96 protein-coding genes, 2 other RNA genes, 1 pseudogene and 2 riboswitches are annotated in these 113,639 nt (G+C 69.9%); of the genes and pseudogenes, 72 read left to right on the top strand and 27 right to left on the bottom strand.

Annotated elements, in window-relative coordinates; genetic code table 11:
* The first annotated feature begins 213 nt into the window (after nt 1–213).
* The 21 genes from ACP93_RS10035 (at nt 214) to ACP93_RS09940 (ending at nt 22,924) form a co-directional block, all read left to right on the top strand.
* Nucleotides 214–1,137, top strand: a complete 924-nt coding sequence (locus tag ACP93_RS10035) for a helix-turn-helix transcriptional regulator (protein ID WP_048490544.1) — start codon at nt 214–216, stop codon at nt 1,135–1,137.
* A 110-nt stretch (nt 1,138–1,247) separates the two neighbouring features.
* Nucleotides 1,248–1,754: an RcnB family protein gene (locus ACP93_RS10030; RefSeq protein WP_048490543.1), complete on the top strand. Its 507-nt coding sequence runs from the start codon at nt 1,248–1,250 to the stop codon at nt 1,752–1,754.
* A 121-nt stretch (nt 1,755–1,875) separates the two neighbouring features.
* Entirely contained in the window at nt 1,876–3,144 is a 1,269-nt protein-coding gene (gene glyA / locus ACP93_RS10025; protein WP_048490542.1) for a serine hydroxymethyltransferase, read from the top strand.
* 105 nt (nt 3,145–3,249) lie between these two features.
* Nucleotides 3,250–3,780, top strand: a complete 531-nt coding sequence (gene nrdR, locus ACP93_RS10020; protein WP_010340907.1) for a transcriptional regulator NrdR — start codon at nt 3,250–3,252, stop codon at nt 3,778–3,780.
* Between the two features lie 4 nt (nt 3,781–3,784).
* Nucleotides 3,785–4,261, top strand: coding sequence for a GNAT family N-acetyltransferase (locus ACP93_RS10015; RefSeq protein WP_048490541.1), 477 nt, complete (start codon nt 3,785–3,787; stop codon nt 4,259–4,261).
* Nucleotides 4,258–5,388: a bifunctional diaminohydroxyphosphoribosylaminopyrimidine deaminase/5-amino-6-(5-phosphoribosylamino)uracil reductase RibD gene (gene ribD, locus ACP93_RS10010; protein WP_048490540.1), complete on the top strand. Its 1,131-nt coding sequence runs from the start codon at nt 4,258–4,260 to the stop codon at nt 5,386–5,388. Before ACP93_RS10015 ends, ribD begins: the two co-directional genes overlap by 4 nt.
* Nucleotides 5,389–5,530: 142 nt before the next feature.
* Nucleotides 5,531–5,694, top strand: a riboswitch (FMN riboswitch).
* A 79-nt stretch (nt 5,695–5,773) separates the two neighbouring features.
* Nucleotides 5,774–6,373 carry a riboflavin synthase gene (locus ACP93_RS10005; protein WP_048490539.1) on the top strand — a complete coding sequence of 200 codons (600 nt, stop codon included), beginning with the start codon at nt 5,774–5,776 and terminating at the stop codon, nt 6,371–6,373.
* Between the two features lie 115 nt (nt 6,374–6,488).
* Nucleotides 6,489–7,622, top strand: a complete 1,134-nt coding sequence (gene ribB / locus ACP93_RS10000; RefSeq protein WP_048490552.1) for a 3,4-dihydroxy-2-butanone-4-phosphate synthase — start codon at nt 6,489–6,491, stop codon at nt 7,620–7,622.
* Between the two features lie 103 nt (nt 7,623–7,725).
* Nucleotides 7,726–8,193: a 6,7-dimethyl-8-ribityllumazine synthase gene (gene ribH / locus ACP93_RS09995; protein ID WP_048490538.1), complete on the top strand. Its 468-nt coding sequence runs from the start codon at nt 7,726–7,728 to the stop codon at nt 8,191–8,193.
* On the top strand, nt 8,190–8,669 hold the full coding sequence (nusB, locus tag ACP93_RS09990) for a transcription antitermination factor NusB (protein WP_048490537.1): 480 nt from the start codon (nt 8,190–8,192) through the stop codon (nt 8,667–8,669). The genes ribH and nusB overlap by 4 nt, the downstream gene beginning before the upstream one ends.
* Before the next feature lie 107 nt (nt 8,670–8,776).
* The gene (gene thiL, locus ACP93_RS09985; protein ID WP_048490536.1) at nt 8,777–9,751 is read left to right on the top strand and encodes a thiamine-phosphate kinase; all 975 of its coding nucleotides are present in this window, start codon (nt 8,777–8,779) and stop codon (nt 9,749–9,751) included.
* A gap of 244 nt (nt 9,752–9,995) precedes the next feature.
* Entirely contained in the window at nt 9,996–11,567 is a 1,572-nt protein-coding gene (locus ACP93_RS09980) for a CocE/NonD family hydrolase (RefSeq protein WP_204243668.1), read from the top strand.
* Between the two features lie 704 nt (nt 11,568–12,271).
* Entirely contained in the window at nt 12,272–13,786 is a 1,515-nt protein-coding gene (locus ACP93_RS09975) for an outer membrane beta-barrel protein (RefSeq protein WP_048490534.1), read from the top strand.
* Nucleotides 13,787–14,079: 293 nt separating this feature from the next.
* Nucleotides 14,080–14,172, top strand: coding sequence for a potassium-transporting ATPase subunit F (locus ACP93_RS09970; RefSeq protein ID WP_010341961.1), 93 nt, complete (start codon nt 14,080–14,082; stop codon nt 14,170–14,172).
* Between the two features lie 16 nt (nt 14,173–14,188).
* Nucleotides 14,189–15,913 (top strand): potassium-transporting ATPase subunit KdpA, encoded by a 1,725-nt coding sequence (gene kdpA / locus ACP93_RS09965; RefSeq protein WP_048490533.1) that lies wholly within the window; start codon nt 14,189–14,191, stop codon nt 15,911–15,913.
* Nucleotides 15,914–15,923: 10 nt separating this feature from the next.
* A complete protein-coding gene (gene kdpB / locus ACP93_RS09960) occupies nt 15,924–17,993 on the top strand; it encodes a potassium-transporting ATPase subunit KdpB (RefSeq protein ID WP_048490532.1) in 2,070 nt (689 codons plus the stop codon).
* 61 nt (nt 17,994–18,054) lie between these two features.
* Nucleotides 18,055–18,133: non-coding RNA, sX9 sRNA (locus tag ACP93_RS21110), on the top strand.
* Between the two features lie 80 nt (nt 18,134–18,213).
* A complete protein-coding gene (gene kdpC, locus ACP93_RS09955; protein ID WP_228135996.1) occupies nt 18,214–18,810 on the top strand; it encodes a potassium-transporting ATPase subunit KdpC in 597 nt (198 codons plus the stop codon).
* Nucleotides 18,811–18,876: 66 nt separating this feature from the next.
* Nucleotides 18,877–21,555 carry a sensor histidine kinase gene (locus ACP93_RS09950; RefSeq protein WP_048490530.1) on the top strand — a complete coding sequence of 893 codons (2,679 nt, stop codon included), beginning with the start codon at nt 18,877–18,879 and terminating at the stop codon, nt 21,553–21,555.
* Nucleotides 21,545–22,273, top strand: coding sequence for a response regulator (locus ACP93_RS09945; RefSeq protein WP_048490529.1), 729 nt, complete (start codon nt 21,545–21,547; stop codon nt 22,271–22,273). The genes ACP93_RS09950 and ACP93_RS09945 overlap by 11 nt, the downstream gene beginning before the upstream one ends.
* 150 nt (nt 22,274–22,423) lie before the next feature.
* On the top strand, nt 22,424–22,924 hold the full coding sequence (locus tag ACP93_RS09940; protein ID WP_048490528.1) for an AAA family ATPase: 501 nt from the start codon (nt 22,424–22,426) through the stop codon (nt 22,922–22,924).
* A gap of 327 nt (nt 22,925–23,251) precedes the next feature.
* Here ACP93_RS09940 and ACP93_RS09935 read toward each other — a convergent pair whose 3' ends face one another.
* From ACP93_RS09935 to ACP93_RS09920, 4 genes are read right to left on the bottom strand one after another with little or no spacing between them, the layout of a single operon-like run.
* On the bottom strand, nt 23,252–24,637 hold the full coding sequence (locus ACP93_RS09935; RefSeq protein WP_048490527.1) for an FAD-binding oxidoreductase: 1,386 nt from the start codon (nt 24,635–24,637) through the stop codon (nt 23,252–23,254).
* On the bottom strand, nt 24,634–25,185 hold the full coding sequence (locus ACP93_RS09930; RefSeq protein WP_048490526.1) for a metal-dependent hydrolase: 552 nt from the start codon (nt 25,183–25,185) through the stop codon (nt 24,634–24,636). The genes ACP93_RS09935 and ACP93_RS09930 overlap by 4 nt, the downstream gene beginning before the upstream one ends.
* A 1-nt stretch (nt 25,186) precedes the next feature.
* Nucleotides 25,187–25,555: a YraN family protein gene (locus ACP93_RS09925; RefSeq protein ID WP_017914048.1), complete on the bottom strand. Its 369-nt coding sequence runs from the start codon at nt 25,553–25,555 to the stop codon at nt 25,187–25,189.
* Nucleotides 25,545–27,269, bottom strand: coding sequence for a penicillin-binding protein activator (locus ACP93_RS09920; RefSeq protein WP_048490525.1), 1,725 nt, complete (start codon nt 27,267–27,269; stop codon nt 25,545–25,547). Before ACP93_RS09920 ends, ACP93_RS09925 begins: the two co-directional genes overlap by 11 nt.
* Before the next feature lie 81 nt (nt 27,270–27,350).
* Here ACP93_RS09920 and rsmI point away from each other — a divergent pair, with 81 nt between their 5' ends.
* The 3 genes from rsmI to rnpB all read left to right on the top strand — a co-directional run bounded on the left by rsmI (nt 27,351) and on the right by rnpB (nt 29,306).
* A complete protein-coding gene (gene rsmI, locus ACP93_RS09915; protein WP_048490524.1) occupies nt 27,351–28,178 on the top strand; it encodes a 16S rRNA (cytidine(1402)-2'-O)-methyltransferase in 828 nt (275 codons plus the stop codon).
* Between the two features lie 58 nt (nt 28,179–28,236).
* Nucleotides 28,237–28,911 carry a hypothetical protein gene (locus tag ACP93_RS21720; protein ID WP_131721603.1) on the top strand — a complete coding sequence of 225 codons (675 nt, stop codon included), beginning with the start codon at nt 28,237–28,239 and terminating at the stop codon, nt 28,909–28,911.
* Between the two features lie 28 nt (nt 28,912–28,939).
* An RNA gene (gene rnpB, locus ACP93_RS20825) (RNase P RNA component class A) lies at nt 28,940–29,306 on the top strand.
* A gap of 236 nt (nt 29,307–29,542) precedes the next feature.
* On the opposite strand, the gene ACP93_RS09910 is transcribed toward rnpB, so the two are convergent.
* Entirely contained in the window at nt 29,543–30,328 is a 786-nt protein-coding gene (locus tag ACP93_RS09910; protein ID WP_048490523.1) for an NRDE family protein, read from the bottom strand.
* A 326-nt stretch (nt 30,329–30,654) separates the two neighbouring features.
* On the opposite strand from ACP93_RS09910, the gene ACP93_RS09905 reads away from it, so the two are divergent.
* The 15 genes and pseudogenes from ACP93_RS09905 to lpxC all read left to right on the top strand — a co-directional run bounded on the left by ACP93_RS09905 (nt 30,655) and on the right by lpxC (nt 48,309).
* Nucleotides 30,655–31,101 carry a division/cell wall cluster transcriptional repressor MraZ gene (locus ACP93_RS09905; RefSeq protein ID WP_048490522.1) on the top strand — a complete coding sequence of 149 codons (447 nt, stop codon included), beginning with the start codon at nt 30,655–30,657 and terminating at the stop codon, nt 31,099–31,101.
* 14 nt (nt 31,102–31,115) lie between these two features.
* Nucleotides 31,116–32,165, top strand: a complete 1,050-nt coding sequence (gene rsmH / locus ACP93_RS09900) for a 16S rRNA (cytosine(1402)-N(4))-methyltransferase RsmH (RefSeq protein WP_048490521.1) — start codon at nt 31,116–31,118, stop codon at nt 32,163–32,165.
* Entirely contained in the window at nt 32,162–32,425 is a 264-nt protein-coding gene (gene ftsL, locus ACP93_RS09895; RefSeq protein WP_009576670.1) for a cell division protein FtsL, read from the top strand. The genes rsmH and ftsL overlap by 4 nt, the downstream gene beginning before the upstream one ends.
* Nucleotides 32,422–34,290, top strand: a complete 1,869-nt coding sequence (locus ACP93_RS09890; protein ID WP_048490520.1) for a peptidoglycan D,D-transpeptidase FtsI family protein — start codon at nt 32,422–32,424, stop codon at nt 34,288–34,290. The genes ftsL and ACP93_RS09890 overlap by 4 nt, the downstream gene beginning before the upstream one ends.
* A complete protein-coding gene (locus tag ACP93_RS09885; protein ID WP_053069721.1) occupies nt 34,287–35,771 on the top strand; it encodes a UDP-N-acetylmuramoyl-L-alanyl-D-glutamate--2,6-diaminopimelate ligase in 1,485 nt (494 codons plus the stop codon). The genes ACP93_RS09890 and ACP93_RS09885 overlap by 4 nt, the downstream gene beginning before the upstream one ends.
* Nucleotides 35,768–37,261 (top strand): UDP-N-acetylmuramoyl-tripeptide--D-alanyl-D-alanine ligase, encoded by a 1,494-nt coding sequence (gene murF / locus ACP93_RS09880; protein WP_048490519.1) that lies wholly within the window; start codon nt 35,768–35,770, stop codon nt 37,259–37,261. Before ACP93_RS09885 ends, murF begins: the two co-directional genes overlap by 4 nt.
* A complete protein-coding gene (gene mraY / locus ACP93_RS09875) occupies nt 37,251–38,336 on the top strand; it encodes a phospho-N-acetylmuramoyl-pentapeptide-transferase (protein WP_010344435.1) in 1,086 nt (361 codons plus the stop codon). The genes murF and mraY overlap by 11 nt, the downstream gene beginning before the upstream one ends.
* Nucleotides 38,336–39,658, top strand: a complete 1,323-nt coding sequence (gene ftsW, locus ACP93_RS09870) for a putative lipid II flippase FtsW (protein WP_048490518.1) — start codon at nt 38,336–38,338, stop codon at nt 39,656–39,658. The genes mraY and ftsW overlap by 1 nt, the downstream gene beginning before the upstream one ends.
* Nucleotides 39,655–40,914 carry an undecaprenyldiphospho-muramoylpentapeptide beta-N-acetylglucosaminyltransferase gene (murG, locus tag ACP93_RS09865; RefSeq protein ID WP_048490517.1) on the top strand — a complete coding sequence of 420 codons (1,260 nt, stop codon included), beginning with the start codon at nt 39,655–39,657 and terminating at the stop codon, nt 40,912–40,914. Before ftsW ends, murG begins: the two co-directional genes overlap by 4 nt.
* Nucleotides 40,911–42,347 carry a UDP-N-acetylmuramate--L-alanine ligase gene (gene murC, locus ACP93_RS09860; RefSeq protein WP_048490516.1) on the top strand — a complete coding sequence of 479 codons (1,437 nt, stop codon included), beginning with the start codon at nt 40,911–40,913 and terminating at the stop codon, nt 42,345–42,347. Before murG ends, murC begins: the two co-directional genes overlap by 4 nt.
* Nucleotides 42,344–43,285 (top strand): D-alanine--D-alanine ligase, encoded by a 942-nt coding sequence (locus ACP93_RS09855; RefSeq protein WP_048490515.1) that lies wholly within the window; start codon nt 42,344–42,346, stop codon nt 43,283–43,285. The genes murC and ACP93_RS09855 overlap by 4 nt, the downstream gene beginning before the upstream one ends.
* 127 nt (nt 43,286–43,412) lie before the next feature.
* Nucleotides 43,413–44,090, top strand: a pseudogene (locus ACP93_RS09850) (cell division protein FtsQ/DivIB); the annotation flags it as partial.
* A 173-nt stretch (nt 44,091–44,263) separates the two neighbouring features.
* Nucleotides 44,264–45,499, top strand: coding sequence for a cell division protein FtsA (ftsA, locus tag ACP93_RS09845; RefSeq protein ID WP_010340121.1), 1,236 nt, complete (start codon nt 44,264–44,266; stop codon nt 45,497–45,499).
* 286 nt (nt 45,500–45,785) lie between these two features.
* Nucleotides 45,786–47,012, top strand: coding sequence for a cell division protein FtsZ (ftsZ, locus tag ACP93_RS09840; protein WP_048490513.1), 1,227 nt, complete (start codon nt 45,786–45,788; stop codon nt 47,010–47,012).
* 382 nt (nt 47,013–47,394) lie between these two features.
* Nucleotides 47,395–48,309 carry a UDP-3-O-acyl-N-acetylglucosamine deacetylase gene (lpxC, locus tag ACP93_RS09835; RefSeq protein WP_010340119.1) on the top strand — a complete coding sequence of 305 codons (915 nt, stop codon included), beginning with the start codon at nt 47,395–47,397 and terminating at the stop codon, nt 48,307–48,309.
* Between the two features lie 145 nt (nt 48,310–48,454).
* Here lpxC and ACP93_RS09830 read toward each other — a convergent pair whose 3' ends face one another.
* Nucleotides 48,455–48,931: a DciA family protein gene (locus ACP93_RS09830; protein ID WP_048490512.1), complete on the bottom strand. Its 477-nt coding sequence runs from the start codon at nt 48,929–48,931 to the stop codon at nt 48,455–48,457.
* 10 nt (nt 48,932–48,941) lie between these two features.
* On the opposite strand from ACP93_RS09830, the gene ACP93_RS09825 reads away from it, so the two are divergent.
* The 4 genes from ACP93_RS09825 (at nt 48,942) to ACP93_RS09810 (ending at nt 54,729) form a co-directional block, all read left to right on the top strand.
* Nucleotides 48,942–49,889, top strand: a complete 948-nt coding sequence (locus ACP93_RS09825) for a peptidoglycan DD-metalloendopeptidase family protein (protein WP_048490511.1) — start codon at nt 48,942–48,944, stop codon at nt 49,887–49,889.
* Between the two features lie 162 nt (nt 49,890–50,051).
* Nucleotides 50,052–52,793 carry a preprotein translocase subunit SecA gene (gene secA, locus ACP93_RS09820; protein WP_048490510.1) on the top strand — a complete coding sequence of 914 codons (2,742 nt, stop codon included), beginning with the start codon at nt 50,052–50,054 and terminating at the stop codon, nt 52,791–52,793.
* A gap of 296 nt (nt 52,794–53,089) precedes the next feature.
* Nucleotides 53,090–53,464, top strand: a complete 375-nt coding sequence (locus ACP93_RS09815) for a VOC family protein (RefSeq protein ID WP_048490509.1) — start codon at nt 53,090–53,092, stop codon at nt 53,462–53,464.
* A 302-nt stretch (nt 53,465–53,766) separates the two neighbouring features.
* Complete coding sequence (locus ACP93_RS09810) at nt 53,767–54,729, top strand: Nudix family hydrolase (RefSeq protein ID WP_048490508.1); 963 nt, start codon at nt 53,767–53,769, stop codon at nt 54,727–54,729.
* Nucleotides 54,730–55,002: 273 nt separating this feature from the next.
* On the opposite strand, the gene ACP93_RS09805 is transcribed toward ACP93_RS09810, so the two are convergent.
* From ACP93_RS09805 to ACP93_RS09795, 3 genes are all read right to left on the bottom strand, one after another.
* Entirely contained in the window at nt 55,003–55,608 is a 606-nt protein-coding gene (locus ACP93_RS09805; protein ID WP_048490507.1) for a DUF4124 domain-containing protein, read from the bottom strand.
* Nucleotides 55,609–55,767: 159 nt separating this feature from the next.
* Complete coding sequence (gene metF / locus ACP93_RS09800) at nt 55,768–56,610, bottom strand: methylenetetrahydrofolate reductase [NAD(P)H] (RefSeq protein ID WP_048490506.1); 843 nt, start codon at nt 56,608–56,610, stop codon at nt 55,768–55,770.
* A gap of 164 nt (nt 56,611–56,774) precedes the next feature.
* Nucleotides 56,775–58,145, bottom strand: coding sequence for an alpha-amylase family protein (locus ACP93_RS09795; RefSeq protein ID WP_204243667.1), 1,371 nt, complete (start codon nt 58,143–58,145; stop codon nt 56,775–56,777).
* Between the two features lie 332 nt (nt 58,146–58,477).
* Between ACP93_RS09795 and ACP93_RS09790 the strand changes: the two genes are divergently transcribed.
* Nucleotides 58,478–59,398: a M14 family metallopeptidase gene (locus ACP93_RS09790; RefSeq protein WP_048490504.1), complete on the top strand. Its 921-nt coding sequence runs from the start codon at nt 58,478–58,480 to the stop codon at nt 59,396–59,398.
* A 203-nt stretch (nt 59,399–59,601) separates the two neighbouring features.
* A complete protein-coding gene (locus tag ACP93_RS09785; protein ID WP_048490550.1) occupies nt 59,602–60,159 on the top strand; it encodes a DUF3228 family protein in 558 nt (185 codons plus the stop codon).
* 68 nt (nt 60,160–60,227) lie between these two features.
* Here the strand turns inward: ACP93_RS09785 and ACP93_RS09780 are convergent, their stop codons facing one another.
* Nucleotides 60,228–60,725 (bottom strand): DUF6630 family protein, encoded by a 498-nt coding sequence (locus ACP93_RS09780; RefSeq protein ID WP_048490503.1) that lies wholly within the window; start codon nt 60,723–60,725, stop codon nt 60,228–60,230.
* Nucleotides 60,726–61,230: 505 nt separating this feature from the next.
* On the opposite strand from ACP93_RS09780, the gene ACP93_RS22475 reads away from it, so the two are divergent.
* Nucleotides 61,231–63,774 carry a methyl-accepting chemotaxis protein gene (locus tag ACP93_RS22475; protein WP_048490502.1) on the top strand — a complete coding sequence of 848 codons (2,544 nt, stop codon included), beginning with the start codon at nt 61,231–61,233 and terminating at the stop codon, nt 63,772–63,774.
* Nucleotides 63,771–64,553, top strand: coding sequence for a TorF family putative porin (locus tag ACP93_RS09770; RefSeq protein ID WP_048490501.1), 783 nt, complete (start codon nt 63,771–63,773; stop codon nt 64,551–64,553). The genes ACP93_RS22475 and ACP93_RS09770 overlap by 4 nt, the downstream gene beginning before the upstream one ends.
* 12 nt (nt 64,554–64,565) lie before the next feature.
* Here the strand turns inward: ACP93_RS09770 and ACP93_RS09765 are convergent, their stop codons facing one another.
* The 4 genes from ACP93_RS09765 to ACP93_RS22010 form a co-directional block, all read right to left on the bottom strand.
* Nucleotides 64,566–65,270, bottom strand: coding sequence for a sulfotransferase family protein (locus tag ACP93_RS09765; protein ID WP_048490500.1), 705 nt, complete (start codon nt 65,268–65,270; stop codon nt 64,566–64,568).
* Nucleotides 65,267–66,181, bottom strand: a complete 915-nt coding sequence (locus ACP93_RS09760) for a sulfotransferase domain-containing protein (RefSeq protein WP_048490499.1) — start codon at nt 66,179–66,181, stop codon at nt 65,267–65,269. Before ACP93_RS09760 ends, ACP93_RS09765 begins: the two co-directional genes overlap by 4 nt.
* Nucleotides 66,174–67,574, bottom strand: a complete 1,401-nt coding sequence (locus tag ACP93_RS09755; RefSeq protein WP_048490498.1) for a cytochrome P450 — start codon at nt 67,572–67,574, stop codon at nt 66,174–66,176. Before ACP93_RS09755 ends, ACP93_RS09760 begins: the two co-directional genes overlap by 8 nt.
* Before the next feature lie 164 nt (nt 67,575–67,738).
* Complete coding sequence (locus ACP93_RS22010) at nt 67,739–67,897, bottom strand: hypothetical protein (RefSeq protein WP_157862431.1); 159 nt, start codon at nt 67,895–67,897, stop codon at nt 67,739–67,741.
* A gap of 206 nt (nt 67,898–68,103) precedes the next feature.
* Here ACP93_RS22010 and ACP93_RS09750 point away from each other — a divergent pair, with 206 nt between their 5' ends.
* Both ACP93_RS09750 and ACP93_RS22125 read left to right on the top strand, forming a co-directional pair.
* Complete coding sequence (locus ACP93_RS09750) at nt 68,104–68,865, top strand: class I SAM-dependent DNA methyltransferase (RefSeq protein ID WP_048490549.1); 762 nt, start codon at nt 68,104–68,106, stop codon at nt 68,863–68,865.
* 131 nt (nt 68,866–68,996) lie between these two features.
* On the top strand, nt 68,997–69,173 hold the full coding sequence (locus tag ACP93_RS22125) for a hypothetical protein (protein WP_157862430.1): 177 nt from the start codon (nt 68,997–68,999) through the stop codon (nt 69,171–69,173).
* Between the two features lie 80 nt (nt 69,174–69,253).
* Here ACP93_RS22125 and ACP93_RS21105 read toward each other — a convergent pair whose 3' ends face one another.
* The 3 genes from ACP93_RS21105 to ahcY all read right to left on the bottom strand — a co-directional run bounded on the left by ACP93_RS21105 (nt 69,254) and on the right by ahcY (nt 71,541).
* Nucleotides 69,254–69,553 carry a type II toxin-antitoxin system RelE/ParE family toxin gene (locus tag ACP93_RS21105; protein WP_082143416.1) on the bottom strand — a complete coding sequence of 100 codons (300 nt, stop codon included), beginning with the start codon at nt 69,551–69,553 and terminating at the stop codon, nt 69,254–69,256.
* A 1-nt stretch (nt 69,554) separates the two neighbouring features.
* A complete protein-coding gene (locus ACP93_RS09740; RefSeq protein WP_048490496.1) occupies nt 69,555–69,839 on the bottom strand; it encodes a CopG family ribbon-helix-helix protein in 285 nt (94 codons plus the stop codon).
* A 256-nt stretch (nt 69,840–70,095) separates the two neighbouring features.
* Nucleotides 70,096–71,541: an adenosylhomocysteinase gene (ahcY, locus tag ACP93_RS09735; protein WP_048490495.1), complete on the bottom strand. Its 1,446-nt coding sequence runs from the start codon at nt 71,539–71,541 to the stop codon at nt 70,096–70,098.
* A gap of 33 nt (nt 71,542–71,574) precedes the next feature.
* Nucleotides 71,575–71,674: riboswitch (S-adenosyl-L-homocysteine riboswitch) on the bottom strand.
* 152 nt (nt 71,675–71,826) lie between these two features.
* On the opposite strand from ahcY, the gene ACP93_RS09730 reads away from it, so the two are divergent.
* The 8 genes from ACP93_RS09730 to ACP93_RS09695 all read left to right on the top strand — a co-directional run bounded on the left by ACP93_RS09730 (nt 71,827) and on the right by ACP93_RS09695 (nt 86,470).
* Nucleotides 71,827–74,367, top strand: a complete 2,541-nt coding sequence (locus ACP93_RS09730; RefSeq protein WP_048490494.1) for a S9 family peptidase — start codon at nt 71,827–71,829, stop codon at nt 74,365–74,367.
* Between the two features lie 160 nt (nt 74,368–74,527).
* Nucleotides 74,528–77,242 carry a phosphoenolpyruvate carboxylase gene (ppc, locus tag ACP93_RS09725; RefSeq protein WP_048490493.1) on the top strand — a complete coding sequence of 905 codons (2,715 nt, stop codon included), beginning with the start codon at nt 74,528–74,530 and terminating at the stop codon, nt 77,240–77,242.
* Nucleotides 77,243–77,324: 82 nt separating this feature from the next.
* Complete coding sequence (locus ACP93_RS09720) at nt 77,325–77,900, top strand: TetR/AcrR family transcriptional regulator (protein WP_048490492.1); 576 nt, start codon at nt 77,325–77,327, stop codon at nt 77,898–77,900.
* A gap of 59 nt (nt 77,901–77,959) precedes the next feature.
* Nucleotides 77,960–78,940, top strand: coding sequence for an Lnb N-terminal periplasmic domain-containing protein (locus ACP93_RS09715; protein WP_048490548.1), 981 nt, complete (start codon nt 77,960–77,962; stop codon nt 78,938–78,940).
* A complete protein-coding gene (locus ACP93_RS09710; RefSeq protein WP_048490491.1) occupies nt 78,937–80,889 on the top strand; it encodes a lipase family alpha/beta hydrolase in 1,953 nt (650 codons plus the stop codon). Before ACP93_RS09715 ends, ACP93_RS09710 begins: the two co-directional genes overlap by 4 nt.
* Before the next feature lie 441 nt (nt 80,890–81,330).
* On the top strand, nt 81,331–84,045 hold the full coding sequence (locus ACP93_RS09705) for a TonB-dependent receptor (RefSeq protein ID WP_053069722.1): 2,715 nt from the start codon (nt 81,331–81,333) through the stop codon (nt 84,043–84,045).
* Between the two features lie 47 nt (nt 84,046–84,092).
* Nucleotides 84,093–85,208, top strand: a complete 1,116-nt coding sequence (locus ACP93_RS09700; RefSeq protein WP_048490490.1) for a Ca2+-dependent phosphoinositide-specific phospholipase C — start codon at nt 84,093–84,095, stop codon at nt 85,206–85,208.
* A 44-nt stretch (nt 85,209–85,252) separates the two neighbouring features.
* Nucleotides 85,253–86,470 carry a histidine-type phosphatase gene (locus ACP93_RS09695; RefSeq protein ID WP_082143415.1) on the top strand — a complete coding sequence of 406 codons (1,218 nt, stop codon included), beginning with the start codon at nt 85,253–85,255 and terminating at the stop codon, nt 86,468–86,470.
* A 376-nt stretch (nt 86,471–86,846) separates the two neighbouring features.
* Here the strand turns inward: ACP93_RS09695 and metK are convergent, their stop codons facing one another.
* Entirely contained in the window at nt 86,847–88,058 is a 1,212-nt protein-coding gene (metK, locus tag ACP93_RS09690) for a methionine adenosyltransferase (RefSeq protein ID WP_010342184.1), read from the bottom strand.
* A 207-nt stretch (nt 88,059–88,265) separates the two neighbouring features.
* Between metK and ACP93_RS09685 the strand changes: the two genes are divergently transcribed.
* From ACP93_RS09685 to ACP93_RS09675, 3 genes are all read left to right on the top strand, one after another.
* Entirely contained in the window at nt 88,266–89,981 is a 1,716-nt protein-coding gene (locus ACP93_RS09685; RefSeq protein ID WP_204243665.1) for a bifunctional ornithine lipid synthase OlsF, read from the top strand.
* Nucleotides 89,978–90,796 carry a UDP-2,3-diacylglucosamine diphosphatase gene (locus ACP93_RS09680; protein ID WP_048490488.1) on the top strand — a complete coding sequence of 273 codons (819 nt, stop codon included), beginning with the start codon at nt 89,978–89,980 and terminating at the stop codon, nt 90,794–90,796. Before ACP93_RS09685 ends, ACP93_RS09680 begins: the two co-directional genes overlap by 4 nt.
* A 239-nt stretch (nt 90,797–91,035) precedes the next feature.
* Nucleotides 91,036–92,109, top strand: a complete 1,074-nt coding sequence (locus tag ACP93_RS09675) for a metal-dependent hydrolase (protein ID WP_048490487.1) — start codon at nt 91,036–91,038, stop codon at nt 92,107–92,109.
* A 7-nt stretch (nt 92,110–92,116) separates the two neighbouring features.
* Here ACP93_RS09675 and ACP93_RS09670 read toward each other — a convergent pair whose 3' ends face one another.
* The 5 genes from ACP93_RS09670 to ACP93_RS09650 form a co-directional block, all read right to left on the bottom strand.
* Entirely contained in the window at nt 92,117–92,944 is an 828-nt protein-coding gene (locus ACP93_RS09670) for a class I SAM-dependent methyltransferase (protein WP_048490486.1), read from the bottom strand.
* Nucleotides 92,945–92,967: 23 nt separating this feature from the next.
* On the bottom strand, nt 92,968–93,966 hold the full coding sequence (dusB, locus tag ACP93_RS09665; protein ID WP_048490485.1) for a tRNA dihydrouridine synthase DusB: 999 nt from the start codon (nt 93,964–93,966) through the stop codon (nt 92,968–92,970).
* Nucleotides 93,967–94,040: 74 nt separating this feature from the next.
* Entirely contained in the window at nt 94,041–94,646 is a 606-nt protein-coding gene (locus ACP93_RS09660) for a DUF4893 domain-containing protein (protein ID WP_048490484.1), read from the bottom strand.
* 97 nt (nt 94,647–94,743) lie between these two features.
* On the bottom strand, nt 94,744–95,697 hold the full coding sequence (locus ACP93_RS09655) for a ribokinase (RefSeq protein ID WP_048490483.1): 954 nt from the start codon (nt 95,695–95,697) through the stop codon (nt 94,744–94,746).
* 69 nt (nt 95,698–95,766) lie between these two features.
* Entirely contained in the window at nt 95,767–97,065 is a 1,299-nt protein-coding gene (locus tag ACP93_RS09650; RefSeq protein WP_048490482.1) for a NupC/NupG family nucleoside CNT transporter, read from the bottom strand.
* A gap of 215 nt (nt 97,066–97,280) precedes the next feature.
* On the opposite strand from ACP93_RS09650, the gene ACP93_RS09645 reads away from it, so the two are divergent.
* The 5 genes from ACP93_RS09645 (at nt 97,281) to ACP93_RS09625 (ending at nt 102,622) form a co-directional block, all read left to right on the top strand.
* The gene (locus ACP93_RS09645) at nt 97,281–98,252 is read left to right on the top strand and encodes an aldo/keto reductase (RefSeq protein ID WP_048490481.1); all 972 of its coding nucleotides are present in this window, start codon (nt 97,281–97,283) and stop codon (nt 98,250–98,252) included.
* Nucleotides 98,253–98,444: 192 nt separating this feature from the next.
* The gene (locus tag ACP93_RS09640; protein WP_017907561.1) at nt 98,445–98,645 is read left to right on the top strand and encodes a hemin uptake protein HemP; all 201 of its coding nucleotides are present in this window, start codon (nt 98,445–98,447) and stop codon (nt 98,643–98,645) included.
* Nucleotides 98,646–98,820: 175 nt separating this feature from the next.
* The gene (locus tag ACP93_RS09635) at nt 98,821–101,040 is read left to right on the top strand and encodes a TonB-dependent hemoglobin/transferrin/lactoferrin family receptor (RefSeq protein WP_048490480.1); all 2,220 of its coding nucleotides are present in this window, start codon (nt 98,821–98,823) and stop codon (nt 101,038–101,040) included.
* Between the two features lie 45 nt (nt 101,041–101,085).
* On the top strand, nt 101,086–101,640 hold the full coding sequence (locus ACP93_RS09630) for a Hemin transport protein (protein ID WP_228135992.1): 555 nt from the start codon (nt 101,086–101,088) through the stop codon (nt 101,638–101,640).
* A gap of 49 nt (nt 101,641–101,689) precedes the next feature.
* Complete coding sequence (locus ACP93_RS09625; RefSeq protein WP_048490478.1) at nt 101,690–102,622, top strand: DUF6607 family protein; 933 nt, start codon at nt 101,690–101,692, stop codon at nt 102,620–102,622.
* 195 nt (nt 102,623–102,817) lie between these two features.
* Here the strand turns inward: ACP93_RS09625 and ACP93_RS09620 are convergent, their stop codons facing one another.
* The 3 genes from ACP93_RS09620 to ACP93_RS09610 all read right to left on the bottom strand — a co-directional run bounded on the left by ACP93_RS09620 (nt 102,818) and on the right by ACP93_RS09610 (nt 106,982).
* A complete protein-coding gene (locus ACP93_RS09620; RefSeq protein ID WP_082143414.1) occupies nt 102,818–103,732 on the bottom strand; it encodes a S1 family peptidase in 915 nt (304 codons plus the stop codon).
* A gap of 167 nt (nt 103,733–103,899) precedes the next feature.
* A complete protein-coding gene (locus ACP93_RS09615) occupies nt 103,900–106,383 on the bottom strand; it encodes an ABC transporter permease (protein ID WP_048490477.1) in 2,484 nt (827 codons plus the stop codon).
* Nucleotides 106,380–106,982 carry an ABC transporter ATP-binding protein gene (locus tag ACP93_RS09610; RefSeq protein ID WP_048490476.1) on the bottom strand — a complete coding sequence of 201 codons (603 nt, stop codon included), beginning with the start codon at nt 106,980–106,982 and terminating at the stop codon, nt 106,380–106,382. Before ACP93_RS09610 ends, ACP93_RS09615 begins: the two co-directional genes overlap by 4 nt.
* A gap of 125 nt (nt 106,983–107,107) precedes the next feature.
* Here ACP93_RS09610 and ACP93_RS09605 point away from each other — a divergent pair, with 125 nt between their 5' ends.
* From ACP93_RS09605 to ACP93_RS09595, 3 genes are all read left to right on the top strand, one after another.
* On the top strand, nt 107,108–107,767 hold the full coding sequence (locus tag ACP93_RS09605) for an arylesterase (protein ID WP_048490475.1): 660 nt from the start codon (nt 107,108–107,110) through the stop codon (nt 107,765–107,767).
* Nucleotides 107,768–107,859: 92 nt separating this feature from the next.
* Complete coding sequence (locus ACP93_RS09600) at nt 107,860–108,573, top strand: response regulator transcription factor (RefSeq protein ID WP_003481607.1); 714 nt, start codon at nt 107,860–107,862, stop codon at nt 108,571–108,573.
* A 108-nt stretch (nt 108,574–108,681) separates the two neighbouring features.
* Nucleotides 108,682–109,962, top strand: a complete 1,281-nt coding sequence (locus ACP93_RS09595; RefSeq protein WP_048490474.1) for a sensor histidine kinase — start codon at nt 108,682–108,684, stop codon at nt 109,960–109,962.
* 34 nt (nt 109,963–109,996) lie between these two features.
* Here the strand turns inward: ACP93_RS09595 and ACP93_RS09590 are convergent, their stop codons facing one another.
* Nucleotides 109,997–110,713, bottom strand: coding sequence for an SGNH/GDSL hydrolase family protein (locus ACP93_RS09590; RefSeq protein ID WP_048490473.1), 717 nt, complete (start codon nt 110,711–110,713; stop codon nt 109,997–109,999).
* 190 nt (nt 110,714–110,903) lie between these two features.
* Between ACP93_RS09590 and ACP93_RS09585 the strand changes: the two genes are divergently transcribed.
* The 4 genes from ACP93_RS09585 to ACP93_RS09570 form a co-directional block, all read left to right on the top strand.
* A complete protein-coding gene (locus ACP93_RS09585) occupies nt 110,904–111,284 on the top strand; it encodes a diacylglycerol kinase (protein WP_048490472.1) in 381 nt (126 codons plus the stop codon).
* A gap of 39 nt (nt 111,285–111,323) precedes the next feature.
* Nucleotides 111,324–112,073, top strand: coding sequence for a TerC family protein (locus tag ACP93_RS09580; protein WP_048490471.1), 750 nt, complete (start codon nt 111,324–111,326; stop codon nt 112,071–112,073).
* A 75-nt stretch (nt 112,074–112,148) separates the two neighbouring features.
* Nucleotides 112,149–112,781 carry a LemA family protein gene (locus tag ACP93_RS09575; protein WP_048490470.1) on the top strand — a complete coding sequence of 211 codons (633 nt, stop codon included), beginning with the start codon at nt 112,149–112,151 and terminating at the stop codon, nt 112,779–112,781.
* A gap of 72 nt (nt 112,782–112,853) precedes the next feature.
* Nucleotides 112,854–113,639, top strand: a 786-nt coding sequence (locus ACP93_RS09570) for a TPM domain-containing protein (protein ID WP_048490469.1), incomplete at its 3' end; no start/stop codon positions are given.

Raw genomic sequence — 113,639 nt, 5'->3', positions numbered from 1 at the left:
GGGGAGGGCGTGGTCATGGCGCGCAGTATGGGGAGCCGATAAACTGGTACAAGGACTCATTTATCCTGGTACTGATGGTGCCTCCCTGGCGTCCCGGGCCGGCGCGTTGCGGGGCGACATCCCCCGCGGCGTGATGGGACACGACGGCGCAGCGAGCGCCGTGCACGCGCACGGCATCGTTCGGCACTGGCGAACAGCGAAGCGGAGAAGACGATGCAACTGGACCTCGCCCCTTCCACCTCCAAACCGGAGCGCGTGGCCGCGCCCGCCGCGTCGGGTCCGGCCCTGGCCAGCGAGCGCGCCCGGGCGCTGGGCGCCTTCCTGCGTGCCCGCCGCGAGAGCCTGGACCCGGCGCGGCTGGCGCTGCCGCGCGGCGGCAGGCGTCGCACCCCCGGCCTGCGCCGCGAGGAAGTGGCCTTGCTCGCCGATGTCGGCGTGACCTGGTACACCTGGCTGGAACAGGGGCGCCCGGTCCGCGCCTCGGCGCGCGTGCTGACCGCCATCGCCCGCGCTCTGCAGTGTTCGGAGGTCGAAACCGCGCACGTGCTGGCACTGGCCGGTGTGGGCGGTACAACCGCTCTGGCGGCCCCGCCGTGCGAGCGGCTGACCGGCACCGCGCGCATGCTGCTGGACCAGCTCGGGCCGTGGCCGGCGATGCTGCAGACCCCGCGCTTCGACATCCTCGGCGCCAACCCGGCTTTCGAGCGGCTGATGGGCGTGACCCTGACCGACCTGGCGGACGCGGACCGCAACTGCGTCTATCAGGCTTTCACCAATCCGCGCTGGCGTGACGCACTGCTCGATCGGCAGGACGTGCTGCAGCACATGGTGGCATTGCTGCGCGCGGCGATGGCCGAGCACCTGGGCGAGCCGGAATGGGAGGCGTTGCTGGCGCGCTACCGTGCGGCCTCGCCCGAGTTCGATGCGCTGTGGCGGCAGCGGCGCGAGGTGCGCGGCGTGGAGAACCAGCTCAAGCGCTTCCGCCATCCGCAGGAAGGCGAGCTGCGCCTGCAGCAGGTCAACTGGTGGTCGGCGCCGCGCAACGGCAACCGCCTGGTGGTCTATTTGCCAGCCGATGACACAGCGCAGGCGGCGCTGTTGCGCCTGCACGCACAGGCCGGAAATGCCGCTGGATGAACGCTTTCCTAGTCCGATCCGTGAAGCTGAATACGTAATCGATTCCAGCAGGAGGCGGTTCAGACGGCAAGGGTCTAAATGCAACCGCCACACCACGTGACGGAGTTGCCATGAACATGAAACGCATTGCCACAATCGCCCTCTCGTCCGCGCTGGCGCTGGGTTTCATGGCGCCACCCGCGTTCGCCTGGGGTCCGGGCGGCCCGGGTCCCGGCCCGGGCTGGGGCCCGCCGGGTCCTCCGGGGCCGCCGCCCCCGCCGCCGGGCCCGGGTCCGCGCGACCATGGCTGGTACGACCGCGGCTACCGCGATGCCGATCGCGAGCGCTACTGGCGCGACCGTGAGCGCGACCGCCGCGACGCCCGCCACGCCTACGACCGCGGTTACCGCGACGGTTATCGCAACGGGCCCGACGTCGTCTACTACCGTCCGGGTCCGCCGCGCTGGGCGCGCGGCCAGCGCTACTACGGCCCGAACTACGTGGTCTACGACTACGACCGCTATCAGGTCCGGCGCCCGCCGTACGGCTACCGCTGGGTGCGCGACGACACCGGCAACCTGCTGCTGGTCGCCATCGCCACCGGCATCATCGCCGACCTGGTGCTCAGCGGCCGCTGAACCCTGCTGCGGCACCATCAGACGGCCTCCTTCGGGAGGCCGTCTGCGTTTTGGTTCGCCCTGGGCGCTGCGCGGGGCTTAAACTAGCGGTCTGCCTTCTGTCCATGCCCCCGGAGACCCGATGTTCCCGCGCGACGCCCGCATCGAAACCTACGATCCCGACCTGGCCCGCGCCATTGCCGCCGAAGCCGGCCGCCAGGAAGACCACGTCGAGCTGATCGCCAGCGAGAACTACTGCAGCCCGCTGGTCATGGAAGCGCAAGGCAGCCAGCTGACCAACAAGTACGCCGAAGGCTATCCGGGCAAGCGTTACTACGGCGGTTGCGAGTTCGTCGACGTCGCCGAGCAGCTGGCCATCGACCGGGTCAAGCAACTGTTCGGTGCGGACTACGCCAACGTGCAGCCGCACAGCGGCTCGCAGGCCAACCAGGCGGTGTACTTCGCGCTGCTGCAGCCGGGCGACACCATCCTCGGCATGTCGCTGGCGCACGGCGGCCACCTGACCCACGGTGCCAAGGTCAACGCCTCCGGCAAGCTGTTCAACGCCGTGCAGTACGGCGTCAACGACCACGGCCTGATCGACTACGACGAGGTCGAGCGGCTGGCCCTGGAACACAAGCCGAAGATGGTGGTGGCGGGCTTCTCCGCCTACTCGCAGGTGATCGACTGGGCGCGCTTCCGCGCCATCGCCGACAAGGTCGGTGCCTACTTCTTCGTGGACATGGCGCACGTGGCCGGCCTGGTCGCCGCCGGCGTCTATCCGACCCCGCTGCCGCACGCGCACGTGGTCACCTCCACCACCCACAAGACCCTGCGCGGCCCGCGTGGCGGCATCATCCTCGCCAGTGCCGCCGGCGCCGGCGACAAGCTCGAGGACCTGTCCAAGAAGCTGCAGTCGATCGTGTTCCCGGGCATCCAGGGTGGCCCGCTGATGCAGGTGATCGCGGCCAAGGCGGTGGCGTTCAAGGAAGCGCTGGAGCCGGAGTTCACCAGCTACCAGCAACAGGTGGTGAAGAACGCGCAGGCCATGGCCAGGACCCTGATCGCGCGCGGCTACAAGATCGTGTCCGGCGGCACCGAGAACCACCTGATGCTGGTGGACATGATCGGTCGCGAGGTGTCCGGCAAGGACGCCGAGGCCGCGCTGGGCAAGGCCCACATCACCGTCAACAAGAACTCGGTGCCCAACGACCCGCGCTCGCCGTTCGTGACCTCGGGCCTGCGCCTGGGCACCCCGGCGATCACCACCCGCGGCTATCAGGAACAGGACTGCGTCGACCTGGCCAACTGGATCGCCGACGTGCTCGACGCTCCTGCCGACGACGCGGTGCTGGCGCGCGTGCGCGACGCGGTGACCGCGCAGTGCCGCAAGTATCCGGTGTATGGCTGAGCGGCGGGGATTGGGGAGTCGGGATTCGGGATGGGGCGTAAGCTCCAGTCCTGAGGCGCGCGCCTTTTCCAATCCCCAATCCCCAATCCCCAATCCCAGCCCCTGATGCACTGCCCTTTCTGCCAGCACACCGATACCCGGGTGATCGATTCGCGCGTGTCCGAGGACGGCGCGACGATCCGCCGGCGTCGCGAGTGCGAGGCCTGCGGTGAGCGCTTCAGCACGCTGGAGACGATCGAGCTCAAGCTGCCGACGGTGATCAAGAGCGACGGCGGCCGCGAGGCGTTCGATGCGCGCAAGCTGCGCACCAGCTTCGACCGCGCGCTGCAGAAGCGGCCGGTGGCCGAGGAGCAGATCGAGGCGGCGGTGCGCGCGGTGGTGCACCAGTTGCGCATGTCCGGCGAACGCGAACTGCCCTCGATCCGGGTGGGCGAGTACGTGATGGCCGAGCTGCGCAAGCTCGACCACGTCGGCTATGTGCGGTTCGCCTCGGTGTACCGCAGCTTCCAGGACGTGGCCGATTTCCGCGAGGAGATCGAGAAGCTTGAGCGCGAGTTGCCGGTCGGCAGCGAGCAGTTGCCGCTGCTGGACCTGGTGCGCGCGGCCAAGCCGGGCGACAAGACCGGCAAGCGCTGAGCGCATGCGCATCGTCTGTCTGGCCGAGGCCGCGCAGCACATCCCGGCGCTGGCACAGGAACATCTGCAGGCGTTCGGTCCGCTGCTGCCGGAGTGGAACGTGGTGGAGGCCGAGGCCGACCTGCGCAGCCATCGCGACGACCGTCGCATCCCCACCAGCTGGATCGCCCTGGACGGCGAGGATTGGCTGGGGTCGGTGAGTCTGCTGCAGAACGACGATGCGCGCATCCGTCAGTTCTCGCCATGGCTGGCCACGCTGTACGTGCGGCCGCAGGCACGCGGTGCCGGCGTCGGCGCTGCGTTGGTCGCGCACTGCGCGCAGGCTGCCGCGCGCTTCGGGGTGCAGTGGCTGTACCTGTACTGCGAGCCGGTGCTGGTGCCGTTCTACGAGCGCCTGGGCTGGCAGCGTCACGCCGACTTGCCGCTGGGGCTGCTGCAGATCGTGGTGATGCGTCGCGACGTCGGCACTGCTGCCGCATGAGCACCGACGTCGTCTCCAACTTTTCCGCCGACGACCATCGCTGGATGGCGCAGGCCCTGCGGCTGGCCGAGCGTGGCGCCTACACCACGCGGCCGAACCCGATGGTCGGCTGCGTGATCGTGCGCGATGGCGCGGTGGTTGGCGAGGGCTTCCACCAGCGCGCCGGCGGGCCGCACGCGGAGGTGTTCGCGCTGCGCGCCGCCGGCGGACGTGCCCGCGGCGCCACCGCCTACGTGACCCTGGAGCCGTGTGCGCACTACGGCCGCACCCCGCCGTGCGCGCTGGCGCTGATCGAGGCCGGGGTGGCGCGGGTGGTGGCGGCGATGGCCGACCCGTTCCCGCAGGTCAACGGCGGCGGCTTCGCGCTGCTGCGCGAAGCCGGCATCGCGGTGCAGGCGGGCCTGATGGAAGCGCAGGCGCGCGCACTCAACCGCGGTTTCCTGTCGCGGGTGGAGCGTGGCCGGCCGTGGCTGCGGATCAAGCTCGGCGCCAGCCTCGACGGGCGCACGGCGCTGGCCAGCGGCGAATCGAAGTGGATCACCGGTCCTGCCGCGCGCCAGGACGTGCAGCACTGGCGCGCCTGCGCCGGCGCCATCCTCACCGGCGCCGGCACCGTGCTGGCCGACGATCCCGCGTTGACCGTGCGCCTGGACGCGGCGACCGAAGTGATGCCGCCGTTGCGCGTGGTGCTGGATGCGCAACTGCGCAGCCTGGCCCAGGCCAAGGTCCGCGACGGCAGCGCGCCGACCCTCTACCTGCACGCGCCGGACTGCGTGCCGCCGGCGCTGGAGCACGCCGCGTTCGCCGCGGTGCCGCTGCACGACGGCCGCTGCGACCTGCACGCGGCGCTGCGCCTGCTCGCCGAACGCGGCATCAACGAGGTGCAGGTCGAGGCCGGCGCGACGCTGAGCGGCGCACTGCTGCGCGCCGGCCTGGTCGACGAGGTGCTGGTGTACATGGCGCCGCTGCTGCTGGGCGAGACCGCCCGCCCGCTGCTGGCCGGGCTGGGCATCGAGACCATGGCGCAGCGGGTGCCGCTGCAACTGCAGGACGTGCGCCAGCTCGGCGGCGACCTGCGCCTGTTGCTGCGGCCGGCTGCCGCCTGCGCAGGCGCGGCCGCGCCTTGACTGGCCGCGTCGTGGATGCGCGCTGCGACGCGCAAGGTTGCCGCACGCGCCGCGCCGCTTCGTCCCACCGGTGGCGCGGTCCACCGGGCGGCCGCCACGGCCGCGCCTGCTAGAATGCCCCGGCCGGTTCGCCGGCGACCACAAACGTCTTCAGGGCGGGGTGCGATTCCCCACCGGCGGTAGGTGCGTTCGCGCACGAGCCCGCGAGCGCTTCCCGGCGCAGGCGCGACCCGCCGAATCGGGAAGGTCAGCAGATCCGGTGCGATGCCGGAGCCGACGGTATAGTCCGGATGAAAGAAGACGGCCTTCGCGCAGCCTTGCGGCTGTGCGTGTGCCTGTTTGCCTTGTGGCGTTTTTCGCTCACCCCATTGCGAGAAACGTAGCTATGTTCACCGGAATCATCGAAGGCGTCGGCCATCTCGCTGCACGCCAGCCGCAGGGCGGCGATATCCGTTTCACCTTCGCCACCGGCAGCCTGCCGTTCGCCGACGTGCGCCTGGGCGAGAGCATCGCGGTCAACGGCGTGTGCCTGACCGTGATCGCCTTCGACGCCGCGTCGTTCCAGGCCGACGCCTCCACCGAGACCCTGGCGCTGACCACGCTCGGCCGCCTGGCCGAGGGCGCGGTGCTGAACCTGGAGCGGGCGATGCGCCCGACCGACCGCCTCGGCGGGCACCTGGTCAGCGGCCATGTCGACGGGCTCGGTGAGGTGCTGTCGATCCACGACGACGCACGCGCGCAGCGCTGGCGCTTTGCCGCGCCGGCTGCGCTGCTGCGCTACATCGCCAAGAAGGGCTCGATCTGCGTGGACGGGGTCAGCCTCACCGTCAACGAAGTCGACGCGGAAGGCTTCGAGGTCGCGCTGATCCCGCACACCGTGGCGCACACCGCGTTCGCGCAGACCGCGGTCGGCGCGGCGGTGAACCTGGAGATCGACCTGGTCGCGCGCTACGTCGAACGCCTGCTGCAGGGCCGCCAGGACTGATCCTGGCCGTGTCCGGCCTTCCGCCTTTCCGTCGCGCTGCGCCGCCGCCTGCGGCGCGCGCGGCACCTTCCGTCTTTCCGCGAGTCCCACAATGTCGCCTTCCGTCACCCCGAGCCTGAATTTCGCCTCCGTCCCCGAGCTGCTGGAAGAACTGCGCGCCGGCCGCATGGTGGTCATCGTCGACGACGAGGACCGCGAGAACGAGGGCGACCTGATCATGGCCGCCGAGCTGGTCAAGCCCTCGGACATCAACTTCATGGTCACCCATGCGCGCGGCCTGGTGTGCCTGTCGCTGACCCGCGAGCGCTGCACGCAGCTTGGCCTGGCGCCGATGGTCCAGCGCAACACCGCGCAGTTCCATACCAACTTCACCGTCAGCATCGAAGCCGCCGAAGGTGTCACCACCGGCATCTCCGCCTACGACCGCGCCCACACCGTGCGCACCGCGGTCAAGCCGGATGCCAAGCCGCACGACCTCAGCCAGCCGGGCCACATCTTCCCGCTGATCGCCCAGCCTGGCGGGGTGCTGACCCGCGCCGGCCACACCGAGGCCGCCGGCGACCTGCCGATGCTGGCGGGGCTGGAGCCGGCCGGCGTGCTGGTGGAAGTGCTCAATCCCGACGGCAGCATGGCGCGGCGTCCGCAGTTGGAGGAGTTCGCCCGCACCCATGGCCTGAAGATGGGGTCGATCGCCGACCTGATCGCCTACCGCCTGGCCACCGAGCACACCGTCGAGCGCATCGACGAGCGGCCCATCGACACCGAGTTCGGCGGCTTCATCCTGGTCACCTACCGCGATCGCATCGCCCACGACCTGCACTTCGCCCTGGTCCGTGGCACCCCGGATGCGGACACCCCGACCCTGGTGCGGGTGCAGGTGGAGAATCCGCTGGCCGACCTGCTGCACTGGCGCCGCGACGATTTCGGCGTGGCCGCCAGCGATGCGCTGCGCGCGATCGCCGCCGCCGAGCGCGGGGTGATGGTGGTGCTGTCGGCGCCGCGCGACAGCGAGGCGCTGCTGGCGCGGCTGCGCGCGCAGCCGGAGGCGGCGCACGGCAAGGACGTGGGCCAATGGCGGCGTAATGGCGCCGGCAGCCAGATCCTGGCCGACCTGGGCCTGGGCAAGCTGCGCGTGCTCGGCACCCCGCGCCGGCAGATCGGCCTGGCCGGGTTCGGGCTGGAGGTGGTGGAGCATGTGGAGGTGGGGCAGGGAGTGGGGAATCGGGATTCGGGATTGGGCAAAACCTGATTCCGATGCCGGATCGGCCCTGGGCGGGCGGCTGCTCTCGCGTCACCCGGGCCGCGGCCTCCCTGCCTGCTAAACTCTCCCACCCCCTTAAGCTGCCACCGTCATGTCCCACTACGAAGGCGACCTCCGCACTCCCGAGTCGGCGCGTTTCGCGATCATCGCCAGCCGCTGGAACGCCCGCATCACCGACGTGCTGGTCGCCGGCGCGCGGCAGAGCCTGGCCGGCAACGGCATCGCCGAGGACGCGGTGGACGTGATCCGGGTCCCGGGCGCGTGGGAACTGCCGCTGGTCGCCGCACGCCTGGCCGCGGCCGGCAAGCATGCCGCGATCATCGCGCTGGGCTGCGTGATCCGTGGCGATACCCGCCACTACGAACACGTGGCCGACGGCTGCGCCGAGGGCCTGCTGCGGGTCTCGCTGGACTTCCGCATCCCGGTGCTCAACGGCGTGCTCGCCGTGGAGCAGGTCGAGGATGCCGAGGCGCGCGCCGGCGGCAGCCATGGCAACAAGGGCGAGGAAGCGGCGCTGAGCGCGCTGGAGATGGTCAACCTGCTGGAGTTGCTGCCGTGAACAAACCCGCTGGCCACAAGCACCACCCACGCCGCGACGGCGTCGATCCGGTCCTGCGTTCGCGCGCGCGCCGGCGTGCGTTGCAGGCGATCTACGCCTGGCAGATTTCCGGCGGCAACGCCCAGCACGTGATCGCGCAGTTCGCGCACGAGCAGGCGCACGAGATCGCCGACCTGGTGTACTTCGAGAACCTGGTCGAAGGCGTGCTCAAGCATCGCGCCGAACTGGACGAGGCGCTGGTCGGTTACCTGGACCGCACGGTGGAGGAAGTGGACGCGATCGAGCGCGCGGTGCTGCGCCTGGCCGCCTACGAACTGCTGCACCGCATGGACGTGCCGTACCGCGTGGTGATCAACGAAGCGATCGAGACCGCCAAGCGCTTCGGCTCCGAGCACGGCCACACCTACGTCAACGGCGTCCTGGACCGCGCCGCGCTGCAGTGGCGCGCGGTGGAGTCGGGGGGCGGCGGCGCCTGACGGCGCGGGATTGGGCATTCGGGATTGGGGATTCGCAAGAGCGGCATTCCCGTCCGCGGACGCGCTTTTGCCAATCCCAATCCCGAATCCCCACTCCCGGCCCCTCAATGCCTGAATTCGATCTGATCGAGCGCCTGCGTGCGCGCAGCCGGGCGCGCGCGGATCTGCCGCTGGGCATCGGCGACGATGCGGCGTTGCTGCTGCCGCCGGCGGGGGAATTGCTGGCGATCACCACCGATACGCTCAATGCCGGGGTGCATTTCCCGGCCGAGACCGCGGCCGCCGACATCGGCTGGAAGACGCTGGCGGTGAATCTCTCCGATCTGGCGGCGATGGGCGCGCAACCGCGCTGGTGCACGCTGTCGCTGTCGCTGCCGCAGGTCGACATGGCCTGGGTCGATGCGTTCGCCGAGGGCTTCTTCGCCCTGGCCGATGCGCACGGCATCGGCCTGGCCGGCGGCGACACCACGCGCGGGCCGCTGGCCTTGTCGGTCACCGCGATCGGCAGCGTGCCGGCGACGATGGCGCTGCGCCGCGATGCCGCGCAGGCGGGCGACGAGGTCTGGGTGACCGGCCAGCCGGGCGAGGCGGCCGCGGCGCTGGCGCTGTGGCAGGGTGGCCGGCTGGACGTGACCGCGCCGGCCGCCGATCCCCTGCACGAACGCCTGCGCCAGCGCCTGCTGCGGCCGACGCCGCGGGTGCAGGCCGGCTTGCGCCTGCGCGGCCTGGCGCGCGCCTGCGTGGACGTCTCCGATGGCCTGCTGGCCGACCTGGAGCACATCTGCGCGCGCAGCGGCGTCGCTGCCGAACTGGACCTGGCCGCGCTGCCGGCGGTCGCCGCCCCGGCAGACGCGGACCTGGCCCAGGTGCACGCCTGGCAACTGGGGGGCGGCGACGACTACGAGCTGTGCTTCACCGCCGACCCGGCCCAGCACGCGGCGATCGTGCAGGCGCTGCAGGCGGTCGGGGTGACGGCGACGCCGATCGGGCGCATCGTCGCCGGCCGCGGCATCGTGGTGCGCGATGCCGATGGCCGGCCGTGGCAGCCGCCGCGACGCGGCTATGAGCACTTCCTGAGCTGATTCCCGCTGGCGCCGCCGGCGTCGGCCGCGGCGACAGCGCTTGCCGCCAATGCGCGCCCATCGGGGCACTCCTGGCGGTCCTTCCATACCGTGCCGCACTGCGGCGTGAACATCGCCCGTACCCGGTGGTACGGTCCGCCTGCCCGGCCCCGTGTCGAGCGCTTGTCACCGTTCTGGCATTACCGTTCCGGCAGCCGGCCATTCCGGTCCGGCGCCGCTTGGGAGGCAGTCCATGCGCATGTCCGTGTCACGTCGCATCGCCCTTGGCGCGATGCTGCTGGTGTTCTCCGCCGCCGCGGCCGCGGCCGGCTTCAGCAAGCAGTACCAGAGCATTTCCAGTTTCGATGGCACCAAGCTCGGCGCGCTGGTCCTGGTGCCGCAGGGGCAGGGCCCCGGACCGTTCCCGCTGGTGGTGATGCCGGCCAGCTGGTCGCTGCCGAACCTGGAGTACGTGGGCCGCGCCAGCGAACTGGCCAACGACGGCTACGTGGTGGTCAGCTACACCTCGCGCGGGTTCTGGGATTCGCAGGGGCTGATCGACATCGCCGGCGCGCCGACGGTGGAGGACGTCAGCTCGGTGATCGATTGGGCGCTGGCCAACACACCGTCCGATGCCAACAGAATCGGCGTGTCGGGCATCTCCTACGGCGCCGGCACCAGCCTGCTCGCCGCCGCGCGCGACCCGCGGATCAAGGCGGTAGCCGCGCTCAGCGGCTGGGCCGACCTGCAGGCCTCGCTGTACGCCAACACCACGGTCAGCCAGCAGGGCGTGGGCCTGCTGGTCGCCGCCGGGGTCGCCACCGGCCGGCCCGGCCCGGAGCTGGCGCAGATCACCGCACGCGTGGCGGTGGGCGACTACGACGGCGCGGTGCAGGGCTTCCTGCCCAAGGCCGCCGAGCGCGGGGTGATCAACGAGGTGCAGGCGCTCAACCGCAACGGCCCGGCGGTGTTGCTGGCCAATGCCTTCAACGACGGCCTGTTCCCGCCGAACCAGTACATCGACCTGTACAACCGGCTGAGCGTGCCCAAGCACCTGATGTTCAGCCAGGGCGACCACGCCACCGCCGAACTGCCGGGCGCGCTGGGCCTGCCGAACCAGGTGTACACCGAGGCCACGCGCTGGTTCGACCGCTACCTCAAGGGCCGCGACAACGGCGTTGACCGCGAAGCGCCGGTGCAACTGTCGACCCTGGGTGGTACCTGGCTCAGCTATGCCGACTGGAACAGCGTGCAGGCGGGTGCCACGCGCTACGGCCTGAGCGGGCCCAGCGGCTTGCTGCTGCCGACCGGCTCGCTGACCAACGGCAACAGCAGCGGCTGGAACTACCGCATCGCCACCGGCGTGCCGACCCTGGCCGATTCCGGCGTGGTGATGCTGAGCGGCCTGCTGCAGGGCTTCGGCCAGCCGGTGACGACCTCGATCCCGCTGGTCAGCCGCGCCGGTGCCGCGGTGTGGAGTGGCCCGGTACTGTCCAGCGACAAGCGCCTGGCCGGCGCGCCGTCGCTGCGGCTGACGGTGACCCCGAGCCAGTCGAACGTGTCGTTGTTCGCCTATCTCTACAGCATGGATGGCTCGGGTTCGGCGCAATTGCTCAGCCACGTGCCGTACACGCTGCGCAACGCGACGCCGGGCAAGCCGGTGACCCTCGACCTGGCGCTGCAGGCGACCGCGGTCGAGATCCCGGCCGGCCGCCGCCTGGTGCTGGTGGTGGACACCACCGATCCGCGCTACACCTCGGCCAGCCGCTTCGGCGGCACCGTGAGCTTCAGCTCGCCGACGGCGACGCCGTCGTTCCTGAGCGTGCCGTTGCACTGAGGCATTGCTTCTTCCTTCTCCCTTCGGGAGAAGGTGCCCCGCAGGGGCGGATGAGGGTACGGGCGAAGCCTCGTGCAGTTGGATCAGCGTGGCGCTTCGCGCGCCGGACCCTCACCCCAACCCCTCTCCCGGTGGGAGAGGGGCTTTGTGGCCTTTCCCTTCTCCCACCGGGAGAAGGTGCCCCGCAGGGGCGGATGAGGGTACGGCACACACAGCATCGCGCACGTCAGGGTCATCACGCGCACGAATTTACGCAGGCTTTATTCGAACCGGCGCGCGCTTTGCAACGAAGATATTCGGCGATTCCTATACTTTCCGCGCTGACGACAGGGGTGTTTGCGTGGAATCGATGGCTGCAATCTTGAGCGTGTGGCTGCCCGCAACGCTTGCGTGCGGGTGCGGCGTATCGCATCCGACGCCGCCGCAACGGTCCGGTCTCCGCACCAGGAAACGCAGCACGCCGCAAGCGTCGCGACGCCGCCATGGTTGCCGCAGCGCCTTGCAGCATCCGCCACCACACAGCCGCGTGCGTTCACTGCACACGCATTGACCCGCTGACGCCGCCACCGCGGCGCTGCATTCCAACTCTTTCACCGCGATGCGCCACCAGGCGTATCGCCTGCGATAGCGCGTGCGCGTGACGCGTCGCGCTGTCGTTTCCCCTCCACCCAAAGAAGGACGGCTCCTTGCGAGCCGAGATCACGATGTCTATGAAGCTCCATCCTCTGTTCCTGTCCCTGGCCGTGCTGTGTGCGGGCCCCGCCGCGGCCGCTGGCATGGCGGCGCCGGCTTCCGAAGCCACGCCGGTAACGGCGCAGGACGTCGCTGCGCCGCCGCTGGCGCGCAGCGCCGACTGCAGCAACGGTTTCCTCTCGCGCCTGGCGGCCGCCTATCGCGAAGACGCGCAACCGGCCGATCCCGATGCGCCGACGCCGGCGCGCCGCGGCCTGGCGTCGCCGTTCTCCTCGCCACCGTTCCCGTCGGCCGAATGGCAACTCGGCGCGGTGGACTATCCGGTCGGCGTGCCCAACGAGAATGCGCAGTACCCGGTCGAGAAGGCGCTGGCGTGCACGCGCGTGGGACAGTGGATGCAGCGCAACCGCATCGAGCTGTACGGCTGGATCAATCCTTCGCTCAATGCCAGCACGTCCTCGCGCAGCAACTATCCGCTGTCCTACTCCACGCGGCCCAATCGCGGCGAATTCAACCAGGCGCTGATCCGCCTGCAGCGCGTGCCGGACACGGTGCAGACCGATCATGTCGACTGGGGCTTCCACCTCGACGACCTGTACGGCTACGACTACCACTACACCACGATGAAGGGCGTCACCAGCGACCAATTGCTGCACCACCCGCAGTCCAACAGCGCGCTCAACGGCAAGATCTACGGCAACGATCCGATGATCGCGCATGTGGACCTGTACCTGCCGTCGGTGGCGCAGGGCATGCTGGTCACGGTCGGCCGCTACCTGTCGCTGCCGGACATCGAGGCGCAGTTCTCGCCCAACAACTACCTGCTGACCCATTCGATCCTGTACACCGTCGATGCCTATACCAACATGGGCCTCCTCACCACCACCAAGCTCAACGACCAGTGGACGCTGCAGCTCGGCGTGCACGGCGGCGACGATTCGGCGATCTGGGACGCGACCAGCCGCCTGAGCGCGCAGGCCTGCCTGCGCTGGGTCTCCAAGAGCAACGACGACATGCTGTATCCCTGCGTGGAGTCGTACAACAACGCCGCGCAGACCTACAACAACCTGCAGGAGTTCGTGCTGACCTGGGGGCACCGCTTCTCGCCGAAGGTGCACATGCTCACCGAGGCCTATCACCTCTACGTGCGCGACCAGGCGCTGGCCACCGATCCGTCGCAGTCGCACGCGCCGACCGGACGCCCGGGCTACGCGCTGGGCGAGGCGCCGGACTTCCCGCTGGGGCGCAGCAGCGCCGATGCCATCGTCAACTACGTCAACATCCAGCTCGGCGCCTCGGACATGCTGGCGATCCGCAACGAGTTCGTAAACGACCACGATGGCCAGCGCACCGGCTTCGCCACGCGCTACTCCAGCCACACCATCGGCCTGACCCATTGGGTGTCGCAGGATCTGGAGATCCGCCCGGAGCTGCGCTACGAACACGCCTACGATTTCCCCGCCTATGACGGCGGCCGCCGCAACCATCAGGCGACGGCGTTGATCGACGCGATCCTGCATTACTGAGGTCGTCGCGCGCTGCCGGTGCAGGCGGTGGCGAGGCGCCGGGAGAGGTGGCGCAATCGCCTGCGCCGCGCGGTTTTACGCAGAATTTATGCGCGCCGCGTGGCTTCGCCACGGAGAGTTTATGGCGCCGGCTTCGATAATGCCGGCCTGGGCCAGAAGGCCTGTCCGACCCGGCGTGCGTCGCCATGTTGCGCTTCCCTTCTGCCTCCGTGCGCGCGCCGCGTGCGGCGGTATTCCCATGCGATTGCGGCCTGCCGTGCGGCGGGCCGTCCCTTTGTTTCGGAGTTGAGACCATGAGCGGTTGGCTTTCGTTCGTTTGCGGCGTGGCGGTGATCGTCGCGGCCGGTTACCTGCTGTACGTGATCCTGCGCCCCGAAGATTTCTGAGCCGAGTGCCACTTCCATGATCGATACATTGCTTGTCTATGCGCTCGCGCTGCTGCTGGGATGGCCGCTGGGCCTGTACCTGGCCAAGGTGATGCGCGGGGCGCCGATGCGCGGCGACGCGCTGTTCGGCTGGATCGAACGCCCGCTGTACCGCCTGCTCGGCACCGACCCGGCGCGTGGCATGCATTGGCGCGCCTATGCCGGTGCCTTCCTGGCCAGCAACCTGGTGCTGGGCGTGCTGGTGTTCGCGCTGTTCGTGACCCAGGCCTGGCTGCCGTTCAATCCCGATGCGGTGCCCAACATGCGCTGGGACGTGGCCCTGCACACCATGGTCTCGTTCCTGACCAACACCGACCAGCAGCACTACTCGGGCCAGGCGCAGTTGTCGTACCTGTCGCAGGCAGTGGGCGTGGTCGGCCTGCAGTTCATCACCCCGATGATGGGCCTGGCACTGGTCGTGGCGACGCTGCGCGGCCTGTTCGGCGGGCGCGGCCACGACGCGGCGCGCACGGCGGCGGCCAGCGGCGGCGAGGCGGCGCAGGACGTCGATCTCGGCAACTACTGGGCCGACGTGATCCGTCCGACCCTGCGCTTCCTGCTGCCGCTGTGCCTGCTGTGGACGCTGCTGCTGACCCAGCAGGGCGTGCCCTCGACGCTGGCCGCCGGCCCGGTCGCCACGCCGCTGGATGCCAGCGCCGGGCAGCAGACGCAGAAGATCCCGCTCGGTCCGGTCGCGGCGATGGTGGCGATCAAGCAGCTCGGCACCAACGGCGGCGGCTGGTACGGCCCCAACAGCGCGATGGCGCTGGAGAATCCCACACCGTTCTCCAACCTGCTGGAGATGCTGGGCATCGTGCTGATCCCGGTGGCGGTGGCGTTCATGGTCGGCCCGTTCACCGGGCGCCGCAAGTTCACCGCGCTGGTGTTCGGCAGCATGCTGGTGATGTCGCTGGCGTCCACCGCGTTGTCGATGTGGGCCGAAGGCAATAGCGCCAGCACCGCCAGCGCCGCACTGATGGAAGGCAAGGAAGTGCGCCTGGGCGTGGACAGCTCGGCGGCGTGGTCGTCGCTGACCACGCAGACCTCCAACGGCTCGGTCAACGCCATGCACGATTCGCTGGCGCCGCTGACCGGCGGCGTGGCGATGGTCAACATGCTGATCAACGCGATCTGGGGCGGCATCGGTTGCGGCCTGCAGCAGTTCCTGGTCTACCTGCTGCTGAGCGTGTTCCTGGCCGGCTTGATGACCGGGCGCACCCCGGAACTGTTCGGGCGCAAGATCGAGGCACCGGAAGTGCGCCTGCTGGCGCTGCTGATCCTGCTGCAGCCGCTGGTGCTGCTCGGCTTCACCGCGATCACCCTTGCCCTGCCGGCCTCGATCTCGGCGACCTCCAATCCCGGCTTCCACGGCATCAGCCAGGTGTTCTACGAGTACACCTCGGCCTTCGCCAACAACGGCTCCGGCTTCGAGGGGCTGGGCGACGGCATTCCGTGGTGGAACCTGAGCAGCACCGCGGTGCTGCTGCTGGGCCGCTATCCGGCGCTGATCGTGCCGCTGATCGTGGCCGCGCAGCTGGCGCGCAAGCGGGTGGCGCCGGAAACCGGCGGCAGCCTGCAGGTGGAAACCCCGACCTTCGCGCTGACCCTGATCGCGGTCATCGCGGTCCTGACCGTTCTGCAATTCACGCCGGCTTTGGTGTTGGGACCGATCGCCGATCACCTGACCCTGGCCGCGCACTGAGACGACGACGATGAGCACCCCGCATCCTTCTCCTTCCATGGCCTCTTCGCCGGCGCGCCGGCCTGGGCTGTTCGATGCCGCGGCGCTGCGCGCGGCCTTGCGCGACAGCGTGCTGAAGCTGTCGCCGCGGCACCTGCTGGGCAGCCCGGTGATGGCCGTGGTCTTCGCCGGCACCCTGCTGTCGGCGCTGATCACCGTGTCCGGCCAGGGCCCGGCCGGCTTCGGCTGGGCGGTGACCGCGATCCTGCTGGTCACCGTGCTGTTCGGCAACTTCGCCGAGGCGGTGGCCGAGGCCCGCGGCCGCGGCCAGGCCGCCTCGCTGCGGCGCGCACGCAAGGACCTGGTGGCGCGCCGGGTCGCCAGCGTGCGGCTGGACGGCGAGGCCAGCGTGCCTGCCGCCGAACTGCGCCCGGGCGACCTGGTGGTGGTGTCGGCCGGCGAACTGATCCCGGCCGATGGCGAGATCGTGCACGGTCTTGCCACGATCAACGAGGCCGCGGTCACCGGCGAATCCGCGCCGGTGCTGCGCGAGGCCGGCACCGACCGCTCCGGCGTCATCGGCGGCACCAAGGTGCTGTCCGACGAGATCCTGGTGAAGGTCACCGCCGAGCCGGGCCACAGTTTCCTGGACCGGATGATCGCGCTGGTGGAAGGCGCCAACCGGCAGAAGACGCCGAACGAGATCGCGCTGACCATGCTGTTGGCGGCAATGACCCTGACCTTCCTGATCGTGGTCGCCTCGCTGCCGGCGATCGCCGGCTTCGTCGGCGTGCACGTGGATCCGCTGCTGCTGATCGCGCTGCTGGTGTGCCTGATCCCGACCACCATCGGCGGACTGCTGCCGGCGATCGGCATCGCCGGCATGAACCGCGCGCTGTCGGCCAACGTGCTGGCCAAGTCCGGCAAGGCAGTGGAAGTGGCCGGCGACGTCGACGTGCTGCTGCTGGACAAGACCGGCACCATCACCCACGGCGACCGCCAGGCCACCGTGTTCCATGCGCTCAGCGGCGTGGACGTGGCGCAGCTGCGCGAGGCGGCGATGCTGTCGTCGCTGGCCGACCCGACCCCGGAAGGCAAGTCGATCGTGCGCCTGGCGCGCGAGCAGGGCCTGCCGCCGGCCGACCCGGAAGGCGCCGAGTTCGTCGCCTTCACCGCGCAGACGCGCATGTCCGGCGTCGACCTGCCGGCATTCGGCACGGCGTCGCCGCGCTCGATCCGCAAGGGCGCCGCCGATGCGCTGATTCGCCACGTCACCGCATTGGGCGGGCACGTGCCGGCGGAGCTGAAGAGCCGCGTCGAGCAGGTCGCGCGCAGCGGCGCCACGCCGCTGGTGGTGGCCGAGGGCCGGCACGTGCTGGGCGTGGTCGAACTGTCGGACGTGGTCAAGCACGGCGTGCGCGAGAAGTTCGCGCGGCTGCGCGCGATGGGCGTCAAGACGGTGATGATCACCGGCGACAACCCGCTCACTGCCGCAGCCATCGCCGCAGAGGCCGGCGTCGACGACTACATCGCCGAAGCCACGCCCGAGGACAAGCTGGCGCGCATCCGCCAGGAGCAGGCCGGCGGACGCCTGGTGGCGATGGTCGGCGACGGCACCAACGACGCGCCGGCGCTGGCCCAGGCCGACGTCGGCCTGGCGATGAACTCCGGCACCCAGGCGGCCAAGGAGGCCGGCAACATGGTCGATCTGGATTCGGATCCGGCCAAGCTGCTGGCGGTGGTGGAAGTGGGCAAGCAACAGTTGATCACCCGCGGCGCGCTGACCACCTTCTCGCTGGCCAACGACGTGTCCAAGTACTTCGCGATCCTGCCGGCGCTGTTCGCCGCCTCGATCCCGCAGATGGCCGCGCTGAACGTGATGCGCCTGTCCAGCCCGACCAACGCGGTGCTGGCCGCGCTGATCTTCAACGCGCTGGTGATCCCGGCGCTGATCCCGCTGGCGCTGCGCGGCGTGCGCTTCACCCCGTCGTCGGCGACCTCGCTGCTGCGCCGGAACATGCTGATCTACGGCGTGGGCGGCGTGCTGCTGCCGTTCGTCGGGATCAAGGCCATCGACCTGCTGCTGGTGGCACTGGGCTGAGAGCGGCCAACAAAACCGCTGCGCAGTCGCCAGGCGGGCGCGGACGGTGCTCGGAATCCTCATGTACCCCCCCTCGTACACTGCGGTTTCTCCGCGCCGTCCGCACCCACCTGGCGACCGCTCGCGACGTTTTGATCGCCACTCCCCGCCCGGCGCCGTTTTTTTCGCTCCTTCCGGAATCGCTCCCATGACCGTGTCTTCCGTTTCCCTCCGCGAACCGATGCGCTGGCGCGCCGTGCTGATGCTGCCGCTGCTGGTGCTCGCTTCCGCGGCGCTTTACTCCTTGCTGGCCACCGTACTGGCGGGTGCGCTGTTCCCCGAGCAGGCCAACGGCAGCCTGCGCACCCACGATGGCCGGGTGGTCGGGCCGGCGCTGGTGGCGCAGCCGTTCGCCGCCACCGGCTACTTCCAGCCGCGTCCGTCCGGCGCCAAGTACGACCCGATGTCGGCGGCCGGCAGCAACCAGGCGCGCAGCAACCCCGACCTGCGCAAGCGCCTGGACGATACCCGCCAGGCGGTCGCTGCGCGCGAAGGCATCGACCCGGCGCAGGTGCCGGACGACCTGGTCACCCAGTCCGGCAGCGGCATGGACCCGGACATCAGCGTCGATGCGGCGCAGATTCAAGTGGCACGCGTCGCCGCCGCGCGCGGCCTGCCGCCGCAGACCGTCGCCGCCCTGGTCGCCGCGCAGACCCAGCCGCGCCAGTTCGGCGTGCTTGGCGCGCCGCGGGTGAATGTGCTGGCGCTGAATTTGGCCTTGGACGCGGCGGGGAATGGGGAAACGGGAATCGGGAATGGGAAGGAGCAAAAGCGGTAAAGCGCACGGCCTGAGGCTGTACGCTTCGCCAATCCCCAATTTCGAATCCCCAATCCCGGCCCTTCGATGCCCGACCCCCGCACCCAACAGGCCGACGCCCTCATCGGCGAACTGCAGCGCGAGCGCGGCGGGCGCCTGACCGTGTTCCTCGGCGCGGCGCCGGGGGTCGGCAAGACCTACGCGATGCTGTCGCGCGCGCGGCAGTTGCAGCAGCAGGGCAGCAACCTGGTGGTCGGCGTGGTCGAGACCCACGGCCGCGCCGAGACCGCGGCGCTGCTGGAAGGCCTCACCGTGCAGCCGCGGCGGCGCCTGGAGTATCGCGGCCGCACCCTCGACGAGATGGACCTGGATGCGCTGCTGGCGCTGCGTCCGCCGCTGGTGCTGGTGGACGAACTGGCCCATCGCAACGCGCCCGGCAGCCGCCACGAGCGGCGTTGGCAGGACGTGCAGGAGTTGCTCGACGCCGGCATCGATGTCTACAGCACGGTCAACATCCAGCACCTGGAAAGCCTCAACGACGTGGTCCACCGCATCACCGGCGTGCGCGTCAGCGAGACCGTGCCCGATGCGATCTTCGACCGCCTGCGCGACATCGTGCTGGTCGACCTGCCGCCGCGCGAACTGATCGAGCGCCTGCAGCAGGGCAAGGTGTACCTGCCCGAGCAGGCCGGGCAGGCGCTGCAGGCGTTCTTCTCGCCGTCGAACCTGGCCGCGCTGCGCGAACTGGCGATGCAGACCGCCGCCGACCGCGTCGACAACGATCTGCGCGACGTGCAGGCCGCGCAGGGCCGCACCAGCGTCGCGCTGCGGCGCACGGTGATGGTGGCGATCGACGGGCGCGGCCAGTCCGACTACCTGGTGCGGGTGGCGCGGCGCCTGGCCGAACGCCGCGGCGCGCCGTGGACGGTGGTCACCGTGCAGACCCAGGCGCAGCCCGACGCCGATTGGCAGCTGGAGATCGACCGCGCCTTCGCCCTGGCGCGTCGGCTCGGCGGCGAGGCCGCGCTGCTGCACGGCGCCAACGTCGCCGACACCTTGCTCGACCATGCCGCGCGCAGCGGCGTGTCCACGCTGGTGCTGGGCCGCACCCGCGAGCGCCCGCTGGCGCGGATGATCAACCGCACGCTGACCCAGCAACTGCTGCAACGCGGCGCGCACTACGAACTGGTGATCATCAGTTCGCCGGAAGCGCGCGCCCGCGCGCGGCGGCGCTGGCGCAGCCCGGGGCATTGGCTGTCGCGCGACGACCTGGTGTTCGCCACGTTCGCCACCCTGGCCGCGGTCGCGGTGGGCTGGCTGGCCGAGCGCTGGGTCGGCATCGACGACCTGTCGATGGTGTTCATCGTCGCGGTGGTGGTGGTGGCGGCGAAGACACGGATGACCGCGGCGGTGCTGGCCGCGCTGCTGAGCTTCCTTGCCTACGATTTCTTCTTCATCGATCCGCGCTACACGCTGCACATCGGCGCGCGCCAGGGCCTGGTCACGGTGCTGCTGTTCCTGGTCGCGGCGCTGGTCGCCGGGCGCCTGGCCTCGCGCCTGCGCATGCAGGTGCTGGCGCTGCGCGCGGCCAACGCGCAGACCACCGCACTGCAGCGGCTGGGCCGCGAGCTGACCAGTGCCGCCGACCTCGGCCAGGTGCTGGAGGCCGGGCGCCGCGCGCTCGCCGGCACGCTCGACGCCGAGGCCTGGCTGCGCCTGCAGCCGCTGGAACGCGCCCACGACGGCGCCGACGACTACGCACCGTCGATGGCCGCTGTGGACCGCAGCGCCGCCGACTGGGCACAGCGCCACGGCCAGGCTACCGGCCGCTTCACCGACACCCTGGCCGGCGCGAGCTGGTGGTTCCTGCCGGTACGCCACGAGCGCGGCGCGATCGGCGTGGTCGGCCTGCGCTTCGGCGCCGGCGTGCAGCGCCCGGGCCTGGAACAGCAGCGCCTGGCCGAGGCGATGGTCGAGGACATCGGCCAGGCCGCGCTGCGCACGCGGCTGGTCGCCGACCTGGAGAGCGCGCGGGTCAGCGGCGAGACCGAGCGGCTGCGCTCGGCCCTGCTGTCTTCGGTCTCGCACGACCTGCGTTCGCCGCTGGCGGCGATGATCGGCGCGGCCAGCAGCCTGTCCAGCTACGGCCAGGCGATGGATGCGGACGATCGCCGCAGCCTGCTCGACACCATCCAGATGGAAGGCGAGCGCCTGGATCGCTACATCCAGAACCTGCTGGACATGACCCGGCTCGGCCACACCGGGCTGACCTTGAACCGCGACTGGATCGGCGTGGACGAGCTGATCGGCTCGGCCGCGCGGCGCCTGCAGCGTTACCAGCCGCAGGTGCGCCTGGACATCGCCCTGGCCGCGGAACTGCCGACGCTGTGGGTGCACCCGGCGCTGGTCGAGCAGGCGATCTTCAACGTGCTGGAGAACGCCGCCAAGTTCTCGCCGGCGGATACGGCGATCCGCGTCGCCGCCGGCATGGTCGACGGCCGCCTGCGCATCGACATCAGCGACCGCGGCCCGGGCATTCCCGAGGACGAGCGGGCGCGCATCTTCGACATGTTCTACAGCGTCGAGCGCGGCGACCGCGGCCGCCACGGCACCGGCCTGGGCCTGACCATCTGCCAGGGCATGATCGGCGCACACGGCGGCAGCGTCGAGGCGCTGCCCGGCCCCGATGGCCGCGGCACCACGATCCGCATTACCCTGCCGCTTATCGAACCCGCCGCGCCGCCGTCCCGCCCCGATGCCGACTGAGTCCCACGCCGATCCGATTCCGCCGCCACGCGTGCTGGTCATCGACGACGAGCCGCAGATCCGCCGTTTCCTCGACATCAGCCTGCGCGCGCAGGGCTACCGCGTGCTGCAGGCGGACAGCGGTGCCGCCGGCCTGGCGCAACTGGCCGCGCACGGCGCCGAACTGGTGGTGCTGGACATCGGCCTGCCCGACCAGGACGGGCACAGCGTGCTGCGCGAACTGCGGCAATGGTCGTCGGTGCCGGTGATCATGCTGACCGTGCGCGCCGGCGAGGACGAGAAGGTGCAGGCGCTGGACGCCGGCGCCAACGACTACGTGACCAAGCCGTTCGGCGTGCAGGAGCTGATGGCGCGCATCCGCGTGCTGCTGCGCATGCAGCCGGTGGCCGGCGAGGCCGAGCCGGTGTTCGACGATGGCCACCTGCACATCCACCTGGGCCTGCGCGAAGTGCGCCTGGACGGCGAGGCGTTGCCGCTCAGCCGCAAGGAGTACGCGCTGCTCGCCCTGCTGCTGCGCCACAGCGGCCGCGTGGTGACGCAGCCGCAACTGCTGCGCGAACTGTGGGGCCCCACCCACCAGGACGACACGCACTACCTGCGCATCCTGGTCGGCAAACTGCGGCAGAAACTCGGCGACAGCGCCGTGGCCCCGCGCTACATCGCCACCGAGCCGGGCGTGGGATTGCGCTTCATCGGCGTGCAGTGCCCGTCCGCGTGATGTGTCGTGGCCGCCTTGCCTGGGTTTCCGTAGGAGCGGCTTCAGCCGCGACCTTGGCCTTGCCGGTGACGCTCGGTCGCGGCTGAAGCCGCTCCTACAGTCGTAACGCGTGCCTTGGGAGGCGGTGAACGCGATAAAACGAAAGAACAGATGACCTTGTGCTCCCATCCCATCGTGCTCAACCCGGACCGCTTCCTGCAGACGGAACATGGTCGTGTGTGGACGCCGGAACGCAACCAAGCCGCCTGGCGGCAAAGCCACGACGCCTTGACGGCGATCCTCGCTGGTCCGTGTGCGCCTGCGGGAGCCTGGACTGTCGTGATCGTATGCGGCCTGCAGGGCGCGGGAAAGACCACATGGATTGCGCGGCAACCGATGCGGCCCTGCACCGCCTATTTCGACGCGGCGTTGCCGGGTGTGCGGCATCGGGCGCCGATCGTCGCCATCGCGAAAGCGGCCGGTGCCAGGATCGAGATCGTGTGGGTCAAGGTCCCGCTGCCTGTTGCGCTCGCGCGGAACCTGCAGCGTGCAGCGGACGAACAGGTTCCGGAAGAGGCGATCCAATCCGTGGCCAAAGTGTTCGAAGCGCCGACGCTTGTCGAAGGCGCCGATCACGTCAGCGTGGTCACGCCTGCCGAATGCGTGTCATGAAGGCCGTATGTGGGGAGGCGGCGTCCGGCAAGGTGCCCATCGCCGCCACGCGCCCGCATCGGTCGTCGGTAGCGATAGCGCATCCTGTGCGCAATGCCATTGCGTGTGCCGCGATCGCCTTGGTCCGTCGTAGGAGCGGCTTCAGCCGCGACCGTGGCCTTGCCGGGGACGCCGGTCGCGGCTGAAGCCGCTCCTACGACGGCATGGCGGCATGGCGACGTTGCAATGGATCCGCACGCGAAAGACGCTGCTGCGAATCCCGAATCCCGAATCCCGAATCCCGGCTCTCAACAGCCGCCAGGCTGGTCATCCCGAATCCCGAATCGATCAAGGCTCCGGCAACACCTTCCCCGGATTGAGGATCCCATCCGGGTCCAGCGCCCGCTTGATCGCGCGCATCGCGTCCAGGGTCGCCGCGTCGAAGGCCTGATCCATGTAGTCGCGCTTGGCCACGCCGATGCCGTGTTCGCCGGACAGCGTGCCTTCCAGCGACAGCACCAGCGAAAACAGCCGCGGCAGGGCGGCATGCGCACGCGCGGTTTCGGCGGCGTCGTCGGGCGCGTACATGATGTTGACGTGCAGATTGCCGTTGCCGGCATGGCCGAAGGCGACGATCGGCAGGTCGAACTCGGCGGCCAGCGCTTCCACGCCGGCGACCAGCTCTGGGATGCGCGATACCGGCACCACCACGTCTTCGTTGATCTTGCCGGGGCGGATCGTGCGCAGCGCCGGCGACAGCGCGCGGCGCGCGGCCCACAGGCGGTCGCGCGCGCTGCCGTCGGCGGCCACGTCCAGCGCCAGCAGGCCGTCGCCTTCGGCCGCCGCGCCCAGCGCCTGCAGCGCGTAGGGCAGGGTGTCGTGGTCGCCGTCGGCCTCGATCAGCAGCATCGCGCCGGCCTCGGGCACGTCGCTGCCGTTGCGGCGCAGCAGCGCGATCGCGCTGCGGTCCATGAATTCCAGCATGGTCGGCGTGCTCGGCTGCGCCATCAGCCGCGACACCGCGGCGGCGGCGGCGGCGGCGTCGCGGTACAGCGCGCGCAGGCCGGCCTGCGCCAGCGGCCGCGGCGACAGCTTCAGCGTCGCTTCCACGATCAGCGCCAGGGTGCCTTCGCTGCCGACCAGCAGGTGGGTCAGGTCGTAGCCGGTGGCGTCCTTGGTGTAGGCGCCACCGCAGCGGATCAGCTCGCCCGTGCCGGTCACTGCGACCAGGCCGAGCACGTTGTCGCGGGTGGCGCCGTACTTCACCGCGCGCGGCCCGCCGGCGTTGGTGGAGAGGTTGCCGCCGACGCTGCAGATTTCCGCGCTGGACGGATCCGGTGGCCAGAACAGGCCGTGCGGCGCCAGCGCCTGCTGCAGGTCGCCGTTGAGCACGCCGGGTTCGACCACGGCGCAGCGGTCGGCCGGGCGCAGCTGCACGATGCGGTTCATGCGCGCGAACGACAGCACCACGCCGCCGCTGAACGGCACCGCGGCGCCGGCGGTGCCTGTACCTGCGCCGCGCGCCACCAGCGGCACGCGGTGCGCGCGGCAGGCGCGCACGATCGCCTGCACCTGCTCGCGGGTCTGCGGCAGCGCCACCGCGTCGGCCAGCGCCCAGCGCCGCGAATCGTCCTCGCCGTAGCTGCGGCGGCTATCGGGATCGGTACGCCAGCCCTCGGCGCCGAGCAGGGCGGAAAGAGTGTCGGTGAGCGCGGTGGGCAAGGCGGTGGTCATGGCGAAGACGGCGACGACGAAGTGGAGGGCGAGGGCGGCTGCAGCAGTTTCCAGGTGCACACCGCCAGCGCCAGCGGCAGCCACACCCAGCGCAGTTCCGACAGCAGCGTGGCCATGCCGCGCGCGCTGAAGAAACCGTTGGCGAACGGCGAGACCCGGATCGGCCGCCACGGCGCGAACCAGCGCTGTTCGCTCCACGGCCAGGCCAGGGCCACGCCGAGGCCGCCGGAGGTCATCGCGTCGAGCAGCGGATGCGAGGCGGTGCAGACGAACATCCAGACGGCCGCCTGCAACGCACCGGCGCGCAGGGGGCGGTGCAGCAGCGCGCCGAGCACGCCCAGTACGGCGGCGAACAGCAGCGAGTGGCTGGCGCCGCGATGGCCGAAGGCGTCGGCGTAGGGGATGTGCAGGGCGAAGCCGAGCACGTCGGCGTCGGGCAGCATCGACGCGACGATGCCGGCGCCGAGCAGGCGCGTGGAAATGCGCCCGCGGTCGGCGGCGGCCCACAGCGCCAGCGGCACCGCGGCGTGGGTGAAGACGCTGGGCATCTCAGCAATCCTCGGCGCGGAACGCGTCGCGCAGCCAGGTCAGCCGCGGCGGATCGCCTTCGGCCTCGACCACGTCGAAGCGGCACGGCCAGTTGGCGTACTGCGGATGCGCGGCCAGGAACAGTTGCGCAGCCAGCAGCAGGCGGCGGCGCTTGCGCAGATCAACCGAGGCCGCGCCGCCGCCGAACGCGGTGCTGCGCCGGTAGCGCACTTCGACGAACACCAGGCTCTGCGCCTGCTGCATCACCAGATCCAGCTCGCCGCCGCGGAAGGCGACGTTGGCGGCGATCAGGCGCAGGCCGGCGCGCTCCAGTTCGGCGCGCGCCGCTGCTTCCACCGCGTTGCCGCGTCGGCGCCGCTCAGTTTCCATCGGGCAGCGGGGTCGGGCGCCCGCCGCTGAAGGTGGACCACGCCGGGGTGCGCACGATGTTGCCGAAGCCGTCCAGGTGCAGCACACCGGTGGCGCCGCGCAGGCCGCTGTCCTTGGCGGTCGCCAGCTTTTCCAGGTAGGCGGTGATCTGCCAGGCGTCGTAGCCGAACGCGAACAGGCGCCCGGCCGGGCCGCGCGCGGTCGGCAGCATGTCGGCCACGCTGGTCGCCGCCGGCAGGCCGCCGACGCCACGTACGTTCCACAGCTCGCTCGGGTAGACGATGCCGTCCAGTACCAGGTCGTCCTCGGGCTTGCCGGTGCCCAGCACCAGCTGCGAGGTCGCCACCCGGGTCTTGCCAGCGAAGCCGGCCAGCGCCAGCTGCGGCGCCAGCGCGCGGGCGGTGTTGCCCTTCACCGCCAGCAGCACCGAGTCGGCGGCGCCGGCGTTGCGCAGTTGCGCGCCGATGTCGCCCGGCGTGTCGGCCACGCTGACGCTGCCGGCGACCTTGCCGCCGCGTTCGCTGAAGCGGTCGCGGAACGCGGCCACCGCGCGGCGGCCGTTGTCGTCGTTGCTGCCGATCACCAGGGTGTTGTGGCGCTCGTGCGCCAGCAGGTACTCGGCGGCGGCGATGCCGTCGTCTTCCGGGGCCAGCGAGAAGCCGGCGCTGCCGCCCGGGGGGGCGTGGGTGCCGCGGTTCAACGCCAGCACCGGCACCGGCAGCGCGTCGCGCCCGAACAGCGCGGTGACCTCGTCGCGGCCGAGCGGGCCGACCACGAAATCGGCGCCGCCGTCGACCGCCTTCTGGTAGGCGGCCAGTGCGCCGGCCGGGGTGCCGGTGGTGTCGATGAAGTCGATCGCAGGACGCCGCCGGGTCTCGCCGTAATAGCCGGCAAGCAGACCGTCGCGCACCGGTGCGGCCGCGGTGGCCAGGCTGCCGCTCAGCGGCAGCAGCACCGCCAGCTTGGCCGGCGGGCGGTAGCCGTCGCGTTCGGCCGGCGGCCGCTTGCTGGTGTCGAAGCCCCACTGCTCGCCGCGGTCGAACGGACGCGGCAGCGCCAGGCCGCGGCTCAGCAATGCGCGGCCGACGAAGTTGTACAGCGGGTCGCCGGCCGGCAGGGCGGCGGCGCGCGCCTGCAGGGTGGCATCGTTGAGCGTGGCCAGCTGGCGCACGATGGCGCGCTGGTTGTCGCTGCGCGCCTGGCCGCTGAGGCCGTTGTCGGCGCGCGCGCGTTCGTCCAATGCCGCGGTGGCGTCGCCGGTGCCTTCCAGCGCCTGTGCGCGGGCCAGATGCCAGCGCGCGCGCAGGTTCTGCGGCACCGCCTGCGGATCGCTGCCCAGCGCCTGCAGCGCCTTGGCCGGCTGGCGGTCGGCCAGGGCCAGTTCGGCCTCGACCAGCGCCACCCGCACCTTGCTCAGCGGCGGCAACTGCCGCGGCTGCACCTGCGCCAGCAGGCTGCGCGCGCGGGCGGCGTCGCCGGCCTCGTACCAGGCGAAGGCGGCGTCGCCCAGCAACTGGTTGCGCTCGCTGCCGGCGGCGCCGGCGGCCTGCGCCTCGAGCTGCTGCGCCGCGTCCCGCGGCTTGCCCTGGTCCAGCAGCGCCAGCGCTGCCGATTGGGCCGGCGAGGCGCTCGGCGTCACGCTGGAGGTGGCGCAGCCGGCGATGAGCAACGCCAGCAGCGACAGGGCGGAAATCCTTGCGAATCGCTTGTTCATTTCTGGTCCATTCGGCTGGGCACGCCGGGCGCGCCGGGGAAAACCGCTACGATTCTACCCTTGACCATGGAAAGCCCGTCGATGAGCGCCCAGCCCGGAACCCTGCATGTCGTCGCCACGCCGATCGGCAACCTCGCCGACCTGACGCCGCGTGCCCAGGAGACGTTGCGCTCGGTGGCGGCGATCTGCGCCGAGGACACCCGCCGCAGCGGCCAGTTGCTGGCCCACTTCGGCATCGAGCGGCCGCTGCTGGCGCTGCACGAACACAACGAGGAGGCGCTGTCCCAGCGCATCGTCGCGCGCCTGCTGGAGGGCCAGTCGCTGGCCCTTGTCAGCGACGCCGGCACCCCGCTGGTCAGCGACCCCGGCTACCGCCTGGTGCGCGCCGCGCGCGCGGCCGGGGTGCGGGTCAGCCCGGTGCCCGGCGCCTGCGCGGCGATCGCCGCGCTCAGCGTGGCCGGCCTGCCCAGCGACCGATTCGCCTTCGAAGGCTTCCTGCCGGCCAAGGCCTCGGCGCGCCGCGAGCGCCTGCTGCGGCTGGCCGGCGAGCCGCGCACCCTGGTGTTCTACGAAGCCTCGCACCGCATCGCCGAGTCCCTGGCCGACTGCCGCGCCGCCTTCGGCGACGCCCGCCCGGCAGTGATGGCGCGCGAGCTGACCAAGTTGTTCGAGACCGTGCTCGACGGCACCCTGGCCGACCTGCACGCCCGGGTCGAGGCCGACGACAACCAGCGCAAGGGCGAGTTCGTGCTGATGGTGCAGGGCGCCGGCGACGACGCCGACGCGCAGCTGGCCGAAGGCCGCCGCGTCTACGCCAAGCTCAGCGAACACCTGCCGCCGTCCACCGCCGCCAAGCTGGCCGCCGAACTGACCGGTGCGCCGCGCAAGGCGTTGTACGGCGGTGGCTAGCAAGGCGGCACGCCAGAAGGCAAGAGAGTTGGCATGGCTGGACCTAGCCAGGGTGGTCATGCCGGAGGAGATCCCCAAGGGCGTTGTGGAACAACCGGATCCGCCTGCGCCCGATCTTGTGATCCGCAGCAGCAACACGAGCGTTGGTATCGAGGTCACTCAGCTTTTCCAGCGCGACGATCCGGCGTCGCGGTTGCCTGCTCGTGAGATAGAGGCTGCTCAACGCAACATTCTTGCCGAGGCGAGAATGTTGTATGAGGAAACATACGGCCACCGCTTGTTTGTGAATGCCTCGTTCGACGGTACGCCGCCCGCAAAAAAACCGGCGGTTCGCGAACTTGTGGCGCTTGTGGAGAGGCATCGCACTGATTCAGGGGCGATGTTCCAGGTTCTCGCGCTGGATGCCCGAGCGCGGCAACTCCTTCCCCAGTGGCTTCAAGGACTCACGATATGTGCTCAGGAGCCCGATGAGCCCGGGCGCTGGATTGGTGGTTCCGTGTGGCGCACACCAAGTTTGACGCAGGATCTGCTGCAAGCCGCTGTCTTAAGAAAGAACAAAAACATTGAGGGTTACTTGGAGTGCTGTGACCAAGTGTGGCTTCTGGTCATTTGCGACCTCTGGCCAATGGCAGCAAGTTTGGCTGTGCCGCGAAACGCGCATGAATGGCAGTTGGAAAGCCGCTTTGCGCGGGTACTGCTGGTGTCCCGAGAGGGAGATGGCGTCCGCTTCTAATGGGGAAACATGCGACAATGCGCGCGGCGGAGTCGGCCAGACAGTCGCGTCATCCCCTCGCATTTCGGTGCGGTGGGATGCCGAGGAAAGTCCGGGCTCCATAGGGCAAGGTGCCAGGTAACGCCTGGGCGGCGCGAGCCGACGGACTAGTGCAACAGAAAGATACCGCCTACGTCTGCGCAAGCAGGCCGGTAAGGGTGAAATGGTGCGGTAAGAGCGCACCGCGAGTCCGGTAACGGACCGGCACGGCAAACCCCACCTGGAGCAAGACCAAATAGGGACCTCATGGCGCGGCCCGCGTCGGGTCCGGGTAGGTTGCTTGAGCGTACCGGTGACGGTGCGCCTAGAAGAATGACTGTCCACGACAGAACCCGGCTTATCGGCCGGCTCCGCCACTTTTCTTCTATGTATATGCGCGCTCTGGCGCTCGCTCACTTGTCCCGCTCGCCTGTCAGGCGTTGATGCTGGCGGCGTCATGGATCCCGGCTTGCCGCCGTTGCCGATTCTGTTCGCTTCGCCGCCGTCGCTGCCCTGTTGTGGGAGGGACTTCAGTCCCGACTGCACGCACCCGACGTGCCAGCACAGGTCCGCCACGCCATCGTCGCTGGGGGGTGATGGCTGAGCGCAGGCGTTACTGCCTCCCGGTGTCCGCCACTTGGTCCCGGTTCTCCAGCCGCGTCTCCCCCAGGAACACCCCATCCGGGCCGAAGCGGCGCTCGTGGATCCAGCCGTAGCCGGCGGCGTCCACCGCGACGATGGTGCTGGCGCGGGTGCCGTAGTCATGGCCGCGGATGAAGGCCGGCGACAGCCGCCGTTCCAGTTCCGGGCCGACCCCGGTGTCGGGCAGGTCGGCCGGGTCGGCCAGGGTCTCGTCGGCCAGCGCCCGCCACAGCGGCGCCAGGTCGTCGTCGCCGGCGGCGATCCAGGCGGTCACGGCAGTGCGCAGGCGCAGGGTCTTCGGCCAGGGTGCGTCCAGCGCGCCGTTGGACATCCCATGCACGCCGGGCGCCAGGGCGCTGCGCCCGGGCGGGTGGTTGCCGACGTAGGCGGCGCCGGCGGCATCGGCCAGCAGCAGGTTGAACGGCGGAAAAGCGTCGGCGCGCGCGGCCAGCGCGCCGGCGAAGGCCGCGGCCGGCTCGGCGCCGGTCAGGTAGTCGGCGATCAGGGCGCCGCGCGAGGCGCCGGACATCGACGCCAGCGGGTCGCGCACGTTGGTGACCACGGCGCAGCGGCCGGCGTCGTCCAGCCCCACCCAGGTGCCGCCGGAGCGCAGGTCGCGCCCGGCCAGCAGGCGCTGCGCCGGGGCCGGCCAGCGCTGCAGCGGCGCGGTCGGGCGGGCGTGGAACTCGTCGCGGTTGCCGACCAGCAGCAAGCGCCATCGCGGGTGCGCAGCGTGCGCGAGAACGACCAGACACATGCGCCGCAGTGTGCGCGCTTGCGCAACGAGGCGCGAGCCCACGCGTCATGTCGACGGTCGGTGACGACCGCCTTAACGCCCCGTACACAGGCCTGAATTTCCGTTCAATCTCAAAATTTGAGACGAAACAGTAACTTGTGGATAAGCTTTGAACAAGTCTCTAAAGATCGTTGCAAACCATTGATCCCGCTAGCGATTTGCCGCTCGCAAAGTTGTTGACAACCCGTTGCGCGCTGCTAAGGTGGGCACTTGAGGGGAAACCGGGTTTTTTGTGGTTTTTCGTGGTTCAATGACCGCCCAGGCGGATTCGGAAAGGTGCAGGCGTCGTGTTTCAGGGCGAGACCGCAATCACTGTGGACGACAAGGGGCGTATGGCGGTTCCCACCGCGTACCGCGACCTCGTCGCGCGCGTGAGCGGCAATCGGCTAGTGCTGACCTACAACCCGTTCGAGGCCGGCTGCCTGTGGCTGTATGCGGAGAAGGAGTGGGAGCGGGTCCGTGACGACGTCATGGCCAAGCCCAACACCCAGCGCGTGGTGCGGGTCCTGCAGCAGAAGCTGGTGGGTTCGTCGGCGGCGCTGGAGCTGGATGGCAATGCCCGCATCACCATTCCGCCGAGCCATCGCGCCGCGGTGGGCATTGAAAAGCGCGCCGTGCTGTTGGGCATGGGCGACAAGTTCGAACTGTGGAGCGAGCAGGCTCATCGCGCACTGATCCAGCAGACGTTGTCTGACGAGGATCTGGGCGATGGATTGCTCGATCTGAAGTTGTGAGTCGGGGTGTCCGGATGCGCGGACAGGCGCAGGCCGGTCACCTCCCGGTGTCGCAACCATCGGCGGCGCATGTGCCGGTGTTGTTCGCGCAGGTCCTGGACGGGCTGCAGGTGATCGAAAACGGAATCTATCTGGATGGCACGTTCGGGCGTGGCGGACACGCGCGCGGGGTGCTGCACAAACTCGGCCCAGGAGGCCGGCTGCTGGTGATGGACAAGGACCCCGAGGCGATCGCCGAAGCCGAACATGCGTTCGGCGGCGACGCGCGCGTGTCCATCCATCGCGGCAGCTTCGCCGAACTGGGCCAGTGGGACGCTGCCGTTGCCCTGGACGGGGTGCTGTTCGACCTGGGTGTGTCCTCGCCGCAGCTGGACGTGGCCGAACGCGGCTTCTCCTTCGGCAAGGACGGCCCGCTGGACATGCGCATGGACCCGGAGGCCGGCGAGAGCGCGGCGCAGTGGCTGGCGCGCGCCGACGAGCGCGAGATCGCCGACGTGCTGTGGACCTACGGCGAAGAGCGGCAGAGCCGGCGCATCGCCCGCGGCATCGTCGCCCGCCGCGAGAAGCAGCCGCTGACCCGCACCGCCGAACTGGCCGACCTGATCGCCGGGGTGATGCCGCGCGGCGACAGCAAGACCCACCCGGCCACGCGCAGCTTCCAGGCGATCCGCATCCACATCAACCGCGAACTGGCCGATCTGGAGACCGGCCTGGACGCGGCACTGGCCCGGCTCAAGCCCGGCGGCCGCCTGGCGGTGATCAGCTTCCACTCGCTGGAAGACCGCATCGTCAAGCAGTTCATGCAGCGCCATGCCAAGGCCCCGCCGAGCAACCGCCGCCTGCCCGAGGCCAGCCCCTTCGTGCCGACCCTGCGCCTGCACGGCGGCGCGATCAAGGCCGACGCCGACGAACTGGCGGTGAACCCGCGCGCGCGCAGCGCGGTGCTGCGGGTGGCTGAGAAGCTGGGAGTGGGGAGTGGGGATTCGGGATTCGCCGAGCGCTCCTCTCCAATCCCGAATCCCGAATCTCGAATCCCGGCGTCTCCGCAAGGAGACGCCCAGTGAGCCGGCTTCTGCTGATCGTGCTGCTCGCCTGCACCATCGCCTCGGCGATCGGGGTGGTGTACATGCGCCATCGCCATCGCCAGTTGTTCGTAGAGCTGTCGCGGCTAGAGCACAATCGCGACGAGCTGAACATCGAGTTCGGCCGGCTGCAGCTGGAGCAGGCGACCTGGGCCGAGAGCAATCGCGTCGACCAGGTCGCGCGCGAGCGGCTGGGGATGAAGTTCCCCGAGACCGGTGACATCGTGGTGGTGCGTCCGTGAACAAGAGCGGCCGTAATCGCCCCCGCAGCAACTTCAACCTGCGCGGCCGCCTGGTGCTGGTCGGCGCGGCGCTGGGCCTGTGCTCGGTGACTCTGATCGGCCGCGCGGCCTACGTGCAGCTGATCAACAGCGATTTCTACCAGCGCCAGGGCGAGGCGCGCTATCTGCGCGAACTGCCGATCGCCACCTCGCGCGGCATGATCACCGACCGCAACGGCGAGCCGCTGGCGGTGTCCACGCCGGTGGAGTCGATCTGGGTCAATCCGCAGGAACTGCTGCGCAGCCCGGACCGCATCCCGCAGCTGGCGCAGGCGCTGGAACTGCCGGTCGACGAACTCACCGCCAAGCTGTCGCAGAAGGCGGACAAGGAGTTCATGTACCTCAAGCGCCGGATCAATCCGGACAAGGCTCATGCGGTGGTCGCGCTGGGCATCCCCGGCGTGTTCTCGCAGCGCGAATTCCGCCGCTTCTACCCGCAGGGCGAAGCGATGGCGCACGTGCTGGGCTTCACCAACATCGACGACCGCGGCCAGGAAGGGCTGGAACTGGCGTTCGATGCCTGGCTGCGCGGCAAGCCGGGCGCCAAGCGGGTGATCCGCGACCGCAAGGGCGCGATCGTCGAGAGCATCGACCTGGTCAAGCCGGCGCAGCCGGGCAAGGACCTGACCCTGAGCATCGACCGCCGCATCCAGTTCCTGGCCTACAAGGAACTGCGCAATGCGCTGGTCGAGAACAAGGCCGCCGGCGGCTCGATCGTGATCATGGACGTGGCCACCGGCGAGATCCTGGCCATGGTCAACCTGCCGACCTACAACCCCAATGCGGTCAACGGGGTCAACCCGGACGTGCGCCGCAACCGCGCGGTCACCGACCTGGTCGAGCCGGGTTCGACGATGAAGCCGCTGACCATCTCCACCGCGCTCAAGGCCGGGGTGGTGACCAAGGACACGCTGATCGACACCAACCCCGGCTTCATGTCCGTGGGCCGTTTCACCATCAAGGACGTGCCGCGCAACAACGGCGTGCTGACCGTGACCGGGGTGATCACCCGCAGCTCCAACATCGGCGCGGCGAAGATCGCGGCCAAGCTGCCGGACCAGACCTTCTACGACCAGGTCCACAGCTACGGCTACGGCAGCTCCCCGCACAGCGGCTTCCCTGGCGAATCGGCCGGCGTGTTCCCGTCGCCGGCGCGCTGGAGCGGTTCGTCCAAGACCACCATGTCCTACGGCTACGGCCTGTCGGTGACGCCGCTGCAGATCGCCCGCGCCTACTGCGCGCTGGGCAACGGCGGGCGCCTGGTGACCCCGACCTTCGTCAAGGGCCAGCACGAGGACAGCAAGCAGGTGCTGGACCCGGCGATCTCCAAGGAAGTGGTGGCGATGATGGAGACGGTGGTCACCCAGGGCGGCGCCAAGGGCGCGGCGATCCTGGGCTACCACGTCGCCGGCAAGACCGGTACCGCGCGCAAGGCCGGCCCCGGCGGCTACGAGCGCGGCCACTACAACGCGCTGTTCGCGGGCCTGGTGCCGGCGAGCAACCCGCGCTTCGCCACGGTCATCGTGATCAACGACCCGCAAGGCGCCAAGTACTACGGCGGCCTGGTCTCGGCGCCGGTGTTCCACAACGTGATGGAAGGCGCGCTGCGGCTGATGGACGTGCCGCCGGACGACATCCAGTCGTGGCTGGCCGCGCAGGCCGCCGGCAAGAGCGGCCATGCGCTGCCGCCGGCGCCGGTGGAGCCGGATCCGGCGACCGTGCCCGACGCCGCCGCCGAAGTCGATGCCGCGCTGCCCAGCGCGCGCGCCGTGGCGCCGCCGGCGCCGGCCGCGTTGCCGGCACCGCTGCAGGAGACCCGCCAGTGACCCGCGCGATGTCGCTGTCGCAACTGCTGCCGGGCGTGGCGCTGGCGCACGACGTGCAGGTGTCCGGGCTGGTCATGGACAGCCGCGCGGTGCGCCCGGGCGATGCCTTCGTGGCGATCGCCGGGTTCGGCGCGCACGGACTGGGCTTCGTCGAACAGGCGCGCGCCAACGGCGCGGTCGCGGTGCTGTACGACCCGCCGGCCCCGGCCGAGCTGCCGGCACCGGCCGATGCGATCGCGGTGCCGGGCCTGCGCGCGCGCATGGGCGCGATGGCCGACCAGTTCCACGGCCATCCGTCGCAGACCATGACCATGGTCGGCGTCACCGGCACCAACGGCAAGACTTCCACGGTGCAACTGCTGGCGCAGGCCTGGCATCTGCTGGGCACGCGCAGCGGCAGCATTGGCACGCTCGGCGCCGGCCTGTACGGGCAGGTGCAGCCGACCGGCTTCACCACGCCGCTGGTGCTGCCGCTGCACGCGCTGCTGGCGCAGCTGCGCGACGCCGGCGCGCAGGCGGTGGCGATGGAAGTCAGCTCGCACGCGCTCGACCAAGGCCGCGTGGACGCTGTGCATTTCGACGTGGCGGTGTTCACCAATCTCACCCGCGACCATCTCGACTACCACGGCGACATGGCCGGCTACGGCGCGGCCAAGGCGCGCCTGTTCGCCACGCCCGGGCTGAAGTCGGCGGTGATCAACCTGGACGACGCCTTCGGCCGCGAACTGCTGGGCACGCTGGATCCGGCGCTGCGCCGCATCGCGGTCAGCTCGCGCGGCCAGGACGGCGCCGAGGTGCGTGCCGAGGCGCTGCGCCTGGACGCGCGCGGCATCGGCTTCACCCTGGCGATCGGCGAGGAGCGGCATCCGCTGCAGTCGCCATTGCTGGGCCGTTTCAACGTCGACAATCTGCTGGCCGTGGCCGGCGCGCTGCACGCGTTGGACGTGGCGCCGGTGCGCATCGCCGCCACCCTGGCGCAACTGCAGCCGATCCGCGGGCGCATGAACCGGCTCGGCGGCAACGGCGCGCAGCCGCTGGTGGTGGTCGACTACGCACACACCCCCGACGCGCTGGAGCAGGCGCTGCAGAGCCTGCGCGCGCACGCGCAGGGCCGCATCACCTGCGTGTTCGGCTGCGGCGGCGAACGTGATACCGGCAAGCGCCCGCAGATGGCGGCGATCGCGCAGCGCCTGGCCGAGCGCGTGGTGGTCACCGACGACAACCCGCGCGGCGAGGACGGCGACCGCATCGTTGCCGACATCCTGGCCGGCTTCGACGGCATGCAGGCGGTGCATGTGCAGCGCGACCGCGCGCAGGCGATCGCCATGGCAGTGGCCGACGCCGGCGCCGAGGACATCGTGCTGATCGCCGGCAAGGGCCACGAGCCCTACCAGGAGATCGCCGGCGTGCGGCATGCGTTCGACGACACCGAGGTCGCCGCGCAGGCCTTGCGCACGCATGCGGCGGAGGTGGCCCGATGAAGCGCCTGCCGTTGTCGATGATCGCGCACTGGGCCGGCGCCGAGCTGCATGGCGACGACGTGGCGATCGATGCGATCAGCCACGACACCCGCAGCCTGGCCGCCGGCAGCCTGTACGTGGCGCTGCGCGGCGAGCGTTTCGACGGCCACGCCTTCGTCGCCGACGCCGCCGCGCGCGGCGCCAGCGCGCTGCTGGTGGAGCGCGTGCAGCCGCAGATCGAACTGCCGCAGATCGTCGCCGCCGACACCCAGCTGGCGCTGGCGCGGATCGCCGCCGGCATGCAGCGTGGCCGTGCCACCCGCGTGGCCGCGATCACCGGCAGCAACGGCAAGACCAGCGTCAAGGCGCTGCTGCTGGCGATCCTGCAGCATGCCTGCCGCCTCGATGGCGGCAGCGTCTACGCCAACCCCGGCAACCGCAACAACGAGATCGGCCTGCCGCTGGCGGTGATCGAGGCGCCGGACGACGCCGACTACGCGATCTACGAGATGGGCGCCGGCAAGCCGGGCGACATCGCCTATCTCACCGACATCGCGCCGCCGCAGGTGTCGCTGGTCAACAACATCGCCGCCGCGCACCTGGAGCGCATGGGCAGCCTGCTCGGCGTGGCGCAGACCAAGGGCGCGATCTACACCGCGCTGCCGGCCGACGGCACCGCGGTGATCAATGCCGACGACGCCTTCGGCCTGTGGTTCGAGCAGCGCCTGGCGACGGCCGAGGCGCGGCCGCAGGTGCTGCGCTTCGGCCTGCAGCCGGGCGCCGAGGTCGGTGCCGCGCAGGTGCGCATGGCCGCCGACCGCACCCAGTTCGTGCTGACCACCCCGCGCGGCGACGTCGAGGCGACGCTGCCGCTGCCGGGCCGGCACAACCTGCTCAACGCCCTGGCCGCCGCCGCGCTGGCGCTGGCGCTGGACGTGGCGCCGGCGCGCATCGCCGCCGGCCTGGCGCAGGTGCAGCCGGTGCCGGGCCGGCAGATCACCCACACGCTGCCCAACGGCGCGGTGCTGATCGACGACAGCTACAACGCGAATCCCGGCTCCCTGGCCGCGGCGATCGATGCCCTGGCCGCGGCCGGCGGCGAGCGCTGGCTGGTGCTGGGCGACATGCGCGAACTCGGCGCCGGCGCCGAGGCGCTGCACGCCAGCGGCGGGCGCCGCGCGCGCGATGCCGGGCTGACCCGGCTGTACGCGCTCGGCCCGCTCAGCGCCCACGCCGCGCAGGCGTTCGGCGAGAACGGCCGGGTGTTCGACAGCCATGCGGCGCTGATCGAGGCGTTGCAGCGCGATCTGGCGGCCGTGGCCGCGACGCGGGACACGCAGAATCAAGAGCAGGAATCGAAGCAGATGCATCAGAACACCGGCGCGCCGTCCGTTGGCGCGCTCCAGCCGGCCCCGGCCACGCTCCTCGTCAAGGGCTCGCGCGGCAGCGCCATGGACACCGTCGTGCGCGCGCTGCTGAACCAGGCACAGGAGGCGCCGCATGCTGCTTGAACTCGCACGCTGGCTGCAGCAGCTCGAAAGCATGTTCGGGCTGTTCGGCTATCTGACCTTCCGCGGCATCCTCGCGGCGCTGACCTCGCTGTTCCTGTCGCTGTGGCTGGGCCCGGCGGTGATCCGCAAGCTGGCGCAGTTCAAGGGCGGCCAGCCGATCCGCCAGGACGGCCCGCAGACCCACTTCTCCAAGGCCGGCACCCCGACCATGGGCGGCTCGCTGATCCTGCTGACCGTGCTGCTGTCGGTGCTGCTGTGGGGCGATCTGCGCAACCGCTACGTGTGGCTGGTGCTGGCGGTGATGCTGGCGTTCGGCGTGATCGGCTGGTACGACGACTGGATCAAGATCGTGCGCCGCGACCCGAACGGCCTGAAGTCGCGCTGGAAGTACCTGCTGCAGTCGATCTTCGGCCTGGCCGCGGGCCTGTTCCTGTACTACACCGCCGACGTGCCGGCGGCGATCACCTTCTACATCCCGATGTTCAAGTCGATCGCGCTGCCGCTGGCCGGGATCAGCTTCGTCGCCATCGCCTACTTCTGGATCGTCGGCTTCTCCAACGCGGTCAACCTGACCGACGGCCTGGACGGCCTGGCAATCATGCCGACGGTGCTGGTGGCCTGCGCGCTGGGCGTGTTCGCCTACGCCTCGGGCAACGCGGTGTTCTCGGCCTACCTGAAGATCCCGACCATTCCCGGCGCCGGCGAGCTGATCATCATCTGCGCGGCGATCGCCGGCGCAGGCCTGGGCTTTCTGTGGTTCAACACCTACCCGGCGATGGTGTTCATGGGCGACATCGGCGCGCTTGCGCTGGGCGCGGTGCTGGGCACCATCGCGGTGATTGTGCGCCAGGAGCTGGTGCTGGTGATCATGGGCGGCGTGTTCGTTATCGAGACCCTGTCGGTGATGATCCAGGTCGCCTCGTTCAAGCTCACCGGCAAGCGCGTGTTCCGCATGGCGCCGATCCACCACCACTTCGAACTGAAGGGCTGGCCGGAGCCGCGGGTGATCGTGCGTTTCTGGATCATTTCGGTGGTGCTGGTGCTGGTCGGCCTGGCCACGTTGAAGGTGCGCTGATGAACGACGCCGCCCGCCAAGCGACCCGCCTGGAGGCCATCGGTGGCCGCTACGACCCGTGGCTGCTCGGCGCCGCGGTGGCGCTGGCGTCGCTGGGCGTGGTCATGGTCGGCTCCAGCTCGATCGAGCTGACCACCAGCCCGTTCTACTACCTGAGCCGCCATCTGCTGTTCCTGGCCGGCGGTGTCGGCCTGGCGATCTGGGCGATGCGCACCGAGCTGAAGAACATCGAGCAGTACAACCAGTTGCTGCTGCTGGCCTGCTTCGGCCTGCTGCTGGTGGTGTTCGTGCCCGGCCTGGGCAGCACCGTCAACGGCGCGCGGCGCTGGATCAACCTGGGCATCTCGCGCTTCCAGACCGTGGAAGCGGTGAAGGTGTTGTACATCGTGTGGCTGTCCAGCTACCTGGTGCGCTTCCGCGACGAGGTCAACGCGACCTGGCCGGCGATGCTCAAGCCGCTGGGCGTGGCGGTGGCGCTGGTCGGCCTGCTGCTGCTGCAGCCGGACTTCGGCTCGTCCACGCTGTTGCTGGCGATCACCGCCGGCATGCTGGTGCTGGGCGGGGTGAACCTGCCGCGCATGTCGATGCCGATCGTGATCGGCCTGCCGGTGTTCGCCTTCATCGCGATCCTCGAACCATACCGCCTGCGCCGCATCACCTCCTTCCTCGATCCGTGGGCCGACCAGCTCGGCTCCGGCTACCAGCTGTCCAATGCGTTGATGGCGGTGGGCCGCGGCGAACTGTTCGGGGTCGGCCTGGGCGGCTCGGTGCAGAAGCTCAACTACCTGCCGGAAGCGCATACCGACTTCATCTTCTCGGTCATTGCCGAGGAATTGGGCTTCGTCGGCGTGTGCCTGATCATCTCGCTGTACGCGCTGCTGGTCGGCCGCGCGTTCTGGCTGGGCATGCGCTGCGTGGAGATGAAACGCCACTTCTCCGGCTACATCGCCTTCGGCATCGGCCTGTGGATCAGCCTGCAGAGCTTCGTCTCGGTCGGCGTGAACTTGGGCATCCTGCCGACCAAGGGCCTGACCCTGCCGCTGATCTCCGCCGGTGGTTCCAGCGTGCTGATGACCTGCGTGGCGATGGGCCTGCTGCTGCGCGTGTCCTACGAACTCAACCGCGCCGAGCGCCAGGTGGCGCTGGTGCGCAGCGACGCGGCGATGCCGGTCAAGCAGACTGTGGACAACGCCGAGGACCTGCACGCCGCGCGCGAGGCCAGCGCCAGCGCGGTCGCCGCGGCGATCCAGGGCGGCGCGCCGGGGCGCGGCACCAGCCGCATGCAGCCACGCGTCGAGCCCACCTTCGGGAGGCTCGGATGAGCGCGTCGGCGTCCGTCTCCGCTGCTGCCGCCACCGCGCCGGTGATGATCCTCGCCGGCGGCACCGGCGGCCATATCTTCCCCGCGCTGGCCGTGGCCAAGGTGCTGCGCGCGCGCGGCGTGCCGGTGGTGTGGCTGGGCGCGGCCGGGCGCATGGAAACGCGGCTGGTGCCGGAACACGGCATCGAGCTGGACACCATCGAGATCGGCGGATTGCGCGGCAAGGGCGCGCTGGCTCTGTTCGGCGCGCCGGTGCGGGTGATGCGCGCCGTGCGCGCCGCCGGCTTCGTGCTGCGCCGGCGTGCGCCGCGCGCGGTGATCAGCTTCGGCGGCTTCGCGGCCGGTCCCGGCGGCCTGGCCGCGCGCCTGCTCAAGCTGCCGCTGCTGGTGCACGAACAGAACCGTGCGCCGGGCCTGACCAACAAGGTGCTGGCGCGGGTCGCGCGGCGCGTGCTGACCGGCTTCCCCGGCAGCTTCGCCACGCGCGAGGAAGCGGTGGGCAACCCGGTGCGCGCCGAGATCGCTGCGCTGGCGCCGCCGGCGCAGCGCCTGGCCGCGCGCCACGGCGCGCCGCGGCTGCTGGTGCTGGGCGGCAGCCAGGGCGCACGCGTGCTCAACCAGGCATTGCCGCAGGCGTTGGCCGCGCTCGGCGTGGCCGTCGAGGTGCGCCACCAGTGCGGCGAAGCGCTGCGCGAGGAAGCCGCGCGCGCCTATGCCGACGCCGGCGTCGCCGCCAGCGTCGAAGCCTTCATCGGCGACATGGCCGGCGCCTACGCCTGGGCCGACCTGGTGGTGTGCCGCGCCGGCGCCTCGACCCTGGCCGAGCTGTGCGCGGTTGGCATCGGCAGCGTGCTGGTGCCGTTCGCCGCCGCCGTCGACGACCACCAGACCCGCAACGCCGAATACCTGGTCGAGCGCGGCGCCGCCGTGCTGCTGAAGCAGGACGACGCCCTGGCCGACCACCTGCAGCGCGTCCTGCGCGACCTGCTGGCGCAGCCCGCCCAGCGCCTGGCCATGGCCGAGGCCGCACGCCAGCTGGCCAAGCCGGATGCGGCCGAACGCATTGCGGACATCGTGCTCGAAGAGGCCGGGAGTCGGGATTCGGGATTGGGGATTGGTAAAAAGCAGGAGCACAAGCAGGACACCATGCAGACATCCGTACAGGGCGATGCGCCGCGGCAACAGGCCGTCGGCGACGCCGCGAATCCCGAATCCCTAATGCCGAATCCCGGCACCTCCGCAGGAGGTGCCCTGTGATCCGCCGTCTCCACGACACCGGCGATCTGGTGCGCGCGTTCCCGCGCGTGCACTTCGTCGGCATCGGCGGCACCGGCATGAGCGGCATCGCCGAGGTCATGCTGACCCTGGGCTACGAGGTCTCCGGCTCGGACAACGCCGACAACGCCGCCACCCAGCGCCTGGTCAAGCTCGGTGCGCGGGTGATGCGCGGGCACTCGGCCGCCAACGTGCTCGGCACCGATTGCGTGGTGGTGTCCAGCGCGATCCGCGAGGACAATCCGGAACTGATGGAAGCGCGCAGCCAGCGCATTCCGATCATGCCGCGCGCGGCGATGCTGGCCGAGCTGATGCGCTTCCGCCGCGGCATCGCGGTGGCCGGCACCCACGGCAAGACCACCACCACCAGCCTGGCCGCGGCGGTGCTCAGCGAAGGCGGGCTGGACCCGACCTTCGTGATCGGCGGGCAGCTGCTCGCCGCCGGCGCCAACGCCAAGCTCGGCGGCGGCCAGTGGCTGGTGGCCGAGGCCGACGAGAGCGACGGCAGCTTCCTGCGCCTGAATCCGCTGATCTCGGTCATCACCAACATCGATGCCGATCACCTGGAGAACTACGGCAACGACTTCGCCCGCGTCCAGGCGGCGTTCGCCGAGTTCCTGCAGCGCCTGCCGTTCTACGGCCTGGCGGTGCTGTGCATCGACGATCCGGAAGTGGCTGCGCTGGCGGCGAAGACGCCGCGCCACGTGATGAGCTATGGCCTCAGCGAGAATGCCGACGTGCGCGCCGAGGACGTGGTCCAGGACGGCCCGCGCATGCGCTTCACCCTGCGCCTGCCGGAAGGCAGCAGCATTCCGGTGACCCTGGCGCTGCCGGGCCGCCACAACGTGCTCAACGCGCTCGCCGCCGCCGCCATCGGCTGGCAGCTCGGCGTGGCCCCGGAGGCGATCGCCAGCGCGCTGCAGAGCTTCGCCGGCATCGGCCGCCGCTTCAACGACCTGGGCGAAGTGACCACCGCCGCCGGCGCACGCGTGCGCCTGGTCGACGACTACGGCCACCATCCGCGCGAGCTGGCCGCGGTGTTCGCCGCCGCCCGTGGCGGCTGGCCGGACAAGCGCCTGGTGGTCGCGTTCCAGCCGCATCGCTACAGCCGCACCCGCGACCAGTTCGACGCCTTTGCCGCGGTGCTGTCGGAAGTGGACGCGCTGGTGCTCAGCGAGGTCTACCCGGCCGGCGAGGCGCCGATCCCGGGCGCCGACGCGCGCTCGCTGGCGCGTGCGATCCGCGCGCGCGGCCGCAGTGAGCCGGTGGTGGTCGGCCAAGTCGGCGAACTCGACAGTGTGCTGCCCGACGTGCTGCAGGACGGCGACCTGCTGCTGATGATGGGCGCGGGCGACATCGGCTACGTCGCCCAGCACATCGCCCAGCATGGCTTCGCCGGCGGAGCGGACGCATGAGCGCGCAGACCCTGCCGCCGCCGCGCATCACCGACCCGGCCGCGTTCGGTCGCGTCGCCGTGCTGCTCGGCGGCACGTCCAGTGAGCGCGAGGTGTCGCTGAACTCCGGCGCCAACGTGCTCGAGGCGCTGCGCAGCCGCGGCGTCGACGCGCAGCCGGTGGACGGCATTCCCGCCTTGCTCGAGCGCATCCGCGCCGGCGAGGTCGATCGTGTGTTCAACATCCTGCACGGCGGCGACGGCGAGAACGGCGTGCTGCAGGGCCTGCTGCGCGCGCTGCAGGTGCCGTTCACCGGCCCCGACGTGCTCGGCAGCGCGTTGACCCTGGACAAGATCCGCACCAAGCAGGTGTGGATCGCCGCCGGCCTGCCGACTCCCGGCTTCGCCCGCATCGACGCCCAGGCCGACCTGGCTGCGGCCGCCGCCGCGCTGGGCTACCCGCTGTTCGTCAAGCCGGCCTGCGAAGGCTCCAGCGTCGGCGTGTTCCGCGTGCTGGCCGAGGCCGACCTGGCGCCGGTGCGCGCCTTCGCCGCCGACTACCGCGGCGAACTGCTGATGGAGCAGATGGTGCAGGGCGAGGAATACACCGTCGGCATCCTTGGCGACATCGCGCTGCCGTCGATCCGCATCGTGCCCGCCGGCGACTGGTACGACTACCACGCCAAGTACATCGCCGAGGACACCCAGTACCTGTGCCCGGGCATGGAGGGCGAGGACGAGACCCGGATCCGCCAGCTCGCGCTGCAGGCCTTCGCCGCCGCCGGTTGCAGCGGCTGGGGCCGCGTCGACGTGATGCGCGACCGCGTGCGCGGCCTGCAACTGATCGAGGTCAACACCGCCCCGGGCATGACCAGCCATTCGCTGGTGCCCAAGGCCGCGGCGCAGCTCGGCGTGGACTTCGCCGGCCTGTGCTGGCGCATCCTGGAGCAGACGCTGTGAAGCCGGGATTGGGGATTCGGGATTGGGGATTCGCAGGAGCGGCGCTGCGCGCTGCCGGCGCGATCTGCTGTGCGCATTGCGCCAATCCCGAATGCCCAATCCCCAATCCCGCGCGCGGAGCGCGCCGATGAACGCCTCCCTGCGCATCCTCGCCTGGCTGCTGGCGCTGGCCCTGGTCGCGCTGCCGATCGTGGCCGTGCTCAACGGTTGGGTCGGGGCCGAGCGCTGGCCGCTGAGCCGGCTGCAGGTCAGCGGCGACTTCAAGCGGGTCTCCGCCGAGCAGTTGCGCCAGGTGGTGCTGCCGTACGCGCGCCGCGGTTTCTTCGCGGTGCGCCTGCAGGATGCGCAGAACGCGATCGAGCGCCTGCCGTGGGTGGAGAGCGCGCGGGTGCGCAAGCGCTGGCCGGACGTGCTGGAAGTGCGCGTCGTCGAACACCGTCCGTTCGCGCGCTGGGGCGCGGATCGCATGCTGTCCGAGCAGGGCCGCATCTTCGCCCTGCCCAACGAACTGCGCGACGTGGCACTGCCGCACCTGGCCGGTCCGGACGCCAAGGCCGCCGACGTGGTCGCGCTGTACAACATCTCGCGCGCGCTGTTCGCCCCGGTCGGCCTGCCGGTGCAGGGCGTGGCCCTGGACGCGCGCGGCAGCTGGTCGCTGGCGCTGGGCAACGGCGTGCAGGTGGTGGTCGGCCGCGACGACGCGCGCGCCCGCCTGGAGCGCTTCGCCCGGGTGCTGCCGCAACTGCTGCAGCCGGGCCAGCCGCCGCTGGCGCGCGCCGATCTTCGCTACACCAACGGATTCACCGTGGCATGGGTACCCGAGAGCAAAGAGTCGAGTAAGGAGCCGGGCAAGGAGAAGAAACCCGCGGCGCCGGCCCAGCCCGCGCGCCACGCGGCACTGGCCGACCCTCCGACCCCGCGCACGCGCTCGCTCTTCTCCATTCCCCATTCCCCATTCTCTATTCCCGGCTCCAAGACATGAACCGCAAAGGCGACAAATCCCTCATCGTTGGACTGGACATCGGCACCTCCAAGGTCGTCGCGCTGGTCGGCGAATACTCGCCCGGCAACCCGATCGAGGTGATCGGCATCGGTTCGCACGAGTCGCGCGGGCTCAAGCGCGGCGTGGTGGTGGACATCGAATCCACCGTGCAGTCGATCCAGCGCGCGATCGAGGAAGCCGAGCTGATGGCCGGCTGCGAGATCCGTTCGGTGTACGCGTCGATCTCGGGCAACCACGTGCAGTGCAAGAACTCGCCGGGCATCGTGCCGATCCGCGATGGCGAGGTGACCTGGAACGATCTGGACCGCGTGCTGGAAGCGGCCAAGGCGGTGGCGATCCCGGCCGACCAGCGCATCCTCCACGCGATCCCACGCGAGTACGTGCTGGACGATTCGCAAGAAGGCATTCGCAACCCGGTCGGCATGACCGGCGTGCGCCTGGAGGTGCATGCGCACCTGGTGGTGTGCGCGCAGTCGGCCGCGGCCAACATCAGCAAGTGCGTGCAGCGCTGCGGCCTGCAGGTGGACGACCTGATCCTGTCCTCGCTGGCGTCCTCTGTGGCGGTGCTGACCGCCGACGAGCGCGAGCTGGGCGTGGTGCTGGTGGACATGGGCGCCGGCACCACCGACCTGGCGGTGTTCGTGCAGGGCGCGATCTGCCACACCGCGTCGCTGCCGATCGCCGGCGACCACGTCACCAACGACATCGCGCACATGCTGCGCACGCCGACCCCGGAAGCCGAGCAGATCAAGGTGCGCTACGCCTGCGCGCTGGCGCAGCTGGCCACCGCCGAGGAAAGCATCCAGGTGCCCAGCGTCGGCGACCGCCCGCCGCGGCGCATGCCGCGCCATTCGCTGGCGCAGGCGGTGCAGGGCCGCTACGAGGAAATCTTCGAGATGGTGCAGGCGGAACTGCGTCGCTCCGGCTTCGAGGAACTGGTGCGCGCCGGCATGGTGCTGACCGGCGGCGCGTCGAAGATGGAAGGCGTGGTCGAACTGGCCGAGGAAATGGTGCAGATGCCGGTGCGCGTGGGCATTCCCCAGCACGTCACCGGCCTGGGCGAAGTCGTCGGCAACCCGGTCCACGCCACCGGCGTGGGCCTGCTGCTGATGGGCAGCCAGATCGAACACCCGCGCCGCCCGTCGCTGCCGACCGGCCGCGCCGGCAGCTTGTTCAAGAAATTGAAGAACTGGTATCGCGGCGAATTTTGATGGAGCCGGGATTGGGGATTCGGCATTCGGGATTGGTGGGAGCAACAGCGGTAGGTAGAGAGAGTGGAGAGCGGTAGGTAGGTAGGCGATAGGTTTTTTTGCAGTGATTCCGCCGTGGAAAGGGTCACGGAACTGGGTAGTCGCTCTTGCGAATCCCCACTCCCGAATCCCGAATCCCGGCATCCAAACAACAACACTCGCCGGACGGAGAGGCAGGAAAAAAGGATCGGAGTTCTCCGAATCCCCAATCCCCAATCCCGAATCCCGGCTCAAAGAGGAAACGGACATGGCGCATTTCGAACTGATTGAAAAGATGGCACCCAATGCAGTGATCAAGGTCGTTGGCGTGGGCGGCGGCGGCGGCAACGCGGTCGCGCACATGGTCAGCAGCAGCGTGGACGGGGTGGAGTTCATCACCGCCAACACCGACTCGCAGGCGATCAAGAACTGCGGCGCCAAGCTGCAGCTGCAGCTCGGCACCAACGTCACCAAGGGCCTGGGCGCGGGCGCGAACCCGGAAGTCGGCCGCCAGGCCGCGCTGGAAGACCGCGAGCGCATCATGGACGCGCTGCAGGGCGCGGACATGGTGTTCATCACCGCCGGCATGGGCGGCGGCACCGGCACCGGCGCCGCGCCGGTGGTGGCGCAGCTGGCCAAGGAAATGGGCATCCTGACCGTGGCCGTGGTCACCAAGCCGTTCCCGTTCGAAGGCCGTCGCCGCATGCAGGTGGCGCTGAAGGGCATCGAGGAACTGAGCCAGCACTGCGACTCGCTGATCACCATCCCGAATGAAAAGCTGATCACCGTGCTCGGCCGCAACGCCACCATGATCCAGGCGTTCCGCGCCGCCAACGACGTGCTGCAGGGCGCGGTGCAGGGCATCGCCGACCTGATCGTGCGTCCGGGCCTGATCAACGTCGACTTCGCCGACGTGCGCACCGTGATGTCGGAAATGGGCCTGGCGATGATGGGCGCCGGCTCGGCCCGCGGCGACGACCGCGCGCAGGCCGCCGCCGAAGCGGCGATCCAGAACCCGCTGCTGGACGACGTCAACCTGGCCGGCGCCAACGGCATCCTGGTCAACATCACCGCCGGCCCTGACTTCACCATGGCCGAGTTCGACGAGATCGGCCGCACCATCGAGGGCTTCTCCTCCGAGGACGCCACCGTGGTGGTCGGCACCGTGCTGGATCCGGACATGCAGGACGAAGTGCGCGTGACCGTGGTCGCCACCGGCCTGAACCGCGCGGTGTCGCGCCAGTCGCAGCGTCCGGAGCAGCGCGCGCCGATCAAGCTGGTGCGCAACGCCACCACCGGCCAGCCGGAGTTCGGCGACTTCGAGCACGGCGGCGACGCCGTGTCCAAGGCGGTCGGCGGTGCGATGGGCCTGGGCCTGCGTCGTCCGAGCGGCGAGTCGATGAGCACCGCGGCGTCTGCCCCGGCGCCGGCCGCGGCCGACCTGCCGAGCGACTACCTGGATATTCCCGCGTTCCTGCGCCGTCAGGCCGACTGATGCCGTCCCTGGCGCAGCCGTCTGGCTTGCGGATGGGCCTGCCCGGCCATCCATGGCCGGGCGCGGGGCCGCTCGCGAAGCAGTGCTTCGCAAGCAAGCGGCCCGCCCTGCGCCGCCAGGCCGACTGAGGTCGATGCGTCATCGGCCGGCGTTCGCGCCGGCCCGCAACACCGCCGTCCAGGAGCGCCTCCCTGGCCGGCGCGCCGTGTCCCTTGCTGCCGGGTCCTCGCGACCCGGCAGGTTTTTGCGACCGCGACGCCGGCACGGGCCAGTGTTGCAGGCATGGGATGCTGTGACCGCTTTGTTAAAATTTGGCTAAACGCGTGATATTCTCGTTGTCTGTTCAGTTCCCGTGCGAACAGACGTTCCCAGACTGTCTGCCATGACCCAGCAACGCACCCTCAAGAACACGATCCGCGCCACCGGCGTGGGCCTGCACAGCGGCGACAAGGTCTACATGACCCTGCGCCCCGCACCGGCCGACCACGGCATCGTGTTCCGACGCGTGGACCTGGATCCGGCGGTGGACGTGCCGGCCGATGCCGAACTGGTCACCGAGACCACGCTGTGCACCGGCTTGAGCCGCGGCCAGGCCAAGATCCAGACCGTGGAGCACCTGATGTCGGCGATGGCCGGCCTCGGCGTGGACAACGCCATCGTCGAACTGTCCTCGGCCGAGTTGCCGATCATGGACGGCTCGGCCGGTCCGTTCGTGTTCCTGCTGCAGTCGGCGGGCATCGTCGAGCAGGACAAGGCCAAGCGCTTCATCCGCATCAAGCGCGAAGTGGAAGTGCGCGACGGCGACAAGATCGCCCGCTTCGTGCCCTACGACGGCGGCTACAAGCTCGGTTTCACCATCCAGTTCGACCACCCGATGATCCCGGCCAAGCAGTCGCGCCAGGAAATCGAGTTCTCGACGATGGCCTACATCAAGGAAATCTCCCGCGCGCGCACCTTCGGCTTCATGCGCGACCTGGAGTACATGCGCGAGCGCAATCTGGGCCTGGGCGGTTCGATGGACAACGCCATCGTGCTCGACGAGTTCCGCGTGCTCAACGACGACGGCCTGCGCTACGCCGACGAGTTCGTGCGCCACAAGATCCTCGATGCGATCGGCGACCTGTACCTGGCCGGCGGTGCCATCCTCGGTGCGTACGAGGGCTACAAGTCCGGCCATGCGCTGAACAACAAGCTGGTCCGCGCCCTGCTTGCCGAACAGGCGGCGTGGGAATGGGTCAGCTTCGAATCCGCCGCGCAGCAAGCGCCGGTGGCCTACGGGGCAGCCGCTTACGCCTGAACCCGTTCAACCCGGTGACGGCCGGGTGGGTATCACGGAATTGGCAATCGGCCGGTTCTTCTTCTCCCCTTAACGCCGATTTAACGAATCGGTAACGACCTGACGCCCGACGCCCGCTAGGATGCGTCGGTCGCGGCGTGCGTGTCTACGTACGTCGACGGCCACGGTCGGAGCCCGTGGTCGCATCAGGCGTCGCGGAGCCGACGTCCTGCAGGGAAGCCAGGGCCTCGCGCAATCCCTTGTGCGTGGCCGCAGAAACCGGAGCTGGCTTGCTTCTTGCCTGCTGCATTGGGGAATGCGCGGGTGCAGTCGCAGTCTTGACGGTCACTTTGGTGGCTTTCAGCCCGAGGGAACGGGCCGCAGCAAGGATGTCGGCCTCGGCCAGCCTGACCCGGGCGTGCCAGACCGGAGACTCAACGAGAAAAACGAGCTGTTCGCCGTTCACATTGGCCAACCGGCAACGGGAGGCCAGGTTCGGCGGCAGATGGGGGCGCAACTGCCGGTCCAGCGCGTCGAGCCACAGGGCGCGTCGCAACGGGTCGCCCGCCTTGTCCGCCAGTGCGGCGTCCAGCGCCGGCTGCGGCGTGGCGGTATGGCCTTCGCCGGACTTTCGCTTAGACATGAAAACTCATATGACGTTCAAGAAGATCGTAATCCGTTCCAGTGAAAAGGGGGTCAAGACGTTGCCGTGGCGATTGCGCGATTTCGCCGACCGCCGCCCCCTCGCCGCGCTCGGTTCCGTGCTCGGCCTCGGCATGGTACTCGGCATCGGCGTCAGTGCTGCAGCCGGGTGGGGTGGTTCGGCGCAGATGCGCGCCAAGCTCGAGCGGCAGGACCAGGAGCTGGCGCAGGTGCGCCGCGACGCGCAGACCCAGGTCAACGCCCTGGCGGCGCGGCTGGGCGAACTGCAGGCGCAGGCGACCCGGCTCAACGCGCTCGGCGATCGCCTGACCCGCATGGGCAAGCTGCAGGACGGCGAGTTCGATTTCGACCAGCCGGTCGGCGTCGGTGGTGGCGACGACGAACCCAGCCACGACATGCCCGCGCAGCAGCTCGGCAAGGAACTGGACGGGCTGCAGCAGCAGTTCGCCACCTCCGGCCAGCAGCTGTCGGTGCTGGAATCGCTGCTGTTCGACCACCAGCTGGACCAGAACGCGGTGCCCTCGCGGATGCCGATCCGCAACAGCTACATCACCTCGGCCTTCGGCGGCCGCGCCGATCCGTTCGGCCGCGGCACCGGCAACCACAAGGGCATCGACTTCCACGCCAACGTCGGCGACCCGGTGCTGGCGGTGGCCGACGGCGTGGTCAGCTACTCCGGCGTGCGCGGCGGCTACGGCAACGTGGTCGAGGTCGACCACGGCAATGGCTATGTCACCCGCTACGCGCACAATTCGCGGCTGTCGGTGAAGGTCGGCGACCTGGTGCGGGTCGGCCAGGAAGTGGCCAAGGCCGGCTCCACCGGGCGTTCCACCGGCGCCCACGTGCATTTCGAGGTGTGGAAGGACGGGGTGGTGGTGAACCCGGCCAAGTTCCTCGGCGATGGCGCCATTCCGGTGGGCCGCCGCGGCCGCGGCTGAGCCCGGCAGGGGCGGTGTGCCGGCGCTTGAATCGCCAGGCCCCGCCCCAAGCTACAATGTGCTTTGCCATCGACAGGGCGCCTTGCGCCCTGTTTCGTTTGCGGTCCGTCGATTCCCTGGGGATCGGACCGTCGAGGCGTTCCTTTCCAACCGGTTCCTTCAATGATCAACAGTCTGCTTACTCGCGTTTTCGGTAGCCGCAACGAGCGCCAACTGCGCCAGCTCCACCGTATCGTCGCCAAGATCAATGCGCTGGAGCCGGAGATGGAGCAGCTCTCCGACGCGCAGCTGCAGGCCAAGACCCCGGAACTGCGCGGGCGCATCGCCGGCGGCGAGACCCTGGACAAGGTGCTGCCGGAAGCGTTCGCGGTGTGCCGCGAGGCCAGCCGCCGCGTGCTGGGCATGCGCCACTACGACGTGCAGTTGATCGGCGGCATGGTCCTGCACCTGGGCAAGATCGCGGAAATGCGCACCGGCGAGGGCAAGACCCTGGTCGCGACGCTGCCGGTGTACCTCAACGCGCTGGAAGACAAGGGCGTGCACGTGGTCACCGTCAACGACTACCTGGCGCGCCGCGACGCCGCGCAGATGGGCAAGCTGTACAACTGGCTGGGCCTGAGCGTGGGCGTGGTGTACCCGGGCATGCCGCACAGCGACAAGCATGCCGCCTACGCCGCCGACATCACCTACGGCACCAACAACGAATTCGGCTTCGACTACCTGCGCGACAACATGGCGCTGTCCAAGGCCGACCGCTTCCAGCGCGGGCTCAACTACGCCATCGTCGACGAAGTCGACTCGATCCTGATCGACGAAGCGCGCACTCCGCTGATCATCTCCGGCCCGGCCGACGAATCGCCGGAGCTGTACATCCGCGTCAATCGCATCGTGCCGCAGCTGGTCAAGCAGGAGTCCGAAGAGGGCGAGGGCGACTTCTGGGTCGACGAGAAGGGCAAGCAGGTGCACCTGTCCGAAGCGGGCATGGAGCACGCCGAAGAGCTGCTGCGCGCCGCCGGCATCCTGACCGACGAGGAAGACCGCCTGTACGGCGCGCAGAACCTGAGCGTGGTCCACCACCTCAACGCGGCGCTGCGTGCGCACGCGATCTACCAGCGCGACGTCGACTACATCGTGCGCGACGGCGAGGTGGTGATCGTCGACGAGTTCACCGGCCGCACCCTGCCGGGCCGCCGCTGGTCCGACGGCCTGCACCAGGCGGTGGAAGCGAAGGAAGGCGTGCCGGTGCAGCGCGAGAACCAGACGCTGGCCAGCATCACCTTCCAGAACCTGTTCCGCATGTACAAGAAGCTGTCCGGCATGACCGGCACGGCCGATACCGAAGCCTACGAATTCCAGAGCATCTACGGCCTGGAAGTGGTGGTGATCCCGACCAACCGCCCGACCATCCGCAAGGACTGGCCGGACCAGGTGTTCCTCAACCGCCAGGGCAAGTTCAACGCAGTGCTGGCCGACATCGAGGACTGCGCCAAGCGCGGCCAGCCGGTGCTGGTCGGCACCACCTCGATCGAGACCTCGGAGATGCTGTCCGAGCACCTGCGCAAGGCGGGCGTGAAGCACGAAGTGCTCAACGCCAAGCAGCACGAGCGCGAAGCGCAGATCGTCGCCAACGCCGGCCAGCCGGGCGCGGTGACCATCGCCACCAACATGGCCGGCCGCGGTACCGACATCGTGCTCGGCGGCTCGCTGGAAGCGGAACTGCATGCGCTGGGCGAGGAGCCGGACGAGGCCACGCGCGCGCGCCTGAAGGCGGCCTGGCAGGAGCGCCACGACGCGGTCAAGGCCGCCGGCGGCCTGCACATCATCGGCACCGAGCGCCACGAGTCGCGGCGTATCGACAACCAGCTGCGTGGCCGTTCCGGCCGCCAGGGCGACCCGGGTTCCTCGCGGTTCTACCTGTCGCTGGAAGACAACCTGATGCGCATCTTCGCCTCCGACTGGGTGCAGAAGGCGATGCGCATGATGGGCATGAAGGAAGACGACGTCATCGAGGACAAGCTGGTCAGCCGGCAGATCGAGAAGGCGCAGCGCAAGGTCGAGGCGCACAACTTCGACATCCGCAAGAACCTGCTCGACTTCGACGACGTCAACAACGACCAGCGCAAGGTGATCTACGCCCAGCGCGACGAACTGCTGGACGCCGAGTCGGTCAAGGAGAACGTCGACGGCATCCGCGACGACGTGATCTACGACATCGTGTCGCGCTTCGTGCCGCCGAACTCGGTGGACGACCAGTGGGACCTGCCGGGCCTGGAAGCCACGCTGGCCAGCGAACTGGGCCTGTCGCTGTCGATCGGCGACCTGGTCAAGCGCCACGAGGAACTGGACGCGGACGGCATCGTCGAAAAGGTGCGCGAGGAAGTGGACCGCCATTTCCGCGAGAAGGAATCGGCGATCGGCGGCGAGACCATGCGTGCGCTGGAGAAGCACGTGATGCTCACCGTGCTCGACCAGAGCTGGAAGGAGCACCTGGCGCGCATGGACTACCTGCGCCAGGGCATCCACCTGCGCGGCTATGCGCAGAAGCAGCCCAAGCAGGAATACAAGAAGGAAGCCTTCGAGCTGTTCTCGGAGATGCTGGAGCACGCCAAGCGCGAAGTGGTGACCCTGCTGGCGCGGGTGCGCATCCGCAGCGAGGAGGAAGTGGCGGCGCTGGAGGCGCAGGAGCGCCAGCAGATGGAGGCGCAGCTGCGTCAGGCGCAGTTCCAGCACCAGGACGCCGGCGGCTACGGTGCCGACGAGGAAGCCGAGCAGGTGCAGCGCGGCGAGCTTGGAGCGCCGACCGTGGCACAGGTGACCCGCGAAGCGCCGAAGGTCGGCCGCAACGATCCGTGCCCCTGCGGCAGCGGCAAGAAGTACAAGCACTGCCACGGCCAGTTGAGCTGAGCCTGGCGTTGCGCGGAGCGCTGCGCAATCGCGCGGCGTCTCCGCAGTCGGCGTCGCACGCTGTGGGTGTCGGTGCGCCGGCCACCACATCCCCGCGTCCGTCGGTGCAGTCCCTTCGCTGAAGGCCGGCGACGGACGCAGGTGCGCGGATCGGTCACGCTTTTGCGAACAGCCCCGCCGTGTGCGGGGCGTTCCGTTTTTTGGGAGTGGCTTGGGGCGATGCGCTTGCCGACCTGGCGTACCGGGTGGGCGGCGCGTAGGGTGGCCGATGTCGCCACTGCCTCGTTAGTCCTGCCGTGGAGCCTGCGCCCAGTCTGGAACTCAAGGTGTTCGTGCCGGCGCAGGATCTCGCGCTGTCGGCGCGGTTCTATGCGGACGTAGGCTTCGTGCCCGAGCCGCTCGGCGACGGCCTGATCTGCTTCCGCCACGGCGACCGCTGCGCGTTCCTGCTGCAGGATTTCTACCACGCGGGCCTGGCGCAGAACCTCGTGCTGCACCTGTGGGTGGAGGACGCCGACGCCTGGTGGCGGCGGCTGCACGCGGCCGACCTGGCCGGCCGCTACGGCGCGCGCCTGGGCGCGCCGGAGGACCGGCCCTGGGGCATGCGCGATTTCACCCTGCACGACCCCGGTGGCGTGCTGTGGCGGATTGGCCACGGCTTGGCGGCGTGAGCCGTTGGCAGTTGCGCATGTCGCGGAGGTGACGTGACGCGCGCAATGCGCACGACGTCGCCACCCGCGGCTGACGTTACCCATCACGCCTCCGGATGTGGCCATGGTCGCGGCAGCGGCTCGTGCGTCGCATGCCGGGGCTTGGCGAGGAGCCTTTGCCCGCTCGACGCGCTGTCCGAGCCGGTTGTTGCGCGGTCTGGCGGCGTGTGCGGACGCCGATCGCCCCGCCGAGGGATGCGGATCGTCGCCGATGTGAACCCGGTTGATTGCGCTGGCGCTGCCGGAAACGGCAAGCTTGCGCCATGTCCGAACCGCTCAGATCCATCCATGTCGTCGCCGGCGTCATCACCGATGCGCGCGGCCGTATTCTGCTGACCCGCCGCACCGAGGGCCGCGACCTGGCCGGCCTGTGGGAATTCCCCGGCGGCAAGCGCGAACCCGGCGAGACCTCGGAGCAAGCGCTGGTGCGCGAACTGCAGGAGGAACTGGGCATCGAGGCGGTCGTCGGCGAGTGGCTGATGGAAGTGCCGCAGCGCTATCCGGACAAGCGCCTGCGCCTGGAAGTGCGCCAGGTGTCGGCGTGGAAGGGCACGCCGCGTGGCCGCGAGGGCCAGGCGCTGACCTGGGTGAGTGCCGACAAGCTGTGCCGCTACGCGATGCCGCCGGCCGACCAGCCAGTGGTGGCGATGCTGCGTCAGCCCGCGTGCTACCTGGTGACGCCGGAGCCGGTCGAGCCGGGTCCCTGGCTGGCGGCGCTGGAGCGCGCGCTGGATGCCGGCGTGCGCCGCGTGCAGTTGCGCGCGCGCAGCCTGCCGGCCGAGCAGTGGGCGCCGCTGGCGCGGGCCGCCGCTGCGCTGTGCGCGACGCGTGGCGCGCAGGTGCTGTTCAACCGCGACGTGGCGTTGGCGCAGGCACTGGGCGTGGGCGTGCACCTGGGCGCGGAGCAGTTGCCGCAGTGGCAGGCGCGCCCGTTGCCGGACGGGCAGGCCGTGGCGGCGTCCTGCCACAGCCTCGAAGAATTGCAGGCGGCGCAGCGCATCGGCTGCGATTTCGCGGTGGTCGGGCCGCTGGCGGCCACCGCCAGCCACCCCGGCGCCACGCCGTTGGGGTGGGAGGCGTTCGAGCGGCTGCGCGAGCAGGTCGCCCTGCCGATCTACCCGATCGGCGGCCTGGCGCCGACGCAAGTGGCCGAGGCGCGCCGCCACGGCGGCCAGGGCGTCGCCGCGATCCGCGGACTATGGCCGGCGGCGGTCGATCTGGCGTGAGTGGGGCGGCAGCAACCGCGTCCGTAGGAGTCAACTGTCATGCAGCCGCGACGCGCGAAGCGGTGTGCTTTTCGATGGCGCAATGCGTCGGGACTGAAGTCCCTCCCACAGTGATCCTCCGACGAGGCTGGCGCTGCACCTGTGGGAGCGGCTTCAGCCGCGACCACGGATCGCCGACAGGTCGCGGCTGAAGCCGCTCCTACGCGAGGGTGGGGGGCGTACAGGGAAGCCGCTGTTGCGATTCCCCAATCCCCATTCCCCAATCCCGGCCTTTCAAAAGCTGATCCAGAAACAGTCGTACTGCCGGCGCAGTCCCAGCACGGTGGACGCCGGGGTGATGCTGCCGCTCAGGGTCTGCTGGAGGCGCAGGCCGGTGGCGTGCCGGCGTGGTGGACCGTCGGTGCCGTCGCTGTCTGGCGTGCCCGGCATCGATGCTGCCGCAGTCGCGGCGGGCGCAGTGTCGGCGGCCTGTGCAGTGTCGTCGGGCAACACCGGCACGATCGCCACCAGCGGACGGCGCACGATCGCCTCCAGCCGGTCGAGCACGCGCTGCGCGCCGGCGTCGGAGACGCCGTTCCACCAGTACAGCGCAGACAGCCGGGTGACGTCACGCGTCTCGACCGCGGTGCGGATCTGCTGCGCCAGCACGCTGAGCCGGCGCACGCATTGCGGTGGTGCCAGGTCGGCGGCTCGGCCGCTCACATTGCCTGGCACGGCCGGTGGCGGCAGCCGATCGATCGCGCCGATGTCCTCGCAGCGGCGATCGCTGAACACGGTGGTGCCGTCGGGGCCGCTGCAGCGGTTCACCCGCTGCGCCGCGGCGGGCAGGGCGAACATGCACAGGCACAGGAGCAGCAGGATCGGCGGAAGGGCGCGCATCGGCGCAGGGTAGCCGCAGCCGGCGTGACCGCGGAGCGAATGGGTGGTGACGCGGGGATTGGTGATTGGGGATTCGGGATTGGCAACAGCGGCACGCGGCGCCGCTTTGGCGAATCCCGAATCCCGAATCCCGAGCGGCCGCGACCGCGGCCGCGAAGCTCAGCCGGCGTCGATGGCGCCGCGCAGGCGTGCCAGCACGCTGGTGGTCGGCTTGGCCAGGTTGAGCGTGTAGAAGTGCAGCCCGGGCGCGCCGCCGTCGATCAGGCGCTGGCACAGCGTGGCGACCACGTCGGCACCGAAGTCGCGGATGGCCTCTGCATCGTCGCCGTAGGCCTGCATGCGCTTGCCGATCCAGCGCGGGATTTCCGCGCCGCACTGCTCGGAGAAACGCCGCAGCTGGCTGAAGTTGGAGATCGGCATGATGCCGGGCACGATCGGGATCTGCACACCGAGCTTGCGCACCGCGTCGACGAAGTGGAAGTAGGCGTCGGCGTTGTAGAAGTACTGGGTGATGGCGGCATCGGCGCCGGCGTCGACCTTGGCCTTGAAGTGGCGCAGGTCGCTGAGCGCGTCGTTGGCCTGCGGATGCGTCTCCGGGTACGCGCCCACTTCCAGGTGGAAGGCGTCGCCGTGCTCGGCGCGGATGAAGGCGATCAGGTCGGCGGCGTAGCGCAGGTCGCCCGGGTGGCCCATGCCGGACGGCAGGTCCGCGCGCAGCGCGACCAGGCGGCGGCAGCCGATGGCGCGGTACAGCTTGAGCAGCTCGCGGATCTCCTCGCGGCTGCCGCCCACGCAGGACAGGTGCGGGGCGGCCTCGAAGCGGTGGTGCTGCTTGAGGTGGCGCACGGTCTCGGAGGTGTAGCTCAGGGTCGAGCCGCCGGCACCGAAGGTGCAGGACACGTACTCTGGCGCGTAGGCCTTCAGCCGCGCGGCGGTGCGGTCGAGCTGCGCGCGCTGTTCGTCGGTCTTGGGCGGATAGAACTCGAAGCTGATGGCGGTCATGGGCGCAGCGCGGCGGGCGGTGCGGTCAGTATATCTCTTCATCCGGATGGATGTGCAATATCCGATGGCCGCGCCGCAGTGGCCAGGCCGCTGCCGGCGCGCCTGAATCGGTGACGTGGCCCGAGCACGGCACGCCGGTGGGCGCGCCGTGCCCGGATACAGGCTCAGCGCTTCCACATCCGCGCCTGCCGCGGCGGCAGGCTGAAGGTGTAGTTGCCGCTGGAAATACGCACCACGCTGCCCGAGCCCAGCGCATCGGTGTAGTCCACGTTCCAGCGCAGCACGCTGCCGTTCATCGGCACCGCGGCGGTGACGGTGGTGCCGCACTTGTTGATGCCGACGATGCCCAGGTCGCCGCGGCGGAACAGCAGGTAGCAGGCACCGTGCGCCAGCACCTGCATGTCGCGGCCCTGCGCCGCGTTGTGGAAGCCGACCATGCGCTTGAGGTCGTCGCGCTGGTAGGCGTTGACCCAGCGGTTGTCGCCGCTCTCGTTGTTGTCCGAGTACACCATCGGCACGCCGCCGTCGCGGCCGAGCAGATAGGCGTAGGCCAGGGTCTCGTCGACCGGGTCCATGATCGCGTAGCGGAAGCCGGCGTTGTTGGGGATGTCATGGGTGATGGCGAAGGTCACCGCGCGCGCGCCCGGCAGCGCCTGGCCGTAGGCGCCCGGATCCACCAGCAGGTCCATGCTGCCGCCGTAGGCGAAGGCGTTGCGCACCGAATTGAACAGCGGGAAGTCGTAGGCCGCGTGCGGGGTGGCCTGCAGATACGGCGCCAGGAACTGGTCGTAGTCGGAATTGCCGCTGCCGCCGCCGGTGATCACTTCGCCGAACACCAGCACGCCGGAGCGCACCTGCGCATCGAGCACCTTGTTCAGATGATCGAAGGTCATGTGCTTGGCCGCGTCGATGCGGAAGCCGGTCACGCCCAGCGCCTTCAGCGCCAGCAGGTAGTTGCGCTGCTGCTGCACCACCCAGTCGTTGCCGACCAGATCCGGCAGGCCGGGATCGCTGCCGCCGCCGCAGATGCGGTAGGTGCGTACCTGGTAGGGATCGTTGTAGTTGGTGATGCACTGCGCCGGGCCGAAATCGTTGGCGCTGAGGAAATTCTGCGAGAGGTCGCCAAACAGCCGCAGCGACGCATAGCGCTGCGGATTGGCCGCGTACTGGCCGAGTATCGCGCTGCCCGGGTAGTTCAGGTCCGAGCGTGTGGCCGCTTCGTTGGCCATGTGGTTGAGCACCACGTCGGCATAGGTTTCCACGCCCACCGCCTTCAGCGCCTGCACCATGCTGGCGAAGGCGTCGGTGTCGCCGAGCGGGTTGTCGATCAGGCGCATGTCCTGCGGCTGGTAACGCGCCCACCAGGCGTCGCCCTGCGAGCGGTAGGCCGGCGCCACCAGCACCTTGCGGTAGCCGGCGGCGGCGATCTGCGCGGCACGCGCTTCGACGGTGGCGTAGGGCCAGTTGAAGGCATGCAGGATGACATCGGCCTGGGCGCTGGCGGTGACCAGGAGCAGCAGCAGGCCGACCAGCAGATTGCGCCAGCGGTGCAGGCGCAGCAGACGATTTGCAGCGGATGGGACGCGCATCGTGCGATCTCCTCGTTGCGTGGGCGCAGGCAGGGGCGCCTGCAGGACAGGGGCGTGACGTCGCCGCGGCGCTGGCGTGCGGCGGGAGGATGCTAAGCGCGCATCGCGGCGCAGCATGGGTGCGCTACATACGTATTCATGGCGACAGCGCACGAAAGCGGGATCGGCATCCGCTTCCATGCGCAGGCGCCGCAAACGCGGTGTTCGTGGCGCCGCGTATCGCCGCGGGCCCGCTTTGCTACAGTCGCCGCCCTCACCTGTCGACGTGGAGCCGCATCATGACCAGCGCAGCCTTCTATCCGATCGGAACCCCTGGCGTGCCCTGGGGCGCCGCCGAGAAGGCGGCCTGGCTGTCCGGGCAGCCGCGCCGGCGCAGCTACCAGGACGAGGTGGTGGCGGCCATCGAGCGCCTGCGCGGGCCGTGGGAGGTGGTCGAGTACGGCGAACTGGCATATGCAGGGGAGCGCTATCCGCTGCTGGCGCTGCGCAGTCAAGATTGGAACGATTCGCTGCCGTGCATGCTGGTCACCGGTGGCGTGCACGGCTACGAGACCAGCGGCGTGCACGGCGCCCTGCAGTTCGCGCAGCAGCATGCCGGGGACTACGCCGGCCGCGCCAACGTGCTGGTGGCGCCCTGCGTGAGCCCCTGGGCGTACGAGCGTATCCACCGCTGGAACGCCGATGCGCTGGATCCCAACCGTTCGTTCCGCGCCGATAGCCCGGCGCAGGAATCGGCTGCGCTGCTGCGCCTGATCGCGCCGTTGCGCGAGCAAGTGCGCATGCATATCGATCTGCACGAGACCACCGACAGCGACGAGTCCGAGTTCCGTCCGGCACTGGCCGCGCGCGATGGCGTCGACTACGCGCCGGGCGGCATTCCCGATGGGTTCTACCTGGTCGGCGACAGCGAGAACCCACAGCCGGCCTTCCAGCAGGCGGTGCTGGCCGCGGTGGCGCACGTCACCCATATCGCGCCGGCCGACGCCGCCGGCGAACTCATCGGCACGCCGCTGGCGGCGCCGGGGGTCATCAACTATCCGGTGAAGCGGCTGGGCCTGTGTGCGGGCATCACCGACGCGCGCTACACCACCACCACCGAGGTGTACCCGGACAGCGCCAGCGCCACGCCGGAGCAGTGCAATGCCGCGCAGGTGGCGGCGGTGTGCGCGGCGATCGACTACGCCCTGGCGCATCCGTAGTCGCAAGGTGGCTGCCTGATCTTGTAGGAGCGGCTTCAGCCGCGACGGCATTACCGGTAACGCTCATCGCGGCTGAAGCCGCTCCTACGGGGATTTCTCATGCTGCCGCTGATGCGCCAGAGGCGCATCGGGATCTGGCGCTACCGGTGCGCACCGACCATGCTGCGCGTTACGCTTGTCCGCCCTCGTTCGCCATGCACGCCATGTTCATCGTCCTCACGCCGTTCGCCCGCACCCGCCTGTTCCCACGCGACGGCCGCCGCAATGCGATCCAGGACTGCACGCCGGAGCAGTTCGAGCAGCATCTCAACACCCACGCGCCGCTGCAGGTGCTCGACGGCTACGCGCCGTTCTGCAAGTTGCACGTGCACCGCAACTGGACCTCGACGCGCTGCCTGACCGTGCCGATCACCGACGCCAACCGGCGCCTGCTGCGTTCCGGCTACGAGGCGCGCAGCCGCGAAGAGTTGCCGGTGCTGGTGCGCTGGTTCGAAGGCGTCGAGCCGCCGGTGGCCGCCTACGTGTTGCCGATCCTCTACAGCCGCGAACAGCTCGCGCACGAGGGCGCACCGATCGAGGCCGACTGGGGCGTGGTCGGTTGCCTGTACACCGCCGAGCCGCAGGAGATCCCGATGGCGCCGATCACCATGCTGCGCAATGCGCTGGGCGTGGAGGAGGGCGGCTCGGGCGTGCCGCTGGATCGCGACGCCTACCGGCGCAGCGTCGCGTTCTGGGAGCACAACGCCAACTGGCGGCCGTAAGCCCGGCTTGCGCTTTCATTGCCCATCTCGCCTGGAGATGCGCGCGACCGCGATACGTGCGTTGCGGGTTACAGGGCGGCAGCGTGTTCGCCCAACGCTTCGGCCATCCGTAGCACGGCGTCGCGCCGGTCCGCCGGCACGACGAGCAACGGATAGCTGTCGCTGTCGATGTCGAGGTGGAGCAGTGCCATGCTCTGCACTTGGAGGCAGCGCGCCGCCAGCGTCAGTGCCTCTTCGTTGCGCGTCTGCGACGCGGCCAGCGGCGACAGCACGTCTCGCATGCCCGCCAGGGGCCGCAGTTCGCCCAGCGCGTGGGCGAGGTCGGCGGCGTCCACTTTCCAATCCACCTCGGTGCACAAGCCCCGCGAGATCAACCCGTCGACCAGGGCCAGCCACGGACTGACCTGGTGCGGTTCCTCGATGCCACGCTCGAACAGCGGATCCTCGAACTGCTGCAGATAGCGTGACGGCGCCTCGATGGCGAGGGCAACGTCGTCGCGCAGGCCGTGGTCTTCCGGAGCAAGCGTGTCGCAGATGGACATCCAGGTGTCGCGTGCAGTGTGCATGGCCTCTCCTCGTGGATCCATTGTCGGTGCCCCTTTGCGTTGAAGGCAAGGCAGGCCTGCCCTGGCGAATGCGCCTGCGCCCTGGCTCCGTCGTCTGTCCGCATACCGCGCCGTACGTGGCCAATCCCATGCGGCTGGCCACATGACGCCGCGCAGATCGCATGCCGGAACGCTGCGCTGCACCGGTGCGCGCAGATGTTCACTGGTGCATGCATGCAGGAAGAAACCATGCGCTGTCGGCCGCTTTGTCCGCGAACACCTGTCCGTTCATCGGCCTGGCGCGGGATGACCATCAAGTTTGCGGACGGCGGGACGATAGCGAGGGAGTAAGCCGCCATGCAGCAGCCCTGGGACGCGATGTCCGGCGGCGCGTCGTGGCCCGTTGGGGAAGGCGTCTCGGGCAGGTCATTGGCAACGGACACGGCGCGCGTGCGCCGTGCGCTGTGGTGGCTTCGATGTGGCGTGTTCCCCGCACCCGTACTCTCCCCCTGCCAAGGAAGCCGTCATGTCCACTCCGTCGCCGCATCGCCGTCGCGGCAGCGTCGCCAAACGCCTGATGCTGGGTACCGGCCTGCTCGCGCTGGCCTGCTTCGGCCTGACCGCGATGATCATCTACTGGCGCAGCAGCGATGCGTTGCTGTCGACCTCGCGCACCAGCATCGAGAACCTGGGGCAACTGGAGGCGCAGCGCGTGTCGCGCGAGATCGGCGTGGCCTTCGACGCCAGCGAGGCGCTGGCCAACAGCTTCCGTGTGCAGCATGGTGCCGGTGGCCTGTCGCGCGCCATCGCCACGGCGGTGTTGCGCAGCCAGCTCGATGCGCATCCGCAGTGGCTGGGCATCAGCACCATGTGGGAGCCGGACGCGTTCGACGGCAACGACAAGGGTTTCGTCGGTGCCGAGGGCCACGACGCCAGCGGCCGCTACATGACCTGGTGGTCGCGGCAGAACGGCAAGCTGGTGCGTGAGGCCCTGCGCGACTACGAGAAGCCAGGCGACGGCGACTGGTACCTGCTGGCGCGCAACACGCACAAGCCGGTGGTGATCGAGCCGTACTACTACCCGGTGGCCGGCAAGGACACGTTGATGACGACGCTGGCCACGCCGATCCTGGAGAACGGCCGCTTCCTGGGCGTGGTCACCGTCGACTTCACCCTCGACACCCTGCAGCAGCGTATCGCCGCGCTGCGGCCGATGGGCGAGGGCCACGCCAGCCTGCTGTCGCCGTTGGGCATGGTGATGGCCAGCCGCGATCCGCAGCAGGTCGGCAAGACCCGCAACGATGCCTGGTCCAAGGACATGCTCGCGCGTGTGGCCAAGGGCCAGGTGGTGTTCGACCATCGCCGCGCCGACGGCGAGGATGCGTTGAACGTGTTCGTGCCGTTGAAGATCGGCGATGCGCCGCAGGCGTTCGCGCTGGGCATCTCGGTGCCGTATGCGTTGGTCATGGCCAAGGCGCGTGCGCTGTTGTGGACCATCGCCGCGGTCGGGCTGCTTTCGGCGCTGGTGCTGAGCGGCGCGCTGTACCTGCTGCTGCGCCGGCAGGTACTCGACCCGCTGGCCGAGGCCGTGCGCGTGTCTTCGGCGGTCGCCGCCGGGCGCCTGGACAGCCAGGTTCGCCATCGGCGCGACGACGAACTGGGCCAGTTGCTGGATGCGATGGGCAGCATGCAGACGCAGTTGCAGGCGGTGATGCAGGCGCAGGCGGAGATGGCGCAGCGCCACGACGCCGGCGAGATGAGTTATCGGATGGACGCCGAGCGCTTCCCCGGCGAGTACGGGCGCATGGTCCACGGCACCAACGCGCTGGTCGCAGCGCACGTGGACGTGCAGCGGCGCCTGGTCGAGGTGATGTCGCAGTACGCGATCGGCAACATGCAGGTGGACATGGAACCGCTGCCGGGCGAGAAGGCGGCGATCACCGAAGCGATGCGCACCACCAAGCGCAGCCTGCAGGCGATCAACCAGGCCATCACCGAACTGGCGCAGGCCGCGGCCTCCGGCGATTTTTCCCGGCGCGGCGACGCCGCGCGCTTCCAGCACGACTTCCGCGGCATGGTGGTCGGGCTGAACCGCCTGATGGAGCTGACCGAAGGCAACCTGTCGGCCTTGTCGGCGTTGTTGCGGGCGGTGGCGCAGGGCGACCTCACCGCGCGCATGCACGGCGAGTTCCATGGCGTGTTCGCGCAGATGCGCGACGACGCCAACGCCACCGTGGAGCAGCTGACCGGCATCGTCGGCCGCATCCAGCAGGCCACCACCGCGATCAATACCGCCGCCGGCGAGATCGCCGCCGGCAACGACGACCTGTCGCGGCGCACCGAGCAACAGGCGGCCAACCTGGAAGAGACCGCGGCCTCGATGGAAGAACTGACCTCCACGGTGAAGCAGAACGCCGAGCATGCGCACCAGGCCAACCGCCTGGCGCAGGACACCGCCGGCGTGGCCTCGCGCGGCGGCGCGGTGGTCGAGCAGGTGGTGGAGACCATGTCCGGCATCGCCGGTGCCTCGAAGAAGATGGCCGAGATTATCGGCGTGATCGACGGCATCGCCTTCCAGACCAATATCCTGGCGCTCAACGCCGCGGTGGAGGCGGCGCGCGCCGGCGAGCAGGGCCGGGGCTTCGCGGTGGTGGCGAGCGAGGTGCGTGCGCTGGCGCAGCGCTCGGCGACCGCGGCGCACGAGATCAAGGGCCTGATCGACGCCTCGGTCGGCCAGATCGACAACGGCACGGCGCTGGTCAACGGCGCCGGCGACACCATGCGCGAGGTGGTGGCCAGCGTGCGGCGGGTCACCGACATCATGAGCGAGATCGCCGCCGCCTCGCAGGAGCAGAGCGCCGGCATCGAACAGGTCGGCAAGACCATCGTGCAGATGGACGAAGTCACCCAGCAGAATGCCGCGCTGGTCGAGGAGGCCACCGCGGCGGCGCGGGCGATGGAGGATCAGGCCGAGGAACTGCAGCGCGCGGTGGCGCTGTTCAAGCTCGCGGCACCTTCGTCGGGCGGCCTGGCCACGGCGGGCCGGGCGCGGCTGGAGCTGGTGTCGTGAGGGCCGTGCGCGCTGTTGCGCTGCTGCTGTCGCTGGGCGTCGCCGCGCCGGCCTGCGCCGGAACCGCCAGCGCCAATCTGGCGGCGACCTCGAACTACGTCTCGCGCGGATTCGAGCAGAGCTGGGGCCGTCCGGTGCTGCAGGGTGGGCTGGACGTGGCCGCGGACAGCGGCTGGTTCGCCGGCACCTGGGCCTCGGGGGTGAGTCCGTACTTCATCGAAGGCGGACACGTGGAGTGGGACGTGTACGCCGGCTATGCAGCCAGCCGTGGCGACTGGGGTTGGCGTGCCGGCGTCTACCACTACGCCTATCCCGGCGCGCGCATGAGCGCCAGCGGCACCCGCTACGACTACGGCGAGGCGATCATCGCCGGGCATTGGCGCACGCTGGAGCTGTCCTACGCCAGTACCTGGACACGTGACTACTTCGGCTACAACAGCGCCACGCTGGGCGTCGGCCAGGGCCAGCACTCGCGCGGCTCTGGCTATCTGGCGCTGGACGCCACGCTGCCGCTGGTGTCGGACTGGCAGGCGAGCCTGCATGCCGGCCATCAGCACGTGCGCAACTTCGCCGACTACGGCTGGACCGACGCACGCGTCGGCCTGAACCGCACCTGGCGTGGCACCGAGTTCGGGCTGACCTATTCGCGGGCCTGGAACAGCGCCGGAGTCTATCGCCGCTACACCACTGGCGTGCCGGATGGCGACGGCCGTGTGCATGTCACCAATCCAATCGACGGCGCCTGGTCGTTCACCATCAAGCGCAATTTCTCGTTTTAGCCGGAGGCGCGGTCAGCCCTCGGCGGGCGGCGCGAACGCCTCCACGGCGAGCCGGTCCAGGTAAGCGCGCAGGCGGTATTCGCGTTGCGCCGGGTCGCTGGGCAGCGGGCGCGCTTGCGCGCCTCCGCTGCTGCGCGCATGCACGCGCGGATACGGCTGCGCCGGCACCGGCACGCCCAGGAAGGTGCACAGCGGTTCCCAGCCGCTCTGCGCGTCGGTGTCGAGCACGAGCAGGCGCTGCGCCGGCACGCTGGCGATGACCTCCTGGTTCCAGCGATGGAAATAGTCGGTCATGAAGCCGCGATCGTCGATGTGCGTGGCGAACCCGCGGCGCAGGAACTGGCTCAGGCGCTGGCCGTCGGGGCCGAATAGGGCCGGCACGCTGCCGTCGCTGGCGAAGATGGTGCTGCGCACCGACTCGAACCAGGCATCGGCATCGCGCACGGTCAGGATCACCTTGGCCTGCGGATAGTGCGCGACCAGCTCGCGCCAGAAGCAACAGCCGGGATAGTCGACGGTGGCGGTGTAGCCGGCGAACAGCGCGTCCCAGTCCGCCTGCCCGTCGATCGCCGCGTCCCACAGCGGCAAGGCCTGACGCAGCTGCGCGGCCAGCTCCATGGCGTGATAGCAGCGGCCCAGGCCCAGATGTTCCAGCGCCAGCTTCAGCGACAGGGTGCCGGTGCGGCCGAGGCCGGCGCCGATGACGCGCAGGCTCATGCGGCCGCCTCTGCGCCCTGCGCCAGCCACTGCGCGGCCTCGCCGCCCAGTTCGGCCTGCGCGCGCGCCTCGTAGTCGGCGGCGATGGCGGCCGGCAACAGCCTGCGCCAGCGGCCGCTGCGGCCCTGGTTGAAGAAGGCCTTGCCGCCCTCGCGCCACAGCCCGGCACCCTGCGGCACGTAGCGCGCGGCGTGCTGGCGCATGTAGTCGAACTGGCAGTGCGCCAGGATCGTCTCCCAGGTCGCCTCGCGCACCGGGATCTCCAGGAACGCGGCGATGCGCCGCACCTGTGTGGGCAGATCCTCCAGCAGGTCGGCGTAGTGCAACAGCAGCACGTTCGGCTGCGCGCGCTGCTGCCACCAACTGCGCACGCCTTCCCAGAACGGCCAGAACGGCGCGCCGTCGTGGGCCAGCCAATGCGCCAGGTAGGCATCCGTCGGCAGGCTCGGCGGCGGCACCACGCGCAGCTTGCCCGGTTCGGCCGCACCTGCGTCCAGCCGCGCCTGTGCTTCCTGGCTGACCGCACACTGGTGGTCGTACAGGCTCAGCGCGATGTCGCGGCCGTCGCGGCCGATGTACAGGTACTTGGCGCGATCGCTGACCACCAGCGCATCGGCCGGGAGATGCGTCTTGATGAAGCGCCGGTGGGTCTGCGCCTGCAGCAGCGCAAGCTTGCTCGCGCGGTCCGGATACACGCCGTCCAGCCACGGCGAGATCGCCGACACGTCGACGTCGGCCGCACCCTCGAACAGCAACTGCGCGACGATCTGCTGCAGCCAGGTGGTGCCGGCCTTGGCGTAGCTGGCGATCACGATGTCGCCGTCGCGGAAGGAAAGCTCGTTCCAGGCGGCGGAATCGAAGAAGCGGTTGGGATATTCCCGGGTCTTGGCGAAGGCGGTGGGGTCAGCCATGCGGGGCTTCCGGTGTATGGGAGAGGGGCGTTGGCGCGGCCGGCGACTGTTGGAGCGGGACGGCCGTGCGCGGGCGCAGGGCGATGCGGACGTCGAGCGGACGCAGCACCAGCGCGGGGAACGGCCGTGGCCGCGCATCCACCGCCAGGTGCAGCGTGCGTTCGCGCAGCAGGCCGGCCACGACCATGGTCATCTGCACCAGCGCCAGCTGGCTGCCGATGCAACTGCGCGGACCGCCACCGAAGGGAAAGTAGGTGTAGCGCGCCGGGGCGTGCGCCGGGTCCAGCCAGCGCGCCGGCAGGAAGCGGTCCGCCGCGGCGTAGTGGCGCGCATCGCGCTGCACCACCCATTGGCTGACGATCAGTTGGGTGCCGCGCGGTACCGCGAAGCCGTCCAGGGCGGTGTCGCGTTGCGCGATGCGTGCGGTCATCCATGCCGGCGGATACAGACGCATGGCTTCCTTCACGCAGGCGCGGGCCAGCGGCAGGCGTTCGACGAGCGCGTCGTCGCAGCTCGCGGCGGACGCACTGTCGAGGCCGGGCAGCGCATAGGCTTCCTCCGCCACCGCCTGTGCGATCGCCGGATGCTGGGCCAGCAGCAACAGCGTCCAGGTCAGGCCGGCCGCCATCGGTTCCAGCGCCGACATCAGCATCGCCGCCGCTTCGTCGCGGCACCAGTCGCCCTGGCCCTGCGGATCGTCGCGGCGCAGCCGTTCCAGCACCGAAGCGTCTGCGCCAGGCGAAGGCGGCGACGCCAGGATCTGTGTCAGCGCGGTGTCCAGCGCGACGCGCGCGGAACGCAGACGGCGCTTGCGAGCGCTCGGCCACCAGGCCGGCGCCGCGGACGGTGTGCGCGTCTGCTGCAGGATTGCATCGACCATCGGCAGCATCCGCAGCAGCGCAGGCGCGTGTGCCGCGTCGCCGAGCAGGAAGCCGGCGCCCAGTTGCGCGCATAGCGCGGTCATGGTCGGGCGCAGATCGTGCGCGTTGTAGATATCGTCGATATCGTCGTGCGATCGTAGCAGCGCCTGCGTGGCGGCGGCCGCCTGTGCGGCGTAGTCGCGCACCAGGCCGGCGCGGAATGCGGGCTGCAGTGCCTGGCGCTTTTGTCGCCAGGCTTCGCCCTCGCTGTTCATCACCGATGCCGGGAATGCGGCGCGGCGCGCGCGCGGATCCGGATCGGATTTGGCATAGAGGCTGCCGTCGTCGCCGAGCACGGTGGCGATGGCGGCCGGTGCCGCGAGCAGGTAGGCGCGCTGGGCGATCCGCACCACGTCGCCATGCTCGCGCGCGCAGCCTTGCAGGAATTCCAGGGGATGGGCGGCGAAGGCCTGCCGATTGCCGAACGCCCAGTGCCCGCGCGGCCCGGGCGGAAGTGGCCGCGCATCGGTCACGCGGACACCTGCATGGATACCGGCAACGCTCTGGCGCGCAACGATGCGAAAGCTGGCATGTGTCGATGGCGAACGGAGCGCGTGGCCGCGCGAAGGAAAGCGCCGCGAGAGGGGGGCGATCGCCCCCTCTCGCACAGGCACGCCACACGACGGTGGCGGGAAGGTCAGTAGGTGTAGATGTAGCCGAGCTTGCGGCCGCCGAGGCTCTGCACCCAGCGCGACAGCGAATCAAAAAGGCGTTTCATGGCGATACTCCTGATTGAGCGGGGGATCTGTTGCGATTGTCGCGCCTGCCTCAGCGCGGCAGGCGCGGGAAAAAGCATCCTCGCTTGAATGCGGCGGCGCAAGCGAAAGACTGAAGCGCGGCCAACTGCAATGTGCGTGTCATCTGCAGTTTCGTGGCGTGTGTCGCATGCGATCGCAGCGCATCGCCGCGCCTGCCATGGAGGGTGTCGTACTGCACGTATGGCCATTGCGTCGCCATCGCTGCGTGCTATGGTCGCGCCACTTCGGCAACGAGTGGCTGCGGATGCCCGTGACCCACGAGTACGATCGCCTGGCCGCGATCTACGACCGTTTCTACGATCGCTGGCCCGACGCCGTTACCCAGCAGTGCGTCGGCGTCCTCGCCGAGTTGGCCGCGGGCCGCGCGGCGCTGGAACTGGGCATCGGCACCGGCCGTCTCGGCTTGCCGCTCGCGCACTGCGATGTGCCGGTCACCGGCATCGACAACGCGCCGGCGATGCTCGAGGCCTTGCGTGCCAAACCCGGCAGCGAACGCCTGCACCTGGTCTGCGCCGATTTCGCCGACATGCCGGTGTCCGGGCCGTTCGGCCTGATCTATGCGGTGGCGGCATTCGGCTATCTGCTGACCCAGGCCGAGCAGTTGCGTTGCATGGTCAACGCGGCGCGCTGCCTGGCGCCGGACGGGCGTTTGCTGATCCAGACCGCGGTGCCGGGCGCAGAGGTGTTCGACGGTGGCGGCAAGGTCAGCCAGGTGCTGGATGTGCCGGACGCCGATGGCGACGGCGCGGCGGTGATGCTGGTGTGCTCGCAGCCCGATCCGCTGCAACAGCGCATCGACCAGCGCGTGGTGGTGCTGGGCGAATCGGGCACGCGCATCTTCAGCGAGCGTCGCCGCTATGTGTGGCCATCCGAACTGGACCTGATGGCGCAGATCGCCGGCCTGCGCCTCGATGCGCGCTGGAGCGACTGGGCGCGCACGCCATATCACGCGCGCAGCCGGATCCAGATCTCGGTGTATGCGCCGGCTGGCGAGCGCAGGATCTGAAAGACTAGCGCCGTCTCAGGCACCAGATGGCGATGTCCGGTGTGTGCGTTGCGGAATCTGCAGTGGGGCCATGTCACCTTTGGCGCCTGCGTGTCCATGCCGATGCGATACCGGTCGATACCGTTGGCATCATGGGCGAACCGCGCCTGCAGCCGCGCCGCATCGTGCTTGGTCTGGTCGACGCTCGTGCTACGACCAAGCACGGTGCGCTTGGCTTCGCGATCGCCGGTTTGCTGCGGGAGTCACTCAGCATGTCATCTTACGGCAGCGAAATGCCGCGCCAGCAGGCGCGAGGGGAGCAGTTGTAGCAAATCAGTCGGGGTGGACCTTCGCGCGCCCATGTCCCTGTCAGCATCGCATCGATCAGGTTGGCGCGTCGGCCTTGATGTCATGCATCACGTGCATAGCCTGCCTCGCGTTGCGCGCGGATCGCCAGGACAAAGACGGTATCCAGCGCAACCACGTATCGGTAGAGGGCAATATATCCGTGAGCGCCTTGGCCAATGACCAGTTCACGCACATCATGGCGCGTCAGCCGGCCGATCAGCGGATTGTCCGTCAGCACGTTCGATGCGCTGACGATCTCGCTCGGACGCTCTTGGATATGCTCGGCTTCGTGTTGTTCCAGATGGCCGATGCTGCGCCGTAGGTCCTCGTTGACAGATGGCAGGAACTCAACGTGCGCCATGCTATTTCGCGAACTTGCGGGGGACGGGAGGGGAAGTGTCCTTGCCCTCGATGCGTTCCATCAGATAACGACGCATCTCGTCCCAGGGAATGCTCTCGCCGGTCTTGAGGAATTCGCCCCAACGGCGCTCGGCCTCTGCATGGAAGTCGACGCGCCGCTCGGCGAGCTCTGCCTTCTCGGCGATGGCTTCCAGGATGAAGTTGTGCGACGTGGTGCCGGCCGCTTCCGCGGCCTTGGCGACGCGGGCCTTGAGCGCGTCCGGCAGGCGGATGGTGGTGGTGCTCATGGGGAGCTCCAGGCGATTGGTGTGAAATCAATGTAGCGCAGGTGTGGTGCAGGCGGCCTGGCTGGACAGCCGTGTCGGCCAACTGGCCTGAAAAGGCCGCTTGGAGCAGGGGCCGCGCAAGGTGGCGATGTCTGCGGTTTTCGCTCCGTACGAATTTTCAGCCTCCTGTCTCCACACGCTCGCAGCGCCGATCGCACGAAAAACGGGCGCCTCGCGGCGCCCGTTCCTGTCTGCATGGCGATGTCCTGCCACTGCCTCAGTAGCGGTAATGCTCCGGCTTGAACGGGCCGTCGACCGGCACGCCCAGGTAGGCGGCCTGTGCGTCGGTGAGCTTGGTCAGCTTCACGCCGATCTTCTCCAGGTGCAGGCGCGCCACTTCCTCGTCCAGCTTCTTCGGCAGGCGGTACACCTGCTTCTCGTAGCTGTCCTTGTTCTGCCACAGGTCGATCTGCGCCAGGGTCTGGTTGGCGAAGCTGTTGGACATCACGAAGCTGGGGTGGCCGGTGGCGCAGCCCAGGTTGACCAGGCGGCCTTCGGCCAGCAGGAAGATCGCATTGCCGTTGGGCAGCACGAACTTGTCCACCTGCGGCTTGATGTTGATCTTCTGCACGCCCGGCAGCTTGTACAGCGCCTCGACCTGGATCTCGTTGTCGAAGTGGCCGATGTTGCAGACGATGGCCTGGTCCTTCATCTGCGTCAGGTGCTCGATGCGGATGATGTCCTTGTTGCCGGTGGTGGTGACGTAGATGTCGGCCTGGCCGAGGGTGTCCTCGACGGTGTTGACCTCGAAGCCTTCCATCGCCGCCTGCAGTGCGCAGATCGGGTCGATCTCGGTGACGATGACGCGGGCGCCGTAGGCGCGCAGGCTGTGCGCCGAGCCCTTGCCGACGTCGCCGTAGCCGCACACCACCGCGACCTTGCCGGCCAGCATCACGTCCATCGCGCGCTTGAGGCCGTCGGCCAGCGACTCGCGGCAGCCGTACAGGTTGTCGAACTTGCTCTTGGTCACCGAGTCGTTGACGTTGATCGCCGGGATCAGCAGGGTGCCGGCCTCGGCGAGCTGGTACAGGCGGTGCACGCCGGTGGTGGTCTCTTCGGAGACGCCCTTCCAGTCCTTGACCACGCGGGTCCAGTAGCCCGGGCGCTCCACCGCCACGCGCTTGAGCAGGTTCTTGATCACCTGCTCCTCGTGCGAGGAGGCGGCTTCGTCGACCCACTTGGAGCCGTTCTCCAGCTCGTAGCCCTTGTGGATCAGCAGGGTCACGTCGCCGCCGTCGTCCACCACCAGCTCCGGGCCGGTCTGGGTGCCGTCGGGCAGGGTGAAGGTCAGCGCGTCGAGGGTGCAGTCCCAGTATTCCTCCAGGGTCTCGCCCTTCCAGGCGAACACGGGGGTGCCGGTGGCGGCGATCGCCGCGGCGGCGTGGTCCTGGGTGGAGAAGATGTTGCACGAGGCCCAGCGCACGTCGGCACCGATGTCCTTCAGCGTCTCGATCAGCACCGCGGTCTGGATGGTCATGTGCAGCGAGCCGGTGACGCGCACGCCGGCCAGCGGCTTGGCGGTGGCGTACTGGCGGCGAATCGACATCAGGCCCGGCATTTCATGCTCGGCGATGTCCAGTTCCTTGCGGCCCCAATCGGCCAGGGAAATGTCGGCGACCTTGTAGTCGCCCTCGGTGGAAAAGCGCTTGAGTGCAGCGTTCATCGATAAAGCTCCGGTCAATGGCGAGAAACTCGCGAAGTCCGGGCGCCGTTGTCGCTCAAGCCTCGCGCCGAGCCTGGCCGGGTCTGGAGACGGGGAATCCGGTCTCGATCCGGTCGCAGCGCCCCTCGGCGCAAGGGGTAACCAATTATAGCGGCTGCCGCGTGTGGCGCTTGAACACGGCGTCAGGGCGCGGATGACACGCCCGAGCCCAACCATCGACAGGGGGCGGGTGACGCCGGCCCTGCTACCGTCGTCGGTTCGATCGATGCGAAGGAGAGGGGAGAGATGAACCAGATCACAGTGCGCGGCCGCCGCCGCGTCGCCAGGCCGGTTTGCAGCCTGCTGTGCGCGGCCCTGGCCGCGGCCGGCAGCGCCGCCGCCAACGCGGCGCCGGCACCCGCGGCGGTGGCCACCGCCGATCCGGCCGACAGCGGCTATCAACTGCCGTCGACGCCGCTGCAGGCCATCGTCGATGCGCCGCGGCCGCCGCAGCTGTCGCTGAGCCCGCGGCGCGATCTGGCGGCGATGCTGCAGTTGCCTGCGCTGCCCGGCATCGCCCAGGTCGCGCAGCCGGAACTCAAGCTCGCCGGGTTGCGCATCCATCCGCGCACCCGCTCGCAGAGCCGTTTCGCCTTCGGCGACAAGCTGTGGCTGCTGCGCATCGCCGATGGCAGCGAGGTGCGCATCGAGGGCCTGCCGTCGCCGCTGTCAATCGCCAGCATGGCCTGGGCGCCGGACCAACGGCATCTGGCCTTCAACCGGGTCGATGCACGCAGCGGCGCCAACGAGCTGTGGGTGGTGGACATCGCCGCGCTGCGTGCGCGGCGGGTCGCCGAGCGGCTCAACACGGTGTCCGGCGAGGGCTATGCGTGGATGCCCGACAGCCGCCAGTTGCTGGTGTTGTTGCAGCCGCAGGAACAAGGCGCCGCGTCGCCCGCCGACGCCGTGCCGACCGGGCCGGCGGTGCAGCAGACTGCCGGTGGCGGCGCCACCGCCTTGCGCACCTACCAGGATTTGCTGAAGAACGAGGCCGACGCGCGCCAGTTCGACTATCAACTGCGCGCGCAGCCGGCGCTGGTCGATGTGGACGGGCGCCAGCAGCGCATCGCCTCGACGGACCTGTACCTGTCGCTGGCGCCGTCGCCGGCCGGCCGTTATCTGCTGGCGCAGCGCCTGCAGCGGCCGTTCTCCTACCTTGTGCCGGCCAGCGGCTTCCCGCGCACCATCGAGGTGCTCGACCGCGCCGGCAAGCCGGTGCACACGGTGGCGCAGCTGCCGCTGGTGGAAGGCCTGCCGACCGGCAACGATGCGGTGCGTACCGGCGTGCGCGACATCGACTGGCGCAGCGACGCGCCGGCCACCCTGGTCTGGGCCGAGGCCCAGGACGGCGGCGACCCGGCGCGCGAGGCGACGGTGCGCGATGCGGTGCTGATGCAGGCGGCGCCGTTCAAGGCACCACCGGCGACGCTGGCGGGCTTGCAGTCGCGTTATGCCGGCATTTTCTGGGGTCGCGGCGACCTGGCGCTGATCGACGAGTTCTGGTGGAAGACGCGCCAGACCAAGCAGTGGCGCGTGGCGCCGGACCAGCCCACACAGGCACCGCAGCTGCTGGTGCAGCGTTCGCAGGAAGACCGCTACGCCGATCCGGGGACACCGGTGACGGAGCGTGATGCGGCCGGCAACCCGCGCCTGCTGATCGCCGCCGACGGTCACAGCCTGTTCCTGCGTGGCGAAGGCGCCTCGCCGCAGGGCGATCGGCCGTTCCTGGACCGCTACGATCTGGACACGCGGCAGAGCAAGCGCCTGTTCCAGTCGCAGGCGCCGTATTACGCGGTGCCGCAGGCCTTGCTCGACGGCAGCGGCCAGCGCCTGCTGATCACCCGCGAGACGCCGCAGGAGCCACGCAATTTCTATCGGCTCGATGGTGCGAACGCGGAGCCGGTGGCACTGACCCACTTCACCCATCCCACGCCGCAGTTGCGCGACGTGCACAAGGAACAGATCCGCTACCGGCGCAAGGATGGCGTGGAGCTGACCGCGACCCTGCTGCTGCCGCCGGGCTACGATGCCAAGCGCGACGGCCCGCTGCCGATGCTGATGTGGGCCTACCCGGGCGAGTTCAAATCCGCCGACGCCGCCAGCCAGGTCACCGATTCGCCGTACCGGTTCAATGCGATCGGTTACTGGGGACCGCAGGCGTTGCTGGCGCTGGGCTATGCGGTGCTCAACGATCCGTCGATGCCGATCGTCGGCGAGGGCGCGCGCGAACCCAACGATACCTACGTCGAGCAACTGGTCGCCGATGCGCAGGCGGCGGTGGACGAGGTGGTGCGGCGCGGCGTCGCCGATCGCAACCGTATCGCCATCGGCGGGCATTCCTACGGCGCCTTCATGACCGCCAACCTGCTCGCGCACACGCGCCTGTTCAAGGCTGGTATCGCCCGCAGCGGCGCCTACAACCGCTCGCTGACCCCGTTCGGCTTCCAGTCCGAGGAGCGCACCTACTGGCAAGCGCAGCCGGTGTACCAGGCGATGTCGCCGTTCAACTACGCTGACCGGATCAAGGATCCGCTTCTGCTGATCCACGGGGCCGAGGACAACAACTCCGGCACCTTCCCGATCCAGAGCGAGCGCATGTACGCGGCTATCAAGGGTAACGGCGGCACCGCGCGGCTGGTGATGCTGCCCAACGAGGCGCATGCCTACCGCGCGCGCGAGTCCGTGCTGCAGATGCTGGCCGAGAGCGAGCGCTGGTTGCGCACCTATCTGGGACCTGCGCCCACGCCGACGTCCGCGCCGGCTGCGGCAGGCGCCACGCCGCGCTGAGCCGCGCCTGCGCCACGGCCGCACATGCGTGCCGCCGTGGCGCAGGGCGCTGCTGTGCAGTGCAAATGGTTCGCTTTGAAACCGTCGCGTGGCCGACGGGAACGCGATCCCTTTTCGGTTAGGCTTGCGGCGCCCCCACTGCCGAGCCATGCGTTTCCCGATGAACGAGTCCCGCAGCAGCATCGTCTTCGCCACCCCCGACCTTCCCTTGCGCGATGACGTGCGCCGCCTCGGCGCTCTGGTGGGCGACCTGCTCGCCGAACAGGTCTCGGCGCAGTTCCTCGACGAGATCGAACGCATCCGCACCACCGCGATCGCACGCCGCGAGCGCGCCGCGCCGCGGTCCTCGCTGAGCGAGCAGCTCGCCGGCCGCGCGCCGCGCGACGCCGAAGCGCTGGTGCGCGCCTTCAGCACCTATTTCCAGGTGGTCAACATCGCCGAGCGCGTGCACCGCATCCGCCGTCGGCGCGACTACCAGCGCAGCAGCGCCGACACGCCGCAGCCGGACGGCCTGCTCGATGCCTTGCGCCGGCTCAAGGCGCAGGGTGTCGGCATCGAGGAACTGCGCGACTGGCTGCCGCGCATCGACGTCGAGCCGGTGTTCACCGCGCACCCGACCGAGGCGGTGCGGCGTGCGCTGCTGGAGAAGGAACAGTTGATGGTGGCCAGCCTGGTCGACAACCTCGACGGCCTGCGCACCCCGGGCGAGCGCGCCACCGACGCGGCGCGCTTCCGCATGGCGCTGACCGCCTCGTGGCAGACCGCCGATTCTTCGCCGGTGCGCCCCACCGTGGAGGACGAGCGCGAGCACGTCGGCTTCTACCTGACCCAGGTGCTGTACCGAGTGATCCCGGTGATGTACGAGACCCTGGAACACGCCATCGAGCAGACCTACGGCCAGGCGCTGACCCTGCCGCGGCTGTTGCGCTTCGGTACCTGGGTCGGCGGCGACATGGACGGCAACCCCAACGTCGATGCCGCCACCATCACCGCCACCCTCGATGCGCAGCGGCGTGCGGTGCTGGAGCGCTATCTGAAGGAACTGTGGCAGCTCGCCAGCTTGCTCAGCCAGTCGACCACCCTGGTCGCGGTCAGCGCACCCCTGTTGGAGCAACTGGAGCGTTACCGGCAACTGCTGCCGGAGGCCGCGGCGCGCTCGCGGCCGCGCCACGGCGACATGCCCTACCGCCTGCTCAACGATTTGATGCGTGCGCGGCTGCAGGCGACCCTGGACGATGCGCCGGGTGCCTATGCCGCGCCGGTCGAGCTGGAAAGCGATCTGCAGTTGATCCTGGACAGCCTGCAGGCCAACAAGGGCCTGCACGCCGGCTGGTTCGCGGTGCGGCGCCTGCTGTGGCGGGTGCGCAGCTTCGGTTTCCACCTGGCGCGGCTGGACGTGCGCCAGGAGTCCAGCGTGCACGCGCGCGCGGGCGCCGCCGCGCTGGACACGCAGGACTGGGACGCGCGCGCAGTGGAGGAGCGTGCGCGCCTGCTCGGTCCCTACGCCGGTGGCGAACAGACCCTGCCGGCGGCCGACGACGAAGGCAATGCGCGGCTGGACGCAGTGTTTGCGGCGCTCGCCGATGCGCGCGCGCGGCACGGCGCCGACGCGCTGGGCAGCTACATCATCTCGATGGCGCACGACCGCGCCGACGTGCTGACCGTGCTGGCGCTGGCGCGCCGCGGCGGCCTGGTCGATGTCGACGGCGCGGTGCCGCTGGACATCGTGCCGTTGTTCGAGACCGTGGACGACCTGCGCGGTGGCACCGCAACCCTGCGCGACCTGCTGGCCGATCCGGTCTACCGTCGCCACCTGGCCGCGCGCGACGACGTGCAGATGGTGATGCTCGGCTATTCCGACAGCGGCAAGGACGGCGGCATCGCCGCCTCGCGCTGGGGCCTGCAGCGCGCGCAGGTGGAGTTGCTGGACGCAGCGGCCGAATTGGGCATCCGCCTGACCTTCTTCCACGGCCGCGGCGGTTCGATCGTGCGCGGCGGCGGCAAGACCACGCGCGCGCTGGAGGCGGCGCCGCGCGGCAGCGTCGACGGGCGCCTGCGGGTGACCGAGCAAGGCGAGGTGATCCACCGCAAGTACGGCATCCGCGCGCTGGCGCTGCGCTCGCTGGAACAGATGACCGGCGCGGTGTTGCTGTCGAGCCTGCGCCCGCGTGCGGCCGACGCGCGCGAGGCCGGCTGGCGGCCGGTGATGGACCTGGTCGCCGAGCACAGCAGCCAGGCGTACCGCGGCTTCGTCGGCGATGCCGAGTTCATGCGCTATTTCCGCCTGGCCACGCCGATCGACGTGATCGAACGCATGACCCTGGGCTCGCGGCCGTCGCGGCGGCTCGGCCAGGATGCGGCGCTGTCCAACCTGCGCGCGATTCCCTGGGTGTTCGCCTGGAGCCAGGCGCGCGCGGTGATCCCGGGCTGGTACGGCGTGGGCAGCGGCCTGCAGGCGGCAGTGGACGCCGGCCACGAGGACGCGCTGCGCGCGATGGCGGCCGACTGGCCGTTCTTCCGCACCTTCCTCGACGACATCGCCATGGTGCTGTCCAAGGGCGACCTCAACATCGCCGAGATGTTCTCGCGCCTGTCCGGGCCGCTGCACGAGCGCTTCTTCCCGCGCATCCGCGACGAGCTGGCGCTGACCAAGGGCTGGGTGAAGGCGCTGACCGGGCAGGCCTCGCTGCTGCAGCACGATCCGCGCCTGGCCTTGTCGATCCGCCTGCGCAATCCCTACATCGACCCGATCAGCGTGCTGCAGGTGGATCTGCTGCAGCGCTGGCGCGCCACCGACGGCGAGGACGAGGAATTGCTGCGGGCGCTGGTGGCCTGCGTCAACGGCGTCGCCCAGGGCGTGCAGAACACCGGCTGAGGCCGGCCTTTCAGGGCGCCGTCGGCGATGATTGGCGGCGGCCGACCGTGATCCGCTTGCGGGCGGACAAAATTGTCCGATAATGCCGCACATGGAAATGCGAGCCGATACTGCCCAACGCCGCCGCCTGTTGCTGGACGCCGCCGACGAGGTGTTCTGCGCGCATGGCGTGCTGGCGCCGCTGGAACTGGTGGTGGAGCGCGCCGGACTCGGCCGCGCCACCCTGTACCGCCATTTCGCCGATCGCACCGAATTGATGGCCGCCCTGCTGGAACGTGGCCTGGACGGCCTGGAAGGCTGCGCGCGCGAGATCGGCACGCGGCCGGACGGGTTGTTCCTGCTGATGTACGACGTCGCCGAACACATCGCGATGTCAGCGCCGCTGGCCGACTATTGGCGGTCGATGCCGCGCGAGCATCCGATGATGGACGCAGCGCATACGCGGGCGATGGCGATCCTGCTGCCGTTCCTGCAGCGCGCGATCACCGCCGGCCTGTGCCGTGCGGACCTGAGCGAGCAGGACCTGGCCCTGGCGATGGACATGCTCGGCGCCTGCCAGCGCGGCAGCGACGAGACCGAACGCAAGGCGCTGGCGCAGCGCGGGTGCCGCCTGCTGTGCCACGCCCTGGCAACGCCCGCGGCGGCGGCGGCGTTGTGAGCGCCGACAGCGCTGCACGCCGACGCACTTGGCCGTGGCGGCTGGCGCGCGCCGTGGCGATGCTGGCGGTGCTGGTCGCCAGCCTGTGGGGCGCGCTGTTCCTGAGCTATCTGCCGCATACCGGCGCCGTGGTGCGCTACGGCTCGGCGCTGCTGTGGGCCGGGCTGGGCGTCGCCGCGTTGTGGGGCCTTCGCCATCCGCGCGAGTACCGCGTGCTGCCGGTGCTGTTCGCGGTCGGCTGTGCGGGCATGGCGGTGGGCTGGTCGGCGCTGCAGCCGCAGCAGAACCGCGACTGGGCCGACGATGTCGCGCAACTGCTGCAGCCGCAGGTGCACGGGCACGTGGTGACCTTGCACAACGTGCGCAATTTCGCCTGGCGCAGCGACCACGACTACACCCCGCGCTGGAAGACGCGCCGCTACGACCTGGAGCGGCTGGCCTCGGCGGACCTGGCGCTGTCGTACTGGATGGGGCCGGCGATCGCCCACACCCTGGTCTCGTTCGGTTTCGACGACGGCCGCCGCGTGGTGTTCTCGCTGGAGATCCGCAAGGAACGCGACGAGGCGTTCTCGGCGCTGGCCGGGTTCTTCCGCAATTTCGAGCAGGTGATGGTGGCCGCCGACGAGCGCGACATCCTGGCGGTGCGCAGCAACGCGCGCGGCGAGGACGTGTACCTGTACTGGCTCAACCTGTCGCGCGCGCAACTGCGCCAACTGTTCCTGGGCTACGTGGCGCGGGCGCAGCAACTGCAGCGGACGCCGCGGTTCTACAACACCGCCACCAGCAACTGCACCACCATCGTGTTCGAGCTGGCGCGCAAGCTGGATCCGGCGCTGCCGCTCGATGTTCGCCTGCTGCTGTCCGGCTATCTGCCGTCCTACGTCTACGCGCAGCACGGCTTCGTGCCCGGCTACAGCCTGGCCACGCTGCGCACGCGCGGCCGCATCGGCGAACGCGCGCGCGCGGCTGGCGTTGGCGACGACTTCTCCACGCGCATCCGCGCCGGCATTCCCGGCGACGATCCCGCCGTCGCGCCATGACCCGGTACTTGCGTCTTGCGCGGTGCGCGGGCGCCGCGCTGCTGGCTGCCGGGCTGCTGCTCGGCAGCGGCTGCGCCATGGTCAGTGTGCAGTCGCGCAGCGCTGCCGACTACATCGCCACCCAGCGTGGCGACGTGCTCAGCACCGGCAAGCTCAGCGACGCCAGCCTGGAGACGCTGCGCGTGCTCGCGCTCGATCCCAAGGCCTGCGAGGCGGACATCACGGCCTGCGCCACGCAATTGCGCGCACTGCAGGGGTTGGACCAGGAGCGGCGGCTGGCGACCCTGTCGGAGCTGTGGGTGCATGCGGCCAATGCGCGCACGCCGCGGCAGGCGAGGGCGTTGGACGACGCGACGCTGCAGGCCTGGCTGGAGGCAGCGCGTTACGCCTATGCCTACCTGTTCTACACCCAGCGCCCGGCCAGCGCGCGCGCCTTCGAGGACCGGCAGACGCAGGTGCGCGACTACTACAACTACGCGGTGCAGCAGGTGGTCGGCGAACTGTTCCTGCGCTGGCGTGCCGGCAGCGAGAGTGGCGAACTGCACGACGACGACATGCTGCGCACGGCCGGCTGGCAGGTGCACGCGGACATGGGCAGCTTCCGCCTGCCCGGCGGGGTGGCGCGGCCGGACGCGATGCTGCCGGCGTCGACGCTGCGCTTCGATGGCCTGCGCAGCACCTACCGGCGCGACGGTTTCGGCGCCGAGCTGGTCGCGGAGATCGCGCCGGCCGAGGTCGGCGACCCGACCGCGGCCATCGCCGCCAAGACCGCGCCGGACCCGCACGCGCCGGCATTCAGCGAGATGCCGTATGCGCCGACCACGGTGCTGCTGCGCTTCGACGGCGACAGCCTGGCGCAGGTGCTGGACACCCGCAGCGTGGTGGTCGCGCCCTACGATCCGTATCGCGACGGCGAGGTCGAGGTGCACGGCCAGCGCCTTCCGCTGGCGGCAAACTTCACCGCGGCCTACGGCCTGTGGCTGGCCCGTGCCGGCTTCGCGCGGCAATCGCTGCGCTCCATGCTCGGCCGCGAGGATGGCATCGACCAGCCGCATCTGTACCTGATGCAGCCGTACGATCCGGACCGGCGCATCATCCTGATGCTGCACGGCCTGGCCAGCAGTCCGGAGGCCTGGGTCAACGTCGCCAACGAGTTGCTGGGCGACGAACAACTGCGCCGCCACTACCAGATCTGGCAGGTCTACTACCCGACCAACATGCCGATCGCCTGGAACCGCGCGCAGATCCAGACGCTGCTGCAGCAGACCCTGCGCCATTTCGATCCGCATGGGCAGGCGCCGGCATCGCAGCACATGGTGCTGATCGGCCACAGCATGGGTGGGGTGATCGGGCGCCTGTTGATCAGCGACGCCGGCGACACGCTGTGGAACGACCTGATCGGCGCCCGCGGCGACCGGCGCCAACTGGACCCGCAGGCGTTGGCGCAGTTGCAGCCGCTGCTGCGCTTCGCGCCGCTGCCGGAGGTGGACCGCGCCATCTTCATCGCCGCCCCGCAGCGCGGCACCACCTTCGCCGAAGGGCGCCTCGGGCGCCTGGCCGGGCGCCTGCTGCGCCTGCCGGTGACGCTGCTCGATCGCTTGAACACCCTGCTGCAGGGGATCGACGGCCCCGATGGCGCGCCGGTGCGCGTGCCCAACAGCATCGACAACCTGCGCGACACGGATCCGTTCGTGCGCGCGGCGGCGGATCTGCCGATTTCGTCGGCAGTGCGCTACCACACCATCATCGCCCGCCGCGATCCGGCGGTGCCGCTGGCCGATTCCGACGACGGGCTGGTGCCATACCGCAGCGCGCATCTGCCGGGCGCGGTCTCCGAACTGGTGATCACCTCCGGCCACAGCGTGCAGGAGACGCCGCAGGCGATCCTGGAGATCCGCCGCATCCTGCATGCGCAATTGCAGGTGGACGCCGCCGCGCCACCGCACTGACGAGGCCCGAGACGGGTAGTTGTGCACGTTCGTTGTGGAGCGCCGGCTGGGTTGCGTCGTCGCCTCGTGCGACCAGGGTCCGAGGCACCGCGTGCGGGAGCGTTGACCGCCGCGTCGACGGAAGCGGCCAAGGTGTCGCGCTGTCATCGGCGCCGCTGCCGCAAGACGGCAGGGCGAATGGTCCCGTTGTGCCGAATTGCGCAGGAAAGGCGCCGAATCGTCGCCCGATGGTTGCTGGTGACATCGTTGTCATGAAATTGCAGCCGCGCCAGCCAACAATGCGCGCCGCCGTGAACACGATCACGGCCTCTCTCCCCTCCATGCCCGGCCAGCGGCGTTCCGTTGGCCGCGCCTACGTTCGGATTCTTCATGTCGCACTCGATCCATCTTCAAAAACGCCTGTCACTGGCGATCGCCGCAGCGTTGCTCGGTGTCGCGCCGATGGCCTTGGCCCAGGCGCAGGATGCGCAGGAGACGCAGACCACCGCGTCCGACGCCAGCGCCAAGACCCTGGACAAGATCACCGTCGCCGTCACCCGCTACAACGCCGCGGATATGCAGATGGCCGCGACCAACACGGCCAACGTGCTGTCGGCCGAGGACCTGAAGTACACCGCCGTGCACAACATCGCCGAGGCGCTGGGCCTGCTGCCTGGCGTGAACGTGGTCAACACCGGGCAGTCGTACTTCGGCGGCGTCGACGGCGCCGCGCGCGGCGAGGGCATGTTCGCCTCGGTGCGCGGCCTCAACGCCGAGTACAACGTCAACCTGATCAACGGCGTCAACGTCGCCCAGGGCCTGCCCTACAGCCGCAGCGTGCAGCTGAGCCTGCTGCCGCCGTCGGGCCTGCAGACCATCGTGTTGAACAAGACCTCCACCGCGGCGATGGACGGCGACGCGATCGGCGGCACCATCGACTACCGCACCCCCAGCGGCTTCGACTACAGCGAGGCGATGGGCGGCAGCGTCACCGCCAGCGGCCGCATGGAAAGCCGTGCGCGCGATTACGGCGACAATGGCCTGGGCAAGGGCGCAGCCGGCGAGTTCCATGCCAAGTTCGGCAGCGACAACCAGTTCGGCGTCTACACCAGCGCGTACTACGACGAGCGCCACTACGTGAACAGCGAAGTGGCCAATGCTGCCGCCTCGCGCGGCGACTGGAACAAGCGCTACTTCTCGCGCACCGACGCCAGCGGCCAGCCGACGCCCGGCTACGATCCGCAGGATCTGTTGATGGCCACCGGCGCCAACATCGGCTACTCCGCCGGCGACACCAAGCGCTACGGTGGCAACGTGTCCTTCGACTGGCACGTCGACCCGAGCCTGCAGCTGTATGCGCGCGCCACCTACGCCTACGCCAAGATCGAGCAGAACACCGGCTACACCCAGTTGGTGCCGGCCAATGTGAGCCTGGTGCAGATCGGCACCACGGGGGCGTACCAGCCGCAGATCAACCGCGTGGCGGTGCGCTACTGGTACGAGACCAACCCGGAAGTGGCGGACCTGGCCACCTTTCAGTTCGGCGCCGACAAGCAACTGGGCAACTGGACGCTGTCGCCGAACCTGTTCTACAGCTACGGCGACAACGATCGCCCGGACCACGTGGAAATCTCCGCGCGCGTGGACCAGTACGCCTCCACCCAGTTCCCCTACGGCGGCGCCAACACCTTCTCCGGCTACGGCGGCGACGGCTTCCCCAAGCCGCTGCTGACCCCGGCGATCCAGGCCCAGGCCAGCGACATCGGCAGCCTGTATGCGCGTCGCTACGGTCAGTTGACCAAGTCCTACAGCGGCCAGACCAAGGGCGGCGCCAAGTTCGACGTGCGCTACGACTTCGACCAGGGCGCGCTGAGCAACATCCAGTTCGGCGTGAAGTACGTCGACAGCTCCCGCGACTTCACCTCGCGCGACTGGACCAACAGCAAGTTCACCGACGGCACCCTGCTGCGCGACACCGGCCTGGTGGTCGGCCAGTACGACTCGGTGTACCCCGGCAAGTACGCGTGGCCGACGGTCAAGCTCAGCAACGGCGGGCTGAAGGCGATGATCGCCCAGCACCTGACCGCGGCCAGCTTCGACACCTGCGGCAGCCTGGCGATCAACAACCAGAACTGCGCGACAATGCGCGGCGACGAAGCGGTGACCTCGGCGTATGCGATGGCCACGTTCCGCACCGGCGACCTGGAAGTGATCCCGGGCGTGCGCTTCGAGCACACCAGCATCCGCAACACCTTCTGGACCATGCCCGAAGACGCCAATGGCAACGAGCTGCCCGGCTTCTTCAGCAGCAACCGCACCAGCTACGACGTGCCGCTGCCGAGCGTGTTCCTGAACTACCGCCCGGGCGCCGGCAATGCGGTGTACCGCGCGTCGGTGTGGACCAGCTACACCCGGCCGGCGCTGGTGCAGCTCGGCGGCGGCGCCAACTACGACGTCTCCAGCGACGGCACCACGGTCATCACCGAGGGTAACCCGGACCTGAAGCCGATCAAGTCGCTCAACGTGGACCTGTCCGGCGAGTGGGACAACGGCCACGGCGGCCACGCGATGCTGGCCGGCTACTACAAGCGCCTGACCGACTACATCTACGAGAGCGGCTCGGATCCGGCCAACGCCGGCACCAGCGCCGGCACCGGCAACGTGCGCTACGTGCGTCCGCAGAACGGTGGCGACGGCAAGGTGCTCGGCTTCGAGGCCGCGGTGCGGCAGACCCTGCAGGGTATGCCGGCACCGCTGGACGGCTTCGGCATCGGCGCCAACCTCACCCGCCAGACCACCCGCGTCGACCTGGGCATGGACGGCTTCCACGACGAGCGCATCCAGAACGCGCCCGACCTGATGGCCAACGCCGAGCTGTTCTACGAGAAGGGCCCGCTGTCGGTGAACCTGGCCTACCACTACTCCGGCGAGTACGTCTCGGTGTACGACTACTACAACCGCGGCGCCACCTGGGACGACCTGTGGGTCAAGCCGATCACGCGCGTGGACCTGCACGTGGGCTACACCTTCAACGCGCACCTGCGCGCCGACCTGTCGGTGGCCAACCTCACCAACCGCCTGAGCTACTGGGCGCACGTGGGCCACAACAGCACCGCGATCTCCGACATCGTCGATGCCGGGCGCACCGCGCTGCTGAACGTGAAGTACACGTTCTGAAGCGGGCGCCTGCGCACGCGGGACGTCGCCACCCGCCGCACGGCCTCGTGCCGCGCGGCGGGTGGGGCGTTGTCGGCCGCGCGCTGCTGTGCGTCTGGCTGGCGCTGATCGGCCTGCCGGGAGCGGCCAGCGCGGCAGCGGCAGCGGCGACGGTGCCGATCGACGGCTTGCGCCTGGACCAGGTGCAACTGCTCGGCTCGCACAACAGCTATCGACCGGTGCCGACCGCGCAGGTGCGGCAGCGCCTGCAGGCGCACGACGCCGCCGCATGGCCGGCACTGGCCTATGGCCATCCTTCGCTGCAGGCCCAGCTCGCGCTGGGGCTGCGGCAACTCGAACTCGACGTGGCCGCCGACCCGCACGGCGGCCTGTATGCCGCGCCGTATGCGCGTGCCGATGCGGCGACCCGCGCCAGGATGCGCGCGCCGGGCGCCAAGGTCCTGCACCAGCCGGGCCTGGACTACGCCAGCCACTGCCTGCGCTTCCGCGACTGCCTGGCACTCCTCGCCGCCTGGTCGCGCGCGCATCCGCGGCATGCACCGCTGGTGGTGCTGGTCAATGCGGTGGATTTCGATCCGGTGCCGGGCCTGTGGCCGCACCGCTCCGCCTTCGATGCTCACGATCTGGACGCGCTGGACCGCGACATCGTCGAGATGATCGGGCGCGCGCGCCTGATCGTGCCCGACGACGTGCGCGGCGATGCGCCGAGTCTGCGCGATGCGGTGCTGGCGCATGCCTGGCCGCGCGTGGCGCAGGCGCGTGGCCGCTTGCTGTTCGTGCTCGATGGCAATCCGCGGCACGAGGCGCTGTATCGGCAGGAACATCCATCGCTGCGCGGCCGCATGATGTTCGGCTGGTACGCGCCGGACCAGCCGGAGGCGGCGGTGCTGTCGATCGAGGATCCGCTGGCGCAGGCGTCGCGGATCCGTGCGCTGGTCGCGCAGGGGTTCGTGGTGCGCACCCGTGCCGACGCCGACGGCCGCGAGGCGCGCGCGCATGACCGCCGCCGCGCGCAGGCGGCACTGGAGGCCGGCGCGCAATGGATCAGCACCGATTACTACGCCGGCGCGCCGGATCCGCAGCGGCTGGGCTACTGGCTCGGCATCGCCACGGGCCTGCGCTGCGACCCGGTCACGGCCGCGTGCGGCACGACCGCACCGTGAGACTTTCCATGTTGGGGACGATGATGAAAACAGGTACGCGTTGGATGCTGTGGGCCGTGCTGCTGGTGGCCGCATTGGGCGCGCAGGCGCGGCCGGCCCCCAAGGCCGCGCCCGCGCTGCAGGTGGAAAAGGTCTGGATGCTGTTCCGCCACGGCGTGCGCGCGCCACTGCCGGGCGAGGCCGCCGCCGCCGCCTTGGCGCCGCAGCCCTGGCCGGTGTGGGACACGCCGCCGAGCCTGCTCACCGCCCATGGCCGCACCGCGGTGGAGCGCAGCGGCGACTACACGCGGCAATGGCTGCAGCGCGATGGCGTGCTGCCGGCGCAGGGCTGCCCCGCCGACGGCACGGTCAGCATCTACGCCAACACCGACCAGCGCACCATCGTCAGCGCGCAGTTGCTCGCCGACACGCTGGCGCCCGGCTGCCATCTGCAGGCCGGCCACCAGCCCGAGGGCAGCGACGACCCGCTGTTCCGCCCGGTGGAAGCCGGTGCGGTGGACTTCGATGCCGCCGCGGCGGTCGCCTCGATCCAGCGCCAGACCGGCGGCCCGGGCGCGGTGCTGGCGCCGTATGCGCGCGAACTGCGGACCATGCAGGAGATCCTTGGCTGCGCGGAGCGTTGCGACTTCGTGCACATGCCCTCGTCGCTGACCCCGGGCGCGAACGGGCGCAGCCTGGCCTTGCACGGACCGCTGGACCTGACCTCGGGCACGGCGGAGGTCTTCATCCTGCAATACGCCGAGGGCATGCCGCTGGACCAGGTCGGCTGGGGGCGTGCGACGCCGGCGCGCATCGCCGCGGTGTCGCGACTGCACGCCTTGCTGTTCGAGATCTATGCGCGGCCGCAGTACATGGCCGCGCGCGCGGGCGCGCCGCTGGCGCACCGCCTGCTGGACACATTTGGCGCGGCGGATGCGCCGCGGCTGAGCGTGCTGGTCGCCAGCGACACCCACATCGCCGCGCTCAGCGGGCTGCTCGACCTGCACTTCCACCTGCCCGGTTTCGGCCGCGACGACGCGCCCCCCGGTGGCGCGCTGGTGGTGGAGCAGCTGCGCGACCCGCGCAATGGCCAGCGCTATGTGCGCGTGCGCTACCAGGCGCAGTCGCTGGACCAATTGCGCGCGCTGACCCCGCTGAGCCTGCGCCATCCGCCGCTGCTGCAGACCCTGCAGATTTCCGGCTGCACGGACGCCGCGACCGGGCTGTGCCCGCTGCCGCAGTTCCAGTCGCTGCTGCAGGCCGCGCTGCAACGGCGCGGCTGAGCCGGTTCGACGCTCGTTTGCTTTGCTTGTCGTAGGAGCGGCTTCAGCCGCGACAGGCCTTCCCGGGAATGCCCGTCGCGGCTAAAGCCGCTCCTACGACGGACAGCGTGCTGAAGCGTGGACGGATGACGGGTGCCCGGCATTGCGATGCCGTGTCCTTTGCTCGCGGCGACCGCGATGCGCTGCTGATCCTGTAGGAGCGGCTTCAGCCGCGACAGGCGTTCGTCGTGGCGCCCAGTCACGGAGGCGGTGACCTAAGACGGCGCATCCGCGACAGCGTCTGTGTCGATGGTTCAGCACCACCCATCACCCATCCCCCAAACGCAGAACGGGCCGCGATGCGGCCCGTTCCGTGTCGCAAGCGCGGCAGGCCGGCTTACTTCAGCTTCGCATCCGCGCGCAGCGCCTCGGCGCGGTCGGTCTTCTCCCACGAGAACGCGGTGGCCTGGTGCTGGGCGCCGGTGCCGTCGGTGTAGGTGAAGGCCTTCGGGGTGCGGCCGAAATGGCCGTACGAGGCGGTCTGCTGATACATCGGGTGGATCAGGTCGAGCATCTGGATGATGCCGAACGGACGCAGGTCGAAGTGCTTGCGGATCAGCTTCTCGATCTTGTCGTCGGCGATCTTGCCGGTGCCGAAGGTGGTGACCGAGATCGAGGTCGGCTCGGCCACGCCGATGGCGTAGGAGACCTGCACTTCGCAACGGTCGGCCAGACCGGCGGCGACCACGTTCTTGGCGACGTAGCGCGCGGCGTAGGCGGCCGAACGGTCGACCTTGGACGGATCCTTGCCGGAGAACGCGCCGCCGCCGTGGCGCGCCCAGCCGCCGTAGGTGTCGACGATGATCTTGCGCCCGGTCAGGCCGCAGTCGCCCACCGGCCCGCCGATCACGAACTTGCCGGTCGGGTTGATGTGGAACTTGGTGCCCTTGTGCAGCCACTTGGCCGGCAGCACCGGCTTGAGGATCTCCTCGCGCACGGCTTCGACCAGGTGCTTCTGCTTGATGTCCGGATCGTGCTGGGTGGACAGCACCACCGCGTCGATCGCGGTCGCCACGCCGTCTTCGTAGCGCAGGGTGACCTGGCTCTTGGCGTCCGGGCGCAGCCACGCCAGCGGCGAGTTCTTCTTCTTGCGCACCTTGGCCTGCTGTTCGACCAAGCGATGCGACAGGTGGATGGCGGCCGGCATGAAGCTGTCGGTCTCGCGGGTGGCGTAGCCGAACATCAGGCCCTGGTCGCCGGCGCCCTGTTCTTCCGGCTTCTTGCGGTCCACGCCCTGGTTGATGTCCGGCGACTGCTTGCCGATCAGGTTGAGCACGCCGCAGGTCTCGCCGTCGAAGCCGACGTCGGAGCTGTTGTAGCCGATGTCCAGGATCACCTTGCGGGTCAGCGCTTCCAGATCGATCCAGGCGCTGGTGGTGATCTCGCCGGCGACGATCGCCACGCCGGTCTTGACCAGCGTTTCGCAGGCCACGCGCGCGCGCTTGTCCTGGGTCAGGATCGCGTCGAGCACCGCATCGGAGATTTGATCGGCGATCTTGTCCGGGTGGCCTTCGGAGACCGACTCGGAGGTGAAGAGATAGCTGGACATCGCGGCTATATCCTTGTATTCGGATGAAAAGATGGAGGCGAATGATACACGGGCACCGGGCGGCGTGCATGCGGCCCGGGGCGGACGTTGCCCAAGGTTAACCGGTTGCCGCGCCGGCGGTGTGCCCGTCACCTTGCCGTAGTCAGATTGCAAGATCGGTGTCGCCGCGGCGGCCGAAGCTGTGCGCAGTCAGCAAGGGGGCTTGCCGTGCTCGCACTCGAACGCCGTCTTCAGGACCGCTACCCGCACTGGTTTGCCGGACGCCGCTCGCGGCTGGTCCGGCCATTGCTGCGCGGCCTGCAGAAATGGTCGGGACTGGACGCGCTGGACGCGTTCCTGGAGGCCAACCGCGACCTGCGCGGATTCGCCCTGGTCCAGGCCGGACTGGATTTCCTGCAGGCCCGCTACGTGGTCGCACCGACCGCGGCCGAGTGCATCCCGGCGCGCGGGCGCCTGCTGATCGTCGCCAACCATCCTTCCGGCGCGCTGGATGCCCTGGCGCTGCTGGATTGCGTGGGCCAGGTACGGCGCGACGTGAAGATCGTCGCCAACGATTTCCTGTGGGCGCTGGAAGGGCTGCGCGACCTGCTGCTGCCGGTGCGCATCCTCGGCGGCGCGCCGTCGCCGGCCAGCGTGCGGGCGATCGAGCAGGCGCTGGCGCAGGAGCAATGTGTGATCGTGTTCCCGGCGGGCGAAGTCTCGCGGCTGGGCTGGGGCGGCGTCGCCGACGGGCGCTGGCGCCGCGGCTTCCTGCGCTTCGCCCTGCGCACCGCCGCGCCGGTGCTGCCGGTGCGCATCCATGCGCGCAATTCGGCGTTGTTCTATGGCGCCTCGGCGCTGTTCAAGCCGGCCGGCACCGCGCTGCTGGCGCGGGAGATGTTCGCCCGCCGCGAGCGCCGCATCGCGCTCAGCCTGGGCCGCGCCCGCGCGCTGCCGCAGGACTTGCCCGAAGCCGAGTTGATGCGGCGCCTGCGCAGCGAGCTGTATGCGCTCGGCCGCAGCGGCGGGCAGGCCGCGCCGAGCGAGGAAGCGCTGGTCGCCGCCGAGGACCCGGCGCAACTGGCCATGGAAGTGGCCGGCCTGCGCAGCCTCGGCCACACCCTGGACGGCAAGCAGATCCGCGTCGGCCGGCTGCGCGCCGGCTCGGCGCTGCTGCGCGAGATCGGCCGCCTGCGCGAGCTGACCTTCCGCGCGGTGGGCGAGGGCACCGGCCGGCGCCTGGACCTGGACGACTACGACACCTGGTACGAGCACATCGTGCTGTGGGACGGCGCCGCCACGCGCGTGGTCGGCGCCTACCGGGTCGCCCGCGGTGCACCGGTGCTGGCAGAGCGCGGCCTGGCCGGCTTCTACACCGCCGAACTGTTCCGCTACGGCGAGGGCATGCTGCCGCGCATCGCCGCGGGCATGGAACTGGGCCGCAGCTTCGTGGTGCCGGACTACTGGGGTAGCCGCAGCATCGACTACCTGTGGCAGGGCATCGGCGCCTATCTGCAAGACCATCCGCAGGTGCGCTACCTGTTCGGCGCGGTGTCGATCAGCGCCGCGCTGCCGCAGCAGGCGCGCGAGCAGATCGTGGCCTACTACGCGCGCTACTACGGCGACGCCAGCGGCGAAGCCGCGTCGGCGCGGCCGTTCCCGTATCCGGAAGCGCCGCCGGCGTTCGACGAACTGGACGCCGACACCGCCTTCAAGGTGCTCAAGGGCAACCTCGACGCGCTGGGCGCGGCGGTGCCGATGCTCTACAAGCAGTACACCGACCTGTGCGAGCCCGGCGGCGCGCGCTTCCTCGCCTTCGGCGTGGACCCCGCGTTCAACGACGCGGTCGACGGCCTGATCGAGCTGGACCTGCAGCGCATCCGCAGCAAGAAGCGCGCGCGCTACCTCGAACGTCCCCGCAACGAAGCAGAGGTGGTGGCATGAATCCGGTCAGCAGCCTGTCGCCGCGCCGCGCGGTGTTCGTCTCCGACGTGCACCTGGGCGCACCGCATTGCCACGCACGCGAACTGGCCGACTTCCTCGGCGGCCTGCGCTGCGACCAGTTGTACCTGGTCGGCGACATCGTCGACTTCTGGTGGATGGCGCAGCGCCGCGCGGTGTGGGGCGCGGCGCACCAGCGCGTGGTCGATGCGCTGCACGCGCTGGCCCGCGGCGGCACCGAACTGATCTACGTGCCTGGCAACCACGATCGGCCGATCCGCCGCTTCTGCGGGCTGGCGCTTCCGGCGATGCAGGTGCGCCGGCGCGCGGTGCACGCCACCGCCGACGGACGCCGCCTGCTGGTGGTGCACGGCGACGACTACGACAGCGTGACCCAGTTCGGCGGCCTGCAGGAGAAGTTCGGCGACTGGCTGTACTACCGCATCCTCACCGGCAATCAGCTGACCAACCGCGTGCGCCGCCGCCTGGGCATGCGCTACTGGTCGCTGGCCGACTATCTGAAGCGGCAGAGCAGCGCGGCCGAGCGTTACATCGAGCGCTTCGTGACCGCGGGTTTGGACGATGCGCGTCGCCGCGGCCTGGACGGGGTGATCTGCGGCCACGTGCACCGCGCCGGGCTGTTCGAGCGCGACGGCCTGGTCTACGCCAACGACGGCGACTGGGTCGAGAATCTCACCGCACTTGCCGAAGAAGCCGACGGCACGCTACGTCTGCTCTCGCATCGCGGCGAGGTGCTGCGCGAGTTGCCGCCGCGCTTGCGGCTGGTGCAGGAGAACGCCTGGCCGCGTGCGGCCTGAGCGCGGACGCTCGCAGCGGACGTCGCCATCGCCCGGCAGCGGCACGCGAGCCTGCGTAGGAGCGGCTTCCGCCGCGACAGCAGGGGCTAGCGATGCGGTGCGACGGTGGGTCGTGGTCGACGCCGCGCTGCAACGACCTGGCTGGACTGGAGACCCTGCGGCGCAGTCGGACCCTCAGCAAGACGATGGCTCGCATCGCCACAACCCAACCATCGCTGCATCGCTGCTAGCATCGGCCGATGGATTCCCTCACCCAGATCGTACTCGGCGGCGCCATCGCCGCGGCCATCGCGCCGGCCGCGCATCGGCGCGCGGCGCTGCTTGCCGGTGCCGCGCTCGGCACCGTGCCGGATCTCGATTCGCTGATCCTGCTGCCGCTCACTCGCGACCCGGTGACGCTGATGACGGTGCATCGCAGCGTCAGCCATTCGTTGTTCGTGCTGCCGCTGCTCGGCTGGTTGGTCTGGTGGCTGTTCCGCCGCTTCGGCCACGGGCGCGTGGCCGAAGCGCCAAGGCGCTGGTTCTGGGCGATCCAACTGGCGCTGATCACCCATCCGCTGCTGGATGCGTTCACCGTCTACGGCACGCAGCTGTGGTGGCCGCTGCGGCCGCCGCCGACGATGTGGTCGAGCGTGTTCATCATCGATCCGGCCTACACCCTGTGGCTGCTGCTGGCCTGCGCCATCGCCTGGTGGGCACGCGCGCGGCGCGTGGCGCAGCGGGCGTTGCTGGCCGGGTTGCTGCTGAGCAGCGCCTACCTGGGCTGGTCGCTGCTGGCCAAGCACCTGGTCGACCGCGAGGCCGATCGCGCGCTGGCGGCGATGGGCCTGGCGCAGGCGCCGCGCTTCTCGGTGCCGATGCCGTTCAACACGCTGCTGTGGCGGGTGGTGGCGATGACCCCGAGCGGCTATGTGATCGGCGAGCGCTCCCTGGTCGCCGATCAAGGGCCGATGCGCTTCCAGGGCTATCCCTCCAATACCCAGGCGCTGGCACAGATGCGCGATCTGCCGGCAGTGCAGCGGCTGACCTGGTTCAACCGCGGCTTCATGCGCGCGCAGGTCAAGGGCGGCGAACTCGTGCTCAGCGATCTGCGCATGGGCCTGGAGCCGGACTACAACTTCAATTTCGCGGTGGCACGGCAGCAGGGCAACGGCTGGACGGCGATTGCGCCGCGACAGCTGCAGGCCGCGTACCGGGCACCGGTGGCACGTGGGCAGATTCGCGCAGCGCTGGCGCGGATGTGGCAGCGGATCTGGGCCGAACCGGCGTCGCCCGCGCCGGTCGGTGCGCAGGCGTCGCCAGCCTCGCCGTGAGCGCGGCTCAATAGACGGTGGCGTGCGCCTGCACGAACGAATAGAAGAACACCGCGTCCGGGTCGCTCTGCACCTGCGCCATTTCCCGGCGCATGCCGGCCACGGTGTCCGCGTCCACCGCACCGGCCTGCAGCAGCCGTTCGGCCGCCGACAGCAGCAGTTCCTCCCAGAACCCGATCATGGTCTTGCGCCGCGCCGGCTCGCGGTTGTCCAGGTGCAGGGTCTTGATCTCGGTGCTGACGTCGCGATAGCCGCCGGCCAGCAGCAGGTTGCCGAGCTTGGCGCCGACGAACGGGTCGCCGCCGTGGTCGTACTGGAAGTCGTTGAACGCCATCCAGTAGCGCCATACGTTCGGCGAATACGGGTGCAGCAGGAACGAGGCGTTCATCACCTCGGTCACGTACACCGGCGACCCCGGCGCCAGCACCCGCCGCACTTCGCTGAGCACGCGCGCCGGCGACGGCACGTGCTCCAGCACCCAGCACAGGAACGCCGCATCGAAGCTGCGCGGCTGGAACGGCAGGTCGCCGGCATCGGCCTGCTGCAGCGTGTAGCGGTCCTGGCACCACGGCATGCGCTGCAGGTTGTCGCGCGCGGCCTGCAGCTGTGCCTCGCTCAGGTCGATGCCGGTGACGTGCAGGTCGGGGAAGCGCCGCAATAGCACTTCGGTCTGCGCGCCGACGCCGCTGCCGACTTCCAGCAGGCGCCGCGCGCCGGTGTAGTCGATCTGGTTGAACAGGGTGGCTTCGAGGAGCCGCGCCTGTTTGAGCAGGCGGGCCTGTTCGGTGTCGGAATAGCCGTGCAGATAGGTCGGAGTCTCGGCAGACGAACCCATGGCGGTGCTCCAGGGAGAGGATGTCAGGCGGCAGCGGACAAGGTGGGTGGCACGCCGGCGATCAGCGCGTCGAAGTAGTCGGCGGTCAGCGCCAGCTGCGCCTGCGCGCTCTCGGCGCGGTTGACCACGGCGCGGAACGCGGCGTTCTCGGGCCGGTCCTTGGCGTACCAGCCCAGGTGCTTGCGGGCGATGCGCACGCCCTGCGCCTCGCCGTAGAAAGCGTGCAGGGCCTGCAGGTGGCCGAGCAGGGTGTCGCGCACGAACGCCAGCGGTGGCGCCGGCTGCAGTTCGCCGGTGGCCAGGTAGTGCGCGATCTCGCCGAAGATCCACGGCCGGCCCTGCGCCGCGCGCCCGACCATCACCGCATCGGCGCCGGTCGCGGCCAGCACCTGCGCCGCCTTCTGTGGCGAATCGATGTCGCCGTTGGCGATCACCGGGATGCGCAGCATCGCCTTGATCTGGGCGATGGTCGCGTACTCGGCCTGGCCGGTGTAATGCTGGTCGCGGGTACGCCCGTGCACCGCCAGCGCGGCGATGCCGCAATCCTCGGCGATGCGCGCGATGACCGGGCCGTTGCGGTGGTCGCAGTCCCAGCCGGTGCGAATCTTCAGCGTCACCGGCACCGGCGAGGCCTTCACCACCGCGCTGAGGATGCGCGCCACCAGGGCCTCGTCGCGCATCAGCGCCGAGCCGGCCCAGGCGTTGCACACCTTCTTCGCCGGGCAGCCCATGTTGATGTCGATCAGTTGCGCGCCGTGGTCGGCGTTGTAGCGCGCGGCCTCGGCCAGTTGCTGCGGCTCGGTGCCGGCGATCTGCACGCTGACCGGGTCCGGCTCGCCGGCGTGGTCCATGCGCTGCAGCGACTTGCGGGTCTGCCAGAAGCGCGGATCGGAGATGGTCATCTCCGACACCGCCAGGCCGGCGCCCAGGCGCTTGCACAGCAGCCGGAACGGCTTGTCGGTGACCCCGGCCATCGGTGCCAGGATCACCTTCGGTTCGATCGTGTAGGGGCCGATACGCATGCCGCTAGTGTAGCGGGCCTGCGTATCCGCGGGCCGCAGCCGCACCGCCTCCGCGGCGGCAGACGCCGCGCGATTCAGCGGATCAGTTGGTACAGCTCGACGCCGTTGTCCTTGCCGTCCAGGATCAGCAGCAGTTCGTTCGGGCCCAGCGCGACCAGGCGGCCGACGCTGTTGCCATGCGTGCCGTCAGAAACATGGCCGGGCGCGTAGGCCGCTTCAGGCTCGCTGTTCACCGTGCTGGCGCCGAGGAAGGCCAGCTCATGGCTGCCGGCGGCCAGCGGATACAGCGTGCCGCTGCGGCGCTGCGAGCCGCTGGTCTTGCTCAGGTGATAGCCGCAGGGATCGCGGCGGATCTCGGCCTTGAAGTACGGGTAGGCATAGGCGAAGTGCGGGTCGACCTGGATCGAGCGCAGCTTCCAGCGGCCTTCCAGCTTCCCGGGTTGTTGCGGCGTCTGTGCGCGCTTCAGCAAGGAGCGCGCCAGCGCCGCGCCTGCTTCCTGCTCGGCATCGTCGTAATGCGCTGCGATCACCTGTTGCAGGCGCTCGACGGACACGGTCACCGTGGCGCGGTCGGCATCGTCGGCCAGGCTGTTCCAGTCGCAGCGCGGTGCAGCGGCGGCGGACAGCGGGAGCAGCAGCGCGCACAGCGCGCCGAACGGCAACAGGGAAGGGCGGAGCATCGGGAACGCCTTGTCGGGATGCGGCCGGCACGGCGGCCGGCGGTATATCGTCAGGGAAACGCGGCAATCGCGGCGGTGCAACCCGCCGCGCGCAGGCTCAGCCGGCCTCGGGGGTCAACCGCGGCATCGACGCCGCCGCGCCCTCGGCTTCGGTGGACCGCGCCGCATAGTGATTGGCGAAGCGCACGTGGGTGGCGAACGCGGCGTTCGGCGACTGCGCCAGCGAGGCCACCAGCGCGCCGTTGAAGGCATCGCCTGCACCGGTGGTGTCCACGGTGTGCGCGGTTTCGGCGCCGATCCGGTAGTAGGGCTGGGTGTCGCCGCGCAGGCGCTCCTCGGGGTGCGAGATGAACGCGCCGACCGCGCCCAGCGTCACCACCACGGTGCCGCCCGGCAGCAGCTTGCGGCACAGCGCATGCAGGCTGCCGCCATCGGTGGCGGCGACGTCGTCGGCGTCCACGCGCACGCCGACATGGCGCGCCAGCAGGGCGGCGAACTCGGTCTCGTTGGGGGTCAGCACGTCGGCCAGCTTGAGCAGGCCGATGCTGGTCTGCGCGTTGGCCGGGGCGGCGTTGAGCACGGTGGTCAGGCCAGCCTCGCGGGCCAGCGCCAGGGTGCCCTCGATGGTCTCGATCGGCGACTCCAGCTGCGCCAGCAGCACCCGCGCCGAGCCCAGCAGCGGACGCTGCGCCTGCACGAAGTCCAGGCTCAGCGCGGCGTTGGCGCCGGCGCCGATGACGATGGTGTTGCGGCCGTGGCCGTCGACATAGATGCCGCCGGTGCCGGTCGGCTCGCTGCTGGCCTCGGCCACCAGGGCGATGCCGTCCTGCGCCGCCAGGCCACGCGCCATCGCGCCGCCGGCATCGTCGCCGAGTGCGCAGACGAAGCTGGTGCGCGCGCCGGCACGGGCCGCCGCCACCGCCTGGTTGAAGCCCTTGCCGCCGGGGCCGGTGCTGTAGCGGCCGGCGATGGTCGCCCCCGGTGCGGGCAGATTCTCGCACCGCCACACATGGTCGACATTGAACGAACCGACGACGATGACCGAACTCATAGGCATGTACTGCTTCTCGACTGGAACTGGAAAAAAAGAAAAACGGATGTGGCGGATGTTGCGGCCGGATCAGGCGAAGTGCGACAGCACCCCGGCGATGGTCGCCGTCATGAAGGTGGCGATCGAGCCGCCCAGCACCGCACGCAGGCCGAAGCGGGCCAGGTCGTGCCGGCGCTCGGGGGCCAGGCCGCCGATGCCGCCGATCTGGATCGCGATCGAGCTGAAGTTGGCGAAGCCGCACAGCGCATAGGTGGCGACCAGGCGGCCCTCCGCGCTCAGGCTCACGCCCGGCACCTGGCCCTGGACGATGCGCGACAGTTCGGTATACGCGACGAACTCGTTGATGACCACCTTCTGGCCGATCAACGAACCGACCGTGGTCGCATCCGGCCACGGCGTACCGATCACCCAGGCCACCGGCGCCAGCACATAACCGAAGATGGTGGACAGGTTGGTCGGGCGGCCCAGCGCGCTGGCCAGGCCGGTGACGTCGCCGAGCCAGGTCAGCGGCGCGTTGACCAGCGCGATCAGGGCGATGAACGCCAGCAGCATCGCGCCGATGTTCAGCGCCAGGCGCAGGCCGTCGCCGGCACCGGCGGCGGCCGCGTCGATCACGTTGCTGGTGGTCTTCTCCACTTCCATCTTGACCGTGCCGCGGGTCAGCGGCGTGCCGGTCTCCGGCACCAGCAGCTTGGCCACCACCAGCGTCGCCGGCGCGGCCATGATGCTGGCCGCCAGCAGATGCTTGGCATAGAACGCCTGCTGCGCCGGGTCGCCGCCGCCGAGCATGCCCACGTAGGCCGCCAGCACGCCGCCGGCGATGTGCGCCATGCCGCCGATCATCATCGTCAGCAGCTCGGACTCGGTCATGCGCGGGATGTACGGGCGCACCGTCAGCGGCGCCTCGGTCTGGCCGATGAACACGCTGGCGCAGACGCTGGTGGTCTCGGCGCCGGACACGCGCATCACCTTGGTGATCGCCCAGGCCATCACCCGCACCACCGCCTGCATCACCCCCAGGTGGTAGAGCACGCCCATCAGCGCGGAGAAGAAGATGATGGTCGGCAGCACCTGGAAGGCGAAGATGAAGCCGTAGGTCTTGGTGTCGAGCAGGCTGCCGAAGATGAAGCTGGAGCCTTCGTTGACGAAGCTCAGCACCTTCACGAACACCTGGCCGAGCCAGTCGAACACTTCGCGCCCGCCCGGGACCAGCAGCACCAGCGAGGCGAAACCGATCTGCAGGACCAGGCCGGTCGCGACCAGCTTCCAGTCCACCGCGCGGCGGTTGTTGGAGAACAGCCAGGTGATCCCGATCAACACCGCCAACCCGAACAGGCCGAAGCCGATCCTTCCCAATCCCTCGACCATCTGCGTCCCCGGTCCCCGACCAAAGACGGGAAGCCTAGTGCAGGGGGTGACGGCCGGCAAGGCGAGCGGTGTTCAGTCGGCGATTCGGGAATGGGGATTGGGGATTCGCAAGAGCGGGCGCCCCATTGCCGCCGACGGGGCCTTGCGGCGCCGCCGCTACACTGTGCGGCCGCCCGCCGGCCGTGCCGCGGGTTCGCTCAGCAGGAGAAGTTGCCATGCAATACCGTCGCCTCGGTGCCACCGGGCTGCAACTGTCGGCGCTGTCGTTCGGCGCCTGGATCAACTTCGGCGGGCAGACCGGCCGCGACGAAGCGCGCAACCTGATCGCCGCCGCCTGGGACCACGGCATCAACTTCTTCGACAACGCCGAGGTCTATGCGCACGGACGCGCCGAGCAGGTGATGGGCGACGTGATCGCCGACCTGCGGCTGCCGCGCGACGGTTTCTGCGTATCCAGCAAGGTCTACTTCGGCGCCGTGGAGTCGCCACGCCCCACGCAGCGCGGGCTCTCGCGCAAGCACGTCACCGACGCCTGCCATGCCGCGCTCAAGCGCCTGCGGGTGGAGTATCTGGATCTGTACTACTGCCATCGCCCCGATCCGGACACGCCGGTGGAGGAAACCGTGCGCGCGATGGACGCGCTGATCCGCCAGGGCAAGGTGCTGTACTGGGGCACCTCCGAGTGGCCGGCCGAGCGCATCCGCGAGGCCGCGCAGGTGGCGCGCGCGCTGGGCCTGCACGGGCCGTCGATGGAACAGCCGCAGTACAACCTGCTGCATCGCCAGCGCGTGGAACAGGAGTACGCGCCGCTGTACGCCGAACTCGGTCTGGGTACCACCATCTGGTCGCCGCTGGCCTCGGGCCTGCTCACCGGCAAGTACAACGACGGCATCGATCCGGCCTCGCGACTGGGCCAGGCGCGCAACGCCTGGCTGCAACAAGAAGTCATCGGGCCGCCGGCGCAGCGCCGGGTCGAGCGTGCGCGTGCCTTCACCGCGCTGGCCGCGGCCGAAGGCGTGGCGCCAGCGTCGCTGGCGGTCGCCTGGTGCCTGCGCAACCCGCACGTCTCCACGGTGATCCTCGGCGCCAGCCGGGTCGCGCAGTTGCTGGAGAACCTGGCCGCGCTGGAACTGGCCGAGCGCGACGACGCGGCGTGGTGGGAGCGGGTCGACGCAGCGGTGCGCTGAGGACGGAATGCGTTAGCGCCGTCGCAGTGCAGCGGCGGCGCGACAGCGAGAGCGGCACTGCGTGGCGATCGTTGAGGTCTTTCGCGATCGGCATTTTGATCGAGATTGCGAATCGAATCGAGCGAGAATGGGTCTTGATTAAGTATTGAGAATCATTATCATCTCGATGCACCCCGTGGATGGAGTTCGACCATGACCGCTCAACCCGTGCTGTTGCGTCACCCCGAGACCCTGAGCCTGCGCGAGCGCACTGTGCCGCGCGCCGTGCCGGCCGAAGAAACCATCAGCAGCCAGGCGCTGCTCAAGGGCCGCCGCGAAGTGCTGATCCAGCACGGCGACCGCGTCTATCGCCTGCGCCACACCAGCAACGACAAGCTGATCCTGACCAAGTAATGCCGTCCGGCCGCCGCGCGCGGCCGGCCTCCCCGCTCGACCTGCCGCCACCTGGCCGACGCCCTTGCGCGTCGACCGCGGCCGCCTCGCAGTCGCGATCCTTCTCTCCCCCTCGGCCAGGCGCGGACCCCGCGCCGTGCCGGTCGAGGGTCTTCCGCGACCACCGATGCTCTCCATGTTCCGTACCGCTCCGCTCACCGGCGCGCTGTGGCTGGCCCTGGCCGCCTGCGCACATGCCGCTCCCGCCTCCGCCTCCGACGTTGACGACGACGCCAGTGCGGCGTCCGCCATCCGCGATTTCGATCGCCTGCAGGTCACCGCCACCCGCACCCAGCGCGCCATCGTCGACGTGCCCGGCAGCGTCGACGTGATCGACCGCGAACAGATGGATCGCGCACTGGTCCATGACCTGAAGGATCTGCTGCGCTACACGCCCGGCGTGTCCGCCACCGGCAATAGCGGCCGCTTCAGCGGCATCGGCGGCATCCGCATCCGCGGCCTGGACGGCAACCGCGTGCTGATCCAGACCGACGGCATCCCGGTCTCGGACAGCTTCAGCTTCGGCAGCTACCTCAACGCCAACCGCAACTTCGTCGACATGGACACGCTCAAGCGCGTGGAGATCGTGCGCGGCCCGGCCAGCGCGCTGTACGGTTCGGATGCGCTCGGTGGCGTGGTCGCCTACGTCACCAAGGATCCGGCCGACTACCTGGCGCCGGGCAAGGACAGCTACGTCGGCCTGAAGTTCGGTTACGAGAGCGAATGGAAGGGGCTGTTCGCCGGCGCGCTGGTCGCCTTCGGCGGCGAGCGCTGGAGCGGCATGGCCGCGGTCAGTCATCGCCAGGGCCAGGAAAGCGAGACCCAGGGCGACAACCGCAGTGTCGGCGCCGCCCGCACCGCACCCAATCCGCTCAACAGCGACGGCCGCAGCCTGCTCAGCAAGCTGGTCTACGCGCCCAGCGCCAACCAGCGCTTCACGCTGACCGTCGAAGGCAACGAGGATTACTCCCGCGTCGACGCGCTGAGCAACGTCACCGCCAGCATCCTGTCGCAACGTGGCCGCGATCATCAGACCCGCGCCCGCGTGTCGCTGGGACACGCGGCGGAGCAGCTCGACACGCTGCTCGCCGACGACCTGCAGTGGCAACTGTACCGCCAGGACAGCCAGAGCCTGCAGCGCACCGACGAACGCCGCAGCAACGGCACGCTGCGGCACATGGAGCACGACTTCGACCAGCGCCTGTACGGGTTGCAGGCGAATCTGCACAAGCGCGTGGAGCAGGGCAGTGCCGCGCACGACATCAGCTACGGCATCGACCTGTCGCACACCGACACCCACGAGAAGCGCGACGGCCACACGCTGAACCTGCGCACCGGCGCGATCAGCAAGACCGTGGGCATGGAAACCTTCCCGGTCCGCGATTTCCCGATCACCGAGACGCTCAAGGCAGGCGCCTACCTGCAGGACGAGATCGCACTGGCCGACGGCCGCTTCAGCCTGATCCCGGCGCTGCGCGCCGACTACTACCGGCTGTCGCCGCAGGTCGATGCGATCTTCGCCACCGACAATCCCGGCGTGGCGGCGAAGAAGATCAGCGACCGCAACGTCTCGCCAAAGCTCGGTGCGATCTGGCGCCTGGACGATGCCTGGTCGCTGTACGCCAACTATGCGCACGGCTTTCGCGCGCCGCCGTACAACGATGTCAATATCGGCTTCACCAACCTGCTGATCGGCTACACCGCGATCGCCAATCCCGACCTGAAGCCGGAGACCAGCCGCGGCGCCGAACTGGGCGTGCGTTACGCCGGTGCGGCCGTCTACGCCGGCCTGAGCGCCTACCGCAACGCCTATCGCGACTTCATCGAGTCCTATCGCTTCGTCGGCTTCAACGCCGACGGCCTGATGCTGTATCAATCGCGCAACGTCGACCGGGTGACCATCCGCGGCGTGGAAGCCAAGGCCGGCATCGACTTCGGCGCACTGGATGCGCGCTGGGCCAGCTGGTCGTTGCAGGCCAGCGCCGCCTACGCGCGCGGCGACAACCGCACCGACGGCACGCCGCTCAACTCGGTGGATCCGCTGCGCGGCGTGCTCGGCCTGGGCTACGACCGCGGCACCTGGGGCACGCAACTGGTCGCCACCGCGGTGGCGAAGAAACGCCGGCCGGAACTGCCGAGCTACTACACGCCGGCCGGCTACGCGACGCTGGACCTGCTCGCGCACTGGCGCTTCACCGAAGGCGCGCGGCTCGACGTGGGCGTGTTCAACCTGGCCGACCGCCGCTACATCGACTGGAACATGCTGCCCGGCGCGACCCTGGCCAGCAGCAGCGTGCTCGACCGCTATACCGGCGCCGGACGCAACGTCTCGGTCAGCCTGGCGCTGGATTGGTAGCGGCGCATGCGCACCGCGTCGCCAGCGCGTACGGAGCAGGAGCGGATGGCCGCTTTTGCGCCGCTGCCGCGCGCGGCGCAGCTGGCCGCGCTGGGCACCGTGCTGTGCCTGTACCGCGCCCGCGCCGGTGCCGAACTGATCGGCTGGCGCCATGCCCGCAGCGTGGCCGCGCATCTGGACGTGGACAGCGATGGCGTGCTGGAGAGCCTGCGTTTCTACGACCGCCAGCAGCAGTGCTGCTGGCGCCTGTACCTGCTGCCCGACAGCGATTTCGTCGCCTGGGACATGCTGCTGTCGGCATTGCCCGCGGCGCAGGATGCCGCCGACGGCGGCGTCGCCGAGCGGCTGTGGCGGCGCGTCGCCGGCCGCCTGCGCGGCGATGGCTGGCACGCGCGGGCGCTGCGCCTGCACGCGGCCGATGGCGTGCTGGCGGCCAGCGTGGCCGGCGTGTCGCCGCTCGGCGCCAGCATTGCCCGGCGCATCGCGCGCCTGGAAGCGGCAGAGGGCGATGTGCTGGTCGACGACTGCTGTTGCGCCCGCGCCGGTCGCCCTGCGCCGCGCCCCGATCCCGAGCGGCCTTGGCCGTTGCTGCGGTTGTGAGTGGCCGGTCGCGCTTTCCCGTTTCCCATCAACAACAACACACCTCTCGATGATGAAAGCCCTGCCCCTGTTCTGCGCCCTGCTGCTTGCCGGCAGTCTTCCCGTCCACGCCGCGGACGCCGATCCGGCGCGCGACCGCGCCAGCATCCTGGCGATGCAGGGCGAGTACACGGTGGCGTTCGCCTTCGACGAGACCGTGCTGTTGCAGCCCGGCTACACGCGTGCCGCGCCGCTGCGCAGTGGCGGCAACGAGGTGGTGATCGTGGTCGAGGACAGCCCGCGCAAGGTGGTGCTGCAGCATCTGCTGGTGGAACCCAAGAGCGGCCACGTGACCAAGCACTGGCGCCAGGACTGGATCTACGAGGCGCCGCAGCGCTTCGCGTTCAGCGCCGACCAGACCTGGCAGGTGCGCCCGCTCGACGCCGCGGCCACCCGCGGCGCCTGGACCCAGTGCGTGTACGAGGTCAGCGACGCGCCGCGCTACTGCGGCACCGGGCGCTGGGACTATGCCGACGGCCACCCGACCTGGACCAGCGACCTGAGCTGGCGGCCGTTGCCGCGTCGCGAGTACACCAAGCGCAGCGACTACAACGCGCTGGCGGTGATCAACCGGCATACGCTGACGCCGGCCGGCTGGACCCACGAGCAGTTCAACACCAAGGTGCTGCGCAAGCCCGATGGCAGCCAGCAGGCCATCGCGCGCGAGTTCGGCTTCAACGACTACGTCAGGACCACGACCGTCGATTTCACTCCGGCGCGCGCCTACTGGATCGCAACCAAAGATTACTGGGCCAGGGTGCGCGCGCGCTGGGACGGTCTGCTCGGCAAGCCGCCTGGCGTGCACCTGAAGACCAAGGTCGATGGCATGGCGATCATCGTGCCGCTGTTCGGCCAGGCCGAAGCGGTGCAACAAGGCAAGCCGGTCAGCGATGCGCAGATCGACGCGGTGTTCGCGCAATGGACGGCGCCGGCCGCGCGCTGAGGCCCGCGCCAGCGACACAGCCAGGGTGGGGGAAGGCGGCCGGGATGGCGCCTTCCCCTTTTTTGCATGTCGCTTCGCCGTAGATCGTGTTCGGCACAGGGAAGGCCTGCGGATCGCGGCGAAAGATCCGAGCACCGCAGATGCACGCTAACGCGACGCAAAACCGGCCCGGCGTCGAGGGCCGTGCGGATCCTGTCAGGGTGCCGCGTCGTGATTGGGTGCGCTCGTCGCGGGCGCGGGCGTCGTCGTTGGCGACGACGTGTCATCCGTGGAGGTTGACATCACCTGCGTCATCCACGGCAGATAGCGCGACACGCGCACGGCGTGCACGATCTGGCCATACAGGCCTTGCACGAACGGACGATCCGCCGTCCAGGTCTTCCAGAACGGATGGTCCGGTGGATAGCTGCCCCAGGACGCCAGTCCGACCAGTTGCCGTACGTATCCCTCGTCGGTCATCAGCGGGCCGCCACTGTCGCCGCTGCCGGTGATGCCTTCCAGCGGCAGGGCAGCGGGCGGCGCGTCGAAGCGATAGGAAAGGTAGCGCGCATCGGCGCCGACGATCGTGTTGAAGGCGTGGCGCAGCACGCCGCGGTGGGCGCCGTGGGGATCCTGGCCCACGCTGCCATCGCCGGTGGCACCCTTGCCGATCAGCTCGGCGGTCATGCCGACCTCGTCGTCGCCACGGTACAGCGCGACCGGTGCCACCCCCGACACCGGTCTGGCCAGCTCGATCAGCGCGATATCGTCGGCGGCGCCGAGCGCCGCATAGAACCTGGAGAAGTCGTGCGTCGTCAGTGCCTCCTGCACCAGCGCATCGGCCGGCTTGTGGTAGCCGGGATGGAGAACGACGCGCTGGATTCTGTACGCCACGCCGCCAATGGACACGTCCTGGTCCATGCCCGGCATCTGCATCGGGGCCGCGTGCGCGGCGGTGACCACCCACTGCGGCGCGATCAGCACGCCGTGCCCTTCGCCGGGCAGGTCGACCAGGGCCGGGAATGCCGCCGCCGGAATCCGATAGCGCGCTTCCTCCACGTCTGCCCTGACCACCACGGCGCCAGCCGCAGTGGAGAGGGCCAGCAGGCAACAGGCGACAATCCATTTCATGCGTTTCTCCTTTCGATGCACTGGGATCTTACCCGTGGCGCGGCACGCATCGCTTCGTCGTCGGCCACCGAGCGCGTCACGCCCGCGCAGCCTGCGGCGCTCTTTCGAATCCCCAATCCCGAATCTCCGTTTTTCCACAGCCGAATGGCTGGTCATCCCGGCTCCACTCAAGGCTCGCGCAAGGCCAGCGCCGGCGGCGTGCGCAGGATGCGCCTGGTGCCCGACCAGCCGGCGAGCAGGCTCAGCGCCACGCCGCCCAGGCCGCCAAGCAGCAGCGCCGGCCACGGCGGCGACAGCGCGAGGTCGAAGGCCTGCCTGGCCACCACCACGCCGATGATCGCCGCTGCCCCGACCGCGAGGATCGCCGCGAGCAGGCCGAGCGCGCCGAACTCCACCAGCACCGCGCCGCGCAACTGCCCGCGCCGCGCGCCCAGCGTGCGCAGCACTGCGCTGTCGTAGCGGCGCTCGCCGGCGGTGGCCTGCAGCGCGGCGAGCAACACCAGCGCACCGGCCAGCAGGCTGAAGCCCATCACCAGTTGCACCGCCTGGGCGACGCGGTCGATGACCTCGCGCACGCGCTGCAGGATCGCGTCGATGTCCAGTAGCGATACGTTCGGATAGGCGCGGCTGAGACTGCTCAACTGCGCGGCCGAGGCGCGCGGCAGGTGGAACGCGGAGATCAGGTTGTACGGCGCATCCTGCACCGCGCCGGCGTTGAGCAGCAGGAAGAAGTTGACCCGGAACGAATCCCAGTCGGCCTTGCGCAGGCTGGTCACGGTGAAGCTGCGCTGCTGGTCGCCGAGCAGCAGGGTGATGCGGTCGCCGAGCTTGAGCCCGTAGCGCTGCGCCCAGCCTTCCTCCACCGAGGCCTCGGCGGCGGTGCTGTCGGCGGCCCAGAAGCGCCCGGACAGCAGCCGATTGGCGGCGGGGAACTCATGCCGCCAGGAGAAGTTGATCGGCCGGTCGCTGCCGTCGCCATCGTCGTCCGGTCCCTGCTCGCGGCGCTGCGGCGGCTTGCCGTTGATCGCCACCAGCTTGCCGGTACTGAACGGCTCCACCGCCGCGTCGGCGACGCCCAGTGTGTGCAGGGTACCGAGCACCTGGTCGGCCTGGTCGGGCTGGATGTTCATCAGGAAGTAGTTCGGCGTGTCCGCCGGCAGCCGGTCGCGCCACTGGCCGAGCAGGCGGGGGCCGATCACCGCCAGCAACAGCAGCGCGCACAGCGACAGCGACAGGCCCACCAGTTGCACCACGCTCAGCGCGCGGCGCCGGGTCAGCGCCGCCAGGCCCAGCTTCCATGGCCCGCGCAGGCGCCCCTGCAGCCGCCGCAGCACCGCCAGCAACACACCGCCGACCGCCGCGGCCAGCGCTGCCAGCAGGGTCAGGCTGCCCAGCACCCAGGCCGCCAGCACGCCGTCGCCGGTGGCGTAGACCGCCAGTACCACGGTGGCGACCAGGGCTGCGGCGTAGACCAGCAGCGAGGTCGGCGGCAGCGCGGCGAAGCTGCGGTTGAGCACCCGCATCGGCGGCACGTCGCGCAGGCGCAGCAGCGGCGGCAGGCCGAAGCCGAGCAGCAGCAACAGGCCGATGCCGGCGCCGGCCAGCGCCGGGGTCGCCTGCGGCAACGGCAGGCGGTTGGGGATCAGGCTGCCCAGCGCTTCGACCAGGCCGACCTGGGCCAGCATGCCCAGGCCCACGCCGAGCGCGCAGGCCGGGATCGCCAGCAGCAGCAACTGCACCGCCAGCGCACCGAGGATGTCGCGCTGGCGCGCCCCCAGGCAGCGCAAGACCGCGACCTGATCGATGCGGCGCAAGGCGAAGCGGTTGGCGGCCAGCGCGGTGGCGACGCCCGCCAGCAGCACCGCCAGCAACGCGGCCAAGGCCAGGAAGCGCCCGGCGCGGTCGAAGGCGCCGCGCACGCCGCGCTGGGTGTCCTCGATGCCGACCAGGCGGTACGCCTTGGCGCGCGGCGCCAGCCATTCACGCAGGGCGGCGATCTCGCCGGGCGCGCCGGCGAACATCAGCCGATAGGAGGCGCGGCTGCCGGGGCCGAGCAGGCCGGCGGCATCGACGTCGGCGCGGTTGACCAGCAGCGGCGGCGACAACTGCATCAGTTCGCCGGAGGCATCCGGTTCGGCGCGCAACACCCGGGTCACGCGCAGCGTGCCGGCACCGAACTCCAGCGCATCGCCGAGCTTCAGGCCCAGGGCCTCGAGCAGGCGCGGATCGGCATAGGCCTCGCCGCGTGGCGGCGGCCCGGCACGTTCGTTGCCGGCGCCGACGGTGTCGCGCGCCACCAGCAACTCGCCGCGCAGCGGGTAGCCGGCACCGACCGCCTTGATGTTGGCCATCTGGCTGGCGTCGCCGTGGAACAGCACGCTGGGGAAACTGACCAGGCGCGTGCTGCGCAGCCCGCGCCGCTGCGCCTCCTCGGCGAAGGCGGCGGGAATGTCCTGGCGTCCGCTGACGCCGAGGTCGCCGCCGATCACCTCGGCGGCGCTGCCGGTCAGCGCCAGGGTCACCCGGTCGACCAGGGTGCCGACCGCGGTCATCACCGCCACGCCCAGCACCAGCGCGGCGAACACGGTCAGCAGGTCGCCGGCGAACAGCTCGCGGCGCAGCGCGCGCGCCGCGTGGCGCAGTACGTTCATGCGGCGTCCGCCGCGTCGGCGGCGCGCAGGCGGCCGCCGTCGAGCCGGTAGCGGTGTTCGCAGCGCTGCGCCAGGCGCATGTCGTGGGTGACCAGCACCAGGGTGGTGTCGCTGCCTGCGTTGAGCGCGAACAACAGATCGCTGATCTGTTGCCCGGTGGCCTGGTCGAGGCTGCCGGTGGGCTCGTCGGCGAACAGGATCCGCGGCCGCGCCACGAACGCGCGTGCCAGCGCCACGCGCTGCTGCTCGCCGCCGGACAGTTGCCGCGGGTAGTGCCGCGCCCGCGCGCTCAGCCCGACCGCCTCCAGCACCTCGCGTACCCGCGCCGGATCCTCGCGCCCGGCCAGTTCCAGCGGCAGTGCGATGTTTTCCGCTGCGGTCAGCGACGGCAACAGGTGGAAGCTCTGGAACACGAAGCCGACCTCGCGCGCGCGCAGCGCGGCGCGCGCTTCCTCGTCCAGCGCATTGAGCGACTGCCCGGCCAGCACGATCTTGCCGCGCGTGGGCAGGTCGAGACCGGCCAGCAAGCCGAGCAGGGTGGTCTTGCCGGATCCTGAGGCCCCGACGATGGCGACGCTGTCGCCTTCACCGATGGTCAATCCCACCTTGTCGAGAATGTGGACCGTACCCTCCGGTCCGCTGACGGATTTGCCGACATCGCGCACGTCGATGGCGATAGCGGCGCGAAGCGTGGGGGCCTGACTGTCGATGAGGAAATCTCCGGATGCGTGGCGACGAGACGAGAAGCAAGCGGGCCTGGACGCGCCGCGCCTGGCTGTTGCTGGCATGGTGGGTGCTGCTGCCCGCCATCGCCTGTGCCAAAGGTGCGACGGGGCCGGTGCTGGTGCTCGGCGACAGCCTCAGCGCGGCGCACAACATTCCGCTGCAATCCGGCTGGGTGGCCTTGCTGGACAAGCGCCTGCAGCAACAGATGCGGACGCCACCGGCGGTGGTCAATGCCAGCATCAGCGGCGAGACCTCCTCCGGCGCGCTGACCCGCCTGCCGGCGCTGCTGCAGAAGCACAAGCCGTCCGTGGTGGTGATCGAACTGGGCGGCAACGACGCGTTGCGCGGGCTGAGTCCGGCCGAACTGCGCGGAAATCTGGAGAAGATGATCGTGCGCAGCCGTGACGCCGGCGCGAAGGTGCTGTTGCTGGGCATCGACGTCCCGCCGAACTATGGGCCGGGGTACCGGCAGCGCCTGCGCGCGGTCTATGCGGACCTGGCCAAGCAGTACCGGACCGGCTTGCTGCCGTTCCTGCTGGAAGGCGTGGCGCTGAACCCGTCGCTGATGCAAGGCGATGGCCTGCATCCCACCGCCGCAGCCCAGCCCAAGGTGCTGGACAACGTGTGGCCGCAGCTCAAGCCATTGATCGAGCAGTAGTTTTTTCTTCGCTCAGGCAGATGAAGCGACCTTCACGCCGCCACCACTGCACATCCGGCATGTTTCACAAAGCTGAAGACTGAGGAAGCGTTATGCGTCAGACCAAGGAAACATCCGGGCTCGTGCTGGTCGTGGAGGACAACCGCAATATTTCCGAGATGATCGGTGAGTATCTGGAGGGCCGCGGGTTCGAAGTGGATTACGCCTGCGACGGCCTGGACGGCTACCGCCTGGCGGCGGAGAACAGCTATGACGTGGTGGTGCTGGACCTGATGCTGCCGCGTCTGGACGGCATCGAAGTGTGCCGCCGCCTGCGCAACGACGCGCGCAAGTCCACCCCGGTGCTGATGCTGACCGCGCGCGACACGCTCGACGACAAGCTCACCGGCCTGGGCTTCGGCGCCGACGACTACCTGACCAAGCCGTTCGCGATCCAGGAACTGGAAGCCCGTCTGCGCGCGCTGATCCGCCGCGAGCGCCGCCAGGTCGGCTCGGAAGTGCTGAAGGTGGCCGACCTGGTGCTGGACCCGGTGAGCATGCGTGCTACCCGCGCCGGCACCGAGCTGCAGCTGTCGCCGATTGGCCTGCGCCTGCTGACCATCCTGATGCGCGAATCGCCGCGCGTGGTCACCCGCCAGGAGATCGAGCGCGAGATCTGGGGCAACGGCCTGCCGGACTCGGACACCCTGCGCAGCCATCTGTACAACCTGCGCAAGATCATCGACAAGCCGTTCGACCGCCCGCTGCTGCACACCGTGCAGAGCGCCGGTTACCGCATCGCCGACATCGCCCAGCCGATGAGCTGAGGCGGCGCCCGATCGTGGACCCCGCAGCGGCCCCGGCGATCGGGGCCGTTTGCACGAAAGGCTCACGATCGGCCTTCCTATAATCGCGGCAACGATCACGGATGCCGTATGCCGCACGGGTTGCCGCGCAAACTTCGCCTCGCCCTGATCGCCCGCATCGTGTTTGCGGGCTGCGTGGTCACGCTTGCCAGTTATCTGGTTGTGGCGATCGTGCAGCACTCGCTGGTCGGCTCGATCCTGCAGCAGGAGGCGCGCTACTACTGGCGCCTGCATGCGCAACAGCCGCAGCAATCGCCACCCAATACCCACAGCTTGCGCGGCTATCTGGTGCCGGCGGGGCAATCCGATGCGGCGCTGCCCGTCGACCTGCGCGGGCTGGCGCCCGGTCTGCACGAGGACCGGCCCGGCGGCGAGATGGTGCTGGTCGACGAGAACCCCGCCGGCCGCCTGTACCTGGTGTTCCTGCGCGCGCCGGCGCAGCGGCTGGCGTTCTGGTTCGGCGTGGTGCCGACGCTGCTCACCCTGATCGCGCTGCTGGTGGTGGCCTGGCTGACCTGGCGGGTGTCGCGACGCTTGCTGTCGCCGATGAACTGGTTGGCGCGGCGCGTCTCGCGCTGGGATCCGCGGCATCCGGTCGCCGCCGAACTGGCGCCGGAAAACCTGCCGGCCGACGTGCAGGGCGAGGCGCGGCAATTGGCGGCCGCCCTGCATGCGCTGGCCCAGCGCGTCACCGATCATGTCGCCCGCGAGCGCAACTTCACCCGCGATGCCAGCCACGAACTGCGTACACCGCTGACCGTGATCCGGGTCGCCACCGATATCGCAATGACCGAGCAGGAACTGCCGCCGCGCCTGCAGCGCAGCCTGCAGCGCATCCAGCGCGCCGGCCGCGACATGGAGGCGGTGATCGATGCCTTCCTGATTCTGGCGCGCGAGGCGGACGTGGTGCCGCAGAGCGAGACCTTCGACATCGCCGACGTGGTCGAGTACGAGGCCGAGAACGCGCGCGAGCTGCTGGCGGACAAGCCGGTGACCCTGAGCGTGCGCGTGCTGGGCTCGGCGACGTTGCACGCGCCGCCGCGGGTGCTGCACGTGGTGGTCAGCAACCTGTTGCGCAATGCCTGCAGCTACACCGATACCGGGCGCGTCGAGGTCGAGGTCGAGGCCGACCGCATCCGCATCCGCGATACCGGCATCGGCATGTCCGAAGAGGCCTTGCGACACGCCTTCGAGCCGTTCTTCCGCGCCGAGCCGGAGCGCCCGCAAGGGACGGGGCTGGGCCTGTCGATCGTGCGCCGGCTGTGCGAGCGCTTCGGCTGGCAGGTCGCGCTGGAAAGCGCCGAGGGCGGCGGCATCCTCGCGACGGTGCGGTTCCCGTCGTCTCCCTGAGCGCCCGCGCGCTGTAGCGCGGGCGTCTGGCGTCTCAGTCCTGCAGGTACGGGCGCAGGGTGTCGCGCCACAGCGCGTAGCCGGCCGCGTTCATGTGCAGCTTGTCCGGGCCGAACAGCTCGGCGCGCGGCTGTCCGTCGGCGCCCAGCATCGGCGTGTACACGTCGACGAACTGGACCTGCTTGAGGCCGGCCGCGGCCTTGCGAATCAGCGCATTGGCCTCGGCCATCTTCGGCATCAGCGCCGCGCGCGAGGGGCTGGGCTTGATCGACAGATAGACGATGCGGGTCTTGGGCAGGTCGCGGTGCACGCGGGTCACGAAGGCCACGAAGTCGTCGCGCACCTGCTGCGGGCTGCGACCGCTGTTGAGATCGTTGTCGCCGGCGTAGAACACGATCAGGCGCGGCTTGTACGGCACCACGATGCGGTCGGCGTACCAGGTGCTGTCGCGGATCTCCGAGCCACCGAAGCCGCGGTTGAGCGTCGGCACACCGGGCAAATCGGTGGCCAGCGAGGTCCAGAAGCGGATCGAGGAACTGCCGACGAACAGCACGCCGCCGGGTTTGACCGGATGCGCGGCATCGTCCTTGGCGAAGCGCGCCATGTCTTCTTCCCAGGCGGCATTGGAGACCTGCGCGGGCACGTTGGGCGGCGGGGGTGGGGTGAGCGCCAGTGCCGGCGACAGGCCCAGCAGGGACAGACTGAACAGACTCAGGGCGAGCAGCGGTGCGCGCAGTGGCGAACGGGACATGACGCCTCCTCGAAGCAAGGGGATCGGCGATGGTGCCGCAGGCGCGGCATGTCAGGCAAATCCGCGGCGATGCCGGCGCCGCCGCGGGGCTTGTGGCAAAATTGCGGCCTATCCCGCTGCGCTCTTGCCCATGACCGATTCCTTCCGGCCGTCGTCGTCGCGTCCCTGTTGCCTGGGACGGGGCTGAGCCGTGGCCGATCAGTTCGGACATCTGCCGCGCGGGCCGCGCCGCATGCTGATGGCGGCACGCTGGTCGTGGCAGGGGCTGCGCGCGGCCTGGCTGCACGAGTCCTCGTTCCGCCTGGAGGTGTGCCTGTTCCTGATCCTGGCGCCGCTGGCGGTGTGGCTGGGGCATGGGCCGGTGCAGCAGGTGCTGATGATCGGCTCGCTGCTGCTGGTGCTGGCGGTGGAACTGCTCAATTCGGCGATCGAAGCGGTGATCGAGCGCTACGGCCCCGAGCACCACGAGCTGGCCGGCCGCGCCAAGGACATGGGCTCGGCCGCCGTGTTCGTGATGCTGGCCAACGTGGTGCTGTGCTGGGGCCTGATCCTGCTGCCGCGCCTGCTGTGATCGCCGCCCGTTTCTTCTTCCGTTAAAGGACCCGACGTCATGGCCCTCGAGTTTCTCGCCGACCCCAACACCTGGCTGACGCTGTTGACGCTGAGTGCGTTGGAGATCGTGCTGGGCATCGACAACCTGGTGTTCATCTCGATTGCGGTGGGCAAGCTGCCGGAAGCGCAGCGCCCGGCCGCGCGCAAGTTCGGCATCGCGGTGGCGTGCCTGACCCGCATCGCGCTGCTGGTGTCGCTGGCGTTCCTGGCGCGCATGCAGGGCGAGCTGTTCAGCGTCGCCGGCATGGGCATCTCGATCCGCGACCTGGTGCTGATCGTCGGCGGCCTGTTCCTGCTGGTGAAGGGCACCATGGAGATCCGCGAGCTGATCACCGGCGGCGAGGATGAAGACCCCACCACCAGCAAGGCCTCGGGCGTGCTCTGGATGGTGATCGCGCAGATCGCGGTGATCGACATCGTGTTCTCGCTGGATTCGGTGATCACCGCGGTGGGCATGGCCCAGCACATCCCGGTGATGATCGCCGCGGTGCTGCTGGCGGTGGCGGTGATGCTGCTGGCGGCCAATCCGCTGGGACGTTTCATCGATGCCAACCCGACGGTGAAGATGCTGGCGCTGGCCTTCATCCTGATGATCGGCGTGGTGCTGATCCTGGACGGCCTGGACGTGCACGTGCCCAAGCCCTACATCTACGCGGCGATGGGGTTCTCGGTGCTGGTGGAATGGCTGAACCTGCTGATGCGCCGGCGCGCCGCCGCGCACCAGGTGCCCGGCGCCGGCAAGTGGTGAGCGGCTAAGCGGCGCAGGCTGCGTTTTCACCGGGCGCGTGGCAAGCTGCGCGCATTCACCTGCCGGAGTCATCGCATGCGCCTGTTGTCCCGCTCCCTGTTCCTGGCCGCGCTGGCGGTGTTGCTGTCCGGCTGCGGCTACAACGCGATCCAGCAGAAGGACCAGGCGGTCAAGGCCGGCTGGTCGGAAGTGCTGAACCAGTACAAGCGCCGCGCCGATCTGGTGCCGAACCTGGTCAACACGGTCAAGGGCTATGCCGACCAGGAGCGGCAGGTGCTGACCGACGTGACCAACGCCCGTGCCCGCGTCGGCCAGGTGCAGGTCAACGCCGACGACGCCGCCTCGCTGCAGCAGTTCCAGCAGGCGCAGGGCCAGCTGTCCAGCGCGCTGTCGCGACTGCTGGTGGTCAGCGAGAACTATCCGAACCTCAAGTCCGACCAGGCCTTCCGCGACCTGCAGGCGCAGCTGGAAGGCACCGAGAACCGCATCACCGTGGCCCGCGGCCGCTACATCCAGGCGGTGCAGGACTACAACACCTACATCCTGTCCTTCCCGCAGGTGCTCACCGCCAAGCTGTTCGGCTACAAGGAGAAGCCCAACTTCTCGGTGGAGAATGAGGCGCAGATTTCCGAAGCGCCGGCGGTGAACTTCGGCGGCCAGCCGGCGTCCGCGCCGCAGCAGCCGCAACAGCCGGCGCCGGCGCACTAAGCGCCGCCACGGGCCGGCGTGACCGTGCGTTCCACATCCGTGGTGGCTGAGCGCGCTGCCGCATCGGCGGCGTTGCGTGGCTCCGCTCGCCGCCGGCTCGTCGGCGTCTGGCTGGTGCTGCTGTTGGCGCTGCTGCCTTGGCTGGCCTGGGCGCAGGCCGAGGCGCCGATCCCGCCGCTGGATGCGCCGGTGGTCGACACCACCGGCACGCTGACGCCGAACCAGCGCCTGGAGCTGGACCGGCAGGCGGTGCAGTTGCAGCAGCGCAAGGGCAGCCAGCTGCAGGTGCTGGTGGTGCCCAGTACCGCGCCGGAGAGCATCGAGCAATACACCCAGCGCGTGTTCGACCAGTGGAAGCTCGGCCGCAAGGGCGTGGACGACGGCGTCCTGCTGGTGGTGGCCAAGGACGAGCGGCGCGTGCGCATCCAGCCCGGCTATGGCCTGGAAGGCGCGATTCCCGACGCCACCGCCAACCGCATCATCCAGGAGTACCTGGTGCCGCGCTTCCGCGCCGGCGACTACAGCGGCGGGATTTCCGAAGCGACCGTGATGCTGGTCAAGCTGATCGACGGCGAGGCGTTGCCGGCGCCGGTCAGCGCGCACGCCTCCGCCTCGCGCGGCGGCGGCCTGGGATTCGGGTTCTTCGCCGGCCTGTTCGCGGCGCTGGTCGCGCAGGTGCTGTTCGCGCGGCTGTCGCGCCCCGTGCGCGGCGTGCTGAGCGGCGTGGTCGGCGGCGGCGTCGGCCTGTTGCTGAGCCTGTCACTGTTCGTCGCTGCGCTGACCGGCGTGATCGGACTGCTGCTGGGCCTGTTCGTCGGCATCGCGCCGGGCCGTTCGGCTGGCGGTGGTGGTTGGGGC

This window comes from Xanthomonas sp. NCPPB 1128, assembly GCF_001043115.1.
In the GTDB taxonomy this organism is placed as follows: domain Bacteria; phylum Pseudomonadota; class Gammaproteobacteria; order Xanthomonadales; family Xanthomonadaceae; genus Xanthomonas_A.
The sequence above is the reverse complement of the archived record's forward strand: the minus strand, read 5'-3'. Positions and strand labels throughout refer to the sequence as shown.

Bases quoted from the DNA above. Each gene is read 5' to 3' on its own strand.
- ACP93_RS10035 (WP_048490544.1), top strand. From the start codon at position 214: ATGCAACTGGACCTCGCCCCTTCCACCTCCAAACCGGAGCGCGTGGCC.
- ACP93_RS10030 (WP_048490543.1), top strand. From the start codon at position 1,248: ATGAACATGAAACGCATTGCCACAATCGCCCTCTCGTCCGCGCTGGCG.
- glyA (WP_048490542.1), top strand. From the start codon at position 1,876: ATGTTCCCGCGCGACGCCCGCATCGAAACCTACGATCCCGACCTGGCC.
- nrdR (WP_010340907.1), top strand. From the start codon at position 3,250: ATGCACTGCCCTTTCTGCCAGCACACCGATACCCGGGTGATCGATTCG.
- ACP93_RS10015 (WP_048490541.1), top strand. From the start codon at position 3,785: ATGCGCATCGTCTGTCTGGCCGAGGCCGCGCAGCACATCCCGGCGCTG.
- ribD (WP_048490540.1), top strand. From the start codon at position 4,258: ATGAGCACCGACGTCGTCTCCAACTTTTCCGCCGACGACCATCGCTGG.
- ACP93_RS10005 (WP_048490539.1), top strand. From the start codon at position 5,774: ATGTTCACCGGAATCATCGAAGGCGTCGGCCATCTCGCTGCACGCCAG.
- ribH (WP_048490538.1), top strand. From the start codon at position 7,726: ATGTCCCACTACGAAGGCGACCTCCGCACTCCCGAGTCGGCGCGTTTC.
- thiL (WP_048490536.1), top strand. From the start codon at position 8,777: ATGCCTGAATTCGATCTGATCGAGCGCCTGCGTGCGCGCAGCCGGGCG.
- ACP93_RS09975 (WP_048490534.1), top strand. From the start codon at position 12,272: ATGTCTATGAAGCTCCATCCTCTGTTCCTGTCCCTGGCCGTGCTGTGT.
- ACP93_RS09970 (WP_010341961.1), top strand. From the start codon at position 14,080: ATGAGCGGTTGGCTTTCGTTCGTTTGCGGCGTGGCGGTGATCGTCGCG.
- kdpA (WP_048490533.1), top strand. From the start codon at position 14,189: ATGATCGATACATTGCTTGTCTATGCGCTCGCGCTGCTGCTGGGATGG.
- kdpB (WP_048490532.1), top strand. From the start codon at position 15,924: ATGAGCACCCCGCATCCTTCTCCTTCCATGGCCTCTTCGCCGGCGCGC.
- kdpC (WP_228135996.1), top strand. From the start codon at position 18,214: ATGCGCTGGCGCGCCGTGCTGATGCTGCCGCTGCTGGTGCTCGCTTCC.
- ACP93_RS09950 (WP_048490530.1), top strand. From the start codon at position 18,877: ATGCCCGACCCCCGCACCCAACAGGCCGACGCCCTCATCGGCGAACTG.
- ACP93_RS09945 (WP_048490529.1), top strand. From the start codon at position 21,545: ATGCCGACTGAGTCCCACGCCGATCCGATTCCGCCGCCACGCGTGCTG.
- ACP93_RS09940 (WP_048490528.1), top strand. From the start codon at position 22,424: ATGACCTTGTGCTCCCATCCCATCGTGCTCAACCCGGACCGCTTCCTG.
- ACP93_RS09935 (WP_048490527.1), bottom strand. From the start codon at position 24,637: ATGACCACCGCCTTGCCCACCGCGCTCACCGACACTCTTTCCGCCCTG.
- ACP93_RS09930 (WP_048490526.1), bottom strand. From the start codon at position 25,185: ATGCCCAGCGTCTTCACCCACGCCGCGGTGCCGCTGGCGCTGTGGGCC.
- ACP93_RS09925 (WP_017914048.1), bottom strand. From the start codon at position 25,555: ATGGAAACTGAGCGGCGCCGACGCGGCAACGCGGTGGAAGCAGCGGCG.
- ACP93_RS09920 (WP_048490525.1), bottom strand. From the start codon at position 27,269: ATGAACAAGCGATTCGCAAGGATTTCCGCCCTGTCGCTGCTGGCGTTG.
- rsmI (WP_048490524.1), top strand. From the start codon at position 27,351: ATGAGCGCCCAGCCCGGAACCCTGCATGTCGTCGCCACGCCGATCGGC.
- ACP93_RS21720 (WP_131721603.1), top strand. From the start codon at position 28,237: ATGCCGGAGGAGATCCCCAAGGGCGTTGTGGAACAACCGGATCCGCCT.
- ACP93_RS09910 (WP_048490523.1), bottom strand. From the start codon at position 30,328: ATGTGTCTGGTCGTTCTCGCGCACGCTGCGCACCCGCGATGGCGCTTG.
- rsmH (WP_048490521.1), top strand. From the start codon at position 31,116: ATGCGCGGACAGGCGCAGGCCGGTCACCTCCCGGTGTCGCAACCATCG.
- murF (WP_048490519.1), top strand. From the start codon at position 35,768: ATGAAGCGCCTGCCGTTGTCGATGATCGCGCACTGGGCCGGCGCCGAG.
- mraY (WP_010344435.1), top strand. From the start codon at position 37,251: ATGCTGCTTGAACTCGCACGCTGGCTGCAGCAGCTCGAAAGCATGTTC.
- ftsW (WP_048490518.1), top strand. From the start codon at position 38,336: ATGAACGACGCCGCCCGCCAAGCGACCCGCCTGGAGGCCATCGGTGGC.
- murG (WP_048490517.1), top strand. From the start codon at position 39,655: ATGAGCGCGTCGGCGTCCGTCTCCGCTGCTGCCGCCACCGCGCCGGTG.
- ACP93_RS09855 (WP_048490515.1), top strand. From the start codon at position 42,344: ATGAGCGCGCAGACCCTGCCGCCGCCGCGCATCACCGACCCGGCCGCG.
- ftsA (WP_010340121.1), top strand. From the start codon at position 44,264: ATGAACCGCAAAGGCGACAAATCCCTCATCGTTGGACTGGACATCGGC.
- ftsZ (WP_048490513.1), top strand. From the start codon at position 45,786: ATGGCGCATTTCGAACTGATTGAAAAGATGGCACCCAATGCAGTGATC.
- lpxC (WP_010340119.1), top strand. From the start codon at position 47,395: ATGACCCAGCAACGCACCCTCAAGAACACGATCCGCGCCACCGGCGTG.
- ACP93_RS09830 (WP_048490512.1), bottom strand. From the start codon at position 48,931: ATGTCTAAGCGAAAGTCCGGCGAAGGCCATACCGCCACGCCGCAGCCG.
- ACP93_RS09825 (WP_048490511.1), top strand. From the start codon at position 48,942: ATGACGTTCAAGAAGATCGTAATCCGTTCCAGTGAAAAGGGGGTCAAG.
- secA (WP_048490510.1), top strand. From the start codon at position 50,052: ATGATCAACAGTCTGCTTACTCGCGTTTTCGGTAGCCGCAACGAGCGC.
- ACP93_RS09810 (WP_048490508.1), top strand. From the start codon at position 53,767: ATGTCCGAACCGCTCAGATCCATCCATGTCGTCGCCGGCGTCATCACC.
- ACP93_RS09805 (WP_048490507.1), bottom strand. From the start codon at position 55,608: ATGCGCGCCCTTCCGCCGATCCTGCTGCTCCTGTGCCTGTGCATGTTC.
- metF (WP_048490506.1), bottom strand. From the start codon at position 56,610: ATGACCGCCATCAGCTTCGAGTTCTATCCGCCCAAGACCGACGAACAG.
- ACP93_RS09790 (WP_048490504.1), top strand. From the start codon at position 58,478: ATGACCAGCGCAGCCTTCTATCCGATCGGAACCCCTGGCGTGCCCTGG.
- ACP93_RS09785 (WP_048490550.1), top strand. From the start codon at position 59,602: ATGTTCATCGTCCTCACGCCGTTCGCCCGCACCCGCCTGTTCCCACGC.
- ACP93_RS09780 (WP_048490503.1), bottom strand. From the start codon at position 60,725: ATGCACACTGCACGCGACACCTGGATGTCCATCTGCGACACGCTTGCT.
- ACP93_RS22475 (WP_048490502.1), top strand. From the start codon at position 61,231: ATGTCCACTCCGTCGCCGCATCGCCGTCGCGGCAGCGTCGCCAAACGC.
- ACP93_RS09765 (WP_048490500.1), bottom strand. From the start codon at position 65,270: ATGAGCCTGCGCGTCATCGGCGCCGGCCTCGGCCGCACCGGCACCCTG.
- ACP93_RS09760 (WP_048490499.1), bottom strand. From the start codon at position 66,181: ATGGCTGACCCCACCGCCTTCGCCAAGACCCGGGAATATCCCAACCGC.
- ACP93_RS22010 (WP_157862431.1), bottom strand. From the start codon at position 67,897: ATGCTTTTTCCCGCGCCTGCCGCGCTGAGGCAGGCGCGACAATCGCAA.
- ACP93_RS09750 (WP_048490549.1), top strand. From the start codon at position 68,104: ATGCCCGTGACCCACGAGTACGATCGCCTGGCCGCGATCTACGACCGT.
- ACP93_RS22125 (WP_157862430.1), top strand. From the start codon at position 68,997: ATGGGCGAACCGCGCCTGCAGCCGCGCCGCATCGTGCTTGGTCTGGTC.
- ACP93_RS21105 (WP_082143416.1), bottom strand. From the start codon at position 69,553: ATGGCGCACGTTGAGTTCCTGCCATCTGTCAACGAGGACCTACGGCGC.
- ACP93_RS09740 (WP_048490496.1), bottom strand. From the start codon at position 69,839: ATGAGCACCACCACCATCCGCCTGCCGGACGCGCTCAAGGCCCGCGTC.
- ahcY (WP_048490495.1), bottom strand. From the start codon at position 71,541: ATGAACGCTGCACTCAAGCGCTTTTCCACCGAGGGCGACTACAAGGTC.
- ACP93_RS09730 (WP_048490494.1), top strand. From the start codon at position 71,827: ATGAACCAGATCACAGTGCGCGGCCGCCGCCGCGTCGCCAGGCCGGTT.
- ppc (WP_048490493.1), top strand. From the start codon at position 74,528: ATGAACGAGTCCCGCAGCAGCATCGTCTTCGCCACCCCCGACCTTCCC.
- ACP93_RS09720 (WP_048490492.1), top strand. From the start codon at position 77,325: ATGCCGCACATGGAAATGCGAGCCGATACTGCCCAACGCCGCCGCCTG.
- ACP93_RS09715 (WP_048490548.1), top strand. From the start codon at position 77,960: ATGCTGGCGGTGCTGGTCGCCAGCCTGTGGGGCGCGCTGTTCCTGAGC.
- ACP93_RS09710 (WP_048490491.1), top strand. From the start codon at position 78,937: ATGACCCGGTACTTGCGTCTTGCGCGGTGCGCGGGCGCCGCGCTGCTG.
- ACP93_RS09705 (WP_053069722.1), top strand. From the start codon at position 81,331: ATGGCCTTGGCCCAGGCGCAGGATGCGCAGGAGACGCAGACCACCGCG.
- ACP93_RS09695 (WP_082143415.1), top strand. From the start codon at position 85,253: ATGCTGTGGGCCGTGCTGCTGGTGGCCGCATTGGGCGCGCAGGCGCGG.
- metK (WP_010342184.1), bottom strand. From the start codon at position 88,058: ATGTCCAGCTATCTCTTCACCTCCGAGTCGGTCTCCGAAGGCCACCCG.
- ACP93_RS09680 (WP_048490488.1), top strand. From the start codon at position 89,978: ATGAATCCGGTCAGCAGCCTGTCGCCGCGCCGCGCGGTGTTCGTCTCC.
- ACP93_RS09675 (WP_048490487.1), top strand. From the start codon at position 91,036: ATGGATTCCCTCACCCAGATCGTACTCGGCGGCGCCATCGCCGCGGCC.
- ACP93_RS09670 (WP_048490486.1), bottom strand. From the start codon at position 92,944: ATGGGTTCGTCTGCCGAGACTCCGACCTATCTGCACGGCTATTCCGAC.
- dusB (WP_048490485.1), bottom strand. From the start codon at position 93,966: ATGCGTATCGGCCCCTACACGATCGAACCGAAGGTGATCCTGGCACCG.
- ACP93_RS09660 (WP_048490484.1), bottom strand. From the start codon at position 94,646: ATGCTCCGCCCTTCCCTGTTGCCGTTCGGCGCGCTGTGCGCGCTGCTG.
- ACP93_RS09655 (WP_048490483.1), bottom strand. From the start codon at position 95,697: ATGAGTTCGGTCATCGTCGTCGGTTCGTTCAATGTCGACCATGTGTGG.
- ACP93_RS09650 (WP_048490482.1), bottom strand. From the start codon at position 97,065: ATGGTCGAGGGATTGGGAAGGATCGGCTTCGGCCTGTTCGGGTTGGCG.
- ACP93_RS09645 (WP_048490481.1), top strand. From the start codon at position 97,281: ATGCAATACCGTCGCCTCGGTGCCACCGGGCTGCAACTGTCGGCGCTG.
- ACP93_RS09640 (WP_017907561.1), top strand. From the start codon at position 98,445: ATGACCGCTCAACCCGTGCTGTTGCGTCACCCCGAGACCCTGAGCCTG.
- ACP93_RS09635 (WP_048490480.1), top strand. From the start codon at position 98,821: ATGTTCCGTACCGCTCCGCTCACCGGCGCGCTGTGGCTGGCCCTGGCC.
- ACP93_RS09630 (WP_228135992.1), top strand. From the start codon at position 101,086: ATGGCCGCTTTTGCGCCGCTGCCGCGCGCGGCGCAGCTGGCCGCGCTG.
- ACP93_RS09625 (WP_048490478.1), top strand. From the start codon at position 101,690: ATGATGAAAGCCCTGCCCCTGTTCTGCGCCCTGCTGCTTGCCGGCAGT.
- ACP93_RS09620 (WP_082143414.1), bottom strand. From the start codon at position 103,732: ATGAAATGGATTGTCGCCTGTTGCCTGCTGGCCCTCTCCACTGCGGCT.
- ACP93_RS09615 (WP_048490477.1), bottom strand. From the start codon at position 106,383: ATGAACGTACTGCGCCACGCGGCGCGCGCGCTGCGCCGCGAGCTGTTC.
- ACP93_RS09605 (WP_048490475.1), top strand. From the start codon at position 107,108: ATGCGTGGCGACGAGACGAGAAGCAAGCGGGCCTGGACGCGCCGCGCC.
- ACP93_RS09600 (WP_003481607.1), top strand. From the start codon at position 107,860: ATGCGTCAGACCAAGGAAACATCCGGGCTCGTGCTGGTCGTGGAGGAC.
- ACP93_RS09595 (WP_048490474.1), top strand. From the start codon at position 108,682: ATGCCGCACGGGTTGCCGCGCAAACTTCGCCTCGCCCTGATCGCCCGC.
- ACP93_RS09590 (WP_048490473.1), bottom strand. From the start codon at position 110,713: ATGTCCCGTTCGCCACTGCGCGCACCGCTGCTCGCCCTGAGTCTGTTC.
- ACP93_RS09580 (WP_048490471.1), top strand. From the start codon at position 111,324: ATGGCCCTCGAGTTTCTCGCCGACCCCAACACCTGGCTGACGCTGTTG.
- ACP93_RS09575 (WP_048490470.1), top strand. From the start codon at position 112,149: ATGCGCCTGTTGTCCCGCTCCCTGTTCCTGGCCGCGCTGGCGGTGTTG.